This window comes from Nonomuraea sp. NPDC002799, from assembly GCF_053592075.1.
Genome location: NZ_JBSFVA010000019.1, coordinates 37,044 through 152,386, shown reverse-complemented (window position 1 = coordinate 152,386; position 115,343 = coordinate 37,044). Strand labels below are relative to the sequence as shown.

The following is a 115,343-nucleotide window of genomic DNA, read 5'->3' as shown; positions in this document are numbered from 1 at the left end:
AACGGACGGGGCCGAACCCGGCGGCGTCACGAGGGGGACGCCGCCGGACGCCTGCTCAGGTCCCCATGAGATTCACGGTCATCTCGGGAGTGCCGAGCCAGACCTGTTGCCCCTCGGGACCGATGGTGATGCCGAAGTCCTCCCAGTGCGGCTCACCCCAATCGACCCACTGGGCGTACGCCTGGAGGACCTCGTCCCACAGCGGCCGGTCGCCGACCTGCTGGACGCCGTGGTCCACGCGGCCCGGCCGCCACGTGGCCACGGCCCACGAGCTCGGATCGGCCTGGTCGGAGACCCACAACCGGACGTACTCGCCGTCCGCGTCGCATCCGGTCTCGGTGGTCGACCGGACACCGGTCAGCGCGGCGATGGCCAGATCCGCACCCGCGCCGAGTTGGTCGAGCGCCCTCGGGTCGAGCGCCGTCCGGTAGTGCCGCCGCTCCTCCCCGGGGAGCTGTGGCGTGTTGGGACGGGGCCGCTGTGACCTGATCATCATGTAGCCCGCGAAGCCCACCACCTCGCCGACGGCGGTGCCGTCGTCCTGCACCTCCAGGCGCAGGCAGTGGCTGGTGCCGTAGCCGGGATGCCACGGCAGGACGATGACCGCGCCGGGCCGGCACTGCTGCACCCACGCGTACGGGATGTCGCGGATCCCGCAGGTGACGTGCACCCGGTCGACCGGCGCCCCGTCCGGGCAGCCGAGCGCGCCGTCCCCGACCAGGAGGCGGGGCTGGAGCCCGGCGGCGCTCAGGTTCTTGGCCGCCTGTTCGGCGACCGCCGGGTCCACCTCGATAGAGGTCACCTCCCCTCGATCTCCGACGAGGTGAGACAGCAGCGCGGCGGTGTAACCGGTGCCGGTGCCGATCTCCAGGACGCGGTCGTCGGGCTCCGGCTGAAGGCGGTTGAGCAGGTCCGCGACCGTGCTGGGGGCGGACGCCGACGACGTCGAGTCGCCACGCAACGTGCTCAGGTCGGTCTCGCCGTCGTCGAGCTGGGTGACGATGATGCGGCGCGAGTAGACGGCGTCCCACCAGGTGCCGGGGTCGGCGTCGCGGTCGATGAGGTACGGCGGGCCGTCCTCGACGACCAGCCCGACCGGCGGGATGAACAGGTGCCGGGGAACGGCGCGAACCGCGTCCTTGATGGGCTCGCTGATGTCGCCGACAGGATCAAGGGTGGTGATCAGCCGGTCGAGGCGTTCGGGGGTGACGCTCACTGCTTCTTGTCCTTCTTGTCCTTAGCGTGCTCGCCCTGGGGTTCGCGGTACTGGTCGTTGGTGCTGCCGACGCCGCCCTCTTTGCCGGTGACCTCCTGGTCCTTGCCGCTGTTGGGGTCTTCGTGCCTTCCGGCCATTGCTGGTGTTCCTCTCGTGACGTGGCCATGGGGTGAGCCACGGTCTTCGGTGGTCCCTCTGGCGCGGAGGAGGGACCGGCACCCGGCGGCTGGCCGGGTGGTCTTACGCCGGCTCCTGAAGGCGATGGCGGAGCCATGGTCGGGAGCCGGCAGCTGTCACCCTGTTCTTCGCCGGCGCAGTTCCCTGACGACCTGGACCGCGGTCTTGCCGCACATGTGCTGCACGAACCACTTCCGCAGGCCGGCCACCTCCTCCCCGTCCCACAACTCCCGCTCTTCGTCGGAAGCGTTGAGCGGCGGCGGGACCCTCTGGGGGCGGTGCTTGGCGAGCAGGTGTTGCGAGTTGCCGTCGTAGGTCGGATTCCAGTACGTGAAGTGCCCGCCGACGACCGCCTCAGGGTCGAGGAGGATTCTCTTGCCGTGCCCGAGCAGGACGGCTGCGACCACTTCCTGATCGCAGTCCGCGCAGAGTTGACGCCCAGTGCCCAATGTGTCCGTGCCTTGCGTTCGTGGCGCGGCAGCGGCGGAAGGATGGGGGTCGCTGCCGCGCCTGCTCATGTCCCCGGCTTCGCGGGGGCGACGTCCCTGGGTGCGAGTACGCCTGAGGCCCGGGCCCGCCCCGCCTGCGGCACCCGCAACCGGCGGGCCTGGGGGAGTCATTGGGGCCCCCTACGGGACTGCGCGTTATGGACGAGGGCCGTCTGCCAGGCCAGCGTGGTCGCGAGCGCGATCGCATCCTCGCACTGCAGGAACGGCAGCACCCCGGCCGTGGCCTCCTCCAAGGTGATCTGATGGCCAAGCCGGGCCGTCCACCACATCCGGCCTGCCGAGTCTGGCTCGTACGCGACGCTCCATCCGAGGTAGGTGTTGCGCAACACGGAGAGCTGACGGGATCGCATGTCGAGCTGGAGTTCCGCCTGGGCCGAAAGAGCACGGGCGTGCTGGTCGGCGGTTTGTACGAGCGCGCCCACCTCCGGGTCGATCAACGGCACGTCACACACCGCCTGTGGACACGAAGGAGCCGCCCGCCCGGCGTCTGGCGCGGACGACGGGTCGCGCGGTCAGATGTTCAACAGGGTGTGCGTGGTCGAAGCGGACCGGCCGGATGTCCCCCACGGCGCCGGGCGCCAAGTCGAGCAGCGCGGCGAAGAGCTGCACCGTGGCCTGCGGGCCGTCGGAGGTGAGCACGTAGACACCACGGGCCTGACCGTCACGCGCGGTCCAGGAGTAGAAGACGTCATCGGGTCTCACGGCGGGATGCCGGCTCACGGCGCCGCAGTCGATGCACGCCATCCCGTGCAGTCGCGCGATGCTGATCGCGTCGCTCACGAGGACCGGCGTCGAGATCGCTGACTCCGTCATAGGCCGGCCCCTTCTGCGCCTGTCGTTTCGACAGACAGATGGTGGAACGCGAGGACGGCAACAAGTAACCCAGTGAGGGTCACATCAGGTGGCGTGGCACCACTCGGCGAAGTTGCTGAGGCTCTCGGCGTCGGCACGCTTCAGCCGGCGCAACGTCGCGGCGTCCTCGCGCACCCACCGATGATCGCGGGTGTGCTGCGGCGCGATCTTCCTGGCCACCTTCAGTGACTCGAACGCGTCGTCCGGCAGGCCGGCCCACAGTTGAGCGCGCGTCAGCTCGATGTAGAAGCCGGAGCGACGCTCTGCGGGAAGCTCGGGAGGTGGTGCCCACTCGCGGGCGACCTCCAGAGCGCGGTGGACGTACTCGCTGCCGAGGCTCACCGCGACCGATACCTCGTGGATGCGCACCGAGGACGGCCCGAAGGCGGTGCCGCAGTACACACCTTCGGAGATCTGGTCGCCGAGCCGGCGGGCCTCGGCGAGGTGGGTCTCGGCCGCGTCGACGTCGCCCGCGCGGCCTGCCGATGACGGCGGCCCGCATGTGAAGAGCGCCGCGTGCTGCCGTGCCGGCCGGGTCGTCAGGCGGGGCGGCGACGTCTATGGCGCGTTCCAGTGCGCGCAGGCCCGGGCCGTGGGAGTAGGCGGCGAAGAACGTCTCCGTGCGTACGTAGGCGGTGGCGGCATCCAAGAGGGGATCGTCGGCGCGGACGGCCGCCCACCGCATCAGCTCGATGAGTCTCGCGCTCAGGTCGTAGGCGCCGAACTTGTAGGCGACAGCGTCCGCGCTTCGCAGGGCGGACGCGACCAGCGCGGCCACATCGGGGTCCCGTTCGGGCGCGGCGCGAAACAGCTCGCCGAGCAGATCCGGCGCCTCTCGGACGATCTGCACGTATTGGGAGCCAAGCCGCCATCTGGCGGCTTGGGCGACGGCGGCGCGCAGCTCTGGCAAGGGGCGCACGGGTCCGTCGGCGGGCAGGTCGTAGGCCGCTATGGCGGCGGACAGAGCGGGCAGCGCGGCCCTGATGCGGGCACTGGCCTGCTCCCTGTCGGTCAGCAGGAGAGACGGGTCGATGCCGAGCGCCGCAGCGATCGACTCCACGAGGTTCTCGCTGGCGCCCCGGACCCCGCGTTCGATCTTGCGCAGCGTCCCGACGTGGATCAGCGCGGCGTCCGCGAGTTGCGGCTGCGTGAGGCGGGCGACGCTGCGGTGATAGGCGATGCGCTTGCCTATCCCGCCGAAGGGAGCTGAAGGCATTGGGGGCTCCAGTGCGAGGTTCATCTCGGACCGTAGCGGCCTCGTGACAGTCCTGCCCGGTTACGTGACGACGGCCGCCAGTTCGGTCAGGGCCGTGATCCGCCAGTCGGCCGCTGCGGCGATCGGGTCGTCGGCCCACAGGTGACCCCACGGGCCGCGGCGGATGTGCGCGGTGCGCAGGCCCGCCGCCTTGGCTGGGGTGACGTCGTTGGCCGGGTGGTCGCCGACGTACACGACCTGGTCCGGGGCGGTCCCGGCCAACTCGACCAGGCGGTCGAAGAAGCGCGGGTCGGGCTTGGCCAGACCCCACTCGCCCGAGGTGGCGATCGCGTCCACCGGGAGGTCGAGCGCCCGCAGCAGCTCGGCGACGCGTGTCGTCTGGTTCCCGGCGACCAGGACCCGGTGGCCGGCCGCGCGCAAGACGGCCAGCGCGGGTCGGACGTCAAGGTATAGATCGGATTCGTCGATGCGCTCACCTCGGCCGGCGGCTTCGCGGGCGGCGTACTCGGCGTCGATATCGATGCCGGGCCGCAGCAGGCGGAGGGCGTCGGCGTTGTCGCGGCCTTGGGCGACGACGGCGCCAACGAGTGCGGAAAGGGTATGGCGGGGGACGTTGAGCCAGTCGGCCCACGAGCTCCAGTAGCGGTCGTCGCGCACGAGCGTTTCACCGATATCGAAGGCGAAGGTCAGCACGTGCCGAGCTTATGGGCCCTGGCCGACGAGCTGGCCAGGGCCTCGGGCCTCGGGCGTCACGCGTCACGCGTGCCACTGGTTTGCAGCCACTGCCCGCTCGTCTCACGAGCAGCCCTCGAACTGCGGGACCGCGATGGTGCTCAGGTTCAGCCCCGACTTCCGGAACCACTTGCGCAACAACTTCGCCGCGGTCCCGTCCTGGTACATGTCGGTGATCGCCCGGTTCACCGCCTCGCACCCCGGCACATCGTCCTTGCGCAGGCCGATCCCGCTGCGCTGCTCGTTGAACTGCGCGTTGGCCAGCCGCAGCCCGCTCCCGTCCTGCGCGGCCAGACCCGCCAGGATGACGTCGTTCGTGGTGACCGCGTCCACCTGCCCGCTCTTCAGCGCCGCCAGGCACTGCGCGTAGTCGGGGAACGGCACGACCTGCGCCGCCACCCCGCGCTCCTCCACGACCCGCTGGGCCGCGTTCGCGCCCTTCACCTCGCAGATCTTGCGCCCCTTGAGGTCGCGCACGTTCTTGATCGTATCGTCGGGCCGGGTCAGGATGTCCTGGTAGGAGACGTGGTAAGGCCCCGCGAACAACACCCGCGCCTTACGGTCCTGGCTGATCGTGAACGTCGCCACCACCAGATCGGCGGGCCCGCTGACCAGCACCTTCTCCCGGTCGGCCGCCAGCACCGGCATGAGGGTGAAGTCCTTGCCCAGCTTGCCCGCGACATAGCGCGCCACGTCCACGTCGAAGCCGTCGAACTTGCCGTCGGCCGTGCGGAACCCCACCGAGGGCAGGTCGGGACGTACCCCGATGGTCAGGGTGTCCTTGTCCATGATCGACTCCTGGCCGCCGCTCCCGCAGCCCGCGACGACGGTCGCGACCAGGGCCAGCACCACTGCCAGCACCCGCTTCACCGGTACTCCTTGAGTCGTGGCCACACGCCGGCGATCATCAGCAGCCCGATCGCGCCGATGACGAAGGGCAGCAGCCGCCACAGGGTGCTCAGCGCGCCCTCGCCGGCGGTGATCGCCTGCTTGAAGGTCTTCTGGTGCGTCTCCGCCAGCGCCACGACCGACCGGTCGTAGGCGTCGAACGACGCGGCGACCGGCCCGAGCCGTGCGGCGACCGCCTCGTTGGTCTGCCCGCTCACCGCCAGCGCGCGAAAGCGCGCGTCGGCGGACTGGAAGCCCTGGTACGCCAGCACGACGTCGTAGCCCTCCTTGCCGACGATCTCCGGCCCCAGCATGCCGAGGAAGCCCTTCGCGCCCTTGGCCACCTGACGGTGGTAGGTGCTCAGGTTGCCCGCCTCGAAGTAGGCGACCGACAGCGACTTGTCCAGGAACGTGTGTTCGTAGGTGTCGGCCCGCTCCTTGTCCAGCAGGTAACGGCTCTCGTCACCCTGCATGCTGTTGCTGATCGCGCGTGCCTTGGCCAGGGTCAGCACCGAGTCGAACCCGGCCGACTTGGCCGTCCGCAGCGCCTGCTCGTCGTCGCCGAGCACGTTGACGCCGAAGACCAGGGTGACCGCGGTCGTCAGCGTGGCGACCAGCAGCGCCGGCCCGAACACCCGGCGGAAGCGCCGCGCCAGGAAGACCTGCAACCAGAGCAGGCAGCCCAGCGCGAGCAGCCCGGCGACCACCACCGCGGCCCGCAGCAGCGGCACCATGAGCGCCTTCTCGTCGTACGTGCGGCGCACGATCGTGCCGTTCTCCAAGGTCAGGTTGTACGCCTGCGGCAGCAGCACGAGCCGCATCAGGTCGGTGGCCTGGCGGTAGGTCGCCACCACGTCCGCCGGCGGGGGCCCAGGGGCGTGCCCGGCCCGCTCGTCGAGCAGCAGCGCCTGTCCGGCCAGCCGCTCGTACCGGCCGAGCGAGTCGAGCACCGACTGCACGGTCCGCCGCTCGGCCGCGTTGTCACCCGACAACTCGAACGCCTTCAGCAGCGCCTGGTTGGCCTCCGAACGCCGCTGCTCGTAACGGGCGAGCGCGTCGCCGCGCTGCTGGGGATAGCGGTCGCCCATCACCAGCGTGTTGGCGACCTGCGCGTCCATGTCGCTCAGCGCCAGGTAGAGCCCGGCGGTGGCGACGACCTGCGGCCCCGCGTCGCGGCCGATGACCCGCAACCCGTCGCTGGCGCTGGAGCTGCCGACCGCGAGCGCGGCGAACAGCAGGGCCAGCGAGGCGACGGTGATGACGGAGATGACCCGGATCCTGCCGGGCACGCCGCGGCGCACAGGCGGCGGGGCGCCCCGGGTCTGTACCAGGGTCACGGCGTGCCCTCCCTGAGGGTGATGAGGGTCCAGGCGCCCAGGTGGATCCGGTCGCCGGCGCCGACCCGGACCGGCACGTTGACCCTGACGGTCTTGCCGTTCACCTGGGTGCCGTTGGCGGAGCCGGGGTCGACCAGCATCCAGGAGCCGTCCGGCTGGGCCAGCAGCACCGCGTGCAGGTGGGAGACGCCCGGGTCCTCGGGCGGGCCCGTCAGGTCGATCTCGGGGGCCAGGTTCCTGGCCTTGCTGCGCCGCCCGATGCGGACCTGCTCGCCGTACAGGCCGAAGGAGCGTTCCGGGCAGTACGGCGGGAAGGCCACCGCGTCCGCGTCGGGACCGCCTTCGGCGATCACCTTCTCGTAGTAGACGCGGTCGGCGGCGGTGACGGCCTCCCACCGGGCCCCGCTCGCGGGGACCTGGAGGGGAGCGCCGCTGCCGCTGTAGTCGTGGCCGCACACCTCGCAGAACTGTCCGGCGCGCGGCGTCTGGCAGACCGGGCAGGTCTCGGCCGCCGCGTCGGCGGGCGGCGCGGCGGCGGGAGCATGGGGCGCGGGCGCGCCGGTCATCTGCGTCCCGCACACGTCGCAATATTCGTCGTCGCCTGACGCGTGTCCCGCGGGACAGGTCGCCATCAGCTTCCTTCCCTGCGCAGCCGGCTCGTACGGACCGAGCCGGTGTCGAGCTCGATCTCGTCGGCCTTGTCCACGTTGCGGCGCAGCCGGGCCGTGCCGGTGGCCGGATCGACCTCGACCACCTTCTGCAGCAGGCGGGCGGTGTCCTCGCGTCCCGACTCGGTGGCCAGCTTGCTGGCCTTGGCCAGCCGGGCCGTGGCGGTGTCGATGTCGCCCGCCGCCCGGGCGCTGAGCCCGTCCTGGATCAGCTCGTGCAGCTCGGCCTGGCCGGTGTAGTGGGCGACCTTCCCGTTGATCCGGGTGGACTGCGCCAGGTCGTCGGTCCACTGGGCCAGCACGTTGCCGCTGGCCACGACCTCCTGCGTGTCGGGACGGACGAGCTTGACCCAGCCCGCCCTGATCTCCTGGCCCATCTGGCCGGGCGGCACCTCGACGCAGACGTGGAACTCGCGCTCCTCCGCGCCCCACGACCCGGTCGGGTAGTCGCCGGTCAGCGGGTTGACGTCGGTGCGCTTGCCGGTCAGGTCGAGCAGCGTGGGGGAGACCTGCTTGACGAACTTGAGCGTCGCCGTCTGCGGCACCCACATCCGCAACGACAGCTCGGCCACGGTCTTGCTCATCGACGTCTGCGTGAGCCTGCGGAAGAACTCCGGCAGATCCCCCTGGTTCCGTACGAAGTCGAACGAGCCGAGCATCGCCTCGGCCACCTTCCGCAACTCGGCGGGCACCCAGTCGTCGCCCACCCCCAGGCAGTCGACCACGAACTTGCCGCTCCAGCCCGACAACACCGAGCCGAACACCTCGGGGCGCTCGTTGTTCTGGCCGTCCGTCATCAGCAGCGCGTGCCTGATCGCCGACGGGTGCGCGGTCAGCAGGTGCCCGGCCAGCTTCAGCCACTCGCCCATGGCGGTGCCGCCGTGCGCGAGCAACCGGCTGATCGCCCGCCCGGCCTCATTCCTGGTGGCCGGGCTCGCCTTGACCAGATGAGGGTGGCCGCCCGGGTAGACGACCTTGGCCGACTCCGTGCCGGCGATCACCGCGAAGTACACACCGTCGCGCAGGGTCTGCACGGCGGTCGTGGCCGCCTGCCTGGCCTCGCGGATCTTGGTCCCGCTCATCGAGCCCGACGTGTCAATGATGATCACTTCGGCCGCCTCCGCCGTCACGGCCTGCGCGGTGACGGCGCCGCCGGTCGATCCCACGGTAAGGACGGCGTGCACCTCGCGGCCATCGGTGGGGAGGTACTTGTTCTGGTCGATGTTCAGCGTGAAAACGGGCTGGTCACCCATGCGCTTCTCCTAGGGGGATCAAAACGATGGTCACGTTGTCCTGGCCGCCGCAGGCCAGCGCGTGGCGGAGCATCTCGCGGGCCAGCTCCAGCGGGGTGCCCGCGCGGGGGAAGGCGTAGCCGTCCAGATAGCGCCACAGGCCGTCGCTGCAGACGAGCAGCAGGCCCGGCGTGCTCGCGACGAACGTCCGTACGTGCGGCGCGATGTCGCCCGCGTCGGCGCCGAGCCAGGCGGTGATCTCGCCGGTCTCCACCGCGTCGTCCTCGGTCAGCAGCGTGCCGCCGCCCGGTTCGGAGCTTCGCGCGGCGTCGCCGCCCGGCACCCAGTAGGCCCGCGTGTCACCGGCCCAGCCGAGCGTCACCCGGTCGCGGTGCACGACGGCGGAGATGTAGGTGCAGGCGGGGGCGTCGTCCAGGGACGTCGCCAGCTTGCCGACCGCCCGCGCCGCCAGCGCGAACGCCTCTTCCTGCGTGGCCCCCCTGGCCAGCGCGGCGGAGGCGGTCTCGACGGCGACCGCCGACGCCTCGTCGGCCCTGGGCGAGCTGCCCACGCCGTCGCACACCACGGTCACGGTCGTGTCGCCGCAGGCGAGCAGCGCCATCGCGTCCTCGTTGCGGCTGCGGCGCAGCCCCTTGTCGGTCACGCCCGCCGGGCCGCCGTCGAGCACCGTCTCCGCGTGGTCCCTGCCGGTGGGCTGGCGCAGCCCGCACCGCTCGCAGTAACCCTCGGCGTCCACGGCCGGGGCGCCGCAGGAGGCGCACGCGGGCGCGCCCAGCAGGTGACCACAGGACTCGCAGTAGGTGTCGCCCGCCAGCACCGGAGCCTCGCACACCGGGCACGCCACACCCTCAGCCGCCGGCAGCGGAGATGCCACACCCTCTGCCGCAGGCGGCGGACATGCCACCTGCTCCACCGCCGGCTCGGGGACGATCGGGCGGGTGGCCTCGCTGAGCTCTGGGTCCATCACAACCATGTCCTCGGTCGTACGGCGTTGGCCTGGTCGATGAGCGCGTGGCGCTCCTGGCGGGACTCGGCCGCGACGGCCAGCTTGCGGAAGATGGACTCCAGCCGCCGGCGCAGCCCGTTCTCGGTGAACGGGGCGCCGGCCAGCCGCAGGTCCTTGGGCGCCGAGCCGGTGTCCAGCCAGGCCAGCGCCGACCGCAGCAGCTCGGCGGTGAGCAGGTCGCGGCGGCGCGGGTCCATGTCGGCCTGGCCGGCCAGCCGGTCGGCCGCGCCCACCAGGTCAGCGGGGGTGAGGGTGCTCACGTCGGCCCGCCGCACCACCGACGCCGACAGCGCCACCTGCGCCGCCACCCGGTAGCTGGAGGTGGCGGGCACCTCGCCGAGCACGGCCGTCCGCCCCGTCCTGGCCAGGCCGAACGCCGCGCTCACGTAGGCGTGGTCGGTCCGCCAGACGACGTCGTACCAGTGGGCCGCCGGCTTGCCCGCGCACTCCAGCGCGAACGCCAGCGCCAGCTTGGGCGCGAGCTCGCCCGGCAGCGCCGACAGGCACGTGTCGAACATCGACACCGCCTCGTCCGCCTGCCCGGTGGTCAGCGCCAGCACCCCGCGATACCACAGGATCCGCCAGTCGCCCGGCACCTCCCTGGACAGCTCGGCCAGCGCCGCGGGCGCCCCCGCCGCGCCCTCCTCCGCCAGCAGCCTGGCCTTCATCAGCATCGTCTCGGGCGTCCGCGCCATGGCGGCGAGCTGGTCGATCAGCTCCTTGCCCTCGCCGCCGGCGAGCGCGGCCAGCGCGCCCGCCGCCGGGTCGGCCGGATCGGCCAGCGGCACCGGCAGCGCGCCCGCGGCCGCGACCGGGTCGAGCGCTCCGAACACCTTGTCGGCCTCGTCCGACAGCGCTGTCCCCACCGCCGTCCGCTCGGGCCCGAACAACGTCGACACCGCCGGGTACGGCACCCCGTCCTCGACCGCGCTGATCTCCCGCAGCACCCCGACGAGCTGCTCCTCCATCTCCCACGCGCTCTGGAACCGGCCGGCCGGATCGGAGGCGGTCGCCTTGCGCAGCAGCCGGGTGAACGACGGATGCCCGCAGTCCTCCGGCAGAGGGCTCTCCTTGCCGTTCCTGGCCGGGCTGAAGCCGGTGATCGCCAGCACGGCCAGCGTCCTGGCCACCGTGTAGAGGTCGGAGGCGACCGACGACGGCCGGGTCTCCAGCTCGGGGGCGTGATAGCCGACCGTGGCCCACGACGTGCCGGGCGGGGAGCCGACGGGCTGCATCGCGCCCAGGTCGATGAGCTTGAGCCGCTTGCCGACCCTGATCACGTTGGCGGGCTTGAGGTCGCAGTAGACCATGCCGTGCTCGTGCAGGTAGGCGAAGGCGTGCAGGATCTCCCGGCCGTACAGCAGGACCTCGCGCAGCGGCAGCGGGCCCTGGCGGCGCAGCTCGTGCAGGGACTGGCCGCCGACGTACTCCATGACGATGTAGCCGAGGCCGGCCGAGCGCTGGAAGTTGAAGATCTTGACGATGTTGGGGTGGTCGACCGTGGTCAGGAACTTGCGCTCGGCCTCCGCCGCCGCCAGCGCCTCGGCGTCGTTGGTGTTGAGCAGGCCCTTGAGCACCACCCAGCGGCCGTCGAGGTTCTCGTCGGCGGCCAGGTAGATCCAGCCGAGACCGCCGTGCGCCAGGCAGCCCAGCACGCGGTACTGGCCGGCGACCAGGTCGTCCTTGTCCAGCTTCGGGGTGAAGGAGAACTGGCTGCGGCAGTGCGGGCAGAAGCCGTCCGTCAGCCCTGGCCGGCCGCTCTTGGAGCGGCCCACGGGCTTGCCGCACATCGGGTTGGCGCAGAACCGCTTGTCCTCCGGCACCTCGGGATCGCCCATCACCGCGGTGGCCGGATCGCGGTAGGGCACCGACGGCAGGTCGGCGATGGTGCCCAGGACGCCGGCGCGCGACCTGCCGCTGCTCGCCGGGCCGCTCATCGACCTGCTCACCGGCTGGGTGACGACGGGCTGGGACGCCGGTGGCGAGAGCGCCGGCGAGCTCTCCGCCGTGCCGCACAGGTCGCAGTAGCCGTCGTCGATCGTGCCCGTGCAGCCGGGCTGGGCGCAGCGGGTCATCGCTTACCTCCGTGGATCGCGCGCTGGTAGTCCTCGACGGCCGCCGCCGCCTTCGTCAGATCGCAGGGGGCGCTCCACAGCAGCGTCCGTGCCCGCGTGTACAGCTCACTCGTGACCGGATCCTCCGCCAGGCCCTTGCGCACCGCCATCGCCTGGCAGGCCCCGAGCCGCCCGCGCAGCTCGTCCCGCCTGCCGATCAGGCCGTACATCGCCTTGGCCGTGGCCTGTGCCCGCTCGGCGGCCTCGCGGGCGCCGTCCTCCAGCGCGGTCAGCCGCCTGGCGCGCAGCACCCAGGTCTCCGCCGAGGCGTCGAGCGCGTCCAGCTCGCCGGCCAGGGCCTCGGCCCCGCTCCGCGGCCTGGCCTGCGGCGGCAGCGCTATCTTGACGACGACTGCGCCGTGGGCCAGCCGGGCCTCGCTCTCGGCGGCGCGCACCCGGTCCAGCGCCGCCACCAGGTCCTCGCGGCGCCGGGCGTACGCGGCCTTGACGGCGACCGCCTGGTCGAGCTCGGCGCGGGCGGCGCCCAGCAGGCGGATCAGCCGGTCGAGGCCGGGGCCGGCCGGCGGGCCGAGCGGGTCCTCCAGCACGAGGGCGCGCGTCCGCCGCAGCTCGGCCTCCTGCGTGCTCAGGCCGGCGCTCTCACCGAGGTCGCGTTCGAGCTCGTGGATGCGGCGCAACTCGCTGTCGGCGCCGTCGAGGCGGGGCAGGAGGTCGTTCCACACGGCGTCGATGTCGTTGAGCGTGGCGGTGACCTCCTGGAAGGCGGCGTCCATCCGCATGACGGTCTGGTCGAGGGTCAGCCGCTCGTCCGCCTGGGGCAGCAGCGAGCGCTGCTCGACGGGTTTGGCGGCGGCGCGCAGCACGACGGAGTCGCCGGCGAGCAGCTCGGTCAGCTCGGCGAGCTGCTCGGAGCCCAGCCGGGCGCGGGCGGCCCTGATCTGCTCGGCGTCGCGCAGCACGGCGCGATAAGCGTCGTTGAGCAGCCACAGCGTGGCCAGCGCCCGGTGCGCGGCGGCCCATCGGTGCTCGGTCGCCCCGCGTAAGGTCGCTCCCTTGAGTAATCGGTAGGTGGTGTGGGATTCGAGATCGAGCAGGTCGCCGGAGATGCGGTCGCGTTCGCCGGCGCGGGCGCGCAGTGCGTGCTCCGCGCCCTCCCTGCTCATGGGTGGTCCCAGGCTCATCACGCTCCCCGTGAAGCGGGCCCCCGAACGCCCGTGGTCCTACCGGCACAACGGGGGGCTTGTCCGGTTGGTTCCAAGGGTAGGGGTGACCCTGACTTGTCCCTGATTCAACCCTGTATCACCTGCAATCCACTTAAAGGATCTCTTACCGTTTGAGCCATGGGACGCATTCTTCTGATCATCGCGGCCGTCATCGCCGCGCTCGTGCTGCTCGGCCCCCTCGTGGGCTTCGCCCTCACGCTGCTCAAGTGGGGCCTCATCATCGGTGCCGTGGCGTTCGGCGTCATGCTCCTGTCGAAGTGGGCCAAGAGGACATAGCGTCCTGAGGCTTCCGCAGTCATAGTGAGGTGATGGAAGCCCGGCCGGCAGTCGACGACGCCGCACTCGGGCGTGAGGCGCTGGCCGTGCTGGAGGCCAACTGGACGGGCACCGGCACCGTGCCCGCGCCGGGCCTCTACCCGCACCAGTGGAGCTGGGACTCCGCGTTCGTCGTCATCGGGCTGGCCCGGCACCGGCCGGACCGGGCCCGCGACGAACTGCTCAGCCTGCTGCGCGGGCAGTGGGCGACCGGCATGGTGCCGCACATCGTCTTCCACACCCGCGAGGCCTACTTCCCCGGGCCCTCCGTGTGGCGCTCGCAGGAGATCGCGGCCGCGCCGAAGGTGCTCACCTCGGGACTGACCTCGCCGCCGCTGCACGCGCTGGCCCTGTGGTGGCTCTACCGGCACACCGGCGACGTCGGCTTCGTCAGGAGAACCTATCCGGCGCTGGCCGCCCAGCACGCCTACCTCTCCACCGCCCGCGACCTCGGCGGCGCGGGCCTGGCGGCGATCGTGCACCCCTGGGAGTCGGGCATGGACGACAGCCCGGCCTGGGACCAGCCGCTGGCCGCACTGCCCATGATCAGGTACGGCTACCGCAACGTGGAGCTCGACGAACGCCACCCGGACAGCGACCACGACCGCTACGTCTGGCTGGCCATGCGCTACCGGGACGCCGGATACAAGGCCGGCTACCTGCGCGACGAGCATCCGTTCGCGATCGAGGACCCGATGTTCAACGGGATCTGGCTCGCCTCCTGCCAGGCCATGGCCGAGCTGGCGCCGCTGGTGGGCGCCGATCCGGTGCCCCACGCCGAGCAGGCCGAGCACATCAGGCAGGCGATGATCGAGCGCCTGTGGGACGGCTGCTACTACGCCAGGGACCTGCGCACCGACCGGCTGATCAAGGTGTGCACGGTGGGCGCGTTCGGGCCGCTGCTCGACCCCGGGCTGCCCAGCGACCGCCTGCACGCCGCCGTGGAGATGCTGGAGTCGGCCAGGTTCATGGGGGCGACCGGCTATCCCGTGCCGAGCTGCGAGATCCGCGCCGCCCAGTTCGACCGCACGCGGTACTGGCGGGGTCCTTCGTGGGTGAACACCAACTGGTTGTTACGCCGGGCCGCGGCCGTGCACTCGCTCGACCAGCTCGGCCAGCAGCTCACCAACGGCACGCTGCGCCTGGTCCGGCAGGCCGGCTTCCGCGAGTGTTTCGACCCCTTCGACGGCAGCGGGCGCGGCTGCCGGGACTTCTCCTGGAGCGCGGCGCTCACCCTCGATCTGCTCGCCGATACCGTGGGGGAATGAGTTTCCTCCGCCGGCTGCCCGCCGATGTGCGCAAGTCCCTCGCCATGGAGCCGGGGGAGCGGGTGCTGACGTTCGCCCGTGCCGCCGACGGCCACGTCGTGGCCACGAACCTCGCGCTGCACCTGTCCGACGGGACCCGGCTGCCGTTCGAGCAGATCGACCGGGCGGCGTGGGACGACGAGGGCGTGCGCGTCGTCACCATGGACGGCGCGCGTCACTTCGAGCGCGTCACCGAGCCGCGCATGCTGCCCGAGACCGTGCGGGAGCGGGTCAACTCCACGATCGTGGTCAACAAGCACGTCGACCTGCCAGGGAGGGGCGGCGTGCGGCTGGTGGCCAGACGCCGGCCCGGTGGCGAGGTGCTCGGCTGGACCTTCGTCTTCGACGACGGCCTGGACCCCGAGGACCCCGGCCTGCGTGCGCAGGCCGAGCAGGCCCTGGAGGGGATCAGACGCAGCATGGGCGTCTGAGCGCACCTTGCCGTCAGTACGGGATGCCGCTCTCGCGGGGCTTCTTGTCCGTCAGGTCCTCCTCCGGCCAGCCGGTTCCCGTGTCGGGATGATCGTGGGAGTTGAGGAACGGGATCCGCTGCGCCAGCGTGTCACCCATCCTCGCCCTGGCCGTTCCGGCCACCTTGGACGCCTGCGCGCCGACCACCCCCGCGACCTCCTGGACCCTGGGGTTGTCGGCGAGCCGTTGCGCCGTCCGTTTGATCTGCTCGTACCGTTCGCGCCCTGCCCGGCTGCCCAGCACGTAGCCGACGGCCAGACCCATGGCGAATGTCATTCGATAACGCATTTCACACCTCCGCTGTCTCCGGGCCTACCCCAGTTACGATGCGACACGCACTCTCGGAGTGCGCTAATCTATTCATGCGCACGACGGAGGGGCCGAAGAGCCCCGGCGAAGTGGGCAGAGGCCAATCCCGCGTAGCTCAATGGCAGAGCAGCCGGCTGTTAACCGGCAGGTTACAAGTTCGAATCTTGTCGCGGGAGCCAGCATGAGGCCCCCTCCCGAGCTTTCGGGAGGGGGCCTCGTTCGTGTTTCAGGGAGCGAGCGGCGGCGTACCTGAAGATCACTTCGGCGCTCTTAAGGCTCGCTTCAGGTGCGGGAGGCCATTCTCGGGGCTGTCCATCATCTCGGGGAGGAGATCCCATGTTGAAGCGACGTCTCGCCATCGTGGTCACGGCCGCCGCGCTGGGGCTGGCGGGTATGGCCGGATCAGCGCTGGCCGACGAGGGTCCGGCACGGGTGCGTCATGGTGCCGGCCGGTCGATCCCGGCGGGCGGCGAGCTGACCTGCTGGACGAGCGACGGCAAGGTCGTCACGTTCTCCAAGGCCAGGGTCGTCAAGCTCGTCCGTGCACACGTCATCGGTGCACACGTCATCGGCGAGCACGTCATCGGCGAGCACGTCGCCGGTGGGAACGTCGTCGGTGAGCGCGTCCTCGGGTCGGAGCTCGCCGAGTCCGTCACCGAGGACGGCATCACGACCGTTCCCGCCGACCGGCTGTCGATCGGCGTTCCCGCCAAGGAGTTGCCCCGCAAGGCCCGCAAGCACCGGCAGCAGCGCCGCGTCGTCCACCTCACGTGCGTGTGGGACGGGCCGGTGCGCAAGTAGGGCGGGCGCGTGCTCCCGGGGCGCCCCCGGGGGCACGCCTCACGCGTTGTAGCGAGATGGCCACAGGATTGACTGATTAGCGGGACAAAGCGGGGTTCTCCGGGGAGGATGAGACGGCCGGTCCTCCGGGGCCGGAGCCGCGGAAATGTCGTGGGGGAGGCGAGAAAGGCGCCGCCACCAGGACGTGTCGCCGACCCGGAATCGGCGGGGCGATCCGATGACGGAGAAGTGCTGGTTTCTGCGTGACTACCTGGATCAGGTCCCTGCGTCCCTTCGATGCCCTCGCCGCACCGGCCGTGATCGGGCGAACCGTCGATCTTCGTGAGGCGGAGCGTTTCATCAGGCTCTTCCACGACGAGAACCCGTCCGCCGGCGGCTTGTCCGCCCGGCTGCGCGGCGTCGCCAGAGACATCGCCCGCGGCGGCACCTACACGCACACCTTCGAGGAGCTGGAGTTCGGCGCCCGGGTGGCCTGGCGCAACAGCAACCGGTGCATCGGCCGGCTCTACTGGCGCTCGCTCCTGGTCCGCGACCGCAGGGCGGTCCGCACGGCCGAGGGCGTGGCCCTCGAATGCGTCGCCCACCTGCGCGAGGCCACCGCGAACGGCAAGATCAGAGCCACCGTGACCATCCTGTCCCCCGACACTCCGGCCCTGCCCGGCCCCCGGGTGCTGAACGACCAGCTCGTCCGCTACGCCGGCTACCGCACCGGCGACGGCGTCGTCGGCGATCCCAGGAACGTCGAGCTCACCGAGCGGGCCAAGGCGCTGGGGTGGGGTGGCGGGTCCGGCAGGTTCGACGTATTGCCGCTGGTCATCCGCCCGGGCCTCGGGGACCCGTTGCTCTGCCACGTGCCGGGGGACGCGGTGCTGGAGGTGCCGCTCGTCCACCCTGACTACCCGTGGTTCGCGGAGCTCGGGCTGCGCTGGCCCGCCGTACCGGCTGTGTCGGACATGTGCCTGGAGATCGGCGGCATCTGCTACCCGTGCGCCCCCTTCAACGGCTGGTACATGGGCACCGAGATCGGCGCCCGCAACCTGGCGGACACCGACAGGTACGACCAGCTCGGGGTGGTCGCGGAGCGGCTCGGGCTGGACACCTCCACCGAACGCTCCCTGTGGCGCGACCACGCGCTGGTGGAGCTGAACGTGGCGGTGCTGCACTCGTTCGAACGGGCGGGGGTCACGATCACCGACCATCACACGGAGTCGCGCCGCTTCCTCACCCACCTGTCGCGGGAGGAGAAGGCCGGGCGCGTCTGTCCCGCGGACTGGTCGTGGATCGTGCCGCCGCTGTCGGGCGGCGCGACCCCGGTCTTCCACCGCTACTACGACACCCGCGTCCTCACCCCGGCCTTCGTCCACCACCGTTAGCCCCCGGATCGGCCCCGCCTTGCCTTCCAGGGCTAGAACATGGTTCGGTTAGGGTATGGCGGAACTCGTTCTCTCCACGCTCGACCAGGGCGTGCTCACGCTGACCTTCAACCGTCCCGACACGCTGAACGCCTGGACGGACGCCATGGGCCGGCGATACTTCGATCTGCTCGCGGAGGCCGAGAAGGACTCCCAGGTGCGCGCGGTGGTGGTCACCGGCGCGGGCAAGGGGTTCTGCTCGGGCGCCGACTTCAAGACGCTCACCGCCATCCAGACCGGCACCTACGACGGGGCAGCGGATCCCCGGCCCAACACCTTCCCCTCGACCATCGGCAAGCCGATCATCGCCGCGGTCAACGGCGCCTGCGCCGGGCTCGGCATGGTGCACGCGCTCGTCTGCGACCTCGTCTTCACCGCCGAGGAGGCCAAGTGGACGACGGCCTTCGCGCGCCGGGGGCTGATCGCCGAGTACGGGCTCTCGTGGGTGCTGCCGCGGATCATGGGGCAGCAGCGGGCCATGGACGTGCTGCTGTCCGGGCGGGTGTTCACCGGGCGGGAGGCCTTCGAGCTGGGACTGGCCAACCGGGCCGTGCCCCGGGAGTCGCTGGTGGCCGAGGCCCAGACCTACGCCAGGGAGCTGGCGGTGCACAGCTCGCCGGCATCGATGGCGGTGATCAAGCGGCAGGTCTGGAACGACTGGGACGCCAGCCTGGAGGAGTCGGCCAAGACGGCCGTGCGGGAGATGCTGGCCTCCTTCGGCCGTCCCGACTTCACCGAGGGCGTCGCCAGTTTCCTGGAGCGCCGCCCGCCGGACTTCCCCGCCCTCTGATCCTCCGGCCGCTCGGGGCGCCGGTGACCTCGGCAGGCGCCCGCCCGGATCGGGCGAGGCGCCTTGCGTGACGAGACGGGCGTCTTACGCGACGCGGTGGGCGCCCTTGGCCGGGGTGGCCGGGAGGAAGCGCGGGGCCTGGAAGCCGCGCTCGGCGTAGGCCGCGGTGACCGACTCCTGGACGGTGTCCAGGCGCTCCTGCGGCACCAGCGCGATGGCGGAGCCGCCGAAGCCGCCGCCCGTCATCCGCGCGCCCCGCGCGCCGCCCCGCAGCGCCGCCTCCACCGCCAGGTCGAGCTCGGGGGAGGAGACCTCGTACTGGTCCCTGAGCGACAGGTGCGAGGCGTTGAGCAGCAGGCCGATGTCGGGGATCTGGCCCGCGCGCAGCAGGCCGACGAGGGCCTCCACGCGGTGGTTCTCGGTGACGACGTGCATGGTGCGCTTGCGCTCGTCGCCCCGCAGCCGCTCCAGGGCCGCCGCCAGGTCGGTGACGTCGCGCAGGGCGGGGACGCCCAGCTTGCGGGCCGCCGACTCGCACTCGGCGCGGCGCTTGGCGTACTCGCCGCCCGCGTGCTCGTGGTGGACCTGGGTGTCGATGATGAGGATGCTCAGGCCCTGGGCCGCCAGGTCGAGCGGGATGTTCCTGGAGCCGAGCGAGCGGCAGTCGAGGAAGAGCGCCTTCCCCTCCTCGCACAGGGCCGAGGCGGCCTGGTCCATGATGCCGCAGGGCATGCCGACGAAGTCGTTCTCGGCCTTCTGGCTGAGCAGGGCGATCTCCATCGGCGTCATGCCGAGGCCGTGCAGGTCGTTGAGCGCCGAGGCGACGGACACTTCGAGCGCGGCGCTGGAGCTGAGGCCGGCGCCCTGCGGGATGTCTCCGTCGATGGCGATGTCGGCGCCCGCCACGCGGTCGCCGAGCACGTCGAGGACGCCCACGACGTAGCGGGTCCAGCCCTTCGCCTCCTCGTGGGTCGCCAACGTGACGGGCTCGCCGGGGGACTGGAGTGAGAGGAGGCGGATGGTGCGGTCGGCGCGCGGCGTGACCGCGGCCGTGACGCCCCACGGCACCGCGAACGGGAGCACGTAGCCGTCGTTGTAGTCGGTGTGCTCGCCGATCAGGTTGACCCGGCCGGGGGCATGCCAGACGGCCTGCGGCGCGGCGCCGTAGGCAGCACGAAAACTCTCAACAACCCGCATAACCAAACACTCCTCAACAAAGGCCCGACCGTAGACTAGCGCCATGGAGGAGCTCCTGGATCCAGGACTCGGTACGGTCCGGGTGTTCCTGATGCACGATGACAACAAACCGCGCAAGCTCAAGTACAACCTCGGCCACTCACGGCTGCTGACCTTCGGCGGCGCCTACTCCAACCATGTCAGGGCCCTGGCCGAGGCCGGCCGGCGGCACGGCATCGAGACGATCGGGGTCATCCGCGGCGAGGAGCACCTGCCGCTGAACCCCTCGCTCGCCCGCGCCGTGGCCTGCGGCATGACGATCACCTATCTGGACCGGCCCTCCTACCGGCTCAAGCACACCGAGGACGTGCGGGCGCGGCTGCGCGCGCGGTGGGGTGACGACGTGGTGATCCTGCCCGAGGGCGGGAGCAACGCGGCCGCCGTGCGCGGGTGCGCCGAGCTGCCGGGGGAGATCCCGCTCGGCTACGACGTCGTCTGCTGCCCGGTCGGGACCGGGGGGACGCTCGCCGGGATCGCGGCCGGCCTGCCGGAGGGGCGGCGGGCGCTCGGGTTCGCGGTGCTCAAGGGGGCCGGGTTCCTCGCCGATGAGGTGGCCAGGCTGCAGCGGGAGGCGTACGGGCGGACGTGGCAGAACTGGTCGGTCAACCTCGACTACCACTTCGGCGGATACGCCAGGACAACCCCCGCCTTGGAGCGATTTATCGCGAAATATCGTGTCGAAGGCGTCTACGTGGCGAAGATGCTGTACGGGATCATCGACCTCGCCCGCCAGGGCGCCTTCGCCCCCGGCACCCGGATCGTCGCCGTGATCACCGGTCAGCCCGCGCCCTCGTGATCACCGGCCGGCCCGCGCTCCCGTGATCACCGCTCAGCCCTCGACCCCGTGGCCGGCTCAGCCGAGCTGGTCGAGGACCGGCGTCACCAGCGCGTTGAGCTCGCGGGCCAGCACCGTCACCGCGCGGTGGGCGCGCTGCTCGACCTCGTCGTGCGGGCCCTCCGGCTCCGGCGGCAGGTCGTCGAGCGGCAGCGGCGCCTCGACCAGCAGACCGGCCCGCAGGAACGGGATCCGCGCCAGGTCCTGCTGGGTCGGCTCGACGTACTGGCCGAAGGTCTCCTGCCAGCCCAGCCAGCCCCGGTCGCGCCACCACGCCCGCGACCGGGTCAGCTCCTCGGGCAGCGGCGAGACGATCCTGACCCGCGCGTAAAGGCTGCCGTCCCAGGTGTTGCGGTGGCAGGTCGCCTCCAGGATGCGGCGATCCCAGCGGACGTAGCCGGGGGTCAGCGACGGCGGGGTGGCCAGCCGCCACGCCGCGCACGCGAACCTGATGGGCGCGATGTCGCCCCACTCGAACGCGTCGAGACTCTTACGGACGTGTACGGCATAGCGCCCGTCACGATCTCTGTCGAACTCTTGATCCAGCCAGAACGCTCTGCCCATGGACACCACGCTACGGTGCGCCCCCGCCTCTCTGCGCAGGGACCGGAGATCTCCGAATGCCCTGTGACCCGAGTGACACATGTGTAGCTTTTTCACATTGTTCGATAATTTGGGAGTGAGTGATGGCGTCAGAACAGCTCGACGCGGCCATGAGTTGCTGGAAAGCGGGAGATCTCGATCAGGCCGCCGCGCTGTTCAGGCAGATCGCGGCCACGGGTGAGCCGGAGGCCTCCCACCTGCTGGCCGGGGTGCTGCAGGAGCGGGGCGACCTGGAAGGAGCCGAGGCGGCGCACCGCTCGGTGATCCAGTCAGGCGATCCGGTGTTCGGGCAGCGCTCGGCCATCGCCATGGGGATGATGCTGGTCAACGCCAAGGAGTGGCCGGCGGCGCACCGCGTGTTGACGATCGCCTCGGACGGCGCCGACTTCGAGGTGGCCGCGCTCGCCGAAACGGCGCTGGTGCTGGTGTGCACGCAACTGGGCGACGCCCAGGGCGCGCAGACGGCGCTGGAGCGGGCCCGGCGCTGCGACAGCCCCTCCGTGGCCGAGCTGGCCGACCGGCTGCAGTTGCCCGCCTTCCACCAGAGCCCGGTCTCGGCCCGCGACCTCTATGCGGCGGCGGAGGAGGAGGACGACTATCGCACGCTGCTGACCTGCGGTGATCCCGAGGTCGTGGCGTTGTCGGCGTTCCAGCTCTACCAGCTCTACGCCGAGGAGGAGGAGTTCGAGTCGGCCCGCGAGGTGTGCGAGCACGCCATCGCCCTCGGCTCTCCCGACCACCTGGCCATGGCGCACAAGCTGCTCGGCGCGGTGCTGGTGGACCTCGGCGAGTACGCCGAGTCGGCCGCCGCCTACCGGGTGGCCGCCGAGGACCCCCGGCCCGACGTCCGGTTGCCCACGCTCATCGAGCTGGCCAAGGTGACCGCGCAGCTCGGCGACGTGGCGGAGACTCAGGCGATCTTCCGCCGCGTGGTCGCCAGCGGGCAGCGCGAGTACGCCGTGCAGGCGCAGGCGTGCCTGGCCCAGATGCACACCGAGGCGGGCGAGGCGCCCGAGGCGCTGGCCGCGGTGCGCGCCGTGCTGGAGGCGGGCGAGAGCGAGTGGGGCTCGATCTGCGTCACCCTGCTCAGCATGCTCCTGGAACACCACCAGGACGCCTACGACGAGATCATGGAGCTGGCCGGACTCGCCGCCGGGCACGAGGACCCCGACGTCGCGTTCAAGGCCGGGTTGTTGCTCCAGCACGCCGCCATGCGGCAGCCCCTCGCCGACCCCGTGGCCGAGCAGGCGCTCCAGGACACCGACGACGGGCTGGCCCGCATGAAGGCCGGTGACGTGGACGGGGCCAGGTCGCTGATGCGCAGGGCCGCCGACTCCGGGGCCGGCGAGCAGGCGCTGCGCGCCATGGTGGCGCTCGCCGAGCTGGAGCTGGGGGAGGGCGACCGCGAGCAGGCCGACGAGCTGCTGGCTTACGTGGCGGAGTCGGAGCACGTGCTGGAGGGCTTCAACGCCGTGTTCCTGCTGCACCTGCTGCGGGAGTCGGGCGAGGAGCCGCACCCCGTGCTGGCGGCGGTGATCGTGCACCAGCGGCAGGGCAGGGAGGAGGGGCTGGCCCATTACCAGGCGGCCATGGAGCATCCCGATCCGGCCGTCTCCGCCATCGGCACCGCCGTGCTGGCGCAGGTGCTGGTCTCCATCGGCTACGACCTGTCGGACGCGGCCGGGCTGCTGCTGACGGCGGCGGGGGCCGGGGATCCGTTCGCGCTGTCGTACGCGGCGCTGATCTGCAAGGACGTGTTGCCGGACGCGGACGAGGCGGTCGCGCTGCTGCGCCGGGCCGCCAAGGGCGGCCATCCCGCGCTGGCGCCGTGGGTGGCGTACGCGCTGGGCGGGCTGGTCGCGGAGGAGCATCCGCGCGAGGCGCGCGCCGCGTACGGGCTGGCGCTGGAGCAAGGGCGCGGCGGGGTGCGCTTCGCGGCGGCGGCCGACCTGGTGGGGCTCTTGGACCGGCAGGGCGACCTGCTGGCGGTCTGCCGCGTGCACGAGCGGCTGATCGCCGAAGGCGCGCCGGAGCGCGGCGCCCTGCCGCTCGCCTACACCCGGATCAGGCTCGACGACCTCGACGCCGCGCGGGCCGCGTTCGCCGCCGACCCAGCCGAGCTGGGCGAGTTCGGCCGCCGGCTGCTCGACCGGGACTTCGAGGCCGCGGCGCGGGCGCTGCCGCCCGAGGGCACGGGGCTGTTCATGGCGAGCACGCTGGCGATGGAGAGCGCGCACGCCTGGCAGCGCGCCGACCAGGCCGGCCCCGCCGACGCCGCGCTCAGCCTGGTGATCACCTCCGGACATGAGGAGCTGCGCCAGGAGGCGGGCTACTTCCTCGGCGCCCTGCGCAACGACGCCGGGGACAAGCGCGGGGCCGTCGACGCCTGGTTGCGGGCCGTCGGCGAGGACGAGGAGCGCAACGTGGCGGCGCTGCGCGCGGCCGGCATCGTGCTGCAGGAGCTCGGCGAGCACGCCGAGGCCGCGCGGGTGCTCGCCCGCGTGGTGGAGCACGCCGAGGACCGGCTCGCCTGCGGCCTGCGGCTCGGCGAGGCGCTGGTGGCCTCGGGCCGCGCGGGGGAGGCCCGCGAGTGGCTGAACGAGATCGCCGGCCCGAGCGCGACGCTGCACTACGTGCGTTTCCTGCGCGACCACGGCGACCCGGCAGACGCCCTCGCGGTGATGAGGGCCACGCCGCCCGAGGTGACGGCCGCGTCCGAGCGGCTGCTCGGCAGCCTGCTGGCCGAGGCGGGCGAGCTGGAGGAGGCGAAGGCGGCGTTCGAGGGGGCGGCGGCCATCGACCCGGAGTCGGAGCCGGAGACGATGCTGGAGGCGGGCCGCAAGCTCCTGGTGGCCGGTGACCTCGATGCCGCGCACTTCGCCCTCGAACGGGCGGCGGCCCAGGACGGCGACCTGTACGCCGCCGCCGTCGCCCGCCACCTGCTCGGCCGGGCCATCCCGGAGGAGCTGCCCTGGGTGCTGGCGGCCGAAGGGGACCGCGCGGGCGCGCTCGCGGCGCTGAGCGCGCGCACCGGGTCGGAGCCGCTGGCCGCCGTGCTGCTCGCGCTCGACGACGAGGACGTGCCCGCCGTACGCCGCCTGATCACCGAGGCCGGCCCCGAGCTCCGTACGCGGGCCCTGGCCGAGACGCTGGACCATGCCACCGGGCTGGACACCGAGACGGGCCGCCGGTTCCTGCGGCTGGTCGTCGAGCTGGGCGATCCCGGGCCGGCCGCGCGGGCCGGGCTCGACCTGGGCGTGCGGCACGCCAACGAGGGCGAGCACTGCCGGGCCGAGCTGAGCTTCCTGGTCGCCACCGGCGACGCCGGCCTGCGCGAGGCGGCCTGGCGCAACATCGCCATCGTGCGCAGACGGCGCGGCGACCTCGACGGGGCGATCGAGGCGGCCCGCGCCGCCCGGCCCGCGACCACCGTGCTCCTCGCCGAGCTGCTGGCGGAGCAGGGCGACAGCGCCGGGGTACGGGCGGCGCTGGCCGCCGGCGCGGCGGACGGCGACCTCGCCTGCCACCGCCACCTGCTGGCCCACCTGCTCCAGGAGGGCGACTACGACGCCCTCGCGGTGGAGTCGGAGCTCGCCGTGGCCACCGGCGACCCCGAGACCGTGGCGATGGCCTACTGGGGCTGGGGTGACGCGTACAAGGCCAGGGGCGACGCGCGCAACGCGGCGCTCATGTACGAGAAGGGCATCGACACCGGCTTCCCCGAGACCACCTCCAGCATGCGGGTCGACCTGGCCGGGGCCCTGCACGACCTCGGCGACGCGGCCGGCGCGGCCGGTCAGGCGCGACTGGCCCTGGCCTCCGGCGACGCGGACGCGGTGGCCAGGGGCGGCATCACGCTCGGCGTGTGGCTGCACGAGGAGGGCGACCTGCTCGCCGCCGCCGAGGCTTTCGCCGCGGCCGCCGGCCCGGACACCGACCTGGTCGCGACCGCGGTCAAGAACCTCGACGCCCTCGCCTACCAGGCCGGCGAGCGCGGCGACCACGAGCTGGCCGTGCGGGTGCTGGAGCTCATGGGCGAGCACGCCGCCGAGCGCGCGGCCGAGCTGGCCCGTGAGCTGGGCGACCGGTGCGCGGACCCGGCCGCCGTCCGGGCGTACTACGAGGCGGCCGACTCGGGGCCGTTCACCGAGCTGCGCGTGGCCGAGCGGCTGGTGGATCTCGGGGAGACGGCGCAGGCCCGCGCCATCTACGAGCGCCTGAACGTGCACGAGGACCCCGACGTGCGCTTCGTGGCCGGCGGCAGGCTGCTCGGAGTGCTCAAATCCGAAGGCGACACCGACGCCTTCTACGACCTGGCCGAGCGGCAGGCCGGCGACTCGGAGAGCCCCGTTCAGGGCATGTTCGGCAGCCTGCTCGGCATGTTGCAGGGTCGTGAGGGGCACACCGAGCAATCGTTGCGCACCTTGCGGGCGGCGGCGGAGAGCGGCGAGCCGACGGCGCTCAGCATGTACGCGCAGGCGCTGGTCGGCGTGGGCCAGGTGGAGGAGGGGCGGCAAATCTACCTGCAGGCGCTCGACGCCGGCGACGCCGACCTGGCCGCGCGGGCGATGATCGCGCTCGGGCAGACCTACCACGACGAGGACGAGGAGCGGGCGCGCGAGTGGTACCTCAAGGGCCTCGACGCCGGAGAGGGCCACACGAGCGCGCTGGGCGCGATGTACCTGGGCGCGCTGGCCAAGCGGGCCCGGGACTTCCCCGAGGCGCTCACCTGGTACCAGCGGGTCATCGACGCGGGCGACTCGGAGGCCAGCATGGCCGCCGCGCATCTCGGCGAGCTCTGCTACTGGGTGGGGGACCGCGACGGGGCGTTGCGCTACTACGAGCTGACGCTCACGCTGACCGAGCTGCCCGACCTGGTGGCCGAGGCCGCGTGCAGGCTGGGCGAGATCCGGTACGAGCGCGGCGACCTGGCCCTGGCCCGCCGCATGCTGGAGATCGCCGCGGACACCGGCGACCGGGGCTTCGCCCCTCAGGCCAAGCTGCTGCTGGAGAAGCTGCCGCCCCGGTGAACTTGCCAGGAATAAAATGACCAATTAGCCTCATTTAGTCAAACAAATGGGGTGGGGTAGATGGTCAGGGTCGGACGACCGCCGCAGGATCCGGCGCTCCTGCTGGAGCGCGCGCACCGGATCCTCGACGCCGCCGCCATGCTGATCCTGAGCCAGGGCTACGACAAGACCGCGATCGACGAGGTCGCCCGGCGGGCCGGTGTCGCCAAGGGCACCATCTACCTGCACTGGAAGACCCGCGACGACCTCTTCGCCGCGCTGCTGCGCCGTGAGCGGGTCCTCATGCTGGCCGGCGTCCGCGCGAGCGGGCCGGCCACGCCGGGCGAGCTGTTCGGGGAGTTCGCCCGCCTGCTGCTGGGCCGGCCGCTGCTGCGGGCGGTGCTGACCGGCGACTCCGAGGTGCTCGGCAAGCTCACCCGCCGCAAACGGGTCGCCAGGAGCGGGCTGGAGCTGGGCGGCGACTTCGACCGCTATCTCGCGGAGCTGGTCGGGCTCGGCGCGGTGCGCGCGGAGCCCGGAGACCACGTCACGGTGATCACCTCGATCGTCTACGGGTTCCTGTTCCTGCCCGACACGCTGCCCGAGCACGTCAGACTTCCGGACGACCGGATCGCGGCCCTGGTGGCCGACACCATCGAGCACGCCATGAGCCCCGGCGGCCGGCCGCCGGGCGACGACGCGGACGCCGTGGCGCGGGCCACCCTCAAGTTTCTCGACGCCATACAGGAGGCCGCCGAGCGAACGCTGACGGCCTCCCTCGTCTCTAAGGAGCGTGTCAGGTGAGGGTCGTCCTCCCCCTCGACGATGCCGCGGCCGACCTGGCCACCGTGGGTGGCAAAGGGGCCTCGCTGGCCAGGCTGACCAGGGCCGGGCTGCCCGTCCCCGGCGGTTTCCACATCACGACCGGCGCCTACCTGGCGTTCGTGTCCGGCTTCCAGGAGGAGATCCTGCGGACGGCGGCAGCGGGCGGCGACGTCGTCGCCCTGTTCGCCGGGCGCGACCTGCCGGCCGCCCTCGCCGCCGAGATCCGCGCGGCCTACGACGCGCTCGGTGACGACCTGCCGGTGGCCGTGCGCTCGTCCGCGACCGCCGAGGACCTGCCTGACATGTCGTTCGCCGGGCAGCAGGACACCTATCTCAACATCAGGGGCGAGGCGCTGCTCGACGCGGTCAGGCGCTGCTGGGCCTCGCTGTGGAACCCGCGGGCCATCGCCTACCGCGACCACAATGGCGTCCCGCACGACGACGTGGCCCTGGCCGTCGTGGTCCAGGAGCTGGTGGACGCCGACGCGGCCGGCGTCATGTTCACCGCCGACCCGGTCACCGGCGCCCGCGACGAGATCGTCGTCAACGCCTCCTGGGGGCTCGGCGAGGCGGTCGTCGGCGGGCTGGTCACGCCCGACACGGTCGTGGTGTCCGGCGGCGCGGTCGTCCGGGCCGCCACGGGCGACAAGACCGTCATGACCGTGCGCACCCCCGCGGGCACCGAGGAGCGGCCGGTCCCGGAGGAGCTGCGCGGCACGTCCGTGCTCGACGCGGCCCAGGCCGTGGCGCTGGCCGCGATCGGCGAGCGCGTCCAGGCCCTGTACGGCATGCCGATGGACGTGGAGTGGGCCAGGCACGGCGGCACGTTCGCCATCCTCCAGGCCCGCCCGATCACCGGCCTCAAGGCCGAGGTCGAGGAGTGGAACGACAGCCTCAAGGGCGACTATCTGTGGACCGGCGGCAACCTCGGCGAGGCCATCCCCGACGTGATGACGCCGGTGACGTGGTCGTTCGTGCGCCTGTTCATCCACGAGGCCATGTCCGCCTCCGCGCTGCCCGGCTTCGACCTGGTGGGCAACATCGGCGGCCGCTTCTACATGAACCTGAGCATCGTCTACTCCATCGCCGGCGCCCTGGGCATGAAGAGCCGGCTCGGCGCGGTCGAACAGGTCTTCGGCAAGATCCCGGCCGGCCTCGACGTGCCCAAGGTGCGGGTCTCACGCTGGGAGATCATCAAGCGGGTGCTGCCGCTGGCCGTCCGCATCCAGCGCCGCGTGCACGACAACCTCAAGGGGATGCCCGCGTTCCTGGAGACCTCGCGGCAGCGGTGCGAGGACCTGCGCGCCCGGATCGCCGCCACCGGCTCGGGGCCCGAGCTGGCGGACCTGTGGGCCCGCGAGATCGAGCCGCACCTGGTCATCTCCTGCCGCATGCTGGAGGCGGCCGGCCGTCAGGGCGGCGCCACGCTCGTCATGACCCGCGACCGGCTGCGCAAGATGATGGGGGAGACCGACGCCGAGGCGATGCTGACCGGCGTCAACGCCGACGGCGAGCTGGCCAGCCTGGGGCTGGTCATGGGCCTGTCCAGGCTGGCACGCGGAGAGATCACCGAGGACGAGTTCGCCCGCGCCCACGGGCATCGCGGCCCCCACGAGTTCGAGGTGTCGATCCCCCGGCCCGGCGAGGACCCCGGCTGGATCGACGCCCAGCTCGCCGGCCTGCGCGACCTGCGTGCCGACACCGAGGTGCTGCTCGCGCGGCAGGAGACGGCCAGGGAGGAGGCGTGGGGGCGCTTCGCCCAGCGCCATCCGGGCAAGGAGCGGGCGATGCGCGCCCGGGTGCGGCGCTGGAACGCGGTGGTGCGCGACCGGGAGTCCGCGCGCTCGGAGAACATGCGGGCGTTCTGGGTGTTGCGGGCGTTCACCGTGCGCGCCGGGGAGCTGACCGGCCACGGCGACGACGTGTTCCACCTCTACCTGGAGGAGCTGCTGGCCCTGCTGCGCGGGAACCCCGCCGGGCTGGAGCGGGTGCCGGTGCGGCGGGCGACCTACGAGGCGTACGCCGCGCTGCCGCCGTACCCGACGCTGATCGTCGGCCGGTTCGACCCCGTCCGCTGGGCGGCCGATCCCGCCCGGCGCGGCGACCTGTTCGACGCGCGCGGCGGCACGGTGCCGGTGAGCGACGTCATCCGGGGCTTCCCCGGCGCCCCCGGCGTGGTGGAGGGCGTCGCCCGGGTCATCTCGGGCCCTGAGGAGGGCGATCGGCTCAAGCCGGGCGAGATCCTGGTGACGACGCTGACGAACGTCGGCTGGACGCCGATGTTCCCGCGCGCCGCCGCCGTGGTGACCGACATGGGCGCGCCGCTGTCGCACGCCTCGATCGTGGCCCGCGAGCTCGGCATCCCCGCCGTGGTCGGCACCGGCAACGCCACCATGCGCCTGCGCGACGGCGACCGGATCAGGGTGGACGGCGAGCGGGGCACGGTCGAGCCGCTGACGTGAGAAGAGCTCGTCAGGGTCTGACGTGAGGAGAGCTCGCCAGGCCCTCACGTGAGAAGAGCTCGCCACGGCCTGACGGCCTGGCGACGCAGGCGTGGCCCGTGCCGGTCGGAAAGCGGCACGGGCGTGTCGTCCCAGCGGACGGCCCCCGCGCTCACCTTGCGGGATGGCGTTGGCCCACTGCCGAAACCCTTTTCGCTGTGTCGAAAGCCAGGCATGCGTGCAAGAGGTTGCAGTGACTGTTGACAGCACCCGCTCCCGCGTTCTAGGTTCCCGAAAACCTTTTAGGTTTGCTGTCTCAACGTGGGTCCAGTGGTGTTAGCGCTAACAGAACCCCAAGGAGCAACCTCATGAAACGACGATGGGCAGCCGCCCTCGCCGGAGCACTCGTGCTCGTCCTCGGCAACGTCAGGCCCGTGCTCGCGGGCCCGCCGATCACCACCGCCATCTACACGGCCGACCCCGCCGCGCTGGTCGCCGGCGACACGCTCTACCTCTACACCGGCCACGACGAGGCCGCGTCCGGCGGCGGCAACTTCGTCATGCGCGACTGGCACGTCTTCACCTCCTCCGACGCGGCCACCTTCACCGACCAGGGCGCCAAGCTGTCGATCTCCAACTTCTCCTGGGCCGGCGCCGACGCCTGGGCCGGCGAGGTCGAGCGGGGCGCCGACGGCAGGTACTACTGGTACGTCCCCGTCAACGGCAACGGCGCCGGCTGGATGGACATCGGCGTGGCCGTCGGCAACAGCCCGCTGGGCCCCTTCACCGACGCCAAGGGCGGCCCGCTGGTCAGCGACAGCACCCCCGGCTCGTCGCCGCTCAACATCGACCCGACCGTGTTCACCGACGACGACGGACAGGTCTACATGTACTGGGGCTCCTACTACGGCGTGCGCGCCGCCCGCCTCAACAGCAACATGACCACCATCAACGGCTCCGTGGTCACCCCGAGCGGCGTGACGAACTTCTGGGAGGCCCCCTGGATGTTCAAGCGGAACGGCGTCTACTACCTGGCCTACGCGGCCAACGACTCGGCCTGCTCGGCGCCCGGCTACGCGTGCATCCGCTACGCGACCGCGAGCAACCCGCTCGGCCCGTGGACGCACCGCGGGGTCGTGCTCGACCAGGTCACCTCGACCACCAACCATCCGGCGATCATCGAGTACAAGGGTCAGTGGTACATGGTCTACCACAACGCCTCCAGCCCGGGCGGCGGCAACTTCCGCCGCTCGGTGACGATCGACAAGCTCTTCTTCAACGCCGACGGCACCATGCAGAAGGTCGTGCAGACCGGCGGCCCGGTCACGCCGGGGAACCTGGCGACCAGTGCCACCCCCTCCACCTCCTACGTCTCCTCATGGGAGACGCTCGCCGCCGTCAACGACGGCTACACCCCGGCCAACTCGGCCGACCACAGTCACGGCGCCTACGGCAACTGGAACCACCAGGGCACCGAGTGGATCGAGTACCGCTGGCCGGCCGCGCAGACCGTCTCCAGATCCGAGGTGTACTGGTTCGACGACGACCTGGGCATCGATCTGCCGGCGTCGTGCCAGGTGCAGTACTGGAACGGCAGCGCCTACGTCAACGTGCCCGGCTCGTCGGGCTGCGGCGTGGCGACCGGCACCTTCAACGCCACCACGTTCACGCCGGTCAGCACGACCCGGCTGCGGCTGAACATCACCTCAAGAACCGGCTACTCGACCGGCGTGCTCGAATGGAGGGCCTTCTCATGAGGCGTGCCCTGTCCGTCCTGCTGCTCGTCGCCGGCTTACTCGTCGGCGGCGCGCCCGCGCACGCCGACCAGACCATCGGCTTCCCGGCCTTCAACGGCCCCGCCGTGCCCGCGCCGCCCGTCGCGAACACGACCGGCAACATGATGCAGGCCATCTACGACGCCGAGAGCTCCGGCACCGACTTCTGGATGGACCGCCTGCTGGCCCGCCCGGGCAACGACCCGGCCGGCACCTGGCTCATGTCGCGCGGGCGGGGGTTGTTCATGAAGACCCACACGCCGGGCACGCTCGGCTTCGCCGGGCAGGCGGCGTACTGGGAGAGCATCAGCAACAACAACGCCTTCACCGTGGCCGTCACCCCCGGCACGTTCACCGAGCAGGTCGCCTCCCGCTGGCAGGCGCCCAGCCACTGGAAGAGCCGGCACACCAGCGGCTCGATCACGGTGAACCAGAGCAAGTTCATCACCGACAACAACGTCGCCGTGGCCAACCTGGCCATCACCAACGGCGGCAGCGCCTCGACGACGCTGCAGCTCAGAGCCACCTCCCCGTACGCCACCACCGGCAGCGGCAGCGAGCTGACCGGCCAGGTGAACGCCTACAACAACCTCACCACGCTCTATCCCAGGCTCACCGGCGACGGGTTCACCGTCTCCAGCGGCGGCCTCAACCGGTCCGTCACCGTCGCGGCCGGCGCGACCGTGACCGTCAAGGTCGTCATGGGGTTCGTCACCAACGAGCTGCCCGCCTCGCGCACCGAGTACGACGCCTACGCCGGCTACTCGGCCGCCACCGCGTTCGCCACCCACGTGCGCGCCTACAACCGGTGGTGGGCCGAGAACGTGCCCTACATCGACGTCGCCGAGCCCGCCATCAAGAAGAACGTCTACTACCGCTGGTGGCTGATGCGCTTCAACCACCTCGACGCCGACATCCCGGGCCAGACGTTCCAGTTCCCCACCTCCACCGAAGGCGTCCTGGGCTACAACAACGCCATCGCGCTGACCCAGCCCATGCACATCGACGACCTGAAATACCTGCGCAACCCGATCTACTCCTACGGTGACTGGCTGAGCGTCGGGCAGACCTCCAAGAACGGCCGTTTCCTCGACAACCCGGGCGACCCGGAGAACTGGTCGAACAGCTACACCCAGTACATCGCCGAGGCGGCCTGGAAGAGCTACCAGATCCACGGCGGCCAGCCCGGCATCGCCGCGAACCTGGCCCGCTACGCCGAGCAGGACGTCAAGGGCCAGCTCTCCTTCTACGACACCGACAACAACAAGCTCATCGAGTACGACTGGGGCGCCCTGACCGGCAACGACGCCGACGCGGTCTCCTTCCACTGGAAGAGCGGCCGGATGGACCGCGCCGAGTCCGCCTACCAGTACAGCGGCGCGCTGGCCGCGGCCCAGGCGTACGAGGCGATCGGCAACACCGCCAAGGCCACCGAGATGCGCACGCTGGCCACGCAGATCCAGAACGCCATCGTCGGCGTGTTGTGGAACCCGAGCAGGCAGCTCTTCGAGCACCGCCTGAAGTCCACCAACGAATGGGTGCCGTGGAAGGAGATCAACAACTACTACCCGTTCGCCGTGGGCGCGATCCCGAACACGACGGCGTACAAGCAGGCGCTGCGCCTCTACGACGACCCCGCGCAGTATCCGATCTTCCCCTTCTACACCGCCAACCAGGTGGACAAGGCCGCCGCCGCGGCGGCCGGCAACCCCGGCTCCAACAACTTCTCCACCATCAACTCGACCGTGCAGTTCCGCCTCTACTCCAAGGTCCTGCGCGACTATCCGAACGAGTGGATGAACGCGACCGACTACAAGAAGCTGCTCTACTGGAACGCCTGGGCCCAGTACGTGGGCGGCAACACCCAGTGGCCCGACGCCAACGAGTTCTGGGCCGACTGGAACGGCTCCTCGATCGCCTACCGCTCCTGGATCCACCACAACATCCTGGGCAGCGGCAACTGGACCGTCATCGAGGACGTCGCCGGGCTCCGGCCGCGCAACGACGCCAAGGTCGAGCTGTCGCCGATCAACATCGGCTGGACCCACTTCACCGTGAACAACCTGCGCTACCGCAACGCCGACCTGACCATCGTCTGGGACGACCCGGCCGACGGCGTGGTGCGCTACCCCGGCGTGCCCGAGGGCTACTCGATCTACGTCAACGGCAGCAGGGCCGCCACCGTGTCGTCGCTGGTGCCGTTCACCTGGGACCCGGCCACCGGCGCCGTCACCACGACCGGCACCGTCACCCACAACGTGGCCGTGGCCGGGCTGCAGGCGCCCGCCCAGGTGAGCCACACCGGCGCCCGCATGGTCGACATGCTGGCCAAGGCCGGCGTCGACCTGACCGCCAACCTCACCAACCTCGCCGCCGGCGCCACCGCGACCGCCTCCACGACGGCCTCGGGCACCTCCACGGCGGGCGCGGCCGACGGTTATCCGATCAACGAGCCGTTCTGGGGCGGCACCACCGCGGGGCAGGACTGGTACGAGCTGAACTTCGGCTCGGCCCGCACGCTCAACGAGGTGCGGCTCTACTTCAAGGACAGCCGCCCGGCCAGCGCCACCTACCGGGCGCCGGCCTCCTATGACATCCAGTACCACAACGGCACCACCTGGGTCAGCGTGCCGAGCCAGGCCAAGACCCCGGCGACGCCGCGCGGCAACTACAACCTGGTGCAGTTCGGCGCGGTCACCGCGCAGCGCCTGCGGGTGCTGGCCACGGCGGCCTCCGGAGCCAGGACCGGGCTCACCGAGATCAAGGTGCACAACCGGGGCGGGGTCCAGCCGCCCGCCAACCTGGCGTCGTCGGCCACGCCGTCGGCGTCCTTCACCTCGTCCTGGGAGAGCGTGGCCGCCGTCAACGACGGGATCGACCCGCCGTCGTCCAACGACACCGTCAACCCGCGCTGGGGCTGCTGGCCCGAGACCGGGCAGCAGTGGGTGGACCTGACCTGGTCCTCGGCCAGGACCCTGAACCGGGCCGAGGTGTACTTCTTCGACGACGAGCAGGGCATCGACATGCCGGCGTCGTGGAAGCTGCAGTACTGGAACGGCAGCGCGTACGCGGACGTGCCGGGCGCTTCGGCGTACGGGCTGGCCAAGAACCAGTACAACAATGTCACCTTCACCGCCACGAGCACCACCCGCCTGCGGGTGCTGCTGACCGGCACCGGCACCAGCTCCGTCGGCCTGCTGGAGGTCAAGGCCTACGGGACGTGATCCACGCGAAGGGGGGCGCGCCGCGCGCCTCCCTTCACCCCGGGATTCGGTCCGGACACCCGGCGCATAGGGAGTAGTCACTTTCTCACTTTGAGTTACCAAACGCCGGAGAATCAGGCAAGCTGCTGTCATAACTTCATCGATGGGTGGCGATCACGATGACGGGTAAATGGCAGGCAGGCAACCTCCCCCCGGAGCTGACGAGCCTGGTCGGACGCCGAGCCGAGCTGGACCAGGTGCGCCGCGCCTGCCGGCGCTCGCGGCTGGTCACCCTCACCGGCGTGGGCGGCGTCGGCAAGTCCCGCCTGGCGCTGCGCGCGGCGGTCGACCTGCGGCGGGAGTTCGGCGGCGGCGCCTGGCTCGTCGAGCTGTCCCCGCTCGAAGACGGCACGCTGTTACCCCACGCCATCGCCGAGGCCATGCGCCTCACCGACCAGACCACCCGTCCCATGACCGAGGTGCTGGCCGAGCACCTGGCCGGCCGCCAGGTCCTGCTCGTGCTCGACACCTGTGAGCACCTCGTCGCCGCCTGCGCCGCGACGGTCGAGACGCTGCTCGCGGCGGTGCCGGGGCTGCGGGTCCTGACGACCAGCCGCCGCCCGCTGGACACGCCGGGCGAGCTGGTGCTCGTGGTCGACCCGCTGCCGGTCCCGCCGGAGGGCGCCACCGGCCCGGCGAGCGGCGACGCGGTGGCCCTGCTCGCCACCCGGGCCGCCGAGACCGTGCCCGGGTTCGAGCTGGGCGATCAGGACCAGGCGGCCGTGATCCGGCTCTGCCGCCGGCTCGAAGGCATCCCGCTGGCGATCGAGCTGGCCGCGGCGCGGCTGCGCGAGCTGCCGATCGGGCACCTGGCCGACCGGCTCGACGACCGTTTCGCGGCCCTGGACTCCGCCGGGGCGGGCCACCGGGCGGACCCGCCGTGGCACCAGGCCCTGCGCACCGCCGTCGGCTGGAGCCACGAGCTGTGCGAGCCTGCCGAGCGCCTGCTCTGGGCGCGCGTGTCGGTCTTCGCCGGCGACTTCGACGCCGAGGCCGTCCGCCAGGTGTGCACCGACGAGCAACTGCCCGAGGCCGACATCGGGCTGCTGCTCGACGCCCTGGCCGACGAGTCGATCCTGACCTGGCTGCCGACCGGCGCGGGGGAGCGCTACCGGATGCTGGACACGCTGCGTGAGTACGGCGCGGGCTGGCTGCGCGGCCTGGGCGAGGAGGAGCGCTTCAAACAGCGCCACCGCGAGCACTACCTGGCGCTGGCCACCCGTGGCGCGGCCGGCTGGCTCGGCCCCGGGCAGATCTCCTGGTACGACCGCATGATCGGCGAGCACGACAACCTGCGGGCCGCCCTGGAGGTCTCGCTCGGCGGCCCCGACGGCCAGGCGGCGGTGGAGCTCGCCGGGACGCTGGCCTTCTTCTGGTACGGCTGCGGCTACGCCAAGGAGGGCCGCCACTACCTGCGGCAGGCGCTGGCCATGGACGCCAAGCCGGGCCGCGTGCTGGTGCGGGCCCTGTGGGCCGACGGCCTGCTGGCGGCCACCCAGGGCGACGCGGACGGCGCCGAGGCCAGGGCCGCCGAGTGCGAGGCCATCGCCGGGCCCGGTGACGCCTACACGAGGACGTGCGTCAAGGCGCTCAGGGCGTCGGCCGGGGTGATCCGCGGCGACCTGCTCCAGGCCATGGCCGAGTCGGAAGAGGCGTTCGCCGCCCGGTGGAGCGGGACGGACCTCACCATCGCGGGACTGCTGGCGTTGTTGTGCCGCGCCCACGTGCTGACCGTGGAGGGCCGGATCGAGGACGCCATCGCCGTGCTCGACGACCTGCGGACGCTGTGCGACCGGCGCGGCGAGCAGTTGATGCGCTCCCACGGCGACCTGCTGCGCGGGCAGGCGGAGCTGAGCGGCGGCCGGCTCGGCGCGGCCGTCGCCTACGGCCAGGCGGCACTGCGCACGAAGCGGCGGCTGCACGACAGCTTCGGCATCGGCCTGACGGTGGACCTGCTGGCGCTGGCGGCGGGCGCCGCCGGCCGGGCCGAGCGCTCGGCCCGGCTGCTCGGGCTGGCCCGGCGCATCTGGAGCACCCACGGCCAGGCGCAGGCGAACGTGCCCGCCTGGGTGGCCGCGCGGATGGCCTGCGAGCACCAGGCGCGCGACACGCTCGGCGACAACGCCTACCACGTGGCCTTCCGCACCGGCTACGACAGCGACATCGACGCCGGGATCGCCTACGCGCTCGAACCGGAGGGCGAGGGCCTGCCGAACAACGGCTCATCCCTGTGATCCCGGCACCCGCCGGACCACGCGCAGCAGATACTCCTTGCGGTCGAGCGGGTTGTGGTCGGTGCGCGGCCGCTCCGGGATCCTGCCGTGCACCGGCCGGTAGCCGTCGAAGTCGCACTCCAGCACGCCCTCCCCGCGCGTCAGCCCGGGAAGCCGCCGCTCCAGCTCGTGCACCCGGGCGGCGGGCAGCTCTCCTTCGATCAGCGAGGCCGTCCGCGTCCTCGGGACGGCGCCCAGCCGGCCCAGCACGGGCAGCACGGGGCCGAGCGTGTCGGCGGGCAGCTCCAGCCGGAAGCGGTGCATCGGCTCGAACACCGTGGTCCCGGCCGCCTTGAGCGCGCTCATCAGCACCAGCGGGGTCAGGTTGCGGAAGTCGCCCGCGGTGCTGGACATGCTCTTGTCGAAGACGCCGCCCGCATGGCCCTGCTTGGCCCAGTAGCCGGAGTGGGTGAGGGTGACCACGCAGTCGAGGACCTGCCAGCCGTACAGGCCCTCCCGCAGCGTCTCGTGCACGGTCTCCTCGATCGTGCGCATGAACGCGTACGGCAGCGACCCCAGCTCCACCTCCAGCCGGAACTCCACCCCGCTGCCGTCGGCCCCCGGCTCCACACGCAGGCCGACGGTCGCGAGGAACGGGTTCGGGGCCTTGCCGATCAGCTCGTGCGCGCCGCCGGTCCCGGCCGGGCGCTCGACGCGGATCGTGGTGGTCTCGCGGAAGGTGACGTCGAGGCCGAAGTCGCTGCGCAGGGTGGCCTGGATGACCTCCTTCTGGACCTCGCCGTAGAGCGAGACCGACACCTCCTGCCGCAGGTCGTCCTGGCGCAGGCCGATCAGCGGGTCCTGCTCGGCGAGCTGGGCGAGGGCGAGGTGGAGTGCGCCCTTGCCGCCGGGGTGCGAGGGGACCACGACCGTCTCCAGGGTCGGCGGCGCGAAATGACCGGGCTCCGCCGACAGAGCGTCGCCCAGGGTGTCGCCGATCCGGACGTCGGCCAGCCCCCAGAGGCGGGCGATGCGGCCCGCCTCGGCCGACGACCGGCGCACGGTCGTGCCTCCGTCGAAGACGGTGATCGCGGTGATCTTCCCGGCCCGCTTCCCGGTGAAGCACAGGCGGTCGCGGGTGCGCACCGTGCCCGAGAACATCCGGACGTAGGCGATCTTCTCGCCCGCCGGGCCGCGCTCGACCTTGAACACCGTGCCGGAGACCGGCCCGTCCGGGTCGCCTCCGGCGGCGGGCAGCAACGTCTCGATGCCGCCGATCAGCGCGTCCACGCCGGCGCCGGTGATCGCCGAGCCGAAGAAGACCGGATGCACCAGGGCCCGGCCGGTCTGGGCCACGAGCTCGGCGCGCAGCCGGGCGGGCGAGACGGAGCCCTCGTCGGCGACGTACGCCGCCATGAGCGCGTCACCGTGCTCGGCGAGCACGTCCACCCAGCCCGCCGCGTCCACCCAGCCCGCCGCGTCCGCCGCGCCCGCCCAGCCCGCCGCGTCCGCCGCGGCGACCGGTGTGACCGTGGCGCCGCGGGTGCCCGCGTCGCGGACCGCTCCCATGGGGACGACGGGCAGGGACAACCGGGCGGCGAGGTCGCGCAGCACGCGGCCGGGATCGGCGCCGCGGCGGTCGATCTTGTTCACGAAGACGAGCACGGGAATGCCGAGCCGGCGCAGCGTGCGCATCAGCACGTGGGTCTGCGCCTGCACGCCCTCCACGGCGGAGACGACCAGCACGGCGCCGTCGAGCACGTGCAGCACCCGCTCGACCTCGGCGATGAAGTCGGGGTGGCCGGGGGTGTCGATCAGGTTGACCGTGGTGCCGCCGACGGCGAACGAGACGACCGCCGACTTGATGGTGATGCCGCGCTGGCGTTCGAGGGCCAGGGAGTCGGTCTGGGTGTTGCCGTCGTCGACGCTGCCGACCTCGTCGATGACCCCGGCGGCGTGCAGCAGCCGCTCGGTCAGGCTGGTCTTACCGGCGTCTACATGCGCCAGGATCCCCAAATTGAGCATACGCACCGAACGTCATGTCCTCTGTAGAAATGGCTCTTCCTTCCTGGGTGGACATGAACGTTCCTCGCATGTTCGCTCCTCTGGTCGTTCGGCTCGCGCGGCCAGCACACCAGAGAGCCTGTCCGCGCGGCAAACGGTTTTCCCGTCCGCGCGAGCGCTCCCCTAGGGTGAGACCGGTTCCCTAGGAGAGGAAGATCCGGTGAGTGAAACCGGTGGGGTGACCATCCCGCCCGTGGTCGAGCTGCCGGCCCGTGCGGCGGCCGCGGACAACCGCCTGACGCGCTGGCTGCTGGAGCATCGGGTCCAGCCGGTCGGTCCCGAGACGGCCGAGGGGCACGCCAAGCCGCAGCCCTGGTGGAAGGTCATGTGCCTGACCGGGGTCGACTACTTCTCCACGCTGGCCTACCTGCCCGGCATCGCCGCGCTGGCCGCCGGGGCGCTGTCGCCGCTGGCCACGCTGCTCATCGTGGCGCTGACGCTGCTGGGCATGTTGCCGATGTACCGCAGGGTCGCCGGGGAGAGCCCGCACGGGCAGGGCTCCGTCGCGATGCTGGAGCGGCTGCTGCCGTTCTGGCAGGGCAAGCTGTTCGTGCTGGTGCTGCTGGGGTTCGTGGCCACCTCGTGGATCATCACGATCACGCTGTCGGCCGCGGACGCCTCGGTGCACGTCGTGGAGAACCCCTTCTTCCCGAGCTTCCTGCACGGTCACGAGGTCGAGCTGACCGTGCTGCTGCTGCTCGTGCTCGGCGGGGTCTTCCTGCTCGGCTTCACCGAGGCGGTCAGCGTCGCCATCCCGCTGGTCTCGATCTTCCTGCTGCTGAACGCCGTGGTCGTCGCCGTCGGCCTGAGCGCCATCGTGACCACGCCCGGCGACATCTCCCGCTGGACCGAGGCGCTGACGAGCGGCGGCGGCGGCTTCGGCGGGGTCATCGGCCCGGCGATCCTCGCCTTCCCGCTGCTGGTGCTGGGCCTGTCGGGGTTCGAGACGGGCGTGAGCATGATGCCGCTGGTCGAGGCCGCGGGCAAGACGCCCGGGGAGCAGTTGGCCGCGCGCATCCGCAACACCCGCAAACTGCTCACCGTCGCCGCGCTCGTCATGAGCGTCTACCTGATCGCGACCAGCTTCGTGACCACGGTGCTCATCCCGCCGGAGGAGTTCCGGCCCGGCGGCGCGGCCAACGGCCGGGCGCTGGCCTATCTGGCCCACGAGCGGCTGGGCGAGCTGTTCGGCACGGTCTACGACATCAGCACCATCCTCATCCTCTGGTTCGCCGGAGCCTCGGCGATGGCCGGGCTGATCAACATCGTGCCGCGCTACCTTCCCGGCTACGGCATGGCGCCGGACTGGGGCCGCGCGGTCCGGCCCGTGGTGCTCGTCTACACCGGCATCAGCATCGTGCTCACCATCGCGTTCGGCGCCGACGTCGACGCCCAGGCGGGCGCGTACGCGACCGGCATCCTGGCCATGATGGTCTCCGGCGCGGTCGCGGTGACGATCTCCGCCGTCCGCCGCAGGCAGCGGGGCGCCGCCATCGGGTTCACCGTGCTCACCCTGGTGCTGCTCTACGCGCTGGCGGAGAACATCAGGGAGAAGCCGGACGGCATCGCCATCTCCGGGCTGTTCATCCTCGGCGTCATCGTCATCTCGCTGGTCTCCCGGGTGTCGCGGACGACCGAGCTGCGGGCCGGCCGCATCGAGCTCGACGAGCGGGCCCGCCGGTTCATCGCCGACTCGATCGCCCACGACGGCGCGCTCAACATCATCGCCAACCGCCGCCAGGGCGGGGACAAGGCCGAGTACGACGCCAAGGAGCGCGAGCAGCGCGGCATCAACCCGGTCCCCGGGCGGGCGGACGTGCTCTTCCTGGAGGTCGACGTCATCGACCCGTCCGAGTTCAGCAACGTGTTGTGCGTGCGCGGGGTCGAGGTGGACGGGCACCGCGTGCTGCGCGCCGAGAGCCCCGCCGCGCCGAACGCCATCGCGGCCATCCTGATCGCCCTGCGCGAGGTCACGGGGGTCCGGCCGCACTGCTATTTCGAGTGGGCCGAGGGATCGCCGCTGATGCACCTGCTGCGCTACCTCATCCTCGGGCGCGGCGACACGGCCCCGGTCGTCCGCGAGATCATCCGCACCTCGGAGCCCGACCTGGAGAAACGGCCGGGCATCCACGTCGGCTAGCCCGGCCGGGCCGGGCGGGATCGGCCCCGCCCGGCCCGCGCGCGCCGCTCAGCGCAGGCGGCCCGCGCCGGCTCCCGCCGGGACGAGCGCCCGCAACGCCTGCGGCGGATGGATCCGGGTGAACAGCGTCGGCGTCCAGCCGGCGTCGGTGCCGAGCGCCGTGCCGTTGGCCGCGTTGTACGCCGCCACCACGTCCACCGGCACCCGGTCCACCAGGTTGTCCTTGGCCGTGATCGCGGTGCCGTTGAACACCGTGAGCACCTTCGCCGCCGCGATGCCGTCGAAGGCGTTGCTCTGCGCGTAGACCTGTGACCGGAAGCCGACGCCGATGCTGTACCCGTGCCCGGCGCCGCCCGTGTAGTAGTTGTTGTAGACGTGCACCTGGCCGAAGCGCACCCGCGGCGTGCGCTGGCCGAGCCCCTCGAAGTGGTTGTGGTGCAGCGTCACCTTGAGCTTGTCCGCCTCGCCGTACCTGCTCTCGGTGTCGGTGTTGCCGATCAGCGACACCTTGTCGTGGCCGCTGAGGTGGTTCCACGACAACGTCACGTAGTTCGAGGCGCGGACCACGTCGAGCAGGCCGTCGTGCACCTGGAACGGGCGGCCGAAGTGGAGCGGCTGCCCCGAGTCGGGGTTCGCGCCGTCGTTGAGCGTGTTGTGGTCCAGCCACACGTGGGTGGCGGCGGAGACCTCGACGTTGTCGAAGGAGGCGTTCCAGTTGCCGTCGGCGCCGTCGGTCGGGTCCCACTGCGGGAAGCAGTCGGAGGTGTCGGTGATGGTGAGGTTGCGCACGATGACGTTGTCGGCGTTGGAGACGCGCAGGCCGAAGCTCTTCAGCGCGGCGTCGCGGCCCACGCCCATGAGGGTGACGTTGGAGCCGACCGCGATGCTGACGTGCTGGGCCATCTTCGCGTACGACGCCTTGCGGGCCTCCTCCAGCGGACCTGACGGGACGCTGGTCCTGCCCCAGACGGCCGGGTCGTAGGCGGCCAGGTAGGCGGGCAGGCTGTAGCCGCCGGTGGCGTAGTCGGCGCAGGTGAGCGGGGCGCCGGAGTCGTCGGTGTCGGCGTCTATGGCACCCTTCACGTAGATGATCTTGGGGGTGTTGTCGGCCGGGTCGCCGAGGGCGGCGATGAGCTGCGCCCTGGTCGAGACGGTGTGCACGTCCTCGCGGCGGGCGGCCGAGCCGCCCGTCGTGCCGGTGGTGGCCGCGGCCCAGCCGTCGCCGGCGGGCAGCGTCTCGCGCCCCGGCTCGGGCGGGACGGGGCGGGGGCGGCGGACCGGGTTCCAGCCGTCGCCGCCCGCCAGGTAGCGCTGCGGGGTGAAGGCGGCGGCCTGGCCGGCGTCGAGGCGCGGGCGGTCGGCGTTGTCCGTGGCGCCGGGGCCGTGGTTGCGGTATTCGGACAGGCGGGCGTCGCGCCAGCTCAGGCCCGACATGTCGGTCCAGGGCGCGTCCTTGACCTGCTGGCCGAGCCAGGACTCGCGCACCAGGACCTGGCCGCGGGCCGTGACGGAGCCGCCGGCGGGCCAGGGCCGCCCCAGATGGTACGTCCGCGCGGGCGCGTCGCTGGTCAGCCTGCTGCGGTAGATCAGGAAGCCGTACGGGTTGCTCAGCTCGGTGCTGGCCGCGGTGACGTAGCCGTTGTTGTCCGCGCTGCCCCGGTCGAGCGCCTTGATGACGCAGTCGTCGAAGACGGCGGTGGCGCGGCCGAAGATGAAGTCGACGTCGCCCTCCACGTAGCAGCCGTGGAAGTACTGCCGGGCCGTCGTCGTGGCGGAGGCGGTGTTGGCGTAGAGGGTGTCCTGGTTGCCGAGGAACCTGACGTTGTCGTAGACCTGCCGGTCGCCCGTGGTGCGCACGGCCACGGCCTGGCCGGCGCCGCGCGCGGCCTCGTCGTAGGAGTTCTCGAAGGTGAGGTCGCGGGCGGTGAAGTCGGGGGCGCTGATCACGTACGAGGCGCTGCCCGAGGTGCCGTAGACGCCGGAGCCGTCCGGCTTGGGCGTGGCCGCCGAGGCGTCGAACGTGAGCACCACCTCACGCGGGTCACGGGTGGCGCCGGCCAGGGTGATGTGCGGCTTGTCCGCCGGGATGACCACCTGCTGCTTGTAGGTGCCCGCGCGGACCAGGATGGTGACCGGCCGGGTGTTGCCGGAGGGGACGGCGTCGACGGCGGCCTGCACGGTCGCGTGGTCGCCGGTGCCGTCGGCCGCGACCACGATGGTGGCGCGGGTGGCGGCGGCCACGGGCGGCGCCGTCGCCACCGCTGTGAGGGCGACCAAGGAGAGGAGTAACGGAAGTCGCATGCGCAACCTCGCAGAGTGCGGCAATCGGTTGCATGAAACGTTCGCCCAACTCCGCCGACCACGTCAATGGAACGCAGTGAAACTGCACCTTTCCTGCAACAAGCGGTTGCATGTTCGATGACGCGTCGCGCGCGTCTTGACCGCGCTGACCCGCCGGATCTACAGTCCGCCTGATATTTATCGGCGTTTCCCTGAAACTTTCATGTCCGATGCCAGAGGAGCCCCGTGCGCACCCTTCGAGCCCTGGTGGTCGTCGCCCTGTTGTGCCTCGTGCCGGTGCTTCCCGCGCACGCGGCGGACCTCACGTACGACTTCGAGGACGGCACCGCGCAAGGGTGGGGGCCGCGCGGCGACGGCGTCTCCGTCACGGCGAGCCCGGACGCCGCGCGCTCCGGCACGAGCGGCCTGCTCACCACCGGCCGCACCGCCACCTGGCACGGCGCGTCGATCACCGCGCCCTTCGCCAGGGGCGTCGGCTACACCGTCACCGCCTGGGCCCGGCTGGTCGCCGGCCAGCCGTCCAGCACGATCGCGATGACCGTGCAGCGCACGCCGACCGGCGGCGAGACCACCTACGAGCGGGTCGCGGCGGCCACCGTCACCGATGCCGGATGGGTGCGCCTGTCGGGGAGCTACCAGTTCACCGCCGAATCCGCCGACCTGCAGCTCTACGTGGAAAGCTCCGACGCCACCTCCCAGTACGCCCTGGACGACATCGTCATCAGCCCGCTCGGCGACCCCACTCGGGAGCCGATCACCAGCGACTTCGAGGACGGCACCGCGCAGGACTGGGCGCCCAGGGCCGCCGCCACGCTGGAGTCCGCCCCGGCCGCCGCCCACGCGGGCGCCCGCGGCCTCGCCGTCAGCGGCCGGTCGGCCTCCTGGGACGGGCCCACGCTGAACGTGCTCGGCCGGATGGGCAAGGGCGACAAGTACGCCCTGTCGGTGTGGGTGCGGCTCGGCCCCGACACCCCCTCCGGCCGGCTCGGCCTGTCGATCGAGCGCAGGAGCGGCGGCACCCCGAGCTACGAGCGGATCGTCACGCCCAAGGAGCTGGTGGCGGGGGAGTGGGCGCGGTTGTCCGGCACGTACACGCTCGCGTACGACGTCGACTTCCTCGGCCTGTACATCGAGTCCGACACCGGCACCTTCCCCTTCCACCTGGACGACTTCTCCCTGACCTACGTCCAGCCCAAGCCCATCCAGACCGACATCCCCGCCGTCAAGGACGCGGTCCCCTTCACCATGGGCTCGGCGCTCACCAGGCCCGACACGCTCGGCGTGCACGGCGAGCTGCTGGCCAGGCACTTCGACGGCATCACCCCCGGCAACGAGCTCAAGTGGGACGCCACCGAGCCCAGGGAGGGCGAGTTCACCTTCGCCGACGGCGACCACCTGGTGGACTTCGGCACCGAACACGGCATGACGATCCGCGGCCACACGCTCGCCTGGCACAGCCAGACCCCCGACTGGGTCTTCGCCGACGCCGGCAAGGAGCTGCTGCTCCAGCGGCTGGAGACGCACGTGCGCACCCTCGTCACCAGGTACAAGGGCCGGATCGCGGCCTGGGACGTGGTCAACGAGGTCGTGGACGAGAACCAGCCCGACGGGCTGCGCCGCTCGAAGTGGTACGAGATCGCCGGCCTCGACTTCATCCGCACGGCCTTCCGCGTCGCCCACGAGGCGGACCCGGCCGCCAAGCTCTTCATCAACGACTACAACACCGAGTTCCCGCGCAAGCGCGAAGCCCTGTACGCCCTGGTCAAGCGGCTCAAGGACGAGGGCGTGCCGATCGACGGCGTCGGCCACCAGCTCCACCTGAACATCGAGCAGCCGCCCGCCTCCGACGTCGAGGACACCATCGAACGCTTCGCCACACTCGGCGTGGACCAGCAGGTCACCGAGCTCGACGTGAGCGTCTACACCGACTTCGTCTCCTCCTACGACACCATCCCGCCGGAGCTCCTGGCCGAGCAGGGCCACCGCTACAAGGAGCTGTTCGACGTCTTCAGGCGGCAGGCCGCCCACCTCAGCTCGGTGACCGTGTGGGGCGAGTCCGACGACGTGAGCTGGTTGCGCACCTGGCCGATCCCCCGGCTGAACGCGCCCCTGCTCTTCGACGACGACCTGCAGGCCAAGCCCGCCTACTGGGGCGTCGTGGACCCGTCGAAGCTGGCGGCGCGGGTGCGCAGGCTGGAGGCCCCGGCCGGCACGCCCAAGGTGGACGGCAAGCGGGACCTGGAGTGGGACCTGCTGCCCGACGCGCCCATCGCCCGGGTGGGCGAGGTGTCGGCGGGCTTCCAGGCACGCTCCTCCGTCAAGGGGCTGTACGTGCTCGCCGAGGTCACCGACCCGACCGTCAACGCGACGGACCAGGTGACGTTCACCGTGGACGGCACGCCCCACGTCGTCCGGCGCACGAGCCCCGGGGTCAAGCGCACGCCGGCCGGCTACCGGGTCGAGGCCCTGGTCAAGAAGGGCACCGGCGTCGGCGTGACCGTACGCGACCGCGTCACCGAGATCTCCTGGACCGGCGAGGTCACCGCCGTTCCCGCCGTCAAGCTCACCTCGGCCGCCCACCGCGCGCCCGTCCTCGACGGCGTCGTGGACCGGGCGTGGTCGGCGGCGCCGGAGGTGCGCACCGCCACCTGGATCCAGGGCACGTCCGGCGCGACCGCCAAGGTCAGATCGCTCTGGAGCGGGTCCACGCTGTACGTCCTCGCCCAGGTCACCGACCCCGTCCTGAGCGAGGAGTCCCCGAACGCCTGGGACCAGGACTCCGTCGAGATCTTCGTGGACCCCGGCAACGGCAAGACCAAGGGCTACGGGGACGACGACGGGCAGTATCGCGTCAGCTTCTCCGGCCGGCTCACCGTCGGCGGCACCTTCGACGCGGCCGGGGTGAAGGATCACCTGACGGCGGCGGCCAAGGTGGTGCCCGGCGGGTACGTCGTGGAGGCGGCCGTCGAGCTGCCCACGGTCACGTTGGGTGAGGGCGTGCTGCTGGGGTTCGACGTGCAGGTCAACGACGCCACGGGCGCGGCGCGTACCGCTGCGGTGACCTGGAACGACGCCAGTGCCCGCAGTTACCTCGACACCAGCCACTGGGGCGTGCTCCGCCTGGCCGGCTAGGACCTTCGCGACCGTGGTGAAAACCATTGGGCATGGGCGGGGCCGACCTCTACTGTGGCGCGGTGACAACTCAGGTGATTGTTCTCAATGGCGGCTCCAGCTCGGGCAAGTCCGGAATCTCCCGGTGCCTGCAGGCGATCCTGCCGGACCCATGGCTGGCCATGTCGGTCGACACCCTGGTCGACGCGATGCCCGCCGCCATGCGAGCGTCGGATGAGGGGATCACCTTCGCCCCTGACGGCCAGGTGCTCGTCGGGCCGGAATTCATGACCCTGGACGCGGCGTGGACCGAAGGGATCGCCGCCATGGCCCGCGCGGGGGCCGGGGTCATCGTGGATGACGTGTTCCTCGGTGGGGCGGGTTCCCAGGATCGGTGGCAGAAGGCCCTTGCCGGACTGGACGTGCTTTGGGTCGGGGTGACGTGCGACAGCACGGTCGCCGCAGGTCGCGAGATCGCCCGGGGCGACCGTGTCGGGGGGATGGCCGCGTTGCAGGCGGAAGTGGTGCACGAGGGCGTGGCCTACGACCTGGTGGTGGACACCACGCACACCGAGTCCTTGGTGTGCGCGCGGACCATCGCCGCCCGGGTGCGTTGACAACGCTGCATTCGAGACACTTGCCAGGCCGCTACGCCGGGCAGGGAGGTTTGTAGGGGAGGCCGGGGATGTGGCGGCCCCATTCGGTCTTGGTGATGGACATGCCTGAGGCGGTGCAGGCCGTTTCGCGGGCCTGGTCCACGTTCAGGCCCCAGAGCCGGACGGCCGGCCCCGACGCGGCGGCCAGGGTCGTGCCGTCCGGGCTGAACTCCACGTCCTTGACGCCGGGGCCGCCGGACCGGGCCGCCTCGGCGAGGACCGCCCACAACGCGGGCCGGGCCGGCTCGGTGATCGTCCACAGGCGGATCGTGGCGTCCTGTGACGTCGTGGCCAGCGTCTTGCCGTCGGGGCTGAAGGCCAGGGCGGTCACGTCGGCGGTGTGCCCCTGCAGGGTGGCGAGCGGCCGGGGGCGTTCCGGGCGGGTGACGTCCCAGAGGCGGGCCGTACCGTCCGCCGACGCCGTGGCCAGCGTCTTGCCGTCGGGGCTGAAGCGGACCTCGGCCACCGCGCCCGTGTGCGCGGCGAACTCCGCCAGCTTGCGCGGCTTGGCGGGCTTGGCCAGATCCCACAGGCGGACCGAGGCCGCCTCCGAGCCGGTGGCGAGCACCCGGCCGTCCGGCCGGAACGCGGCGGTGCCGATCCGGTCGGCGGCGGCGCCGGGCGCCGCGCGGGCCTTCGGGGCCGCGGGTTCGGCGACGTTCCAGAGCAGCGTCCTGCCGTCACGTCCCGTCGTCACGACCGTCTTCCCGTCCGGGCTGTACGCGGCCGAGCGCACGCCGTCCGTGTGGCCGGTGAGCGTCGCCACCACCTTCGGCGCCGCCGGTGCGGAGACCCGCCACAACCGCGCCGTACGGTCGAGTGACCCCGTGACCAGATAGCGGCCGTCCGGGCTGAACCCGGCCGCCAGGACGGCGGCGGTGTGCCCGCTCGACGTGGACGTGAGCGTGGCCGCCGCGGGATCGGCGACGTTCCAGAGCTTGACGGTCATGTCCTCGGACGTGGTGGCGAGCACGCGGCCGCCCTTGGCGATGGCCAGGCCGTTGACGGCGCCCGTGTGCCCGGCGAGCGTCGCGCGGGCCGCGGCGCGGGCGGGGTTGGCGACGTTCCACAGGCGGGCCGTGCCGTCGGCGGAGGAGGAGGCGAGGGTGGCGCCGTCGGCGCTGAACGCGACACCGGTCGCCGCGCCGGTGAAGCCGGTCAGCGTGCCCGAGAGCTCGGGCCCGACCGGGTCGGAGACGTCCCAGAGGCGGACGGCCGCGTCGGCGGAGGCGGCGGCCAGGAGGTCGCCGTCCGGGCTGAAGGCCACGTCGCCGACCGCGGACTCGCCCGCCGCCGTGCCGACGAGGCGGGCCGCGGTGATGTCCCACAGGTCCACAGAACCGGTGCCGGAGGACGTGGCGAGATAGCGGCCGTCCGGGGCGAACGCCACGCTCCTGACGTCGCCGCCCGGCGCGGTCAGCACCCCCAGACCGGCAGGCTCGCCCGTGGTGCGCACGTCCAGCAGCGCGATCCCGCCGGCCGAGGTGACCGCGAGCAGCCGCCCGTCGGGGCTGTAGGCCACCCGCGTGGGGTCGGCGGCCTGCCGCGACACCGACGACTGACGGGGGCGCCGGAGATCCGCGACGTTCCACAACCGCACCGTTCCGTCGGACGACGCCGTGGCCAGCGAGTCGCCCTTGGGGCTGAACGCCACGGAGACCACCTGGTCCTTGTGGCCCTTCAGCGTGGACAGGGCGCGTGGCTTGGCGGGGTCGGTCACGTCCCACAGCGCGGCGCTCTCGTCGGCGGAGCCGGTCGCCAGGACCCGCCCGTTCGGGCTGAACGCCACCGCCAGCACGGCCTTCGTGTGGCCCTTGACGACGCCCGCGCTCTTGGGGCGCAGCGGGTCGGCGACGTTCCACAACCGGGTGGTGAAGTCGCCCGACGCGGTGGCGACGACGCGGCCGTCGGGCCGGTAGGCGATCCGCTCGACGGGCGCGGTGTGCCCGATCATGCGAGCGCCGATGGGACGGGTGAGCGTGCCGAGCAGCGCCCCCCGGGCTTCCGGAGTGGCCGAGATCGTGTACGCGCTCAGCGCCAGCTGGGCCCCGAGCGAGCTGTCCGCCACCCGGCCCGCCACGGCGGCGACCTGGCGGGACAGGCTCTCGTCCCGCGCACCGGCCGCCTGCCTGGCCTGCCTGCCCGACTCCGCGCTCTGCCGCAGCGCCACCACCACGCCGCCCGCGGCCACCAGGACGAGGAGCGCCAGGACGGCGATCACGCCGCGCGCGATCAGCGAGCGCCGGCCCACCCGCCGCCGCGACGCGGCGAGGAACTTCCGCTCCAGCGGCTCGGCCCGCCCGCCGTCCCCCTCCTGCGCGGCTTGGTCGCCCGCCGCGTGTGCCGCCTGTGCGGCCGCCAGGCGGCCCTCGGTGTACAGGTGCGCCGGATCCTGCCCCTCCCGCTGCCACGCCGCCGCGTCCTCGGCCAGCCGCCGCCGCACCAGCAGCCCGGCGCCATCGGTGCCGACCCAGCTCCCGAGCCGTGGCCAGGCGCTGATGAGCGCGTCGTGGGCCGGCTCCGCCTCGGCCCCGTCCACGACGACCAGCCGCGCCCGGACGAGCTCGGCCAGCACCTGCCCGGCGACGGACGGCCCCTCGGCGGCCAGGCTCGCGACGGGCACCCGCCGCCGGGTGCCGCCGGTCCGCTCGTCCACCCGGATCATCCGGACCAGCAGGTCGCGCGCGATGGGCTCGGACTCCGCCGACAACCGCCGCAGGGCCTCCTCGCCGCTCGTCGCCACGGCCCGCGCGACGCCGCCGGCCGCCCGGTAGCCGGCCATGGTGAGCACGCCGCCCGTACGCCGCTGCCAGGTCGTGAGGAGCGCGTGGGACAGCAGCGGAAGCACGCCGTCCGGCCAGTCCAGCGCCCGCAGGTCCTCCAGGACGAGGTCGGTGAGCCCGGCCTCCAGGGACAGGCCGGACCGCACGGCCGGCTGCTCGATGGCGGCGCGCGACTCGGCCTCGGTCATCGGCGCCACGATCTCCGGCCGCCGCATCGCCTCCAGCAGCCCCGGGTACGACGCGCAGCGCCCGAAGAACTCCGACCGCACGGCGATCACCACCGCCGCCGACCGGGACGCCGCCACCAGCGCCTCCACGAACCGCCGCCGGGCCCTCTCGTCCGAGCAGGCGGTGAACACCTCCTCGAACCGGTCCACCACCAGCAGCGACCGCCGCGGCAGCGCCCGCCCGGCAGCGCCGGGATCCGACTCGATGACCGCCCGCAGCCGGGCCGGATCACCGCCGCCGAGCGCGGCCAGCTCGGCGGCCAGCGTCCCGACCGGCTGCGCGCCCGGCCTCAGCACCAGGCACGGCAGGTCCTCGCCGAACTCGCGCCGCAGCGCCGGGATCAGCCCGGCCCGCAACACCGACGACTTCCCGCACCCCGACGGGCCGGTGACGATCAGCGGGCCGCCCGTCTCGAACGCGTGAGACCCGATGACGACCGGCGGCCCGCCCGCCCGCAGCGCCTGCCGCGCCCGCGCGAGAAGGGACCTGGTCAGCTCGTCGCGGCCGAAGAACATCCCGGCGTGCTCGGGACCGTACCCGGCCAGGCCGCGATACGGGCACTCCAGGTCGCCCGGGGACGCGATCGGCGGCCCTGACCTGCGCGGACCCTCGTGGGCGGAGTTGTGCGCGAGCGGGGGCCGGTCGCCCAGGTTCGCCGCGCGGCGCCGCGGCCGGGGGAAGCCGGCATCGGGCAGCGCGCTGGCCAGGTGCCGGTAGAGGTGGTCCAGCGTGAGCTCCTGCGGCCCCGCCGGGTCGCCCTCGTTCAGCAGGCGCAGCAGCGCGCCGCTGAGCGCCGTGTGCCGCACGCCGGGCAGCGCCCAGGAGTTCTCGTCCCGGCTCGACGACGCCAGCACGTACGCGCTGCGCCACGTCCCCTCGAAGACCTGCTCGACCGCCTTGGCCGGCGTCGGCCGGCCGCCTCCGCCGAAGCAGCAGTCCAGCACCGCGACGATGAGCTCGGCCTCGGAGGAGGCGAGGATGTCGCGCGCCACGCGGTAGGGGAGCGCCTGATAGCCGGGCACGCCCTGGCTGAGGTCCACGGTGGCGCGCGTGGCCAGGTGCAGCTCGTCGTCCTCGCTGAACAGCCCGTGCCCGGCGTAGTAGAACATCAGGACGGACGTGGCCTCCCGGGCCGCGCGTTCCAGCGCCTCGCCCAGATTGGCGGGGGTCGCCGGGTCGAGCAGCACGGTCAGGCCGGCCGGATCCAGGCCGCCCCGCTCGACCAGGCACCGGCCCACGTCGTCGAGGGTCGCCGGAATGGCGGGCACCTGCGGCAGCCGGGACACCGGGCGGTGCGTGCCCGTGCCCGCCACCAGGACGCGGGCGCCCTCTTCGGACAGCAGCAGGGGTGGACCGTTCCATGGGGCGGTCCGTACGAGCCGGGTCGTCGCGAATCGGTCCTCGGTCATCCGGCGCTCCACCGCGAGGAGGGGGCGATCGGGCTGGAGGCGCCCAGACGGCGGCCTCGGCTCGGAGCGCAAGCCGATGGCGCCGCGAACCCCCCGGTAGCCACAAATCCTGGAAAACTCCTGGTTGTCAGCGTACGCAGGTCTTCGCCCGTCGTCGAGCCACATTTGACAGCCCGCCGGGGCAACGGAGCCCGGCCACCCGATGGCCGGGCTCCGTGCGCCGCTACCAGTTGGCCGGCAGTCCCGGCGCCGTCGCGGGCAGCGGGTGGCCGGGCGGATGGATCACGTACGTCACGCCGCCGCTGCTCGACGAGCGCAGCCAGACGTTCTCGAACGCGGCGCGCGGATAGACGTGCCGGACGGCGGCGTTGCCCGGCGACGCCGGATCGTTGGCGATGACGTCGCCGCTCGCGGTGAACCCGACGACCGCCATCAGGTGGCCGTCGGTCCCGTAGCCGGCGCCCGGCAGCTCGCTCTTCTTGAACGACTGCGAGGTGATGACCGGGATGCCGGCCTTGATGAGCTGCTCCAGCTCGGTCAGCGACCGCAGCCGGGTGACGAACCCGTCCATGCCGTACCGCCCCGCGTAGGCCGTGTTGAACGGCCAGTTGCCCGCGCCCCCGTAGGCGTGGTCGTAGACGTAGCGGGCGGCGTGGTCGACCTCGGGGTTCGGGTCGGCGGGGTCGACCCAGGAGGTGTCCTCGGCGCTCGGCCACCTGTCCCAATAGCCGAGGATCATGGTGGTCGAGGTGGGGCTGCACCAGGCCTCGCCGCCGCCGTTCCACTCGGGGTAGTGGCCGACGTGCACGTTCTGGGAGCGGCGCGGCACGTTCAGCTCCGTCCCCCAGGCGCCGCCGCCGGGGCTGACCGGCACCGTCTTGCGCGCGGGCACGTTGGAGGCCATGACCCCGGACGTGCGTACGCGCGGCGTCACCGAGGAGCCCGGCGTGCGGTAGAGCGTGAGGCGGAGCTGGTAGCCGCTCAAGGGCTTGCCCGCGGCCGCGACCAGCGTGTCCACCGCCACCGTGGCGTCCGCGTCACCCTGGCCCGGCACCGAGGTGCGGCGGATGTCGCCCTCGGCGTAGGACCAGCGGCCCAGGGAATACCACTTCGTCAGGCCCGCCGCGTTTCTGGCGCGGGCCTCGACCTGCAGCCAGCTTCCCGGCGGGACGTCCGCGGTCCAGGAGGCGATCAGCTCGGTGGCCGGGAAGCCGATGACCTGCTCGGAGCCGGTCCAGCGGGCATATTCCCACGTCTTGGTGCCGAGCGCGTCGGTGTAGCCGACGGTGCCCGCGGCCGAGCCGAACGACAGGCCGTCGCCGGCCGTGGTGCCCTCGAAGGTGCCCGAGGTGAAGTCGGCCCGCTTGAAGAGGACGTCCGGCACCGCCAGGGGCGCCGGTGTCGCGCCCGCGGGCGAGGAGAGGGTTGTGACCAGGAGGAGGGACGACAGGAACACGGTCAGCGCGCGCATGAACCCACCTTCTCTGAAGGCGCTCGATGGGGCTGAGAGTAGGCAGAGCGGGTATGCGAAGCATCGGGAAATCTACGTATCGCGCGCTGTTCGAAAAGAATCGGCCGCACTTCGACCGCGTCGCCGCCCGTTTCGGCCGGGTCGGCGGCCCGCCTCGTTCGCGTCAGCCGCTCGCCTCGACCGGGTCGGGCTGGGGCGCCGGGGTGTAGGGCGGCAGGTTGAAGCGGGTGCGGATGGTCTGCTGGACCGTGGTCTTGTCGGCGCGGGCGTCGATGGTCATGACGTACTCCTTGCGCCGGAACAGCTCCACCACCGGGTCGATCTTGCTGTGGTAGTCGCGCAACCGCCGGGCCAGGGCGTCAGGGGTGTCGTCCACGCGGGTGACCAGCTCGCCGCCGCACACGTCGCAGCGGCCCTCGACCTCGGGCCGGTGGGCGATGAGGTTGTAGTCCATGCCGCACCGCGAGCACAGCCGCCGGGCCAGGACGCGGCGGCGTACCTCCTCGTCGGGCAGGTCGAGGTGGATCACGCCGTCGAGGTCGTAGCTCTCCAGGAAGAACTCCGCCTGCGGCCGGTTGCGGGGGAAGCCGTCGATGATGAAGCCGTAGTTCCAGTCGTGCAGCGCCAGCCGGTCCTTGACGACGTCCGCCACCAGGTCGTCACCCACCAGCTCGCCCGCCGCGACCAGGCGGCGTACTTGGGCGCCGAGCTTGGTGTGGTGCTTGACGTGCCAGCGGAAGACGTCGCCGACGCTGATGTGCACCAGATCGAGGTCCTGGGCGAGCAAGGTGCTCTGGGTGCCCTTGCCGCTGCCCTGGACGCCAAGGATCACGTATTTCCGCATGTCCCACTCCTGGGGTCTGTGTCATCGCTTGAGCATGGTCACCATCCCATTCCGGTGGCGCCGGCGTGTTCACCGGTCGTTCTTGACGCACCTCAGGACGAGGAAGACGGGGAACCTGGCGACGTCCGCTCGCTTCGCCGCCCAGGACGGGGACGGCTCGGGCTCGGCCATCTCCTCCAGCCAGAGCCCGTGCTCGCGCAGGGTGTTGAGATAGGTCGACAGGGTGCGGTGGTTGGCGCCCACCTGGCGGCGCAGCGCCGACAGCTCGCCGTCCGCCCGCCACCAGCCCTCCGCGTGGTAGCGGGCGTCCCCCGGCCAGGAGCCCGAGACGCCCTGCCCACCGGGGAAGCAGGGGTGCAGGATCGAGCAGGCGAACACGCCGCCGGGGCGCAGGGCGGCGGCGGCGCCGGAGACGGCGCCCTCCAGGTCGTCGATGTCGGACAGGCCGAAGCCGCAGACGACGGCGTCGAACGGCGCCAGCTCACGCAGCCCCGGCCCGGTCTCGCCGGGGTCCGTGGTGAAGAGGCCGGGCTGGGTCACGTCGGCGTGGACGTAGTGGATGCCGAGGGGAGCTTCGCGCTCGGCGGTCCGGGCCTTGTCGATCAGCGCCGCCGAGATGTCGACGCCGGCGACCTCGGCGCCCCGGCGGGCGAGCTCGCGGCTGATGCGGCCGTGTCCGCAGGCGATCTCCAGCACCCGCCGGCCCGCGATCGGCTCCAGGAGACCGAGCAGCCGCAGGGACGCCGGATCGTCGATGATGTCGGTCCACCCGGCCGCGTAGAAGTCGGCGATGTCGTCGTAGCGCGCAACGGCTGCCATGCCCCCCAACCCTACGCCGATCCGGCCGCCGGCAAAGAGTCCGCCACGGCGGCGTCTGGTTCTGGTGGGTGCCCGTCCGCGGACGGGTCCGGCGATAGGAGGATCGCCCCTGGTCACCATGGACGGCAGGTTCACGCGGGGGTACGAGATGGGCATGCCCGGGATGGCGATGGTCATCGCGCTCACCGCGCTGGGCGGCGGGTCCGGCGCGGAGCCGTTCCCGCACGTGCCCGGCCCCAGCCTGCGGATCACCACGACCGCCGCCCCGGACCCGATGATCATCGGTACGGAGGCCGTCTACACCCTCACCGTCACCAACACCGGCGACCAGGACGCCGCCGACGTCTCGACCACCGGCACCCTGGACCCGAACCTCGACCCCGGCCGCCTGCCCGCCGCCTGCGCCCTGCCCGAGCCCAGGACCGTCACCTGCGGCGGCCCCGGCCTGACCGTCCCGCCGGGTGGCAGCGTCACGTACGACATCCCGGTCACGACCGACCCGGCGCTCCCCGACGGCACGAACATCACCAGCCGCGCCCAGGTCTCCTCCCCGGCGACACCCGGCGACACCACGCAACTGATCAGCCGGGCCCGCACCCTGGCCGACGTCGAGGTCGTCAGGACCGGCTCGTCCACCGCGCAGGCCGGCGGCGCCGCCACGTACACGCTGGAGGTGACCAACCACGGCCCTTCGCAGGCGTCGGACGTCAGCGTGCAGGACCCCGCCGGCGGCGGCCAGAACGTGATCACCGACCGCCCGCCGGAATGCCAGGGCGGCGGCCCGGCCCTCACCTGCGCCGTGGGCGCGCTCGCGCCGGGCGGGCACCGGACGTTCACGTTCACCGTCACCCCGGGCGTGGCCGGCACGTTCCGCGACTGCGCCACCGTCGACACCGCCGGCCGCGACCAGAACGCCGCCAACAACCGCTCCTGCACCTCCACCACGATCGAACCCGCCCCCGTCATCCCCACGGCGGACCCGTCGGTGGCGGCGGCGCCCGCCACCACCCCCGGCGGCGAGCGCGGCGAAGAGCCCTCGGCATCTCCCCAGGCGGAAGCCCTCGTCGAGGAGCCCGTCGAGGAGCCCGCTGCGGCACCGGGCGCGGACGAGCCGGAGCCGGTGCCCGCCGGCGACCGCGCGGCGATCCCGCAGCCCGAGAGCCTGCCCACGACCGGCGTCTCGATCTGGCTGCTCGGCCTGGGCGTGGCGGTGCTCCTGTCGATCGGCCTGCTGGGGGGCTACTTCTCCCGGCTCGACCGCCGCGGGCGCCCCGACCGGCGTGACCGCCGCGACCGTACCGAAGGACCGCGCTGACCGCGTCGCGGACGGCGGGCTCAGCGCCGCGACCGTTCCGAGGGGCCGCGTCGAGGACGGCGGGCTCAGCGGGGGCGGGGCGTCAGCGCGTCCCGCGTCCACGTCCCGAGGACGAGCAGCGTCTTCGTGCCGGTCACGTCTCCGGCCCGCCGCAGCCGGTCGATGACCTGCTGCAGGTGCCCGAGATCCCGGACCCGCACGTGGATGAGCGCGTCGGGATCGCCGGCGATGGTGAACACCGCCTGCACCTCGGGCACCTCCCTGGCGGTCCTGATGATCTCCGTGACCGGCGTCGTGCCGGGATAGCGCAGCTCGGTGAACGCCTCGATGCCCCACCCGAGCTTGGCGTAGTCGATCTGCACGGTGAAGCCGGTGATGATCCCGAGCTCGCGCAGCCGGTCCACCCGCCGCTTGACGGCGGCCACCGACAATCCGACCAGCTCGGCCATCTCCGAGAACGTCCGGCGCCCGTCCTCACGCAGCAGCCGCAGCACCTGGTGATCGATGTCATCCACGTCAGGCATACGAGAATCCTTCCTCAGACGCAAACAACGTCGGCCTGACGGCCATGTCGCCGCAAACTCTTTGCGTCTTCGACGCCACCTTTCATCTAATACTTGCGCATATCCTGCCCGCGTTGCTGTGCTGAGATTCACCACGTACGACAGCCAGGAGGTTCCGTGAGCGTGAGCGAGACACCCGCCCCCGTGTCGCTCGACGACAGGTACACGGCGCTGGACGGCCCGGTGCTCATCTCGGGCATCCAGGCCCTGGTCCGGTTGACGCTGGAACAGCGGCGCCTGGACGAGGGACGCGGGCTGGACACCAGGGTGTTCGTCAGCGGCTACCAGGGCTCGCCGCTGGCGGGCGTGGACCTGGAGATGGGGCGGGCCGCGCGGTTCCTGGAGCAGGCGGGCGTGGTCTTCCAGCCAGGGCTGAACGAGGAGCTGGCCGCCACGGCGGTGGCCGGCACGCAGCTCCTGGGCCAGCTCCCGGGTAAGCGCCACGACGGCGTGACGGGCTTCTGGTACGGCAAGAACCCCGGCCTCGACCGGGCCGCCGACGCCATCAGGCACGCCAACGTGTCGGGCACCGCGGCGCTCGGCGGCGCGGTGGCGTGGATCGGCGACGACCCCGGCTGCAAGTCCTCCACGCTGCCGAGCACGTGCGAGCCGATGTGCCAGAGCCTGTCCATGCCGCTGCTCGCGCCCGGCTCGGTCGCGGAGATCATCGAGTTCGGGCTGCACGCGGTCGCCCTGTCCCGCGCCACCGGCCTCTGGGCCGGGCTGAAGATCGTCGCGGACATCGCCGACGCGTCGGCCACCGTGGACCTCGGCCACCTGACCAAGGACATCCCGGCCCCCGTGCCCGACGGCAGCCGCTCCGCCCCCATCCTGCTCGGCCCCGCCGCGCTCGACGCCGAGCACGACATGCTCACCCGCCGGCTCGACCTGGCCCGCGAATACGCCCGCGCGAACGGCCTCAACCGGGTCATGCACGACGCGCCCCGGGCCACCACCGGCATCCTCGCCTCCGGCACCACGTACGCGGTCGTCCTGCGCGCCCTGGCCGACCTCGGCCTGAACGAGGCGGCCATGGACGACCTCGGGCTGCGGCTGATCAGGCTCGCGATGCCGTTCCCCCTCGCGCACGACGACCTGGCCGCCATGACCGCCGGCCTGGAGCGGGTGCTCGTGGTCGAGGACAAGGTGCCGTTCCTGGAGGGGCAGCTCAAGCAGGCGTTGTACGGCGGCGAGCGGACCCCGGCCGTCGTGGGCCGCGAGCTCCTGACCGCCCGGGGCACCCTCGGCGCCGAGGACGTGGCCAAGGCCGTCGCCACCTGCGTGGGCAGGGAGGTACGGCCCCGCGAGACGGTCCGGCTGAGGCGGTCGTTGCCGCTGGTGGCCGCGCGCACCCCGTACTTCTGCTCCGGCTGCCCGCACAACACCTCCACCCGCACCGCCGACGACACGCTGGTCGGGGTGGGCATCGGCTGTCACGCGATGATCGCGCTGGACGGGCACGGGCGGGGCACGCAGGTGGGCATCACGCAGATGGGCGGCGAGGGCGCGCAGTGGTTCGGGTTGTCGCCGTTCACCGACGACCGGCACTTCGTGCAGAACCTCGGCGACGGCACCTTCCACCACTCCGGTTCCCTGGCGATCAGGGCGGCGGTCGCGGCCGGGGTGTCCATGACGTACAAGCTGCTCTACAACGACGCCGTCGCCATGACCGGCGGGCAGCGCGCGGAGGGCCGGCTCGACGTGCCCGCGCTCACCCAGGAGCTGGCCGTCGAGGGCGTGCGCCGGGTGGTGATCACGACGCCGGAGCCGGAGACGTACCGGAGCGTGAAGCTGGCGCGGATCGCGTCCGTGCGGCACCGCGACGACCTGGCCGAGGTCGAGAAGGAGCTGGCCGCCGCCGGCGGCGTGACCGTGCTGATCCACGACGACCGGTGCGCGGCCGAGGAGCGACGGCTGCGCAAGCGCGGCAAACTCCCCACACCTTCGCAGAAGGTCGTGGTGAACGAACGCGTCTGCGAGGGTTGCGGCGACTGCGGCGAGGTCTCGACGTGCCTGTCCGTGCAGCCGGTCGAGACCGAGTACGGCCGCAAGACCCGCATCCACCAGCCGTCCTGCAACTCCGACCTGAGCTGCCTCAAGGGCGACTGCCCGTCGTTCCTGCTGGTCGAGCCGGGCGCCAAGCCCACCCGGCAGACGCCGCCCGAGCCGCCCCAGCCGCCCGAGCCCGCCCGCAGGCCCGTGGAGGCCCTGATCAGAATGCCCGGCATCGGCGGCACCGGCGTCGTCACCGTCTCGCAGATCCTGCAGATGGCCGCCCACCTCGACGGGCTGTACGCGGCCGGGCTGGAGCAGACGGGGCTGGCGCAGAAGGGCGGGCCCGTGGTGAGCGACGTACGGATCTCGCCGCGGCCGATCGAGGGCTCGGTGCGCGCCTCGAACGGCACCGCCGACGTGCTCATCGGGTTCGACCTGCTCGGGACGGCGGGCGAGGCGAACCTGGCCGTGGCCGCCCCCGAACGCACCGTCGCCATCCTGAACACCGCCGTCGTCCCCACCGCCGCCATGGTGACCGGCCGGGTGGCCGTGCCGGGGCACGCCGCCGCCGTCGCCCGCGTGGACTCCGTCGCCAAGAGCGTCACCTGTCTCGACGCGCACGCGCTGGCCGAGGAGCTGTTCGGCGACCACATGCCGGCGAACCTGCTCCTCCTCGGCGCCGCCTACCAGCACGGCTGCCTGCCGGTGTCCGCCGCGTCGGTCGAGCGGGCCATCGTGCTCAACGGGGCGGCCGTGGCCATGAACCTCGCCGCGTTCCGCTGGGGCCGCGCCGCCGTGGCCGACCCCGCCGCCGTCCTGCTCGCCTCCGCCCTGCCCGTGCCCACAGGGTTGGAGGAGCTGGTCGCCGCCCGCGTCGCCGACCTGACCGGCTACCAGAACGCCGCCTACGCCCGTACCTACGAAGACGACGTGCGCCGCGTGACGGACCTCGCGACCAAGCGCGCGGGCGCGGAGGCGGGCGGCCGGATCGCGCTCGCCTACGCCCGGGGCCTGCACAAGCTCATGGCCTACAAGGACGAGTACGAGGTCGCCCGCCTGCACCTCGACCCCGCCGAGAAGGAGCGCAGGGAGCGCGAGCACGGGCCGGGCGCGGTCGTGTCGGTGCTGCTGCACCCGCCGCTGCTGCGGGCGATGGGCATGAAACGCAAGATCAAGGTACGCCGATCGGCCGGGGTGTTGTTCCGGGGCCTGCGGGCCGCCCGGGTGCTGCGCGGGACCGTGTTCGACGTGTTCGGCCACGCCGGGGTCCGCCGCGTCGAACGCGAGCTCGTTCCCGAGTACCGTGACCTGATGAGCGCCGCCCTGACCCGGCTCACCCCCGCCACCGCCGACGCCGTCGCCGAGATCGCGGGGCTGCCCGAGCTGATCCGCGGATACGAGGACATCAAGCTCGCCCGGGTCGCCGAGTTCCGCGACCGCGCCAGAACCGCCCTGACGGAGCTCGCCGACCCCGCCCCTCACCTCGAAGCCGGCGAGATCGGCGCGCACCCCGGAATCGGCGAAGTCGCCGCCCACCCCGCCCTGAGCCAGGAGTGACCGTGCCCGTGACCGTCGACCGCCTGCTGCCCGATCGGGACGCCAAGGACCTCATCGAGCTGACCCGCGACATCGCCGACAAGGAGCTCGCGCGGCGGGTCGACGAGCACGAGCGCGCCGAGACCTACCCGGACGGGCTGTTCGCCACGCTGGGCGCCGCCGGGCTGCTCGGACTGCCGTACCCGGAGGAGATGGGGGGCGGCGGGCAACCGTACGAGGTGTACCTGCAGGTGATCGAGGAGCTGGCGATGCGCTGGGCGGCCGTCGCCGTCGCGACCAGCGTCCACACCCTCGCCTGCTTCCCCGTCGCCACCTACGGCTCACCCGAGCAGCGGGAGCGCTGGCTGCCCGACATGCTGGCCGGAGACCTGATCGGCGGCTACAGCCTCTCGGAGCCCCAGGCCGGCTCGGACGCCGGGGCCCTGACCTGCAAGGCGGAGCGGGTCGAGACCGGCTACCGGATCACCGGCAACAAGGCGTGGATCACCCACGGCGGCATCGCCGACTTCTACGCCCTCTTCGCCCGCACCGGCGAAGGCTCCCGGGGCATCTCCTGCTTCCTCGCTCCCGGAGCCGCCGACGGCCTCACCTTCGGCCGCCCCGAGGAGAAGATGGGGCTGCACGCCGTACCGACGACCAGCGCCCACTGGGACGGCGCGGTCCTGGAGGCCGACCGGCTGATCGGCGAGGAGGGGCAGGGTCTCCAGATCGCGTTCAGCGCCCTCGACTCCGGCCGCCTCGGCATCGCCGCCTGCGCCACCGGCCTCGCCCAGGCCGCCCTGGACGAGGCGGTGGCTTACGCGAAGGAACGGCAGACCTTCGGCAAGAAGATCATCGACCACCAGGGGCTCGGCTTCCTGCTCGCGGACATGGCCGCCGGGGTGGACAGTGCCCGCGCCACCTACCTGGACGCGGCCCGGCGCCGGGACGCGGGGCTCTCCTACAGCCGCCAGGCCAGCGTCGCCAAGCTGGTCGCCACCGACGCGGCGATGAAGGTGACGACGGACGCGGTACAGGTGTTCGGCGGGTACGGGTACACGCGGGAGTTCCGGGTGGAGCGCTACATGCGCGAGGCCAAGATCATGCAGATCTTCGAAGGCACCAACCAGATCCAGCGGCTCGTGATCAGCAGGCACCTGGCCAAGTAGCCTCTGACATGCGAAGGCCCCGCTTCCCTGTGGGCGCATTCTGGGGGTCGTCGCCACACGGTGATCGGTTGCTGTACGCGACTGAACCCGTGTGGGCGGCGTTGCTGATCGTGCTCATGGTAGCGATCACCCTTGGCTGGGCACGCGTGGCACTGTCCTTGGCGTTGGTCGCCGCACTCCAGGTCAGCAGGCCCATGATTCTCGGGTCAGCAGGTAGCGCGATCCCCTGCTTCGGACCGTGCCGTCGCACTCCGCACGGCCGGGCTCGGTACGCGTCGATGATCGTGCTCAGGGCACGAGGAGGACGCGGCCGAGTTGGGAGCGGCTTTCCATGATCCGATGCGCTTCGGCCGCCTGGTCGAGCGGTAGCCGGGCGTGCAGCCTGGCGCGTAGTCTCCCTTCGGCCGCGTGCTGGGTGGCCTGGTCCATGTCCTCGCGTGCTTGCTTCGGTGCGGCGGCGCGCCAGGCGAGCAGTGAGAACCCCGCTACCGATCTCATTGCGAAAAGGCTGGTCAGCGGGATGGCGGTTGCCTCGCCGCCGGCTGCTCCGTAGACGACGGCCCGGCCGAACGGTGCCAGGAGGTCGAGGCTGCGCACCAGGATGCGGCCGCCGACGGAGTCCAGGACGACGTCGATCCCTTCTGGTGCGGCTTCGCGCACCTGGTCGGGCCAGTCCTTCGCTGAGTAGTCGACGGCCGCGTCGGCGCCGAGCGTGCGGGTGAAGTCCAGCTTGGCGGGGGAGCCTGCTGTGGCGATCACGGTGCCGGCGCCGGCGATCTTGGCGAGTTGGACGGCCAGGTGGCCGATGCCTCCCGCGGCGGCGTGAATGAGCACGGTCTCGCCGGGCGACAGCCGGGCGGCGCGCAACGTGCCCAGCGCCACGGGGGCGCCCATCGGCAGCATGCTCGCGGTGGCGTCGTCGATTCCCTCTGGTACGGGCGCGAGCCATTCGGCGTCGGCGAGGACCTGGTCGGCGAAGGCGTCCTCGGCCAGCGCGGCGACCCGCCGGCCGGTGAGGCCGGGGTCGACGCCGGGCCCCACCGCGTCGACGGTGCCGACCACGTCGCCGGTGAGCGCGGCGGGCAGGTCGCGCCGGTAGATCCCGCCGGTCTCCGGCCCCTGGCGGAACTTCACGTCGACGAAGTTGGCGCCGATCGCCTCGGCGCGGATGCGCACCTGGCCGGGGCCTGGGCGGGGGATCTCTGTCTCTTCCATGGTGAGCACCTCGGGGCCGCCGTAGGCGTGGTAACGGATTCGGCGCATGCCGTCCTCCTCATTGAGGATAAAGTGGACCTGCGGTCAAGTTCGATGGGAGCGTACTTGACCGGCGGTCCAGTTGTCCACGGGAAGAGGAGCCGATGATCGAGGAGCGTCGCGAACGCGCTGACGCGGCACGCAACCGTCGCGCCATCCTGCGGGCGACCGAGGACCTTCTGGCCCGGCACCGGCCCGAGCAGATCTCCATGGAACAGGTCGCCGCCGCGGCCGGGGTCGGCAAGGGCACGGTGTTCCATCGTTTCGGCAGCCGGATGGGGCTCATGGTCGCGCTGATGCAGGAGCGGGCCTACGCCCTGGAGGAGGCCGTGGCGAGCGGACCTCCGCCGCTGGGGCCCGGCGCCCCGCCCGAGGAGCGGCTGACGGCCTTTCTGGACGCGATCGTCGACGTCGTCGGCCGCAACAAGGGGCTCCTCGCGGCGCTCGGCCACGCCGCCACGGCGGCGCCCAGGCCGGAGTGGAAGGAGCGCGGCGAGCACCGGGGCGAAGGCGGTGACCACGTTCCGGACTCGCGGGACGACCATCCCGTCTACCGGTTCTGGCACGGCCACACCAGCGCACTGATCGCCGAGCGGCGCCCTGACCTGGACGGAGAACTGCTGGCGCACATCCTGCTGGGCAGCCTGCAAAGCGAACCGGTCCTGCGGCTGCTGGAGCTCGGAGAGGCGCCACGGCTCGCCGCGGCGCTGCACGTCATGGCAGCCGGGATGCTCGCGGCCCCTGCCCCCTCCTGAGGGAACCGGCCGAGAAACCATCCATCTCCCCGATCGCCACAGCGCGGCATACGCCACGTTCAAGCCGCCGGCGGCGAGTGATCCAGCGAGACGCTCGGCGGGGGTATCCCAGCCGAGCGTCTTTCGTGGTCTGGCGTTCAGTTCGGCGGCGACGGCGTCGAGGTGCTCGCGGGTGTGAACGGACAAGTCGGTTTTGGGGAAGTACTGGTGTGGCAGACCGTTCGTGTTCTCGTTGGAGCCGCGCTGCCAGGGGCTGGCCGGGTCGCAAAAGCAGACCGGGATGTCGGTGGCCACGGTGAAGGCGCCCATTACACTGCCCTGATCCCAGGTCAGCGAGCGGGTGAGATGAGCCGGTACCGTCTTGACGGTTGTGATCAGAGCATCACGCATCTGCTCTGCGCTGCGGCCGGCGCGATCCTCGACCTTCAGCCGGACCGCTCAGCTGACCACCGCGGTCACGAAAGATCGAGGCTAGGGGCCCGTGTCAGTGCCGGGATCGGTCGCGGATGGCAGCTTCGATCCGGAGCAGCGCGCCGACCACGGCGATTCCTATGAAGATCAGCACCCATACCTGGGTTCGAGCGTCCAAGCCGTCATTCACCTGAATCACAGCCAAGAGGATGCCGCCGACAACAGCGACGGTTCCCACATGCCGGAGTCCTGTGCGGCCTTTGGACAGGTCAAGCAGGTCGAACCAGCTCAACTTGTCTGCCGGCTCCGGCTTGTCCGGCCGTGGCTCTCTGTTGGCTGCGGTCATGGCGTGAAGCATCCCACGCCATATCAAGATCCGAAAGCGCCTCGTTAAGGGCTTGGGCCAGGTGCCCGCCCTGATCCTCGACGTGGACGACGACGCCGCACTCCGCATCCTCCTGGCGGAAACCCGCACCGCCGAGATCGGCGGGGACGACCAGGCTGGCACCGATGACGATGAGGAGCTGCCCGAGCCGGGAGACGCTGATACCTACACCCGGCCCGTGGAGTGGGGCGCGGTGGTCACCTGCGACAGCGAAGCGCAGCAGGTGCGGCTCCTCGATCAGCTTGCCGGTCAGAGCTGGAGCGTCCGCGCCTCGATGTGACCCCCCGCCGCCGGCTACCCCCTTGGAAGGTCGTGCTGTGCGAGCCGAGATCACCGTGTCGGCACCGGTCCGCAAGACCGCCCGAGTGCTGCAGCTCCAGGGCCGGGCCGCCACCGCGGTCGCAGCGGCGAACGCGCGCATCCGGATGCTGCTCACGCTGGCGTATGTGGTGTGCTGCGACGAGACGCCGCTCCGGGTGGGGCCGAAGAAGGCGAAGAAGTACCTGCTGGTGGCCTGTGACCAGCTGCTGACCTGGTACATGCTCGGTGGACGCGACCTGGAGACCTTCAAGCGGTTCGTGCTGGCTGACCTGAGGTCGAAAGCGGAGAGCCCCGCCGGTGGCGCCGGCGGGGCTCTTCGTACAGGCGGGGGCTGTCAGCACCTGCCGAAGCAGACGAGGCTTCCCCATGACCGCTGCCACCAGTCATCCACCGGTTCGGTGGCCGCGTCGGTGACGTCGGTGATCGTGCTCTCACTGAGCGCGAACAGTTCGTGGGTCTGCACCGCCGTGACGTGCACGTCGGCGCCGACGCCGACGCCGACGCTGCCGGCGAGGGTCCAGACGCCCGTGGGCCGTTCCCAGTCCGAGGTGTAGCTGAAGCAGACCTCGGCGCTGGCGCTGCCGCCGGCTCCCACGCCGCCGCCGAAGCACCAGGCGTTGCCCAGCAGTTCGTCGGAGGAGTCCGCGTTGGTGGTGATGGCGCCGGCGCCGGCTCCCGCGTACGGGGTGCCGGCCCCCACCTCCAGCATGTTGAGCACGGCGTACTTCTCGCCGTCCCACACCAGGCACATGCCGTCGCCGATGGTGACCCCCCACGACGCGTGGCCTTCGCCGCAGGCGCCGGCCACGCCGATGTTGGCGAGCTCGTCGGGGTCGCTCCTGATCGCGTCGGCCTGGGCGGTGAGATCCTCGATCTCCTCCTGCGACAGCGAAGGCCCGGAGGTGATCTCGGCCCCGCCCCCCGCGACGGCGTTCCTGCACGGCACCTGCCTGTAGTGGGATCCGCCCGGCGCGCACGGGTCCTGCGGGGCGGGCGTCGTGACCGTCCAGCCCTTGCCGTTGTGATGGCAGGCGAGCTCGCCGTTGCGGCATTCGAGCGGGATGAGCCCGCTGGGGTCGGAGAACGAGGCCGGGTTGTTGAGACCGTAGGCGTAGGGGTTGACGGTCTGCGGTCTGGCGGTGTCGAACGTGGGGTCGGGGGAGAGGAACCGGCCGATCGCGGGGTCGTAGTAGCGGGCGTTGAGGTAGTTCAGGCCCGTCTGCCGGTCCTCGATCTGGCCGATCCAGCCCCGGTCGGTGCTGGTGGTCTCGCTCGTGCGGGGTTTGCCGTACGGCTGGTAGGAGCGGGTGCGGGCGGGGACGGTGGCGCCCGTGGGGACGGTGAGCTGCACCGAGCCCTGGTTGTCGGTGGCCAGGTACTCCACCCCGGCGCTGGTGCGGACGGCGACGGGGGTGCCGTCGAAGCCGTAGGTGCGCACGGCCGTGGCCCCGGTGATCTCATGGCCGTCGATGTAGAGCGTGGTGCCGGTGGCGGTCTTGCGGATCAGGCGGTTGCCGTCGGCGTCGTAGACGAAGGTGGTGCCGCCGACGGCGGCGAGATGACGTTCGGGGCTCCAGGTGAACTTGTCGGTCCGGCCGTCCACGGTACGGCTGGCCTGGTCGCCGTTGGCGTTCCAGGCATAGGTGGCCGCGCCGACGGCGGTGGGCGCGTGCGGCCGGGGGCTGCCGGGACTGGGATAGGTGTAGTCGACGGCGCTGCCGCTCTCGACGCGCCGGGTCAGGTTGCCGTCCACGCTGTAGCTGTAGGCGTGGTCGTAGGGCTGGGGGCCGGTGCCCGGCGTGCCGCCGGCGCAGGCTCCCGTGGTGGTGAAGGCGCGCGTCAGGCGTTGCAGGTCGTCGTGGTCGAAGCACTCGCGCCACGTCTGGCCGTTCAAGGTGGTGGCGCGGTCCTCGACGTTGCCGAACGTGACGTCGTAGCCGAACTGGAGATGCTGGAGCACGGTGGATCCGCCGCCCGCCTTGAGCGCGGAGACCCGCTGGTCGGCGTCGTACTCCAGGACCCGGCTGAAGGGCGTCCCGCGCGAGCCCGACATGCGCCACACCGGGCGGGCGCGGTCGTCGTAGAGGGCGCTCCAGACGTACTCGGCGGCGCCGGTCATCGTCGCGGGCAGACCGGCGGCGTCGTAGGCGGTGGTCACGGTCTCGGCGGGCAGGCCGCCGACGGCCGGGTAGGTGACCCGGGTCAGGTGGTCGGCCGCGTCGTAGCCGTAGCCGATGGTGTGGTCGGCGCCCGGCACGATCCACCGCTTGCCGGTGGGGCGGGCGCGGTCGTCGTAGCCGGTGACGTCCACGACGTAGGTGCCGGTGGCGTCGAAGCGGGTTGACTTGTCCAGCAGGCCCCGCTCATCCGGAGCGTCGTAGGCCCAGCTCGCCAGCAGGGTGCCCGTGGCCGAGTTCGCGCGCCGTTCGGTCCTGCGGTTGAGCGCGTCGTACAGCGTGTGGACCTGGACGCCGTCGGCGCCGGTGACCCGGGTCTGGTTGCCCGCGGCGTCGTAGGCGTACGTCCACCCGCCCAGGTCCGGGTCGGACAGCGCGACCTTCCTGCCGCCCACGTCGTAGGTGTTGGTGATGGTGTTGCCCGCGGGATCCCTGACGCTGAGGAGCCGGTCGGCCTTGTCGTAGCCGTACGCCGTGGCGGACCACGTGCTCGCCCGGAGCTCCTCCACTCTGATGGTGCGGTCGTAGGCGTCGGTGACGGTGCGGACCACGCCGCCGGGGGCGGGGTCGGGGGTCTGCGTGGTCGTGTCGTGGGTGTAGGCGGTGGCGACCGCGCGCCGGTACACGCCGCCCGACCAGGTGATCTGCCAGAAGGGCCGGCTTAGCTCGTCGTAGGCGGTGCTGGTCTCGTTCGCCCAGCCTCCGGCGGGGGTGGGCAGCAGGCCCTCGCCCGCCGCGCCGGTCAGCGCCTGCGGCAGCGTCGCGGCGGCGGTCTGGCCGCGGGCGTCGTAGCGGGTGTCGGAGACGATGACCTTGCCCGCCGCCGGCGACAGCTTGTGGGTCTGGCGGGCGCGCAGCCAGGTGTCGTGGACCACCCAGGCGTCCACGTACCGGGTGGTGTCCAGGAGCTTGCGGGTCCGGACCACGGGCGGCTCGGTCTTGTCCGGGTCGATGGCGTAGCCGAACTCGTAGGAGGCCGCCGTCGTGGCCCGGTAGACCTTCGTCGTACGGCCGAGCGCGTCGTAGACCAGCTTGGTCTGCTTGCCCCGGGCGTCGGTCACCACGGCCGGCGACTGGCGCGGCCGGAACCAGGTGGTGGTGTTCGTGTGCCCGAGATGGTTGGTGACCTTGGTGCTGCCCGGATAGCGGACGTCGGGGGTGTGCACGGTCGTGGTGACGTGCCCGTTGGCGTCGGTCTTCTTCAGCGGACGGCCCAGCGCGTCATAGGCGGTGGTGGTCGTGGCCCAGGTGGGGGCGGCGGTGAGCTTGACCCGTGAGGTGGTGGCGTCGCCCTTGGTGGGCGCGGCGCCGACCGCGGCGCCGTCGTAGGCGTACTCCTCCCGCGTGACCTCGGGCCCGTCGCAGGCTGCCGTGCCGTAGCGGGTGATGGAGGAGGGCAGGTCGAGCAGCCATCGGTCGGTGTTGACCACGGGGGCCGTCACCGTGCACCGCTCGTCGCCCGCGACGTGGGTCCAGCCGTGCTCGATGAGCCGGTCGGGCGTGCCGAGCAGCGCGTTGTACACGGTCTGGGTACGGCGCCGCACGTAGTCGCCGCCGGCCGGGTTGCGGCGGCGTTCGACCTTGTCGTTCGGCGCGGTGAACCAGGCGTCGTCCAGCGAGTCGGGGCCGGGCGCGTCCACGGTGCGGTGCGTGTGATAGCCGTTGACCACCCCGGTCTCGACGGTTCCGTCGCCGCGCAGCGACTGCTGCTCCAGGACCATCCCGGCCAGCCGGTTCTCGTCGCCGACGTCGACCACGGTGCCGTCCAGGCTGGAGACCCTGACCACGCGCGACCCGGGGCCGGGGAACGGGTCCCCTACCAGCCGGTCGGCGTTCATGCCGCGGAACAACCGGTATCGCGTGCGGCTGGCACCCTGGGTGACCAGGGCGTCGGCGTATCCGCGCCACTCCGACCAGGACTGGTTGGCGTTGTCGGCGAACTCGTCGCGGTCGTGGTGCCAGGCGCCGTTGGGCAGCCCGGCCTGAACCTGGTCGCCGTAGCGGTAGCCGGTGATCATGGGTGGGCTGCCGCCGAGCGTGTCGCGCTGCTCGACCTGGGTCACCACGTACTTGTGGAAGACGGCGAAGCCCGGTGTGCCGCCCTCGGGGGAGTGCCAGTGCGGGAAGCAGTTTCGGGTGTTGAGGTGCCAGTTGGGGGGAGCGGGCAGCGGACTCGCGCAGGGATGCGGCTGGCCGTAGGTGGCGATCACCTGGCCGCCGTACTCGTTGGTCACGACGCCCACCCGGTAGTGCGGCATCGCTGACAGGCCGCCGCCGGTGTCGATCCTGTTGTTGAGCAGCACCGGCCAGAAGGTGACGGCGGGGAGCGTGATCGGGGTGCTCGCGGTCTTGCCCGTGCGCTGGATTCCGGTCAGGTACAGCTTCTGGTCGCCGGTCCTGTTCGCGTCGGGGTCGGGGAACGCGTGCGACAGCGCGATCTTGTCGACCGCCACCAGCTCCTTGTCCTCGACGAACGTCCGCACGGCGGTGTACCGCAGCGAGGTGAAGAACGTGGGCGAGTGCTGCGAGCAGACGGCCGTGAAGCACATCAGGTCCACGGGGGTGTCGGGGAAGGAGCCGGCCGTCTCGGCGGTGGGCTCCGCGCACTCCGTCAGGCTCGCGCAGCGGTGGTCGACGTCGAACTCGACGGTCGCGGCGGGGGCGGTCTCCACGCGGCGCTTGCCGTACTTGATGACCTTGAGGACGCCGCCGCGGACGTACTCGACGTGCTCGAAGCCGGGCCAGCCGTTCAGGGACGCGTAGTGGTTGATCTCCTTGGTGTACTCGTACTGCTGGACGTTGTCGTGGGGGTCGATGACCAGGTCCAGGTTCCAGCGCCAGGCTTGCGGGCAGGCGGGCAGCGGGGTCTGGGCGGCGCAGGGCTCGCCCGGATCGTCGCCGAAGACCGGGACCGTCCAGGCCGAGTGGGTCGGGTGGTCCACGTCGGGGTTGACGCCGCGGCCGAAGAAGAACTGGGTGCCGTCGGTGGTGGTGACCTTCCAGTGCTCGCCGTCGTTGTCGCCGTTGGGCGCGCCGGTCAGCAGCTCGATCTTCCACCGGGGGTCGTCCTTGAGCCGCCACTGCTTGGGGGTGGTGCCCGGGACGGGCACGAGCTCACCGGCGCGGCCGTTCAGCGACAGGGTGGCGTTGTCGGACTTCCAGCACAGGTCGGCGTAGCTCTGCCCGTCGGAGCGGCAGGAGTTGTAGCGGCGTTCGACGAACGCGTCGGCGAAGTCGTTCCAGCCCAGGCCCACCGGCCCGCTCTGGGTGTTACGTCCCGACACCATGCCGTCCACCGAGCCGGAGGAGTAGCTCAGGCTCACCGACGGGGTGGGGCCTGCGGGCGCCTTCGCCAGCGGCACGTCGTAGCTGTAGGAGAAGTCGCCCGAGCCGGTGCTGACCTGCCAGTCGCCTGACAGCTCCAGCGGGGTGGCCTTGAACGACCCCTCCTCGCCCTCCGGGCCGGCCGTCACGGCCAGCAGCTGGTCGGCCGGCACGTCGGCCACCAGCCGGGAGGCGCCGCGCTCGTTGCGGTGCGTCACCGCGGTGCCGCCCGCCGGGCAGTCCCGCGCGGCGGCCGGCCGCGCTGCCGCTGCCGCTGCCGCGCAGGCGGGTAGCGCGACCAGCCGCGCCCTGTCGGCGTACCCGGCGCCGAACCGCTCGGCGAACCCCGAGTAGTCGACCGAGACCCGCACCTTGCCCTGCCCGGTCAGCTTGAAGGCGAAGCCGGACACTCCGGCGCGGCCGGCCACGTCATCGCCCAGGACCTCGACGCGCACGGTCCGCCCGGCCGCGCTCTCGTCGGCGGCGGCGAGCTGGACGGGCCCCGCCTGCCGGGCCAGGCCGCGCGCTCCCAGGGTCACCTCGGTGACCTCCGGTTCGGGCAGGCGGGTGGCGGTGGCGGCGGGGGCGGGATCGCTCCGCTTGACCGGGGCGGACCTGACCGGAGCGACCGGCGGGGACTCCGGCGGGCGCCCGCTCCTTTCCAGCGCGGTCCTCCAGTCGAGGGGATCCCCGGGCACCGCGGCGGCGGGCTGGGCGACGAGCACCGGCCCCGCCATCGCGACGACCACGGCGGCCAGCAGCCGGAGCATGAGACGTGTGCTGTCGAACGGAATCCTTCGGGGGGTGGCACGACGCATGATGCCTCGCAGACGGAGAGGGTGCGAAGGAAGCCTCAGTATCGCGACCGCCGTCATAATTCCGTCATAACTCTGTTTAGCGCCCTATTTTGATATTCGTCAGCACGTATTACTCGCCGTCTTTTGCTTTTCTCCGGCCGTGTCGCGGCGTACACGGTGAGGTTTCCGGCACCGTGGGGAGAAAAGCGCGGGATCTCGATCTGCTGGTGCGCGACGGTCACTCCCAGATCGGTCGCCAGGGCGAGCTCGGCCCCGCACCCCGCACGAGCCCTGCGGGAATTGCTCGGTGGCGTCTCCCTCGGCGACATCGTCCGACCAGGCCAGCGCCTTGCTCTAGGCGCCCGGCTGCTTGCCCGGCCGGCGCCGGCCACCACCGGACGTGCGGTCCTTCGGCTGTCCGCGGCCGGGAAGATCATCAACCGATGGCGGCATCCCAGAGTCACCGCTGTTACGCGAGACCAGCCGCTCCAGCTTGACCACGCGTTCCCGCAGCTGAGCGACCTCCGCCTTCAGCGCGGCGTTCTCGGCCATGAGAGCACGCGTCAGAGCGATCAGCTCCTCGCGAGACATCTCCTCCAGGCCGGACACCCGAAGATCACACCATCTGCGAGTGGATTGATCAAAGTGACGGTCGGTTAAACGTCCAGTCGAACCGCTACACCTTGCGCACGACGTGAATGCTTACGGCTGGTTCTGTGACCGGCACGGATGCCTTGTCGCGGATGAAGATTCGGGCGAGGCGCGCCTATCTCTAACCGAATGCGAAGCTTGTCGCCCAAATTCACGTGCTACTGAAGTGATCTCAATCCCGATAGACTTTGACGGTGAAAGTCCAGGATCCCGATTTCCCGACCTGATCTGGTCGCAGGTTCATGAGGAAGGCAAGCCGGACGTCCGTGCCGCCAGAGTATCGCGTGCAAGCCATCAGTCGATCGTAAGGGAAGGGGTCGCCTATCCAGCCTTCGGGATTGTTGTTGTAACGCAGAATCGCACTGTACTGAGGGGCGCCGGGCACGAACCAGCCACGAGGTGCGGCGGTCCCATTTCCGCCGGGTCCCACCCACTTCTGCAGCCCATCAAAATAGATCGACCCGGAAACCTCGGCTATGCGGATGACATCGCCGTCGCGAATGCCGTTCGGCGCTTGGTCGCCGTAGGGCACAGGCGGGAAGACGGCGTCCCTGTGGCCGCCAGTGAAGGTCGTCGTGTCCTGTACGTCGGCCCTCAGGTCCTGGTTGCAGCGGTCCATGGCCGCCGTTACTTGGTGAGTTGGTGGTGAGACGCGAGTAGCGGGGGATTCCTCGCCCGAGCCAACCTTCTGCGCTACTGCAAGCGCGGCTGACCCTAGGAGAACTACGAATAATCCTAGTGCGACGCCCCTCCTGCTCCATGGCTTGACGTTGTGCTGGATCATGCCGGCCAATAGGTTGGAGAGCAGGGCGACGGTCGCCAAGGCCAGGGCGATCAAGACCACCAGCCATAAATCTTGCATGCCGACACTGTAGTCCTGTAGGCCGGTCGCGACCTCTGCGTCCAGAATCACGAATAGCTTTCGCGTATTGATGAGGTGAACAGGCTCGTTGGGTGGCATTGGTTCGCGTGTGGCCAGGTATGCCCTCTGGGCGGAAATTCCGAAGTCAGATGGCTGAGACGAGGATGATTCGGTCTTGTCGAATCTCTTGAACGTTCATCGGGGCCTTTGGCGGCGGTATTCCCGCCGGAGCCCGTCGTGCGCGCCACGCTGGCCGCCCTCGAAGGGCGCGGTGTCATGTCCACAGATCTTGATGTGGTCTGAGAGTTTCCATGATCGTTGTATGCGAAGGGATCTCAGCGATGAGCAGCTTTCGTGACAACGACATTTTGCTGCAGAACTTACCGTTCGCGCCAAACTGTCTCGAGGATCTCATACCTCCAGAATCTCACAGAGTCGGAGGAGGGTGAGGCACCGATTAAAACACTCTCCGGGGTTTTCCTGCCAACTGCAGGCCATCGCGCACTGATAATATCTGTCGCGGCATGTCTCGTGGCTACCGGCGTCATCGCCCCTAAAGAGCGGGTTTCTCGCAGGGACGGAATCACTTCGCCGAGAGGGTTTCGCGATGGAGAGGGTTTGTGCGGATCCTGCGGCGGCCCTGCTTAGCTGTTGAAAAATGGCCGCAATGGTTTCGTGTGTGAACGTGACTTCTACCACGACTAGTCTTTCGCCACAGCAAACATGGACGTCACCAGTTGGGGCTACGGCCTCGATATCAGCTTTTTTGACGGTGATCGCATAGGCGCAAGCGCTGCGCAGCGTTGTGGGTGTGGCCGGTGGCCCGACGCGTCAAATACGACATGGGAGCTTGTGACACTCGGGTGACGGCATCACGCTGTGAGCATGGCGACCTCCTCAAAGCGGGTGCCCAAGCGGCGCAGACGGCGCGGTGTGGCCGGTGCGGCTGGTCTGGTGTCGCTGACCTTCCTGGCCGCAGGGTTGGTCGGTTTCTTCGCGGATCCGCTTCATGTGCCACTCGCCATGCTGGAGCTGCTCGATCAGCGCGCCAGCGTGATCGGCATGTTCGTCGGCATCGCAGGCCTCGTCATGGCCGGAGTGACCTTGTGGACACAACTGCGGGAGTCGTCCTCGCCCTCGGTGCCTTTCCGTCCCGACGCGGAGGCGATCGTCGGCGTCGCAGCGGATCAGGCGTCCCGGCCGGTGCATCTGGCTCCGCGACCACCGTAACTGGCCGGCGGGGATGAGTTGCTGGCCGATCTGCGGGGGTTGCGTCCACGGAAGTGGTGTACGAGTTTGACCTGGTCAACAGGTCTCTGGACGAAATCGGCAAGACGAGAGCAAGGCATCCTGCGGTCATTCGCCCGAACTCATCGGTAATTCGCGAAGATCTCGTTGTGGTGCTCTTGGCGCTTGTGCGGCGGGTGCGGGTACACGCCGGAGTTCCGGGTGGAGAGCTGCATGCGCGAGGCCGAGATCATGCGGACGATCGAGATCCAGTGCTTGGGTGATCGGCCGTCACCTGGCCCGATGGCCGCGGATTCAGCGGCTGAGATAGTGGCTGGTCAGCGCGGACCAGACGATGAGCACGTCCAGCGCCGCACGAGGATCGGCAGCCCGCTGGCGTACCGTGCGGGCGCCGATCCGTTCGGTGCCCGGGACCAGGGCGGCCAGCTCGGCGGCGCCGTTGGGGCGCAGGTCGGCATCGATGATCAGCTCGTCGGGGACTGTCACCGGCAGGATCGTGCCGGCGGCGGCATTCTCCACGGCACGCGCCGCGCCTTCGGCGATGGCCTCCCGGGCGGCCGCCGGGTGCTTGCTCCGCGCGGCGGTGCGGCCGAGCGCGGTCTTCACCGGAACGGTGATCACGCCCGGGAACGCCTTCTCCGCAGCCGCGCACACCACGTCGTCCCCGGTGACCAGCCCTACGGGGACGCCCATGGTCGCGGCCACCAGGCCGTTGAGCTCGGCCTCGCCGATGGAGCGGCCATTGAGCCGTACGTCGGCGAACGCGCCGCCGCTGTAGGTGTGCCCCAGCACGCCCGCCGGATCGGCCGCCCCGGCGTGGTAGCCGACGAACAGCACCACCCCGGTCCGCGGTGTCACTTCCTGCACCATGTCGAACGGCTTGGGGTCTCCGATGACGTAGGCGGCGCGGCGGTCCAGTTGCTCGGCGAGCAGGTTGTCCGCCGGTCCGTGGCTGTCGTTGACCACCACGGAGGTGGCGCCACCGTAGAAGGCGCCGGCCACCGCGGCGTTCGCCTCCCCGGTCATCAGCACCCGTGCGGTGGGGTAGTCGCGGCCCCCCGCGTGGATCTGCTGCTTCGTGGCGATGCCCGCGACACCCTCTAGATCTACGGAGATGAGCACGTCCACCGGAAACCTCGCCCTCGTCACCTCACCCTGTCACCGTCGGGCGTCGATGGCCACAGTGACCACAGAGAAAAGCCCCGATGACGGCCGCCCGCCTGCGGCCGCCATCGGGAGGGGTCAGGTCAGGAGCTCGGGCAAGTGTTGCGGTACTCCGAGATCGCGCTGCCGCTGGGCGGCGGGCAGAGGAACTGCTCGTAGCGGGTGTCGTCGTCGACGAATCGCTTGAGCCAGGACACCATCGACTTGGCCATCGTGGTGTTGGTGGTCTGCGGGAAGAAGTGGCTGGCGTTGTTGAGCTCCAGGTACGCCTTCTCCGACGAGGACGGGATGCTGTTGTAGAACGGCTCCGAGTGGGTGGACACCGAGGCGATGCTGTCGCTCTCACCGCCGATGATCATGGTGGGTACCCGGATGCCCGACCAGCTCTTGGTCAGGTTCCATGGGGCGAGGGGCACGGCCGCCTGCAGGGAGGGGCGGTCGTCGGCGGCCTCCAGGGTGCCGCCGCCGCCCATCGAGTGGCCGGCGACCGCGAGCCTGGAGCCGTCGATGCGGCTGCGGATCGTGGTGGCGCTGTCCTCGACCAGGTAGTCGAGCGCGGCCAGGAGCTGGCGGCCACGGCTGGCGGGCTGGTCGTAGATGGTGTTGGTCTCGATGCCGATCACGACGAAGCCGTGCGAGGCGATCCTCGGGCCGAGCCAGGAGAGGCTGGACCAGGAGGCGGTGTACCCGGGTGAGATGGCGATCGCGCCGAACGTGCCCTGGCTGGTGTCGGTCGGATAGTAGATCACGCCGCCGCCGAAGCCGCTGACGCTGAGCGAGGAGACGCTCTGCTGCGCGGTGGCGAACGGGCCGCGGCTGGCTTCGAGCACGGAGTTGGTGGGGGCCGGGCCGCGCTCGTACGGGCCGGCCGCCTGGGCGGGGGAGGCGGTCGCGAGGCCGCCGGCGATCAGTGCGGTGGTGAGGGCGAGCTTGGTCAACGTTCGCGCGCCGCGGTGGGGGGTGGAGAGCTGCACGTCGTCATACTCCCTGCTCGTTCGGGGTGACTGCTGTCTGTCGCCATTGTTCGGATGCGAAGTCAGCCGTGCATCGGTGAAATCACCGGTCCTTCCATCAGGACATGAGCCTTACCAGTTCGACGCGGGAGCGGATGCCGAGCCGGCTGAAGATGTTCCGCAGGTGATGCTCGACGGTGCGCCTGCTCAGGAAGAGCTGCTCGGCCACCTCCTTGTTGGTCGCCCCCTCGGCGACCATGCGGGCGATCTGCAGTTGTTGCGCGGTGAGCGGCTGGGTCGTCGCCTGCTGGGCGTGGCGGACCGGCTCGCCGGAGGCGCGCAGCTCGGTCCGCGCCTGCTCGACCCACATCCGGGCGCCATACCGTTCGAACGTCTCCAGCGCCGCGTGCAGGTGACTCCTGGCCGCGCTCGGGCGGCGGTCGCGGCGCAGCGCGCTGCCGTACAGGAGTTGCGTGCGCGCCGCCTCGAACTCGTACAGTCCCTGCCCGTGCAGGTCGATCGCCTCCCGGAACTGCTCCTCGGCCTCGCCCGGCGCGGCCAGCAGCGCGCGGCAGCGGGCGACCAGCGCGCGCAGGTCGGGGCTGCGGGTGCTGCCCACCCAGCGTTCGAGCACCCGCAGCGCGGATCTGGCCTGGTCGTGCTCGCCCGTGCGGGCGGACGCCTCGATGAAGTGCGGGGTGGCCATGACCCGGATGACGACGTGGTCGTGGCGCCGCCCGGTGCGCAGGCGGTGGGCGGCGTCGGCGGGGCGGCCCGCGGCGAGGTCGAGGTAGGCCAGCGCCCAGTTGCCGATCGCGCCCGCGATGCCGAGCTCGTGGGCGTCGGCCAGCTCGATGGCGGCGTCGGCGCGGGTCCGGCAGGTCTCCTGCTCTCCCTCGACGGCGGCCGTGATGGCCAGCCAGGCCAGGTGCTGGGCCGCCGTGTTGAGCTGGCCGGTCTCCTGCGCCAGCCGCAGCCCCTCGGCCGCCGTCGTGGCGACGGAGGTGTAGCGGCCCATCCAGATCCCGGGATAGATCATGTACTCCAGGAGTTGCGGTACGGCCGAGGCCGCGCCGCGTACCCGGGCCGCCTCGACGGCGCGGGTGGACAGCCGGTGCGCGATGGTGTCCTCGCCGAGCAGCATGCTGGCCACGCACGCCCACACGAGCACGGCCGGATCGTGCACGGATTCCGCCAGCTCCACCACCCGCCGCAGCGGGCCGGCCGCCTCCTGGTGCAGGCCGCTGAAGGTGAAGGCCATGCCCGCGAGATACTCGAACATGAGCTGCGTCGGCGCCGCCTCGTCGGGGCGGCGCAGGGCGGCGGCCTGGCGGGCGATGGCGATGAAGGCCCGGTTGTCGCCCGCGCGGTAGCTGGCGTCGGCGGCTCTGACGAGGGCGCGCACGCCCAGCATGCGGTGGCTGTCCAGCAGCCAGCCGGCCGCCGACAGCAGCTCCTCGCGGGCGCTGCCCGTCTCGCCGCCCAGGAGCTCCACGCTCCCGTGCAGCAGTTGTACGTGGCCGCGCAGCTCGTCCGGGGCGGCCAGGGAGCGGAGTCTGGCGAGGAGGGAGCGGGCGACCTGGGGGTGGCCGGAGATCCACGCGTGCCGGGCGGCGGCGGCCAGGCGTTCGGCCTTGGCGGGGTTGTGGCGGGTGAGCTCGGCGGCGCGTTCCAGGGCGAGGTAGGGCTCGGGATGGGCGCAGGGGAGCGCGGAGAGCGGGCGCGCTTCGAGGGCGGCCGCGGTGAGCTCGTCGGCCAGGTCCTCCCGGGAGCCGTCCAGCGCCCAGGCCCGATGCCAGGCCCGCCGCAACCGGTGCGGGTCGGCCCCAAGGACATCGGCCAGCGGGTCGGCCCCGAGGCCGTCGGCAGGCGGGTCGTCCCCCAGGCCGTCGGCAAGCGGGTCCGCCCCGAGGCCGTGGGCCGGTGGCGGATCGGGGGTCAGGAGGAGGGCGAGGCGGCGGTGGGCGCGCTGGCGTTCGGAGAGGGAGGCGTCGAAGTACGCCACCGCCCGCAGGGCCGGGTCGCGGAACGCGTAATGGTCCCCGGCCGAGTGCAGGATGCCCGCACGCTCGGCCGGCTCCAGGTGTGTCAGCGCGCACGCGGGCCGAGCCGCCCTGATCAGCGTCGGCACGTCGAGGCCGGGGTCGGCGGCGACGAGCAGCAGCAGCCGCCGCGTCGTCTCGGGCAGCGGAGCCAGGCGGCCCGCGTGCACGCGCCACAACCGTCCGCCCTGGGGCAGCGTGGCGGGCGGCGTGGCCAGTCCGGCGAGCTGGCCGGGGGTGAGCGAGCCGATCAGCTCGCCCAGGGCCAGCGGGTTGCCCCGCGCGATCTGGTCCAGCGCCGCGAGCAGGTCCTCGGCGAGCGGCCCCGGCGCCAGGTCACCGGCCAGCTCGCGGACGGCCGAGTCGTCCAGCCGGTCCAGCACGCGTACGGGTGCGCAGTCCCGCTCCCCGTCCCTGGCCGTGAACAGCAGCACCACCGCCTCGCCCGCCACCCGCCGGGCCGCGAACGACAGCACCTCGCGGCTGGCCGGATCCAGCCGGTCCACGTCGTCCACGCAGGCCAGGATCGGCTGCCGGGCGGCCACCGCCGACAGCAGGCCGAGGACGGCGGCGGGCAGGGCGAGGCCGTCGGCGCCCGTACCGGACTCCATGGCGGCGACGAGGGCCCGCGCCTGCGCGTCCGGCAGCGCCGCCGCCGCCGCGGCGATCGGCCTGAGCAGGCCGTGCAGTCCCGCGTACGGCAGCCGTGACTCCGCCTCGACCCCGGAGACCCGCAACACCCGGAAGTCCGGGCCGGCGCGTGCGGCGGCCCAGTCGAGCAGCGCGGTCTTGCCCATGCCGGGCGCGCCCACCAGGGACAACGCGCCGCCGGAGCCGGCGCGGGCGGCGTCGAGCAACCGCAGCAGGGCGCGCTCCTCATCGCCGCGGCCGCGCAGGACGGGGGCGTACATGACAAGGGACACGTCGTCCAGTGTTACGCGCATATGTCAGGACTGAAAGGGGACGTTCTGCAGGGACCGGTGATTTCCCCGTTACCAGGCTGCCTGCCCTGGCCGCCGCCTGGGGCGGGGAATCCTAGGGATATCCCCGAGTCGTCTCCTGGGGCGGTTGCGGTACGCCGAAATTACAGTCGGCGGTGTCTGACCGGCGCGACGCCTGGGGGATGCCGCTGGACGACCGACCGACCGACCGACAGACAGACGGGGCGGCAGGAGCCATGCGCATCACGCTGATCGTGGACGAGGAACACGCGGTCCGGCTGCGGGAGCAGACCGGCGCGGAGCTCCTCGGCTGCCTGCGTCGCATCGGCGGGCATCTGCGGCCGGTTCACCCCGGCACGTCGGATCCCGTGCTGTCCACCTTCTTCGACATCGAAATCCCCGGCACGGTGGCCCCGCAACGGGCGATTTCGGAGCTGCTCAACTGCCAAGGGGTCACTGCGGCCTACGCCAAACCGGCCGACGAGTCGCCGTGAGAATCTCCGGCATCATCCGACAAGGACTGCCATGCCACCGAACAAACGTCGAAACGATCGCCACACCACTCCGTCCCCGTTCCCGACCGAGCGCGAGCTGGTCGTCATCGCCAAGCCCGCCGCCCGCCTGACGACCGCGGCCTCGGGCGCCGTGGCCTCCGCCGGCGGGATGGACATCACCCCGCTCCAGGACGTCGTCGCCGCCGCCAACGTCACGATGGTGCCGATGTTCGGGTCGGAGGAGCACCTGCGGGCCACGATGGCCCAGGAGACCGCGCCGAACCTGCCCGACCTGTCCATCTTCTACCGGGTCCTGGCTCCCGACGACCAGCTCGACGCTCTCGCGGAGCGGGTCATGACGGCCGAGGTCGTCGAGACCGCGTACGTCAAGCCGGGCGCGTCCCCGCCCGTCCGCACCGACGAGATGGTGCCGGAGGCCAAGGAGGGACCGCCCGCGCACACCCCCGACTTCGTCACACGGCAGGGCTATCTCGACCCCGCCCCCGGAGGGGTCGACGCCCGTCACGCCTGGACCGTCCCCGGCGGCCGGGGCGCGAACGTCAACATCATCGACATCGAGGGCGCCTGGCAGTTCGGGCACGAGGACCTGCTGGTCAACCAGGGCGGTGTCGTGGGCGGCTCGCCGATGACGGACCTGGGGTGGCGCAACCACGGCACGGCGGTCGTGGGGGAGTTCGGCGGGGACGCCAACGCCTTCGGCATCACCGGCATCTGCCCCGACGCCAACGTCAGAGCCGTGTCGATCTTCGGCATCGGCAGCGCCGCCGCGCTCAAGACGGCCGCCGATCGCCTGCGCCCCGGTGACCTGATCATCATCGAGCTGCACCGGCCGGGGCCGAGACACAACTTCGCGGCCCGCGCCGACCAGCGCGGCTACATCCCGATCGAATGGTGGGAGGACGACTACCAGGCCATCAGGTACGCCGTCGCCAAGGGCATCGTCGTCGTCTCGGCCGCGGGCAACGGCGCCGAGAACCTCGACGACCCGCTCTACTCGACCCGTCCGCCGACGTTCCCGGTGAGCTGGCGTAACCCGTTCGACCGGGCGGCCCGCGACTCCGGCACCATCCTCGTCGGCGCGGGCGCGCCGCCGCAGGGCACCCATGGCCGCGACCACGGCCCCGACCGCTCCAGGCTCGACTTCTCCAACTGGGGCACGGCCGTAGACACCCAGGGCTGGGGCCGGGAGGTCACCACCACGGGCGGCCTCGGCGACGGTTCCGGCGACCTGCAGGGCGGCCCGGCCGAGATCGAGTGGTACACCGACCGCTTCTCCGGCACCTCCAGCGCCACCCCGATCGTCACCGGCGTGCTCGGCTCGGTCCAGGGGGCGCTGCGCGCCGCGAACCGGATCCCGCTCACCCCCGCCAGGGCCCGCGCCGAGCTGCGCGCCGGCGGCTCGCCGCAGACCGACGGGCCCGGCATGCCCCGCACGCAGCGCATCGGCCACCGGCCGGACCTGCGCGCGATGTTGCCGCGCGTGCTGCAGGCGGCTCCCGTCTGGACCGGCACCCAGTTCACCGGAACGCTCGGCCCCGGGCAGACGGCCTGCTGGTTCACCTTCAACTGGCCCGCGCACTGGCACGTCCTGTGGACGGTCGTGCCCACCACCCCGCAACCGGGCGCCCCGCAGATCCGCTGGCGCACCCGCGTCGAGCGGGCCTCCGACACCTACGCCACCTACTGGATCTGCGTCTCGAACCTCACTCAGAACCAGGTCGGGATCGAAGGCCGTTACGCCGTCCTCGGATGGTGAGCAGAAAGGTTTCCCATGTTCGTTGGAACGCAGTTCACCGGAACCGTGCCGGCCAACCAGGCGCGTCGCTGGTTCACCTTCAACTGGCCGGCGGCCTGGCAGGTCGACTGGAACGTCATGTCCACCTCGCCTCAGCCGGGCGCCGCGCAGATCGAGTGGGACGTCGCCGTCGAGCGGGCGACCGCCGACCGCATCACGTACTGGATCACCATCCGCAACGTCACCGGGCAGGACGTCAACATCGAGGCCCGGTACGCGGTGCTCAACTAGGGGGCAGTCATGCGCGTGCATTTCGAGTTCGACGGCGCGGACGCGCCGCAGGCCCCTCAGGCAGGCCAGGCGCCCGCCTATGAGGGGCAGGCGCTGAACGCCGGCGCGGCCCTGCCGTCCGGCGCGCCGGGCCAGACGGGGCCGGACGCCGGTCCGTACGACGCGGGAGCGGCCCCGGCCGACCTGGTCGCCCGCCTGGGGGCCCACCCCGGTGCGGGCAACGGCCCGATGCGGGGCATCGCCGGTGAGACGGGCGATGTCACGGTCGACGGCGGCGCAGCCCCGCAGGGTTAGCGGCTCTCCACGGGCGGCCCGTCCCGCTCGCGTGACAGCCGCCCCGCCACGGCGGGCAGCAGCCCGCGCGGCAGGAAGAGCACGACGACGATCAGCACGATCGCGTACACGGCATAGGACAGCACACTGGGCGCGTAGGCCGGCATCCCCGGCCACGCGCCCAGCGTGTTCAGCCCCTGCACCAGCAGCGTGATCGCGGCGGCCCCGACGACGGCGCCCCAGATGGTGCCGAGCCCGCCGACCACCGCCATGACGATGTACTGGATGGAGATGAGCACGGGGAACGACCCCGGCGCCACGTAACCGGTGTAGAAGCAGTAGATGCCGCCGGCCAGCCCCGCGAAGGCGGCCGACAGCGCGAACACGACCAGCTTGTACCGCCCGACCGGGATCCCGGAGGAGGCGGCGGCGGTCTCGCTCGTGGCCAGCGCCCGCAGCGCGCGCCCGGGCCGCGAGGCGATGACGTTCCGCGTCAGCAGCATCACCAGCGCCACCCCGCCCCACGTCAGGTACGCGTACGCCGCGGGGCCCGCCGCCTCGAAGGCGCCCAGTGAGAACTGCGGGATCGCCTGCAGCCCGATGTCCCCGCCGGTGATCTCCAGTTGCCCGGCCAGCGAGAGCAGGATGAGCTGCATGGCCAGCGTCGCGAACGCCAGATGGTGCCCCCGCAGCCGCAGCAGCGGCGTGCCGATCACCAGCGCCGAGACGGCCGCCGCCACGGGGGCCGCGACCAGCCCGGCCACCGGCGGGACGCCGTTCAGCGTGAGCAGCGCGGCGGTGTACGCGCCGATGGCGTAGAAGGCGCCCTGCCCCAGCGAGACCTGCCCGGCGTACCCCATGAGCAGCGACACCCCGACCGTGACCATCGCGGCCAGCCCCAGCAGGATGTAGACGGCCAGCGCGCTGTCGTCGAGCACGGCCGGCAGCGCGAGCGTGACGGCGGCGACGGCGAGCGCGGCGACCAGCTTGATCATGTGGATTCCTGGGAGAGGGTGGAGCGGCGGCCGGCCTGCACGATCATCACGATGATCATCAGACCGAGCGCCACTTCGAGCTGGTGGGAGCCGTAGCCGTAGCCGGCGGCCATGGTCTCGGCCACGCCGAGCAGCAGCGCGCCGACGAGCGTGACCACCGGCCGGGTCAGCGCGCCGAACACGGCGGCGGCGAAGCCGTTCACGATGAGCGTGACGTCGGTGTCGAACGAGATCGGCCGCAGCGGCGTGACGAGCACCCCGGCGACGCCGCCGAGCAGCCCGCCGAGCGCGAACGCGAGCAGCCCCATCAGCCGGGTGTCGATCCCGACGACGCGGGCGGCGTACGGGTTGGACGCGCACGCGGTCAGCGCCTTGCCCAGGTAGGTGCGGCCGAAGAAGAGCGCCAGCAACACGAACGCGGCCACCGTCACCGCGATGACCAGCAGGTGCTGCGTCTGGATCCGCGCGCCGGCGATCGTCACCGAGCCCGCCAGCCCGGGAGCCGAGCGCGGCTGGTCGCCCCAGAGCACGATCTCGACGGCGTAGGCGAGCACGCCCACGCCCAGCGTGACGATCAGCGCCGACAGCGGCGTGGTGCCCCGCTTGCCGATGGCGGCCAGCCCGGTCAGCAGGCCCGCGACGGCCGCCGCCAGCACGGCCGCCAGCTCGCTGAGCCCGTGCGGGAGACCGAGCCCGAGCAGCGAGGACGTGCACAACCCCGCGACGACGGCGAACGTCCCCTGGGCGAAGTTGACCACGCCGGTCACGCGATGGATGACGACCAGGCCGCTGGCGATGAGCGCGATGGCGCACCCGACCGCGAGCCCGTTGAGGAGGTATGTCAGGAAGGCGCTCACGTGATGGCCCCGCCCAGGTACGCGCTGGCCACCCGCGGATCGCCGGCCAGCGCCGCCGACTCGCCCTCGGTCACCAGCCGCCCCGACTCCAGCACGTACGCCCGCCGGCACAACTCGAACGCCAGCCGCGCGTTCTGCTCGATGAGCAGCACGGTCAGCCCCTGTTCCCGGTTGAGCTCGGCCAGGTGGGCGGCCAGGTCGGCGGTCACGTTCGGGGCCAGCCCGAGGGACAGCTCGTCCACCACGAGCGCGTCGGGCCGCGACATCATGGCCCGCCCGAACGCCACCATCTGCTGCTCGCCCCCGGACAGCACCCCGGCCCGCCGCCCGGCCAGCTCCGCCAGCCGGGGCAGCAGCTCGTAGACGAAGGAGGGGTCGCGCTCGCCGGACCGCCAGCCGCCCAGCGCCAGGTTGTCCGCGACCGACAGGTCGGGGAACAGCTGGCGGCCCTCCGGGATCAGCGCCAGCCGGCCGCCGATCGTCACCGTGCCCGACGTGGGCCGCAGCAGGCCGGCGAGCGTGTTGGCCAGCGTGGACTTGCCCGCGCCGTTGGGGCCGAGCAGGGCGACCATCTCGCCCCGCGCCACCGTGAGGCTGAGGTGTTCGAGCGCGGTCGCGGTGCCGTAGGAGACGACCAGGTCGCGGACGTCGATCATGAGACCTGTCCGAGGTAGGCGGCCAGCACCAGCGGATCCGCGCGCACCTCGGCCGGCGAGCCGTCGGCGATGACCTGCCCCAGGTCGAGCACCACGACGCGGTCGGCGAGCCGGGTCACGAAGGCCACGTCGTGCTCGATGAGCAGGATCGTCAGCCCGTCCGCCCGCAGCTCCTCCACCAGCGCCGCGAGCCGCTCGCGCTCCTGGCCGCGCAGCCCGGAGGCGGGCTCGTCGAGCAGCAGCAGCCGGGGCCGCGCGCACAGGGCGCGGGCCAGTTGCAGCGCCCGCTGCTGCCCGATGGGCAGCGTGTCCGCGGGCCGGTCGGCCCACTCGGCCAGCCCCACCCGCTCCAGCGCGGCCCCGGCCGCGGCCGCGATCTCGTGTTCGTCGCGCCGGTGCCGCGGCAGCCGCAGCGCCGCCGAGACGAACCCCGCGCGGGTCCGCCCGTGCAGTCCCACCATGACGTTCTCCCTGACCGTCATGCCGCGGAAGACCCTGGCCGCCTGGAAGACGATCGACATGCCGAGCCGGGCCCGCCGGTGCGGCGCGAGCCGGTCCACGCGCTGCCCGAGGAAGGAGATCTGGCCGTGGTCGGCCGCCAGATGCCCGGTGATCAGGTTGAACAGCGTGGACTTGCCGGCTCCGTTGGGCCCGATGATGCCGCAGACCTCGCCGTCCGCGACGGTCAGCGACACGTCCCGGACGGCGTAGACGCCTCCGAAGGAGCGGGCGACCCCGGTGACCGTCAGCACGCCCTACCCCGCGGCGGCGACGGTCTTGGCGAGCTGTTCCTGGGCCCACGTGGTCGGCACGAACTTCCCGCCCTTCACCGTGTTCACCGAGATGAACTCCGGCGACAGCCCGGAGTGGTCGGTGGCGGAGTAGCGGAAGCGGCCGTTCGGCGTGATGAGGTCCATGCTCTCCAGCGCCTGCTGCACCTTGGCCTTGTCCGTGCTGCCGGCCTTCCTGATGGCCTCGAACAGCAGCAGGCTCGCGCTGTATCCGTCCTGCGCGAACTGCGGCGGCGGATAACCGTGCTTGCTCTGGTACGGCGTGGCCATCTGCTCGATGATCTGCTTCTGCTTGCCCGCGGGCAGGTGCTCGCCGACGACGCCGATCGCGCTCTGCACGGTCATGCCCTCGGCGGCGGCGCCCATCGGCTCCAGCCAGAGCTTGCTGGCCTGCGACGCGGTCAGGAACAGCGGCGTCTTGAGACCTGAGGCGACATATTGCTTGGCGGCCGTCACGCCGGGTGCCCCTGAACCCCAGAACACCAGAGCTTCGGCGTCGGAGTCGCGCACGTGGGTGAAGAGCGGGCTGAAGTCGGAGGTGGTGGTCTCGTACGCCTCGTCCACGGCGATCTTCACGTTGTACTTCGGCGCCAGCGCGACCATCGACTTGTGCCCGGAGACCGAGTACGCGCTCTTGGAGTCCCAGGCCACCGCGACGGTCTTGATGCCCTCGGCCTGGATGTACTGCAGGTAGCGCTCGGCGTACATGCTGGACAGGGCGGGCGTGACGAAGACGTACGACTTGATCGGCTCGACCTGCTCCTGGGCCGGGGCCAGCGACAGGTACGGCATCTTGTCCCGCTGCGCGATCGGCTCGATCGCGAGCGCGCAGTTGGAGAAGACCGGCCCGATCAGCGCGTCGATCTCGCCCTTGATCTGGTTGTAGGCCACGATGCCCTGGTCGGGAGCGGTCTTGTCGTCGCGGCTGACCAGCTCCACCTTGCGGCCGAGCAGCCCGCCCTGGTCGTTGACCTGCTTGACGGCCAGCTCCACGGCCTTCTTGTCCTCGCTGCCCAGCGGGGTGTAGTTGCCGGTCAGGGAGACGATGAGGCCGACCTTGATCGGATCCTGGGCGCCGCCTGACCCGCCTGACCCGCCTGCGCCGCCTCCGCCACAGGCCGCGACGGCTAGGACGAGACAGGCCAGAGACGGGATGAGCCTGCGCATCGGGACCTCCTGGACCGGCGATGTGGCCCCGAATGTAGGCATGTACATTACGGCTGTCAAGAGATTGCCGAGTATCCGGGAAGGGCGACATGCGGCCTCAGTCGGTGATTCTCACCTTTCTCGGGGACCACGTATACGGGCGGGGCATCTGCGTGGCCTCCAGGAGCTTCATCGAGGCGTTCGCCCGGGTCGGCATCTCGGAGGAGGCCACCCGCTCGACGCTGACCCGGATGGTCCGCCGCGGCCTGCTGCGCCGCCAGCGCGCGGGCCGGCGGATGTACTTCGGGCTCACGCCGACCAGCACCGAGGTGCTCAAGGACGGCGAGCGGCGCATCTGGCGCAGCGGCGTCGTCAACGACGAGGGCGGGGATCGCTGGACGCTGATCGGCTTCTCGCTGCCGGAGTCCTGGCAGCGCCAGCGCCACGAGCTGCGGTCGAGGCTGGCCTGGGCCGGGTTCGGGCCGCTGCAGAACGGCCTGTGGATCGCTCCGGGCGAGGTCGACACCGCCCGGGTGATCGACGACCTCGGGGCGAACGTCAAGGTCTTCGCCGCCGAGCCGAGGCACCCGACCGACATGCAGGCGCTGGTCGGCGACGCGTACGACCTGGCGGGCCTGGGCGATCGGTACCGCGCGTTCCTGCGCCGCTGGGACCAGGCCGGCCCGGTGCCCGGCGCGCCCGACGACCTGGCCCGCTCGCTCATGCTGCTCACGGCCTGGCTGCAGATCATCAGAACCGATCCGCGGCTGCCGCTGCGCTACCTGCCGCACGACTGGCCGGCGGAGAAGGCGCAGCGGGTCTGCCACGCGCTGCACGAGCGCTTCCGGCCGGAGGCGGCCCAGGTGGCGGCGCGGCTCCTGGATGCGATACCTGACGAAACTTGGGCAGAACGGTGACAGCCATTGCGTAGTGACCTAACTTGATGGCCTGAAGCCTCAAGGAGCGCGGATGCGGAATCAGGGGATTGGCTCGTGGCCGGCCCGCCGGGCCCGCATGACACCTGAACGGGTGGCGCTGAGCTGTCGCGGACGCGATCAGACCTACCGTGAGCTGCGCGAACGGACGTACCGGCTGGCCTCAGCGCTCGGCGTGGGCCGGGGCGCGCGGGTGGCCTACCTCGGCGTCAACCAGCCGTCGATGGTGGAGACGTTCTTCGCGGCGGGGCTGCTCGGGGCGATCTTCGTGCCGCTCAACGCCCGGCTGGCCACGCCCGAGCTGCGCTTCATCCTCCAGGACGCGCAGGCGGAGGTCCTGCTGCTGGGGGAGGGGCAGGACGGCGCGGGGCTGCCGGGCCGCCACGTCCCGGCCGCCGATTACGAGGCGCTGCTGGCCGCCGGCTCGCCCGAGCCGATCGACGAGCCCGTCAGCCAGAACGACGTGTGCCTGATCATGTACACCTCCGGCACCACCGGGCGTCCCAAGGGCGCCATGCTCACCCACGCCAACCTGACCTGGAACACCGTCAACCTGCTGGTGGACGTGCCGCTCGCGCACGACGAGGTGACGCTGATCAGCGCGCCGCTGTTCCACATCGCGGCCCTGGCCCAGACGCTGATCCCGACCGTGCTCAAGGGCGGCAGGGCCGTCCTGGAGCCCTCCTTCGACGTGGACCGCACCTTCGACCTGATCGAGACGGAGCGGGTCACGGTGATGTTCGGGGTGCCGGCCATGTTCGGCTCGCTGAGCCGGTCGCCGCGCTGGGACCGGGCGGACCTGTCCAGCCTGCGCCACCTGCTGTGCGGCGGCGCGCCGGTGCCCGAGCCGCTGATCAGGACCTACCAGGAGCGGGGGCTGACGTTCCTGCAGGGGTACGGCATGACCGAGACCTCTCCCGGCGCCCTCTTCCTCGGGGCCGAGCACGCCATCGCCAAGACGGGCGCGGCCGGCGTGCCCTGCTTCTTCTCCGACGTCCGCCTGGTCACGCCCGACGGCTCGGCGGCGGCCCCCGGCGAGCCGGGCGAGGTCTACGTCCAGGGCCCGAACGTCATGCCCGGCTACTGGCGGCGGCCCGAGGACAGCGCCAAGGCCCTGTCGGCCGACGGCTGGTTCCGCTCGGGAGACGTCGGCGTCGCCGACGCGGACGGCTACGTGCGCATCTCCGACCGGCTCACCGACGTGATCATCTCCGGCGGCGAGAACGTCTATCCGGCCGAGGTCGAGAGCGTGCTGTACGGCCATCCGGCGGTCGCCGAGTGCGCCGTGATCGGGGTCCCGGACGACAGGTGGGGGGAGGTGGGCAAGGCCCTGGTCGTGTTGCGGGCCGGTACGAAGGCCGAGGCGGAGGAGGTGCTGGCCCACCTGGACGGCCGCCTGGCCCGCTTCAAAATCCCGAAATATGTGGAATTCGTAGCCGAGTTACCCAAGAACGCGGCGGGCAAGCTGCTCAAAGCCCCGCTCCGCAAGCTCTACGGAGACTGAACGCCACGAGAGATCCGGCAAGCACGCCACCGCACGCCTGCTCAACCTGTACGAGCAAGAGGAGATGACGCGTCATGCGTACCTCACCGCCTTTCCGCGCCGACCACGTGGGCAGCCTGCTGCGACCACCCGGGTTGTTGCGCGCCCGGGAGAGCCTCACGGGCGACGCGCTGCGCGAAGCCGAGGACGCGGCCATCAGGGAGGTCGTCCGCAGGCAGGGGGAGACCGGGCTGCGGAGCGCGACGGACGGCGAGTTCCGGCGGGCCTCCTGGCACATGGACTTCATCTACCGGCTCGGCGGCATCGGCCAGGCCACCGACGAGAACATCACCGTGCGCTTCCACAACGAGCAGGGTGACATCGAGTTCACCCCGGCGGCGCTGCGCGTGCACGACCGGATCAGGCTGACCGAGCCCGTCTTCGCCGACGACTTCGCCTTCCTGCGCGACACGGTCGCCGACGGCGTCGTGCCCAAGCTGACCATCCCCTCGCCCAGCATGGTGCACTACCGCGGCGGACCGGCCGCGATCGACCCCAAGGTCTATCCCGACGTCGAGGAGTTCTGGCGCGACCTCAGCGCTGCCTACGCCGAGCAGGTGCGCAGGATCGGCGCGCTCGGCTGCACCTACCTGCAGTTCGACGACACCAGCCTGGCCTACCTCAACGATCCGGCGCAGCGGGCCGAGCTGACCTCGCGCGGCGACGACGCCGAGCACATGCACCTGCGCTACATCAAGCAGATCAACGCGGCGCTGGCCGCCAAGCCGGCCGGGATGACGATCACGACGCACATGTGCCGGGGCAACTTCCGCTCCTCATGGGCGGCCTCCGGCGGCTACGACTTCGTCGCCGAGGCGCTGTTCGGCGAGCTGAAGGTGGACGGGTTCTTCCTGGAGTTCGACGACGAGCGCTCGGGCGGGTTCGAGCCGCTGCGTTACGTGCCGCCGGGCAAGATGGTGGTGCTCGGGCTGGTCACGACCAAGCACGGCGAGCTGGAGTCGAAGGACACGCTGAAGCGGCGCATCGACGAGGCCGCCAAGTTCGTCGACCTCGACCAGCTCTGCCTGTCGCCGCAGTGCGGGTTCTCCTCCACGGTCGAGGGCAACCGGCTCACGGCCGACCAGCAGTTCGCCAAGCTGCGGCTGATCGTGGAGACCGCTCAGGAGGTGTGGGGCTGAGGAGGTCACCGGGCCGCCCGGCGCGGGGCGGCACCGGGCCGCCGCCCCGAGCGGCCCGGTGCCGCCGATGACGAGCCGCCGCGGCGTTCGATCCGTGGCGGCTCGCGCGCTCAGTGCTCCTTGGACCACTCGTCGGCGTTGTTGATCAGGAACCGCTGGTTGGCGACGTTCCCGCAGGAGAACTGGATGATCGGCGTGTCGTCGCTCAGGCTCCCGCGGTAGACGTCGAGGCACTTGCCGGCGAAGGTCCTGATCTCCACCCGGCCACGGCTGGCGCTTTCGAGGAAGAAGTGCTGGTTCGGGCCGCCGTGGCAGCGGTGCTGGATGAGCGCCGCGCCGTCGAGGGGGCTCCCGTGCTGGATGTCGAGGCACTTGCCGGTGAAGCTCTGGAACGCCACCCGGTTACCGCCCAGGCGCCGCATCCGGAAGTGCTGATGCGACTCTCCGTCGCAGCCGTACTGGATGATCGGCGCCCCGTCCTCCGTACTGATGTTCGCCACGTCGAAGCACCGGTCGGCGAACGTCTCGATCTCCACGAGCGGGTCGTGCGGCCGGGGCGCCGTCGCGTGGGCGGGCGTCCCGGGGAGCGCCGCCAGGGTGAGCGTCGCCAGGGCGCCGCTCGCGAGCAGCCGCCTCATCTGGCCGGCGCCGCCGCTATGGGTGAAAAACCTCATATCAGGTCCCTTTTGTCGTGAGTGGCTGGCCTGCGCCCGGCAAGACGAATGGACGTACGGCCAAGAACGCGAACATCACTCATTGTCGCGGGACACATGCTAACGGTGACCATCACCATTTTCGTTTGCACACGCCCTTGAACCGCATTCGAGTTCAGGGGGTCAGAGCGTGACGACCGAGCCGGTGAGGCGGGCCCGCTCGGCCGCCCACACCACGCGATGGGTCATCAGGCTCTCGGCCGCGTCCGACCGCAGCAGTGACGGGTCGTTCGAGGCGACGGCGGCGAGGAAGGCGTCGGTGAGCCCCTCGTCGCCGCCCCCATGCCCGTCGGCCGCCGACGCCCCCGCCCCCGGCGCCCCGGCCGTCTCGCCGGTGTCGATCTGCTGCTCCTCGCCCGTCCTGAAGTCCACCAGCCGCAGCGTGCGCCCGTCCCCGTCGATGTAGCCGTGGGTGCCGAACAACCGGGTGCGCCGGTGCTCCATGGGCGTGAACGCGCTCATCGTGAACGAGCACGTCGCCCCGTCGTCGAACTCCATCACCACCTCCTGGTGATCCACCACGTCGTTGTCGCAGGCGTACACGCAGCGCCCGTACGGCCCCGTCCGCAGCGCCTCCAGGACGTCCTCCTCGGTACGCCCGGACGTGACCGCCGACAGCGGCCAGAACTCGCTGTCGGCATCCCCCAGGCAGCCCAGGTAGAGGCGCTTGGCCGAGTACGGGCACGACGGCTCCAGCGGGCAGTCCAGGCACCGGCCGGCGGCCTCGGCGGGCCGGTCGGCGGCGCGGAAGTGCGACAGCGAGCCGAACGACGAGATCCGGGCGGGCGGCCGCTCGAAGAGGTGGACCAGCCAGTCGATGTCGTGGCACGCCTTGGCCAGCAACATCGGCGCCGAGGTGTCCTGGCGCCGCCAGTGCCCGCGCACGAACGAGTGGGCCTGGTGCCACCACCCGACGGGTTCGAGGTGCTGGACGCTGACCAGCCGCCCGATCCGCCCGCTGCCGAGCAGGTCCTTCACCACCCGCGTGTACGGCGTGTACCGCAACACGTGGCAGACGGCCAGCAGGATGCCGTTGCGCCGGGCCGCCTCGGCGATCCTGGCCGCCTCCCGCTCGGTGGTGGCCATCGGCTTCTCCAGGAGAATGTGGTAACCGAGGTCCGCCAGCGTCACCGCGGGATCGGCGTGCAGCCGGTCGTGCGTGGCGATGACGACCGCGTCCGTGACCCGGCCAGCCGCCGCCAGCTCCTTCCACCCCACGTACGCCGCCTCGGCCGCGATGCCGAACTCCGCGGCGAAGGCGGCGCGGCGCTCCGGGTCGGGCTCCGCCACCGCCACCACCCGCCCCGCGCCCGTGGCCTGCGCGCGGCGCGCGTAGGTCAGCCCTCGCAGGCCACCGCCCACGACGGCTAGAGTCACCTCAGTCATGGAACCTTCCCCGACGAAATATCATGGAAAGCATCATTATTCGGTCTTGGACAGCGGACAGCAAGGGGGGCCGATGGCCGGGGAACTGAGCGGCGGGGACCTGTCACGACTCAGACAGCTCAACGCGCTCGCCGTGATCAAGGCGCTGCAGGGTCAGCCGTCGCTCACGCTCACGGAGGTCGCCAAGCGCACGGGGTTGTCCCGCGCGTCCACCGAGGACGTGGTCCGCGAGCTGCTGGGCAAGGGCTGGGTGGCCGAGGCCGGCGCGACCGCGGGCGGGGTGGGCCGGCCGGCCAGGCGCTACCGGTTCAAGGCCGACGCGGGGCGGGTGCTCGGCGTCGACATCGGCGGGCACAAGATCCGCGCCGTCGTCGCCGACCTCGACGGCGACGTCGGCGCCGGCACCCACGTGCGGGTCACGCCCGAGATGGGCCGGGCCGAGCGGCTGGCGGCGGTGGACGAGGCGATCACGACCTGCCTGGAGGAGGCCGGGCTGACCGGCGGCGAGGTGTGGGCCTCCGGCGTCGGCACGACCGGCCTGGTGGACGGCGCGGGACGGGTGATGTTGTCGGAGGCGCTGCCCGAGTGGACGGGCGTCGACCTGGCCGCGCACGTGCGGCGCCTGGTGCCCGCGCCCGCGCTGGTCGAGAACGACAGCAAGCTCGCCGCCCTGGCCGAGCGCTGGCGCGGCGTGGCCCGTTACGCCAAGGACATGGTGTTCCTGCTGGCCGGGCTGCGCACGGGTGCGGGCCTGGTGATCGACGGCAAGCTGCACCGGGGCTTCGGCAACGCCTCCGGCGAGATCGGCGCGCTGCCCGCGCTCGGCTGGATCCGCGCCCAGGAGCACCTCAAGGCGGCCAACGGCGAGGCGGGCGACGTGTTCGCCGCGGCGCGGGCCGGCGACAAGGCCGCGGTCGCCGCCGTACGGCGCTATGTCAAAGACCTGGCGCTCGGCGCGTCCGCGCTGGTATTGGCGCTGGATCCGCAGATGGTCGTGGTCGGCGGCGGCTTCTCGCGCTCGGCCGACGTGCTCATCGAGCCGCTCAGGCGCGAGCTCGACCGCTGGTGCATCCGCACCCCCGAAGTCCGCATGTCGGCGCTGGGCGACGAGGGCGTGGTGCTAGGCGCCGTCCGGCTGGCCCTCGACGACGTCGAGGAGCGGGTGCTCGACGGCCGCACCTCGCTCGTGAGCCATCTGTAACACACCCAGCTCTTGAAGAAAATTTCACTGGACTCCATCATTACTCCCACGTTCTACGAGAGGACCGGGAGATGTGGAAGTCGGCACGGCACGGTGCGGCGCTCCTCTGCGCGGCACTGCTCGCCTCCGCGTGCGCGGGCACTGAGCAGGCCGGCACCGGAGCTCAGTCGCAGGAGAAGGTGACGCTGTCCTACGGCGTCTGGGACGCCACCCAGCAGGCCGTCATGCAGGAGCTGGCCACGGAGTTCACCAAGACGCACCCGAACATCGCGGTCAACGTCCAGCTCACACCGTGGGCGGACTACTGGACGAAGATGAAGGCCGCGGTGACCGGCGGCGCGGCCCCGGACGTGTTCTGGATGAACGGCCCGAACTTCCAGCTCTACGCCTCCAACGGCGTGATCGCCCCGATCACGGAGCGGATCGACACGTCGGTCTACCCCCAACCCCTGGTGGACCTCTACACCTACGACGGCAAGCTGTACGGCCTGCCGAAGGACATGGACACGGTCGGCGTCTGGTACAACAAGACGCTCTTCGACGCCGCGAAGGTGAAATATCCGGCCGACGACTGGACCTGGGCCGACTTCAAGGCGGCCGGCGCCAAGCTCACCGACGCCGGCAAGGGCGTCTACGCGGTCGGCGCGCAGCTCACGAGCTTCCAGGAATACCAGTACAACACCATCTACCAGGCCGGCGGCCACGTGATCTCGCCGGACGGCAAGAAGTCCGGCTACGACGACCCGAAGACCATCGAGGGCCTGCGGTTCTGGACCGACCTGATCGCCGCCAAGCAGTCGCCCGACCTCAAGACCATGACCGACACCGCCCCGCTCCAGCTCTTCGAGGCCGGCAAGCTGGCGATGTACTGGGGCGGGTCGTGGGACGTGGCCGAGTTCACCAAGAACGACTACACCAAGGACAAGGTCGACGTGGCCCCGCTGCCGAAGGGGGAGAAGCAGGCCACGATCATCCACGGTGTCGCCAACGTGGTGTCGGCCAAGTCCGGGCACCCGGCCGAGGCGCTGGAGTTCGTCAAGTTCCTCGGCTCCAAGCCGGCCGCCGACCTGCTCGGCCGGAAGGGGCCGATCCCGGCCTACAACGGCACCCAGGCCGCGTGGGTGAGCGCCCATCCCGAGCTGAAGCTCCAGGTCTTCCTCGACGCCGTGGCGTACGCGGTGCCGTACCCGGTCTCCAAGAACACCGCCGCCTGGCAGGAGGCGGAGCTGACGCACCTCACCAAGGCGTGGACCGGCGAGGTGCCGATCGACCAGGCGGCCGCGAACCTGGCGGCCGGGATGAACGACCTGCTGGCCAAGGAGTGACGTGACCACCACCGCGCGGCCCGCCCGGGACGCACCCGCGGCGAAGGCGCGCCGAGCGTGGACCGAGGCCCTGTGGGGGTATGCGTTCATCGCCCCCACAGGGCTCGGCCTGGCGATCTTCTACCTGTGGCCGGTGCTCCAGACCGCCTACTTCTCCTTCACCGAGTGGGGCGTCTTCGGCGGGCACACCTGGGTGGGCCTGGAGAACTACGCCCGGCTCGCCACCGACCCCGAGGTGGGCCAGGCCGTGCTGAACACGCTCGCCTACACCGCGCTCGGCCTGGCCGGGATCCCGCTGGCGATCGTGTTCGCCGCCCTGCTCAACCGGCCGGGCCTGCGGGCCGCCGGCGTGTACCGGACGGCGTTCTTCCTGCCCGTCGTCACCATGCCGGTCGCGGTCGCGATGCTCTGGCGCTGGCTCTACAACGGTGACTACGGCCTGGTCAACCAGGTGCTCGCGGTCTTCGGCGTGGACGGGCCCAACTGGATCGCCGACCCGGCCACGGCGATGTACGCGCTGGTCGTGGTGGGCGTCTGGAGCAGCATCGGCTACAACCTGATCATCTTCCTGGCCGGGATGCAGGCCATCCCGAAGGAGCTGTACGAGGCCGCGTCCCTCGACGGCGCGGGCCGGGTGGCCCAGTTCTTCAGGATCACGCTGCCGATGTTGTCGCCGACGGCGTTCTTCATCTCGATCGTGTCGGTGATCGGCTCGCTGCAGCTCTTCGACCTGGTCTTCGTGATGACCGGCTCGGGGCAGTCGGCGCGGGCCAACCCGGCGTACACGCGGTTGCAGACCGTGGTGCAGCTCTTCTACGAGCGGGCCTTCGTCACCAACGACCGCGGTTACGCGGCCGCCATCGTGATCGCGCTGCTCGTGCTCATCGCGGCGCTGACGATCGTGCAGTTCCGGCTCCAGCGCAGGTGGGTGCACTATGTCTGAGCGTCGCGGGTTCGGCGTGCACGCGATCCTGATCGCGTCGTCGCTGGCGATGGTGGCCCCGTTCGTCTGGCAGGTCATCACCTCGCTGAAGACGCTGAGCAGCGCCACGGCGGTGCCGCCGACGTTCCTGCCCGAGGGGCGCTGGGACAACTACGCGAAGGTCTTCGACCTCCTGCCGTTCGGCGACCAGTTCCTCAACACCGTGCTGATGGCGGGGGGCCGGGTGGCCGGGCAGGTGCTGTTCTGCTCGATGGCGGCCTACGCCTTCGCCCGGCTGCGCTTCCCCGGCCGGAACCTGCTGTTCGGCGTCTTCCTGTCGGTGCTGATGGTGCCGCCGCAACTCTTCGTCATCCCGCAGTACCAGATCATGTCCTCGCTCGGCTGGCTCAACAGTCTTCAGGCGATCATCGTGCCGGGGTTGTTCAGCGCGTTCGGCGTGTTCCTGCTGCGGCAGTTCTTCCTGGGGTTGCCGCGCGAGCTGGAGGAGGCGGCCAGGCTCGACGGGGCGGGGCCCGTGCGCGTCTACTGGTCGATCATGTTGCCGCTGGCCCGGCCCGGGCTGGTCGCGCTGGGCATCCTCACCCTGCTCTGGGCGTGGAACGACCTGTTCTGGCCGCTGGTGGTCAACACCGACCCGGCGAAGATGACGTTGTCGGCCGGACTGGCCGCGCTGCAGGGGCAGTACCAGACCGACTATCCGGTCCTGATGGCCGGCTCGCTGCTCGCCTCGCTTCCCGTGATCGCCGTCTTCGTGTTCCTGCAGCGCCAGTTCATCCAGGGCATCGCCCACACCGGCACGAAGGGCTGAGCCACGCCCTTTCAGCGGATGACGATGGTGGTGAGGGCCCGCGGCTGGAGCGTCACCGCGCGGCCCGTCACCGCGGACGGGGTCAGCGAGTTCGCCGTGTCCGTCAGGTAGGCGGTGGCCCGGCCCCGCACGCCGTGCCACGTGACGGGCGCGGCGCCGGTGTTGAGCACCTCGACGACGCGGCTCCCGTCGGGGTTGCGGAACGCCGAGACCTTCAGCGCCGGGTCGGCCGCCGACGCCTCCAGCCGGACCGCGCCCGGCCTGATGAACCTGCTGTACGCCGCCAGCGCCCACAACCGCTTGGACACGTGATACGTCTTGGCCGTGTCGTCGATCTGGAGCAGCGCCCTGGTCGCGCCGCGCGAGCCGCCCAGCCAGTAGACGTAGGCGCTGACGTCGCCGAGCGTCAGCGCGTCGTGGACGGCCGAGGCGATCGTGAACCCGTCGTAGCCGCTGCCGTCGTCCCAGCTCTCGTTCCAGGTGGTCCCGTTGGGGTTCCACTCCGACATCCAGGTCCTGCGGCCGGTCGGCAACGGCGCGTCCACGGGGCTGGCGTAGGTGTGCCCCGTGTGCGTCTTCACCCAGCGGCGGGCCTCGGGGTCGGCCTCGATCGCGGCCGTGTACGCCTTGGCCTCGTTCCACCCGAAGGAGTCGCAGCAGACGAGCCGCACGCCCTTGGCCACCGGGCCGAGCACCTTGACGAACTGGGCGGCCTGCTCAGGGGTGAAACGCATGGAGGCGTACGTGGCCGTCCAGTCGGGCTCGTTCGTGAAGCCCAGATCAGTGATCTTGATGCCTTCCCCGGCGTAGAACTTCGTGTACGCCACCAGGTAGTTCGCGTAGGCCCGCTGCCACTCGGGCTTCAGCGTGCCGCCGTTCTTGTCGTCGCCGTTGTCCTTCATGTAGCCGGGCGCGCTCCAGGCGTCGGCGAAGAACCGCCGCACCCCGTACGCCTGGGCCTCCTTGGCCACCCAGACCTGGCTGTTGTCGTCGCCGTCCCAGGCGTAGCGCGGCGGCGCGTCCGGGCCGCCGGGGTCCTCGGGCTGCATCGAGACCATGTGGTCGTACGGGCTGCCGGCGGGGGAGGAGCCGATGCCGAGCCGCAGGATGCTGAGCCCGGCGCCCTTGGTCCGGTCGAACCACAGGTCGAGGACCTCGCGCTGCTGGGCAGGGGTGAGCGTTTTGAGCAGTTCGTTGCGCCGGAAGGCCTGGGAGACGCCGAAGCCGTCGATCTCCTGATGCCGGACGCGCTCGTTCACGGTGATGGCCGGGGGCGGGGGCGAGCTCACGGCCGGGAGACCGAGCAAGGAGATAGCGACGACTGCTCGTAACATGACGCCTCCGAAAATTTCGGGCACATAGCGATATGTTTCGCTGATCGCCGGAAACGTAAGCGCCGGGACGGGGGTTCGTCAACACCCGCGCGGAGGCTGGGGGCCGCGGCACGGGTGCGCGGCCGCGGCCGGTTGAGCCGTCAGTGGGTGGACTCGGCGCGCTCCTTGATGGTGAGCAGGCGCCGGCGCATCGCCAGGAAGTCGCCCACGTCCATCGCGGCGATGAGCGTGGTGCCGCGCACGGTGGGCTGGGCGCGGCAGCGGACGCGGAAGACCAGCCGGGTGCCGCCCTCGATCTCGCGTAGAGAGATCGAGGAGCTGGTGGTCGCGTCGGCCCCGCGCTGGGCCAGCACCAGGGTGTGCGGCGGGTCCGACCGCTCCACGATGAACCCCGCGCTCTCGGGCGAGCCGGGCAGGACGTCGCCGACCTTGAACTCCTGCCGCTCGGCGCCTGCCTCCGGGGTCTCCGGCCGCTGGGCGCCCGGCCGGTAGGCGCCGAGCTGGATCAGCCAGGCCCAGACCGACGCGGCGGGGGCGTCGACGGTGAGCGCGCGGGTCGCCTGGTACTGCGGTGACGTGACGATGTCGTCCCCCGCCATCTCCCCGTGCGTCTCGCGGTCGTCGGCACCCCAGCGCAGGTGCCAGGGCCGGACCGCGAACAGGTAACCTGCCGCCGCGCCGGCCGCCAACCTGAACAGAGAGCGCGTCATGAACATCAAGGGCTCCTTCATCTTGTTGGCCGAACGCCCAGTGTCCGATGAAATGCGAAAATCGGCCAGCATTCCCCTTCATATTTATGAAATATCAGATTTGGCTCGCTTTCCAGGCGGTGAGATCGTACGCGTCCGCGAGCGACCGCCACTCCCGCGCGAATCGTGTCTTCGCCCGCTGCGCCGCCTCGGACCTGGCCAGTCCGCGCCGGTGGTCGCGGTCGTCCTGGATGGAGGCCGTGCAACCACCCCGGACATGGCGGCGGGCCCAGGCCAGGAAGGCGGCGTCGGCCTCGTACGAGGAGTGCAGCGCGTCGACCAGGGCGTCCTTGAGCTCGGCGCCGCCGGGCAGCGCCGTCACGGCGAGGGTCCTGGCGGCGGCGAGCTGGGCGCGGCGGCTCGCCGTGACGTCCCGGATGGTGTCCACCCCGTCGCGGTCGCACCGGCCCGCGCCGGTGATGGCGTGGGAGAGGTTCGCCCGGGTCGCACTGCTCCGGGTGAGCAGGTCGTTCATCTTCGCCGCCTGCCCGGCGGCGTCCGCGGGCGACGGGGTCGTCTCGCCGGCCGCCTGCGTGGCCGTGGGCGTGGGAGTGCCCGTCGGGACGGCGACGGCGGGGGCGTTCTGGTCCGTACGGCTCGCCCGGCTCGGGGTGGACGGGCCGGGGGCCATGATCCACCAGGTCAGGGCCGCGACGAGAACGGCCGCCGGCAGGCCGACGAGCACCGCCGGCCGCCAGGCGCGCGTGAGCCGCCGCGGCGGCTCGGCCACCTGGTGAGCCGGACCGTGCTCCCGGTACGCGGGGCCGGGCTCCCGCTGGGCCGGGCCGAACTCCTGGTAGGCCGGGACGGGCGGCCCGCCGGTCATGCTTTCGGCCGGGCCGGGCGGCCCGCCGGTCGCCGGGGAGAGAGGGCGCCGGCACCGGGGGCACCGGGGCTGATCGCCGACGCGCGCTCCGCAGCGTGCACATTGACGGCTGGCAGCGGTTTCGTGGGTCAATGCGCCCTCCTGCATATTCCAATGAAGCCGGACAAATGCCGGTAATTAATTGTTTATCCGGCGCGAGCCGGTGATTTTCCTTGGCGTGAGAATAATTTATTTCCCTCCCTTAAGCTCGCCTTGAACGCGAATAAGAGGAGGACCATGGTCGTCGACAGCTCGTCCGCCGGTCAGCGCCATCCGGCCGACTACGACGCGGGCGCGCCGTTTCTCGGCAACGCGACGCGATATCTCTGCGCCGCCGCCTATCTCGACCACGCTTTCCGCGACAAAGTGCTCGGCGAGCTGCTGTCCGACCCCTATCGCGCGGTCCCGCCCTCCTATGGCGGCTTCGACCTCATGCCGGTGCTCCATCACTGCCGTCGTTCCCGCGCGATCCTCGCCGTCCGCGACGGCCTGATCACCGTGCTCTTCGCCGTCGGCCTCGTGTTCACCCCGCTGACCACGCTGATGTGGCTGCTCGCCCTGCTCCCCTTCGTGCTCCTCACCGTCGAGGCCGTCCGGCGCGGGCCGCTGCGCCTGCGGGCGGCGATCTGGCTCTGGGCGGCCTGCGGCGTGCTGGCGCCGTTCGTGGTGGCGGCCTGGCCGCAGCTCGCATCCTCGATGGAGCAGGTGCTCGGCGCCGGGTCGTCGTACGAGAGCTCCTCCGGGCCGGAGCCCGCCGCGTCCGGCGACGGCTTGGCGGGAGACCTGTTCTTCATCCCGGCGGCCACGCTCGCGGTCGTCCTCGTCTACCGGGTGGCGATCTACCTGACCCTGGCCGGGACGCTGCGGCCGGGCACCCCCGAGCCGAGCACCAGGGCCGTCAGCACCAAGACGGCCCGCCGGCTCGACTACATCCGCCGGGCCCAGTGGGGCAACGTGACGATGTACGGCAACGAGAACGCGTTCATGGGCGCCGGGCGCGTCGAACGGTCCTGGTCGATCGCCGTAGAGCTCGACCGCGTACGCGACGGCCGGGGCGGCGCGCGGCGGGACGAGCCCGTCGACGTCGATCCGGTGGAGCTGCACGCCTTCGTCCGCGAACGGCTCAGGGAGATGCGCGACAGCGTTCTGCGGCCCAACGAGGGCATCCAGCGGCTCGACCTCGGCGACCATGTGGTGACGAGAGGCATCTTCACGGTCACCGACTGGCACCGCGGCCGGACCCCCGTGGCGCACCCGATGATCGGCAGGGGCGGCCTGCCCAAGTTCGAGGCCACGGCCGGCGAGATCGAGGCCGTCATCCGCCATCCCCAGGGCGGTGTGCGCTACTACCAGCGTGTCACCATCAACAACGACGGCCAGGAGATCCGCGACTCCGCCGGTCACCTCGTCGCCCCCGCCGAGGACCAGGAGGCGATGACGTCGGCCTTCATCCACCTGGCCGTCGAGGGGCGGATGCTCTACACGCAGTTCGTGGTCACCGTGCTGCCGCCGGTGCTCGGGCCGTACCACGTGGTCGATATGCTGCCCACGATGACGGGCGTGCGGATCGCGTGGGAGGCCCTCAGAGTGCTGAAGCTGCGGTTGTTGCGCGACGTCCTGGCCGCCCCCGTCCGGGTGGCGCGCACGGCGATCCAGGCCGTCCAGCAGTCCATGACGGTCCCCGACCCCCGCAAGCACATCGTCTACCCGTACGGCGCCCGCTTCAGCGTGCGGGAGCTGGCGGCGAGCGCGGACCTGCAGACCCACATCCAGACGCTCGACGTCGCCAAGTACACCCGGATGATCGAGCAGCGGCTCACCGAGGCCGTGCTCGACTTCCTGGACAAGCGCGGGATCGAGACGGGCGCCTACCGGTTGCAGGCGGCCGGCGTGACCATGAACACGGTCAACGTGGGCGCGGGCGGAACGGTGAGCGGGCCCATCGCCTTCGGCCCGCAGGCGTCGGCGACCGTCAACAACCAGAGATGAGGAAGGCTGCCATGGGGACCGAATACGGCATGCACGTCAGCGGTGGTCACGTCAGCGGGCCCATCGCGATGGGCCCGGACGCCCGCGCCACCGTCAACAACCTCGCCCCGGCGGACGACCCGGCCGGCCGGCTCCTGGAGCGGCTCGAGCGGCTGCTCCAGGAGCACGAGGCCGACCTGGCCGAGCCCGCGCGGGCGCGCAGGGACGCGGCCGACATCCGGCGCGAGCTGGCGGAGGCCGACCCGGACCGGTCGCGGGTCCTCGACGCGCTCCAGCGGCTGTCGGTCAGGGCGGCCGAGGTGTCGGCGATCGTGGGAGTCGTCGCACAACTGCGCGAGCTGTTCCCCTGACCTGACCCGCTCAGCCCGGCATCAGGGCTTCGTGGGTGCGCTGTGCGAGCTGGCCGTGGACGAGGTCTATGGAGGGTGCCCCTGGCCGGCGCCGAGGACGGCGGCGACTGGCGGGCGGCCGTGACCCGGATGGGCCGCAGCCTGCGCGCGACGATCCTGCGCCATCCCTGGATCGCCGCCAAGCTCGGCGAGATCGGCCTGGCCTACCTCGGGCCCAACATGTTGCGGCACACCGAGCACATGCTCGCCGTCTTCGAGACCGCCGGATTCCCCCTCGACGAGGCCGACCGGGCGATGAACACGGTGACCGCCTACGTGCTCGGGGTGTCCACCAGCGAGGCCGCGTGGGTGTCGATGGTGGCGCGCAGCGGGCAGAGCGAGCAGGAGTGGGCCGAGCGGTTGTGGCCGGCGGCCGAGCGGGCCGTGCGCGCCTACCCGCGGTTGCGGGCCCGGTATGAGGCGCAGCGAGGTGGCGACGTGGCCACGTCCAACGACGACGCCTTCGACTACGGGCTGCAGCGGGTGCTCGACGGCCTGGCGGCCCGGCTCGGCTGATCGAGGCTCTGGTAAGGCACATCGGCTCGGCTGATCGGGGTTCCGGGCCGGCGCATCGGCTCACTTGTGGCGCATCACCGCCATCCGTCTTGCGACGTGGGGTCCCGCTGCGGAAGGATCACCGAATCGCCCCCCGGCCAGCATGACGACTTGGAGAGACCTGTCGTGCGCACACAAGAGAACATCGAGCGGTTCGGTTACCGGCAGGAGTTACGTCGCGGGGTCGGTCTGACCGACCTCGTGTTCTACGGCCTGGTGTTCATGGTGCCGATCGCCCCGTTCGCGATATTCGGTCTCGTCTATGCGCGATCCGGCGGCATGCCGGTCCTGGCGTACATCGTCGGGCTGGTCGCGCTGCTGTTCACCGCCGCCTCCTACGCGCAGATGGTGAAGGCGTTCCCGCTGTCGGGGTCGGTCTACAACTACGCGGGCCGCGGCATCGCCCCGCCGGTCGGGTTCCTGACCGGCTGGATGATCCTGCTCGACTACATCCTCGTGCCGTGCCTGCTCTACCTGGTGGCGGCCATCGCCATGAACTCCACCGTGCCGCAGGTGCCGGTGTGGGGCTGGCTGGTCATCTTCGTGGCCGTCAACACGGCGATCAACCTGCGCGGCATCCGGATGACGATCAAGCTCACCCGGGTCCTGATCATCGGTGAGCTGGTCGTCCTCGCGCTGTTCCTCCTGGCCGGCGTGTGGGCGCTGCTCCAGGGCGAGGGCCGCGGGTTCAGTCTCTCCCCGCTGTTCAACCTGGACACCTTCTCCTGGCCGGTGCTGTTCGCCGCGGTCTCGGTGGCGGTGTTGTCCTTCCTCGGCTTCGACGGGATCAGCATGCTGGTCGAGGAGTCCACCGGCGGCTTCGAACAGGTCGGCAGGGCCATGCGGCTGGCGCTGGTGCTGGCGGGCGTGCTCTTCATCGCCCAGGTCTGGGTGGCCGCCCTGCTGGTGCCCGACCCCGGGGGACTGCTGGTCAAGGAGAGCGGCACCGCGTTCTACGACGCGGCCGCCGTCGCCGGCGGCGAGTGGCTCAGGCACCTCACCTCGACGGCCACCGCCGTCTCCTGGGGCATCGCCAACACCCTGGTCGCCCAGGTGGCGGTGTCACGCCTGCTGTACGCGATGGCGCGCGACCGCCAGCTTCCCTCGTTCCTCGCCAAGGTGTCGGTGCGGCACTCGGTGCCCGCCAACGCCATCCTGCTCATCTCGCTGCTCTCCGTGGGCGTCGGGCTCTGGATGTCCGGCCGCCCCGACGGCGTCGACCTGCTCACGAGCCTGGTCAACATGGGGGCCATGGTCGCCTTCGTGGTCCTGCACGTGTCGGTGATCGTGCACTACGCGGTGCGCGGGGGCTCCAGGGACGTGTGGTCGCATCTGGTCGCGCCGCTGATCGGGATGGGCATCCTGATCTTCGTCGTGATCAACGCCAACATCCTGGCGCAGGTGGCCGGCCTGATCTGGCTCGCCGTCGGCGTCGTGGTGCTGATCTCGTTGTACGCGCTGGGCCGCAGACCCACCGTGCACGCCGGATCAGGACACCCGTAGCGAGCGAAGGACCCCCCGCCACCATGAACCGCCTGCCGCTCCACCAGGACCTGTACCTCCTCGCCCACGGCCAGTCCGGCAAGCCCCTCATCCATCCGTCGTCGCTGGCGCTCGGACTGGCCGGGGCGGTGCTGCTGGAGCTGGGGCTGAGCGGTTTCGTCACCGTGGGCGGGAGCAAGGTCGCCGCCGCCGCCCGCAGCGCGCCCACCGGTGACGCGATCGCGGACGACCTCGTCGCGCTCATCCGGCGAGGACCGGCGGCCATGGACACCAGGGCCCTGATCAAGAGGGTGGCGGACGGCCTCAACGACCGCACCCGTGAGCTCCTGCTCGCCACGGGCGTGCTCGTCCGGGTGAGCGGGCGCCGCCTGGGCCTGGTGCCGTACACGCGTTACGAGCCGGCCGAGATCTCCTCGATCGTGCGGGCCTCGTCCGGGGTGCGGTCGGCGGTCGAGGGCTGGAAACATCCGGACGCCCGAAGTGCGGCGCTGGGCGGACTGGTGGCCGTGTTGCGGCTGGAGGAGGAGCTCTACCTCGACCTGCCCGCGAGCCGGCTCATCGGCCGCCTGCGGGAGATCGCCGCGACGGCCGGGCCCGTGGTCGGCGAGCTGGTCGCGACCGTCGACACGCTGGTGGCGGAGGCCGCCGTCGCCGTGTACCGCTGAGCCGTCTCCACTGCGTGGGCGGCGCGCGGCCGACTGTGCGGGGTGGCGCGGCCGGCTGTGCGGGACGGCGCGGGGCGGCGCGCGGCCGGTTCTGTGGACGGCGCGCGGGTGGAGAGTTACGCTCCGCTGGCCAGGCTGAGGGGGCATTCCATGACTTACACACTTTTACGGGGAAGCTTCGTGATCCGGTATCCGGACCTTCCCCGCCAGGGGCCCGAGCCCGACGGCGACACCGTCAAGTTCAAGCCCGACTCACCCGCACTGGTCGAGGCCCTGCCGCGCCGCTCCGGCCGGCCGCCGAACATCGGCGCCCGCGGCATCTCCGTACGCCTGGAGGCCATCGACGCGCTGGAGACCCACTTCGAGGGGACCCACCAGGAGCCGGCCGGCGCCGACGCCGCCCGCGACGAACTGCTGCGCCTGCTCGGCTTCACCAACGTGCGTTTCTGGGACGACCTGCCCAACAGGGTGCGGTCCTGCGACCAGGACTCGCTGCGCGGGCACGTGCTCACCAACGGCATCGACGCGAACGGCCGGCTGATCGCGTTCGTCTACGCGGGCGACCACACGGGGGTGGACGGGGCCGGCGTGTTCGTGGACCCGGCGCTCGCCGACGCCTCCGTGAACGGCACGTTGCTGGCCGCCGGCCAGGTCTATCCGGCGTTCTACGCGACATTGCCGGCCGGCCTGCGCGCGCACCTGGCGGAGGTGTCGCAGGCGGCCAGGCGCAAGGCGGTCGCGACCGGCATCTGGCCGCGCTCCACCGCCGACCCGAACGCCCCGGCCGCCGTCGGCACCCTCGCGGACGCGGAGGGGCTGGTCATGTGGCCCAAGTTGTTCCGGCGGATCGTGCCCTACCTCGCGGCCGGCTTCACGAGCTTCGACGGCTTCGACACCTGGTTGCGGGCCGACCCCGTGCACCGCGACGACGAGCTCTACCTGATCGAGCGGGCCGAGCGGGGCAACCTGCACGACGTGGTCAGGGCCGCCGGGCAGCAGCTCCAGCTCACGATGTGGCCCGAGGAGTTCATCATCAGCCCGGACCCGGCCGCCCCGGGCTCGCCCGTCAAGCCGCCGCTCATCGCCGCCGGCGACCTGGTGATCATGGCGGCGCTGCCGGATCCGGCGGGCCCCGACAGCGGCAGTGAGACGGTCACGCTCCTCAACCTCACCGCGAGCACGATCGACCTCACGGGCTGGGCCCTGTCGGACGCGGCCGGCGAGCGCAAGACGCTCACCGGCACGATCGACGCCGGCAGCGCGGTGCGGGTGGCGCTGGACGGGGCGCTGCGACTCGAGAACCAGGGGGACACCCTCATCCTGGTGGACCCCCGGGGCACCTCGATCGACCGGGTGACGTACAAGGCGGAGCAGGTGAAGGCCGGCCGCACGATCGCCTTCGGCCGCTGATAGGGAGGCCGTCCCGCCACGGCGCGTTGCCCCGGAGAGGGCGGTCGTCCCGCCACGGCGTGCGCGCGGCCGTCTCGCCACGGCGTGCTCAGTGCATGGCGCCGTGGGACATCTGACGTGGCGGGCGGCCGTAGCCGAACGTGCCCATCATGCCCTGCTCCTGGTGGTACAGGTTGTGGCAGTGGAACATCCACTCGCCCGGATTGTTGGCCAGCACGTCGATCTGCAGGCGTTCGCGCGGCTTGATGTTCACCGTGTCCTTGCGCGGCCCGCGATGGTCGCGTACATGGAGCTGGAAGGTGTGGCCGTGCAGGTGCATCGGATGCCACATGGGCGACTGGTTGTCCAGCACGATCCTGATCGTCTCGCCCCGGCGCACGCGCAGCCGCATCGGGTCGGTGGCCAGCTTGCCGTTGAGCGTCCACTCGTTGCCGGACGGCCGCATGCCCAGCGTCACGGTGACGGTCCTGGACGGGCGGGGCAGGTGGTCGCCTTCGCGGGCAGCCAGGTCCTGGTACTGCAGCATGCGCCCGTTGAGTTGCGGCACCTCGGCGCCCGGAGACGGCGCCGTGCTCCTGGGCGTGGTGCGGACCACCGCGAACGCCTGCCCGCCCTTGCCCTCCGCCGTCGCCACCAGCGGGAACGCCCCCGCGCCGAGCGTCACGACGAAGTCGTAGCGCTCGCCCATGCCGATGATGAGCGTGTCCACGGTCACGGGAGCGCACGGGAAGCCGTCCGTGTGCGTGACGGTCATGCGGTGGCCGCCGAGCGCGACGCGGAACGCGGTGTCGGCGGCCGCGTTGATCAGCCGGACCCTGACCCGCCGGCCGGGCCGGGAGTCGAACGTCACGGGGGCGTCGGGCGCGCGGCCGTTGATCAGGTAGAGCGGGTGGCGCAACTCGCCCGCCACCCCGCCGAGCGCGGGACTGCGCAGGGTGTCGTCGTGGCCGGGCGAGGAGGTCAGCCGGCGCAGGGCGTCGTCCGGGGTGCCGGCGATGCCGTCCAGCCAGTCGTCGAGCACGACGGTGAACTCCTCGTCGTACCTGAGCGGCTCGCGCGGGTCGGCGACGATCAGCGGCCCGTACAGGCCGCGGTCGGCCTGCATGCCGACGTGCGAGTGGTAGAAGTAGGTCCCCGGCTCGGGGACGGTGAAGACGTAGTCGAACGTCTCGCCCTTGCGGGTGGCCGCCTGGCTGTAGCCGGGCGCGCCGTCCATCCGGAGGGGCAGCCTGATGCCGTGCCAGTGCACGGTGGTCCCCTCGGGCAGGTCGTTGACCAGCCGCGCGGCCAGCCTGTCCCCGGCCGCCACGACGATGGACGGCCCCGGCACCATGTCGTTGTAGGCCCAGGTGGAGACGATGCGGCTGCCCAGGGAAATGGTCGCGGGCCGGGCCCGCAGCAGGGTCTCCCAGGAGACGGCCGCGGGCCGGATCGGCGGAACCGTCCCCGGGCGCCGCGCCGCCGCGCCCGCCGGCGCGGCCCCCGAGGCGGCGCCGAGCGCGGTGGCGAACGTGCCGGTGACGAGCAGCCTGCGAGAAATGCTTCCGAGTGCCAGACCTTCCATAGATATCCCCCCGTCTCTCTGGCACGGTAACCGAGAGTGATCAAGAAAGGCTCGCGCCACGCGGCTGACCAGACCGAGCCCTTACGGTCGCGACCGCATCAGCCGAGCGGCCACCTCCTGGCGTGATCGTCAGTGCGGCCAGGGCTCGCTCTCGTCGCGGGCCGCCAGGGTGGTGCCGTGGAAGTCGGCACGGAACCAGCCCCCGTTCTTCGCCCCGGTGGTGGCACGGAAGCCGCCCTTGGGGCTGTTGCGGGTGACGGTGGACCTGCCGAGCGCGTGGAACGCCCCCGACGGCGCGCCCGGCGCCCGGTAGTAGAAGTGGATCGTCTGGCCCACCAGCCACGTCCACGACCCGCCCGGCCGGCCGCGCAGCTTGCCCGTGTGCACGGTGCCGCCGCCCTGCTTACTGGCGCGATACCCCCGGACCTCGGTCTGGAATTTGTTCTCGGCCGTGGCCTCGACGAACACCGACGCGCTGCGCGCCCCGATGATCTCGCGCGAGCTGCGCACCTCGGCCCGCCACTCACCGCTCTCCACGACGGGCGCCTCGGTCTCGAACCGGCCGGCGTCGTCGGTGCGCGTCTCGGCGAAGTCCCGCCAGCCGCAGGTGTCGCTCTCCTGGAACACGATCACCACGGTCAGGCCGGCCGCCGGGCCCGAACCGCCGTCCTTGACCACCTCCAGGCTGCCCGTGAGCCGGACGTCGCCGCCCCTGGGCACCCGGTCAGGCCGGGCGTCGAACGCCGTGAACCGCGCCTCCGCCCTGACCCCGCGCCGGTCCACCGCGAAGCCGTGCACGGCCGTCGTCCGGCCGGCCCGCGTCTCGACCAGCCAGTCCCCCTCCTGGGCGTCGGGCGGCAGGCGGTGCCCGGCCCGCCAGTCACAGGGCGGGGGCTGGGCGGCGAAGTCGAGCGGCACCCGGGTCCCGTCCGGAGCCCGGAGGTGTCCCCGCAGCCCGGTGGCGTTCGCGGTGGACACCTCGACGACGAGGTCCACCGGGGCCCCGTCCAGGATGATCGGCTGCGGTGTCACCTGGATGGCGATGATGTCGGGTGGCGTCTGCACGGTTGACCTCCTCGGTCAGCAGATTCTGCGGTAAGGCGCGCCGGGGATGTGGCGGGCCCATTCGGCGGGGGTGAGGGAGCGCCCGGCCCTGGCGCACAGGGTGGCGGCCACGCTCGCGGCGGCGGCGGGGTGGTCGCCGAGGGTGCCGTCCGTACGCAGGCTGCGCAGCTCGCGCCCGTCGGCGTCGAAGGCGAGCGCGACCACCTCGCCCGCCGGGTAGACCGACGGCGGCCCGAGCGGCACACGTTCGGCGACGTCCCAGAGCTGGACCCGGTTCGAGCCGCCGACGGCCAGCGTCCGCCCGTCGGGCGCGAACGCCAGCAGGTCCACCGCGCCGAAGCCCGTGAGTTTCAGATCGCCCAGCGGCCGGTGGTCGGCGGCGCTCCAGAGCCGCACCCCGGCGGCCAGCGCGCCGGTGGCCATCATCCTGCTGTCCGGGCTGAACGCGATGGCGTGCACCCCGTCGGCGCTCTCCCCGAAGGGCCGGATCACCACCTCCGGCGTGGCCAGCTCGGTCAGGGTGCCGTCCACGCCGTTCACCGCCAGCTCCCGCCCGTCGGGCCGGAAGGCCATGCCGTAGCCGCCCGCCGCGCGCAGCGTGCGGATCCTGGTCCCGTCGCCGGCGTTCCAGAGCTGGACGTCGCGCCAGTTCCGCGCGGGCGGGGTGACGGTCCGTACGAACGGCGCGACCGCCAGCGTCGTGCCGTCGGGCCCGAACGCGAGCCCGCCCACCTCGTCCGCCCCCTTGATCGCGAACGCCCTGACCCGCCGGTCCTTCACCAGGTCCCAGAGCGTCACCCGCGCCGGGTCCGCCGTGCCGACGGCCAGGAGCGAGCCGCCGGGGCTCAGCGCCAGCGCGGTCGGCGACGCCAGCGAGGCCGGCAGCGTCGCCAGCCGCTCCGGGTCGGCCATGTGCCACAACTCGACCGCCGGCCGCCGCACGATCACGGTCCGCCGGGCCGGGTCGATCAGCCCGGCGTCCACCCCGGCGGCCAGCGTGCGGGGGCGGGTGACGTCGGAGACGTCCAGCGTCACCACCCGGCCGTCGGGCAGGCTGTAGCCGAGCGTGCCCGCGCCGACGCCCAGCCGCAGGCCGCCGACCAGCTCGCCGACCGGATGGGTGAGCAGCCGGGCGCCGGTCCTGGACCACAGGCGCAGGCCGGTCCCGTCGTAGGTGGCCAGGAACCGGCCGTCCTGGCTGTAGCGGGCCAGGCGGGTTCCCGGCGCCTTCAGCTCCGCGCCGCGCCACCGTTCCGCGTCCAGGTCCCAGAAGCGCACCGTGTCGCCCGTGCGGACCGCGAGCTCCCGCCCGGCCGGGTGGAAGGCCAGCACCTGACCGGGCAGCCGGGCACGCGCGCCCTGCCAGTCGCGCAGCTCGTACCCGCCGCCTGGCAGGTTCGCGGCCAGCAGGGCGTCGTCGGCGGAGACCGCGACGTCGGCGGCCTCGGGCAGGTCGAGCGGGCGCCGGCCGGTCAGGTCCCACACCTGGGCACGGCCCTGGAGCGTGGTGGAGACCAGCAGCAACCGCCGGGGGCCGAACGCCACCGTCCGCGCCCCCTGCGGCAGCTCGGCCACCCGGACCCCGCGCTCGGCGTCCCACACCGTGATCGACCGATCGCCCGCCACGGCCAGGCGGCGGCCGTCGGCGCTGAGCGCTATCGCGTTCACCGGGCCGCCGACGCCGCCGAAGGCGCGGACGGGCCGTCCGGTGTCCACGTCATGGAGCGCGAACCGGCCGCCGTCCACCACGGCCAGCCGGGCGCCGTCGTCGCTGAGGTCGAAGCGGGCGCCGCCCGAGACGGGCGCCGGGCGGAAGGCGGCGCGTTCGCGCTGCGCCAGCGAGGCGTGCATGGCCGCCCGCGCCTCGGACACCGGCGCGATCCGCCACGCCGCCACGGCCAGCAGCAGCGCGGCCAGCGGGTCCTGGGCGCGCAGCCGGCCCGCGCGGGCGGCCGTCTGCCTGGCGGCGGCGACGGCCTGCTGGCGGGTGCCGAGCAGGTTCTGCGCGACCACCACCCCGACCGCCGCCAGCAGGACCGCGACGAGCGCGGCGATCGTGCCCCTGACGCGCCGGCGCCGCCGGGCCAGGCTTTTCGTCCGCTCGGCTGACGCGTCCAGGAACGCCTGCTCCACCCGGTTGGGCCGCAGCCGCCCGTGCCCCTTCGCGGCCCAGCGCACCGTCTCCGCAAGGGCCGTGCCCCGGTAGAGGTCGCCGGGGTCGCGCCCGTGCGACCGCCACCGGGTGGCGGCCCGGTTGAGTGCGTCGTGCAGCGGCAGCGCCGCGCGGTCGGCCTCGATCCACTCCTGCAGGCGCGGCCAGGCCCGCACCAGGGCGGCGCCCGCCAGCGTGATCGACTCGCCGTCGCGGACGAGCAGCCCCGCGTCCGTGAACGCCCCCACCACCCGCTCCGCGCCCGCCGGGTCGCGCGCGGCGTCGACGAGGTCCCGGGTGGCGGCCGGCCGGAGCGCGGTCTCGGCGCTCTCGTCCGAGATGACCATGCGCAGCAGCGTCGGGGGCACGAGCGCCTGGTCCTCGGGGCTGAGCCCGCCGTAGACGTCCTCGGCGAGGGCGGCCAGCGACGGCGTGGCCGGGGACGGCCGGACGTCCCGCGCGGCGCTGCTTCCGATCTTGAGCAGGACGGTGAGCTCGTCCCGCCCGCCGACCAGGCCGAGCAGCAGCGCGTGCGGAGACGGGCGGGCCGCCGGATCCAGCGCCATCGCCGCCGCGACGAGGTGCCGCAGCGGCTCGCCGAGCACGGTGAAGTCGGGCCGGTGGGTCGTCACCTGGTACCGCATGAGGGCGTGGTCGCCGGAGAACGGCGGCCGGCCGGTGGCGGCGTAAAGGATCACCGCGCCCCACGCCCACACGTCCACGGCCGGGCCGCCGCGCTGCCCGATCAGGCGCTCGGGAGCCATGTACGGCGGCGTCCCCGCCGCGAAGGCCCCCTCGGTCGTGTGCGTCATCTCGCCGGTCCTGGCCAGCCCGAAGTCGATCACCCGGGGCCCGTCGGGGCCGAGCAGCACGTTGGCCGGCTTCAGGTCCCGGTGCACGACGCCGGCGTCGTGGATGGCGGCCAGCGCCGTCGCCACCCCGGCGGCCAGCCGGTGCAGCCGGTCGGGATCGAAGGGCCCGTCGTCCCGCACGGCCCGGTGCAGGCTCGCGCCCTCGATGTGCTCGCTCACGATGTACGGCCGGGGCCCGTCCAGCCGGGCGTCGATGATGCGGGCCGTGCAGAACGGCGCCACCTGCCGCGCGGCGGTCACTTCCTTGACGAAGTCGGCCCGCGCGCCGGCGTGCTCCAGGAACTCCGGGCGGATGACCTTGACCGCCACCCGCCGGCCGGCCTCGTCGTAGGCGTCGTAGACGACACCCTGCCCGCCCGCGCCGATCCGGCCCGCCAGCCAGTATTCGCCGAGCTGCGCCGGGTCGCCCGCTAAAAGAGGCGTCACGGAAACCCAACCTAGTCTTCGATCGACCTCCGCCGCCTCCGGGAGCGGCCTAGGGAAAACCCGGGCGGGCGGAGAGCTCGGCCGTCTGCTCCGGCGTCAGGACGACGGTGGCGGCGGCCAGGTTCTCCTCCAGGTGGGCGACCGTGGACGTGCCGGGGATGGGCAGCATCACGGGGGAGTGGGCGAGCAGCCAGGCCAGGCTGACCTGCGCCGGCGTGGCCCCGAGGGTCTTGGCGACGTGGTCCACGGGGCTGCCGGGCGCGGCCAGCGCGCCCTTGGCGATGGGGCTGTAGGGGATGAACCCGATCCCCTGCTCGGCGCAGTGCGCCAGCACGTCCTCGGAGTCGCGCAGGGTGAGGTTGTAGCGGTTCTGGACGGTGACGATGCCGACGACGCGCCGTGACCGCTCGATCTCCTCGACGCTCACCTCCGACAGCCCGACGCTGCCGATCTTGCCCTCGTCCTGGAGCGCCCGCAGCTCGCCGAGCTGGTCCTCCAGCGGCACGTCAGGGTCGATGCGGTGCAGGTGGAGCAGGTCGATCCGCTCCAGGCCGAGCCTGCGCAGGCTCATCTCGACCTCCTGCCGCAGGTACGCGGGCCGGCCCACGACGTGCCACTGGCCCGGTCCCGTACGCACGAAGCCGGCCTTGGTGGCGATCAGCAGCCCGTCCGGATACGGGTGCAGGGCCTCGCGGATGAGCTCCTCGCTGATGTAGGGCCCGTAGGAGTCGGCGGTGTCGATGAGGTCGACGCCCAGCTCGACGGCCCGGCGCAACACCCGGATCGCCTCGTCGTGATCGCGCGGCGGCCCCCACACACCGGGACCGGTGATGCTCATGGCGCCGAAACCGAGGCGGCGCACGGTCTTGTCCCCGATGACGAAAGTGGACATGCGGTCTCCCCGTTTCAAGTGCGACGTTCCAAGTCCGTGATGCAACGGATACGCGGTCAATCTTCCCTATCACTCGGATCCATGAATACCTTGCGGGACACGCGAGCTTTTGACCTGGTTCACCCTTTACGTCCAAAGGAGCAGCCATGCGGTCCCGCTTACGTAAGAGCGTGCTCGGCGCCATCACCGCCGCGGCCGTCACCCTGTCCCCTCTGGCCTTCACCGGCACGGCGAGCGCCCATGGAGGGCACGACTCCGTCCGCAAGCTGGTGAAGGCCGTCTCCGGCAAGAACGTCAAGAAGCACCTGTCGGCCCTCCAGGCGATCGCCAAGGCCAACGGCGGCACCCGCGTGTCCGGCACGCCCGGCTTCGACGCCTCCCGCGACTACGTGGCGCGCAAGCTGCGCGGCGCCGGCTACGACGTGACGATCCAGCCGTTCGAGTTCACCTTCGACGGGTACGTCACACCGCCCGTGCTCCGCCAGAACACCCCGGTGGCCAAGACCTACACCTACGGGTTCTTCAGCGACTACGTGGCCATGCAGGACTCGCCGTCCGGCGCCGTCAGCGGCACGATCCAGGCCGTGGACCTGGTGCTGCCGCCCGGCGCGACGGCCAACAGCTCGTCCTCGGGCTGCGAGGCGAGCGACTTCGCCGGGTTCGTCGCCGGCAACGTCGCGCTCATGCAGCGTGGCACCTGCAGCTTCCGCATCAAGGCGGACAACGCCGTCGCGGCGGGGGCGTCCGCGGTCATCGTGTTCAACGAGGGGCAGACGGGCCGTACCGAGGTCGACTTCAACCCGGTGCTCGGCGGGCCCGGCGTGACCGTCCCGTCGTTCTTCACCCGCTTCTCGGTGGGCGAGGAGCTGGCCGCCGCCGCGGGCACCACGGTCACCCTGAACTGGGACCCGATCGTCGAGACCAGGACGACGTACAACGTGATCGCCCAGAGCAGGAAGGGCGATCCGGACAACGTCGTCATGATCGGCGCGCACCTGGACAGCGTCCAGGAGGGGCCCGGCATCAACGACAACGGCTCGGGCAGCGCGGGCATCCTGGAGGTGGCGCTGCAGTTCGCCAAGACCAAGCCGAAGAACCAGGTGCGCTTCGCCTTCTGGGGCGCCGAGGAGTTCGGCCTGCTCGGCTCCGAGCACTACGTGACCACGCTCAGCGAGGAGGAGCGGGCGAAGATCACCCTCTACCTCAACTTCGACATGATCGCCTCGCCCAACTACACCTTCGGCATCTACGACGGTGACGGCGACGCGTTCGGCACCGCCGGGCCCGCCGGGTCGGACGTGATCGAGGAGGACTTCGAGAAGTTCTTCGCCGGGCGCGGGCTGCCGTACACGGCGACCGCCTTCACCGGACGCTCGGACTACGGGGCGTTCATCGCGGCCGGGATCCCCGCCGGCGGTCTGTTCACCGGCGCCGAGGTCCTCAAGACCGCGGAGGAGGCGGCGATCTTCGGCGGCACGGCGGGCGTCCCGCTCGACCCCTGCTACCACAGTGTCTGCGACACGATCAAGAACATCAACGACAAGGCGCTGGACGTGAACTCCGACGCCATCGCCACCCTGGCGGCCACGTACGCCTTCGACACCGGCACGATCGGCGTCCCGCCCGCCCCGGCGCCCGCCGCCCGCTCCGGTGCGGCCCACTCGCACAAGCCCGCGGACTCCGCGAGCTGACGCACGAAGGCGCCCGCACCTGTACGGGTGCGGGCGCCCTCATTCAGCTCAGCCCAGGCCGTTCTTCATGGCCGTGAGCAGCTCGGCGTTGGTGGTGTCGCCGCTGAGCTCCCAGAAGAACGCGCCGCCGAGGCCCTGGTTCTTCGAGTAGCTCATCTTGCCGCCGATCGTGGCCGGCGTGTCGTAGCTCCACCACTGGTTGCCGCAGAAGGCGTAGGCCGTGCCCGCGACGGTGCCGGTGGCCGGGCAGCGCGTCTTGAGCACCTTGTAGTCCTCGTTGCCCGCCTCGTACGTCCCCGGCGCCGCCCCGGTGGCCGTGCCGCCCGGCGCGGCCTGCGTGACCCCGGTCCAGCCTCGGCCGTAGAAGCCGATGCCGAGCAGCAGCTTGCTCGACGGCACGCCCTTGCTCTTGAGCTTCTGGATGGCGTTGTCGGAGTTGAAGCCCGCGATCGGGATCCCGCTGTAGTCGGTGAGCGGCGAGTGCGGAGCCGTCGGCCCCTGCGCCGCCCAGGTGCCGAAGAAGTCGTAGGTCATGACGTTGTACCAGTCGACGTACTGCGCCGCGCCGCCGTAGTCGGCCGCGTCGATCTTGCCGCCGCTGTTGCCGTCGGCGGTGATGGCCGCGGTGACCAGGTTGCCCGCGCCGAACCGGGAGCGCATGGCCGACATGACGTTCCTGAACGCCGCCGCGCCGCTGGTGTCGCAGGTCAGGCCGCAGGCGTTCGGGTACTCCCAGTCGAGGTCGATGCCGTCGAAGACGTCCGCCCAGCGCGGGTCCTCGACCAGCCGGTAGCAGGAGTCGGCGAACGCGGCCGGGTTCTGGGCGGCCTGACCGAAGCCGCCGGACCAGGTCCAGCCGCCGAAGGAGAAGAGCACCTTCAGGTTCGGGTACTTCTGCTTGAGCTTGCGGAGCTGGTTGAAGCTGCCGCGCAGCGCGCCGGCGTCCCAGGTGTCGGCGACGCCGTCCACGCTCTCGCCCGCCTGGTAGAAGCGGTCGTAGTCGGCGTAGCTGTCGCCGATCGTGCACTGGCCGTTCTGCACGTTGCCGAACGCGTAGTTGATGTGCGTCAGCTTGGCCGCCGAGCCGCTGGTGTCGATGTTCTTGACGTGGTATCCGCGCTGGTAGACACCCCACTGGACGAAGTAGCCGAGCACCTTGTTCCCGCCGCCTCCGCCGCCGCCGGTCGTGGTGGCGGTGGCGGTGTTGCTGGTGGCGGAGCGGTTGCCGGCGGCGTCGCGGGCGCGGACGGTGTAGGTGTAGGCGGTGTTGGCGGTCAGGCCGGTGTCGGTGTGGGTGGTGCCGGTGACCGTGGTGAGGAGGGTGGTGCCTCGGTAGATCTCGTAGCCGGTGACGGCGACGTTGTCGGTTGAGGCGTTCCAGGCGAGGGAGACGGTGGTGTTAGTGACGCCGGTCGAGCGGAGGTTGCCCGGCACGGACGGCGCGGTGGTGTCGCCTCCGCCGCCGCCTGTCGTGGTGGCCGTGGCGGTGTTGCTGGTGGCGGAGCGGTTGCCGGCGGCGTCGCG

General features: G+C 71.8%; 87 protein-coding genes, 1 tRNA gene and 2 pseudogenes. 41 read left to right on the top strand and 49 right to left on the bottom strand.

Features of this window, described 5'->3' with window-relative positions:
• Positions 1 to 55: 55 nt before the first annotated feature.
• From ACWD0F_RS30695 to ACWD0F_RS30625, 15 genes and pseudogenes are all read right to left on the bottom strand, one after another.
• On the bottom strand, positions 56 to 1,216 hold the full coding sequence (locus tag ACWD0F_RS30695) for a methyltransferase domain-containing protein (RefSeq protein ID WP_449881392.1): 1,161 nt from the start codon (positions 1,214 to 1,216) through the stop codon (positions 56 to 58).
• Positions 1,213 to 1,353, bottom strand: coding sequence for a hypothetical protein (locus ACWD0F_RS30690; RefSeq protein WP_449881390.1), 141 nt, complete (start codon positions 1,351 to 1,353; stop codon positions 1,213 to 1,215). Before ACWD0F_RS30690 ends, ACWD0F_RS30695 begins: the two co-directional genes overlap by 4 nt.
• A 156-nt stretch (positions 1,354 to 1,509) precedes the next feature.
• On the bottom strand, positions 1,510 to 1,800 hold the full coding sequence (locus ACWD0F_RS30685; RefSeq protein ID WP_449881388.1) for a hypothetical protein: 291 nt from the start codon (positions 1,798 to 1,800) through the stop codon (positions 1,510 to 1,512).
• A gap of 209 nt (positions 1,801 to 2,009) precedes the next feature.
• Positions 2,010 to 2,345, bottom strand: coding sequence for a hypothetical protein (locus ACWD0F_RS30680; RefSeq protein ID WP_449881386.1), 336 nt, complete (start codon positions 2,343 to 2,345; stop codon positions 2,010 to 2,012).
• Between the two features lies 1 nt (position 2,346).
• Positions 2,347 to 2,715, bottom strand: a complete 369-nt coding sequence (locus ACWD0F_RS30675; RefSeq protein WP_449881384.1) for a hypothetical protein — start codon at positions 2,713 to 2,715, stop codon at positions 2,347 to 2,349.
• A gap of 84 nt (positions 2,716 to 2,799) precedes the next feature.
• The gene (locus ACWD0F_RS30670) at positions 2,800 to 3,096 is read right to left on the bottom strand and encodes a hypothetical protein (protein WP_449881486.1); all 297 of its coding nucleotides are present in this window, start codon (positions 3,094 to 3,096) and stop codon (positions 2,800 to 2,802) included.
• A 736-nt stretch (positions 3,097 to 3,832) separates the two neighbouring features.
• A pseudogene (locus ACWD0F_RS30665) lies at positions 3,833 to 3,970 on the bottom strand (helix-turn-helix domain-containing protein); the annotation flags it as partial.
• 60 nt (positions 3,971 to 4,030) lie between these two features.
• Positions 4,031 to 4,663 carry an HAD family hydrolase gene (locus ACWD0F_RS30660; RefSeq protein WP_449881382.1) on the bottom strand — a complete coding sequence of 211 codons (633 nt, stop codon included), beginning with the start codon at positions 4,661 to 4,663 and terminating at the stop codon, positions 4,031 to 4,033.
• Positions 4,664 to 4,765: 102 nt separating this feature from the next.
• On the bottom strand, positions 4,766 to 5,572 hold the full coding sequence (locus ACWD0F_RS30655; RefSeq protein ID WP_449881380.1) for a transporter substrate-binding domain-containing protein: 807 nt from the start codon (positions 5,570 to 5,572) through the stop codon (positions 4,766 to 4,768).
• Positions 5,569 to 6,927 (bottom strand): hypothetical protein, encoded by a 1,359-nt coding sequence (locus ACWD0F_RS30650; protein WP_449881378.1) that lies wholly within the window; start codon positions 6,925 to 6,927, stop codon positions 5,569 to 5,571. The genes ACWD0F_RS30655 and ACWD0F_RS30650 overlap by 4 nt, the downstream gene beginning before the upstream one ends.
• A complete protein-coding gene (locus ACWD0F_RS30645; RefSeq protein ID WP_449881376.1) occupies positions 6,924 to 7,559 on the bottom strand; it encodes an FHA domain-containing protein in 636 nt (211 codons plus the stop codon). The genes ACWD0F_RS30650 and ACWD0F_RS30645 overlap by 4 nt, the downstream gene beginning before the upstream one ends.
• Entirely contained in the window at positions 7,559 to 8,848 is a 1,290-nt protein-coding gene (locus tag ACWD0F_RS30640) for a vWA domain-containing protein (protein WP_449881374.1), read from the bottom strand. The genes ACWD0F_RS30645 and ACWD0F_RS30640 overlap by 1 nt, the downstream gene beginning before the upstream one ends.
• Positions 8,841 to 9,812: a PP2C family serine/threonine-protein phosphatase gene (locus ACWD0F_RS30635; RefSeq protein ID WP_449881475.1), complete on the bottom strand. Its 972-nt coding sequence runs from the start codon at positions 9,810 to 9,812 to the stop codon at positions 8,841 to 8,843. The genes ACWD0F_RS30640 and ACWD0F_RS30635 overlap by 8 nt, the downstream gene beginning before the upstream one ends.
• Positions 9,812 to 11,929: a tetratricopeptide repeat protein gene (locus tag ACWD0F_RS30630; RefSeq protein WP_449881372.1), complete on the bottom strand. Its 2,118-nt coding sequence runs from the start codon at positions 11,927 to 11,929 to the stop codon at positions 9,812 to 9,814. The genes ACWD0F_RS30635 and ACWD0F_RS30630 overlap by 1 nt, the downstream gene beginning before the upstream one ends.
• A complete protein-coding gene (locus ACWD0F_RS30625) occupies positions 11,926 to 13,110 on the bottom strand; it encodes a hypothetical protein (RefSeq protein WP_449881370.1) in 1,185 nt (394 codons plus the stop codon). Before ACWD0F_RS30625 ends, ACWD0F_RS30630 begins: the two co-directional genes overlap by 4 nt.
• Before the next feature lie 159 nt (positions 13,111 to 13,269).
• Here ACWD0F_RS30625 and ACWD0F_RS30620 point away from each other — a divergent pair, with 159 nt between their 5' ends.
• The 3 genes from ACWD0F_RS30620 to ACWD0F_RS30610 are packed head-to-tail and all read left to right on the top strand — an operon-like array spanning position 13,270 to position 15,205.
• Complete coding sequence (locus ACWD0F_RS30620) at positions 13,270 to 13,428, top strand: hypothetical protein (protein WP_449881368.1); 159 nt, start codon at positions 13,270 to 13,272, stop codon at positions 13,426 to 13,428.
• Positions 13,429 to 13,460: 32 nt separating this feature from the next.
• Positions 13,461 to 14,735 (top strand): amylo-alpha-1,6-glucosidase, encoded by a 1,275-nt coding sequence (locus ACWD0F_RS30615; RefSeq protein ID WP_449881366.1) that lies wholly within the window; start codon positions 13,461 to 13,463, stop codon positions 14,733 to 14,735.
• Positions 14,732 to 15,205 (top strand): hypothetical protein, encoded by a 474-nt coding sequence (locus ACWD0F_RS30610; RefSeq protein ID WP_449881365.1) that lies wholly within the window; start codon positions 14,732 to 14,734, stop codon positions 15,203 to 15,205. Before ACWD0F_RS30615 ends, ACWD0F_RS30610 begins: the two co-directional genes overlap by 4 nt.
• A 13-nt stretch (positions 15,206 to 15,218) precedes the next feature.
• Here ACWD0F_RS30610 and ACWD0F_RS30605 read toward each other — a convergent pair whose 3' ends face one another.
• A complete protein-coding gene (locus ACWD0F_RS30605) occupies positions 15,219 to 15,533 on the bottom strand; it encodes a YtxH domain-containing protein (RefSeq protein ID WP_449881363.1) in 315 nt (104 codons plus the stop codon).
• Positions 15,534 to 15,658: 125 nt separating this feature from the next.
• On the opposite strand from ACWD0F_RS30605, the gene ACWD0F_RS30600 reads away from it, so the two are divergent.
• The 4 genes from ACWD0F_RS30600 to ACWD0F_RS30585 all read left to right on the top strand — a co-directional run bounded on the left by ACWD0F_RS30600 (position 15,659) and on the right by ACWD0F_RS30585 (position 18,557).
• Positions 15,659 to 15,733, top strand: a tRNA-Asn gene (locus tag ACWD0F_RS30600).
• 157 nt (positions 15,734 to 15,890) lie between these two features.
• Positions 15,891 to 16,355, top strand: coding sequence for a hypothetical protein (locus tag ACWD0F_RS30595; RefSeq protein WP_449881361.1), 465 nt, complete (start codon positions 15,891 to 15,893; stop codon positions 16,353 to 16,355).
• A gap of 242 nt (positions 16,356 to 16,597) precedes the next feature.
• Positions 16,598 to 17,728: a nitric oxide synthase oxygenase gene (locus ACWD0F_RS30590; RefSeq protein ID WP_449881359.1), complete on the top strand. Its 1,131-nt coding sequence runs from the start codon at positions 16,598 to 16,600 to the stop codon at positions 17,726 to 17,728.
• Positions 17,729 to 17,783: 55 nt separating this feature from the next.
• On the top strand, positions 17,784 to 18,557 hold the full coding sequence (locus ACWD0F_RS30585) for an enoyl-CoA hydratase-related protein (protein WP_449881357.1): 774 nt from the start codon (positions 17,784 to 17,786) through the stop codon (positions 18,555 to 18,557).
• 84 nt (positions 18,558 to 18,641) lie between these two features.
• On the opposite strand, the gene galK is transcribed toward ACWD0F_RS30585, so the two are convergent.
• The gene (gene galK / locus ACWD0F_RS30580; RefSeq protein ID WP_449881356.1) at positions 18,642 to 19,754 is read right to left on the bottom strand and encodes a galactokinase; all 1,113 of its coding nucleotides are present in this window, start codon (positions 19,752 to 19,754) and stop codon (positions 18,642 to 18,644) included.
• A gap of 43 nt (positions 19,755 to 19,797) precedes the next feature.
• Between galK and ACWD0F_RS30575 the strand changes: the two genes are divergently transcribed.
• Positions 19,798 to 20,589 carry a 1-aminocyclopropane-1-carboxylate deaminase/D-cysteine desulfhydrase gene (locus tag ACWD0F_RS30575; RefSeq protein WP_449881354.1) on the top strand — a complete coding sequence of 264 codons (792 nt, stop codon included), beginning with the start codon at positions 19,798 to 19,800 and terminating at the stop codon, positions 20,587 to 20,589.
• Between the two features lie 57 nt (positions 20,590 to 20,646).
• Here the strand turns inward: ACWD0F_RS30575 and ACWD0F_RS30570 are convergent, their stop codons facing one another.
• Positions 20,647 to 21,192 carry a hypothetical protein gene (locus ACWD0F_RS30570; protein ID WP_449881352.1) on the bottom strand — a complete coding sequence of 182 codons (546 nt, stop codon included), beginning with the start codon at positions 21,190 to 21,192 and terminating at the stop codon, positions 20,647 to 20,649.
• A 122-nt stretch (positions 21,193 to 21,314) separates the two neighbouring features.
• On the opposite strand from ACWD0F_RS30570, the gene ACWD0F_RS30565 reads away from it, so the two are divergent.
• The 6 genes from ACWD0F_RS30565 to ACWD0F_RS30540 all read left to right on the top strand — a co-directional run bounded on the left by ACWD0F_RS30565 (position 21,315) and on the right by ACWD0F_RS30540 (position 36,778).
• Positions 21,315 to 26,261, top strand: a complete 4,947-nt coding sequence (locus ACWD0F_RS30565; protein WP_449881350.1) for a hypothetical protein — start codon at positions 21,315 to 21,317, stop codon at positions 26,259 to 26,261.
• A 60-nt stretch (positions 26,262 to 26,321) separates the two neighbouring features.
• On the top strand, positions 26,322 to 27,044 hold the full coding sequence (locus ACWD0F_RS30560) for a helix-turn-helix domain-containing protein (protein WP_449881348.1): 723 nt from the start codon (positions 26,322 to 26,324) through the stop codon (positions 27,042 to 27,044).
• A complete protein-coding gene (locus ACWD0F_RS30555; RefSeq protein ID WP_449881346.1) occupies positions 27,041 to 29,527 on the top strand; it encodes a PEP/pyruvate-binding domain-containing protein in 2,487 nt (828 codons plus the stop codon). Before ACWD0F_RS30560 ends, ACWD0F_RS30555 begins: the two co-directional genes overlap by 4 nt.
• A 347-nt stretch (positions 29,528 to 29,874) precedes the next feature.
• A complete protein-coding gene (locus tag ACWD0F_RS30550; RefSeq protein ID WP_449881344.1) occupies positions 29,875 to 31,263 on the top strand; it encodes a glycoside hydrolase family 43 protein in 1,389 nt (462 codons plus the stop codon).
• On the top strand, positions 31,260 to 34,505 hold the full coding sequence (locus tag ACWD0F_RS30545) for a galactose-binding domain-containing protein (RefSeq protein ID WP_449881342.1): 3,246 nt from the start codon (positions 31,260 to 31,262) through the stop codon (positions 34,503 to 34,505). Before ACWD0F_RS30550 ends, ACWD0F_RS30545 begins: the two co-directional genes overlap by 4 nt.
• Before the next feature lie 158 nt (positions 34,506 to 34,663).
• Positions 34,664 to 36,778, top strand: a complete 2,115-nt coding sequence (locus ACWD0F_RS30540; protein ID WP_449881340.1) for an ATP-binding protein — start codon at positions 34,664 to 34,666, stop codon at positions 36,776 to 36,778.
• On the opposite strand, the gene ACWD0F_RS30535 is transcribed toward ACWD0F_RS30540, so the two are convergent.
• Complete coding sequence (locus ACWD0F_RS30535; RefSeq protein WP_449881338.1) at positions 36,767 to 38,782, bottom strand: GTP-binding protein; 2,016 nt, start codon at positions 38,780 to 38,782, stop codon at positions 36,767 to 36,769. The genes ACWD0F_RS30540 and ACWD0F_RS30535 overlap by 12 nt on opposite strands.
• A 199-nt stretch (positions 38,783 to 38,981) precedes the next feature.
• Here ACWD0F_RS30535 and ACWD0F_RS30530 point away from each other — a divergent pair, with 199 nt between their 5' ends.
• Positions 38,982 to 40,961 (top strand): amino acid transporter, encoded by a 1,980-nt coding sequence (locus ACWD0F_RS30530; RefSeq protein ID WP_449881336.1) that lies wholly within the window; start codon positions 38,982 to 38,984, stop codon positions 40,959 to 40,961.
• 48 nt (positions 40,962 to 41,009) lie between these two features.
• Here ACWD0F_RS30530 and ACWD0F_RS30525 read toward each other — a convergent pair whose 3' ends face one another.
• A complete protein-coding gene (locus tag ACWD0F_RS30525) occupies positions 41,010 to 43,262 on the bottom strand; it encodes a pectinesterase family protein (protein WP_449881334.1) in 2,253 nt (750 codons plus the stop codon).
• Positions 43,263 to 43,487: 225 nt separating this feature from the next.
• Here ACWD0F_RS30525 and ACWD0F_RS30520 point away from each other — a divergent pair, with 225 nt between their 5' ends.
• Both ACWD0F_RS30520 and cpt read left to right on the top strand, forming a co-directional pair.
• The gene (locus ACWD0F_RS30520) at positions 43,488 to 46,394 is read left to right on the top strand and encodes an endo-1,4-beta-xylanase (protein ID WP_449881332.1); all 2,907 of its coding nucleotides are present in this window, start codon (positions 43,488 to 43,490) and stop codon (positions 46,392 to 46,394) included.
• 62 nt (positions 46,395 to 46,456) lie between these two features.
• Positions 46,457 to 46,990 carry a chloramphenicol phosphotransferase CPT gene (cpt, locus tag ACWD0F_RS30515; protein ID WP_449881330.1) on the top strand — a complete coding sequence of 178 codons (534 nt, stop codon included), beginning with the start codon at positions 46,457 to 46,459 and terminating at the stop codon, positions 46,988 to 46,990.
• Positions 46,991 to 47,021: 31 nt separating this feature from the next.
• Here cpt and ACWD0F_RS30510 read toward each other — a convergent pair whose 3' ends face one another.
• From ACWD0F_RS30510 to ACWD0F_RS30495, 4 genes are all read right to left on the bottom strand, one after another.
• Complete coding sequence (locus ACWD0F_RS30510) at positions 47,022 to 51,449, bottom strand: caspase, EACC1-associated type (RefSeq protein ID WP_449881328.1); 4,428 nt, start codon at positions 51,447 to 51,449, stop codon at positions 47,022 to 47,024.
• A gap of 223 nt (positions 51,450 to 51,672) precedes the next feature.
• Positions 51,673 to 52,920, bottom strand: coding sequence for a C39 family peptidase (locus tag ACWD0F_RS30505; protein WP_449881326.1), 1,248 nt, complete (start codon positions 52,918 to 52,920; stop codon positions 51,673 to 51,675).
• 163 nt (positions 52,921 to 53,083) lie between these two features.
• The gene (locus ACWD0F_RS30500) at positions 53,084 to 53,764 is read right to left on the bottom strand and encodes an adenylate kinase family protein (protein WP_449881324.1); all 681 of its coding nucleotides are present in this window, start codon (positions 53,762 to 53,764) and stop codon (positions 53,084 to 53,086) included.
• Positions 53,765 to 53,833: 69 nt separating this feature from the next.
• Positions 53,834 to 54,583, bottom strand: a complete 750-nt coding sequence (locus ACWD0F_RS30495; RefSeq protein WP_449881322.1) for a class I SAM-dependent methyltransferase — start codon at positions 54,581 to 54,583, stop codon at positions 53,834 to 53,836.
• A 118-nt stretch (positions 54,584 to 54,701) separates the two neighbouring features.
• Between ACWD0F_RS30495 and ACWD0F_RS30490 the strand changes: the two genes are divergently transcribed.
• Positions 54,702 to 55,898: a hypothetical protein gene (locus tag ACWD0F_RS30490; protein WP_449881320.1), complete on the top strand. Its 1,197-nt coding sequence runs from the start codon at positions 54,702 to 54,704 to the stop codon at positions 55,896 to 55,898.
• 65 nt (positions 55,899 to 55,963) lie between these two features.
• Here the strand turns inward: ACWD0F_RS30490 and ACWD0F_RS30485 are convergent, their stop codons facing one another.
• The gene (locus tag ACWD0F_RS30485) at positions 55,964 to 56,422 is read right to left on the bottom strand and encodes an Lrp/AsnC family transcriptional regulator (protein WP_449881319.1); all 459 of its coding nucleotides are present in this window, start codon (positions 56,420 to 56,422) and stop codon (positions 55,964 to 55,966) included.
• 156 nt (positions 56,423 to 56,578) lie between these two features.
• On the opposite strand from ACWD0F_RS30485, the gene ACWD0F_RS30480 reads away from it, so the two are divergent.
• Positions 56,579 to 60,013, top strand: coding sequence for an indolepyruvate ferredoxin oxidoreductase family protein (locus tag ACWD0F_RS30480; protein WP_449881317.1), 3,435 nt, complete (start codon positions 56,579 to 56,581; stop codon positions 60,011 to 60,013).
• An 8-nt stretch (positions 60,014 to 60,021) separates the two neighbouring features.
• The gene (locus ACWD0F_RS30475; protein WP_449881473.1) at positions 60,022 to 61,161 is read left to right on the top strand and encodes an acyl-CoA dehydrogenase family protein; all 1,140 of its coding nucleotides are present in this window, start codon (positions 60,022 to 60,024) and stop codon (positions 61,159 to 61,161) included.
• Positions 61,162 to 61,449: 288 nt separating this feature from the next.
• Here the strand turns inward: ACWD0F_RS30475 and ACWD0F_RS30470 are convergent, their stop codons facing one another.
• Complete coding sequence (locus ACWD0F_RS30470) at positions 61,450 to 62,424, bottom strand: quinone oxidoreductase family protein (RefSeq protein WP_449881315.1); 975 nt, start codon at positions 62,422 to 62,424, stop codon at positions 61,450 to 61,452.
• Positions 62,425 to 62,519: 95 nt separating this feature from the next.
• Between ACWD0F_RS30470 and ACWD0F_RS30465 the strand changes: the two genes are divergently transcribed.
• The gene (locus tag ACWD0F_RS30465) at positions 62,520 to 63,170 is read left to right on the top strand and encodes a TetR/AcrR family transcriptional regulator (RefSeq protein ID WP_449881313.1); all 651 of its coding nucleotides are present in this window, start codon (positions 62,520 to 62,522) and stop codon (positions 63,168 to 63,170) included.
• A 72-nt stretch (positions 63,171 to 63,242) separates the two neighbouring features.
• On the opposite strand, the pseudogene ACWD0F_RS30460 reads toward ACWD0F_RS30465, so the two are convergent.
• Positions 63,243 to 63,575, bottom strand: a pseudogene (locus ACWD0F_RS30460) (IS30 family transposase); the annotation flags it as partial.
• Positions 63,576 to 63,654: 79 nt separating this feature from the next.
• On the bottom strand, positions 63,655 to 63,927 hold the full coding sequence (locus ACWD0F_RS30455; protein ID WP_449881312.1) for a hypothetical protein: 273 nt from the start codon (positions 63,925 to 63,927) through the stop codon (positions 63,655 to 63,657).
• Between the two features lie 52 nt (positions 63,928 to 63,979).
• Here ACWD0F_RS30455 and ACWD0F_RS30450 point away from each other — a divergent pair, with 52 nt between their 5' ends.
• On the top strand, positions 63,980 to 64,246 hold the full coding sequence (locus tag ACWD0F_RS30450) for a hypothetical protein (protein WP_449881310.1): 267 nt from the start codon (positions 63,980 to 63,982) through the stop codon (positions 64,244 to 64,246).
• 375 nt (positions 64,247 to 64,621) lie between these two features.
• Here the strand turns inward: ACWD0F_RS30450 and ACWD0F_RS30445 are convergent, their stop codons facing one another.
• The 3 genes from ACWD0F_RS30445 to ACWD0F_RS30435 all read right to left on the bottom strand — a co-directional run bounded on the left by ACWD0F_RS30445 (position 64,622) and on the right by ACWD0F_RS30435 (position 72,197).
• Positions 64,622 to 70,558, bottom strand: a complete 5,937-nt coding sequence (locus tag ACWD0F_RS30445) for an RHS repeat-associated core domain-containing protein (RefSeq protein WP_449881308.1) — start codon at positions 70,556 to 70,558, stop codon at positions 64,622 to 64,624.
• A gap of 381 nt (positions 70,559 to 70,939) precedes the next feature.
• Positions 70,940 to 71,194, bottom strand: a complete 255-nt coding sequence (locus ACWD0F_RS30440) for a DUF6444 domain-containing protein (protein WP_449881306.1) — start codon at positions 71,192 to 71,194, stop codon at positions 70,940 to 70,942.
• A gap of 214 nt (positions 71,195 to 71,408) precedes the next feature.
• Complete coding sequence (locus ACWD0F_RS30435; protein WP_449881484.1) at positions 71,409 to 72,197, bottom strand: hypothetical protein; 789 nt, start codon at positions 72,195 to 72,197, stop codon at positions 71,409 to 71,411.
• A 786-nt stretch (positions 72,198 to 72,983) separates the two neighbouring features.
• Here ACWD0F_RS30435 and ACWD0F_RS30430 point away from each other — a divergent pair.
• A complete protein-coding gene (locus ACWD0F_RS30430; RefSeq protein ID WP_449881304.1) occupies positions 72,984 to 73,328 on the top strand; it encodes a hypothetical protein in 345 nt (114 codons plus the stop codon).
• 312 nt (positions 73,329 to 73,640) lie between these two features.
• Here ACWD0F_RS30430 and ACWD0F_RS30425 read toward each other — a convergent pair whose 3' ends face one another.
• The 3 genes from ACWD0F_RS30425 to ACWD0F_RS30415 form a co-directional block, all read right to left on the bottom strand.
• Positions 73,641 to 74,474: a M55 family metallopeptidase gene (locus ACWD0F_RS30425; protein ID WP_449881302.1), complete on the bottom strand. Its 834-nt coding sequence runs from the start codon at positions 74,472 to 74,474 to the stop codon at positions 73,641 to 73,643.
• Between the two features lie 119 nt (positions 74,475 to 74,593).
• Positions 74,594 to 75,484, bottom strand: coding sequence for an alpha/beta hydrolase family protein (locus ACWD0F_RS30420; RefSeq protein WP_449881300.1), 891 nt, complete (start codon positions 75,482 to 75,484; stop codon positions 74,594 to 74,596).
• Between the two features lie 97 nt (positions 75,485 to 75,581).
• The gene (locus tag ACWD0F_RS30415) at positions 75,582 to 78,428 is read right to left on the bottom strand and encodes a LuxR C-terminal-related transcriptional regulator (RefSeq protein WP_449881298.1); all 2,847 of its coding nucleotides are present in this window, start codon (positions 78,426 to 78,428) and stop codon (positions 75,582 to 75,584) included.
• A 254-nt stretch (positions 78,429 to 78,682) separates the two neighbouring features.
• Here ACWD0F_RS30415 and ACWD0F_RS30410 point away from each other — a divergent pair, with 254 nt between their 5' ends.
• Genes ACWD0F_RS30410 through ACWD0F_RS30395 form a run of 4 tightly spaced genes read left to right on the top strand, consistent with a single transcriptional unit; the run spans position 78,683 to position 81,281 of the window.
• Positions 78,683 to 78,940 carry a hypothetical protein gene (locus ACWD0F_RS30410; RefSeq protein ID WP_449881296.1) on the top strand — a complete coding sequence of 86 codons (258 nt, stop codon included), beginning with the start codon at positions 78,683 to 78,685 and terminating at the stop codon, positions 78,938 to 78,940.
• A 31-nt stretch (positions 78,941 to 78,971) separates the two neighbouring features.
• Positions 78,972 to 80,717: a S8 family serine peptidase gene (locus tag ACWD0F_RS30405; protein ID WP_449881294.1), complete on the top strand. Its 1,746-nt coding sequence runs from the start codon at positions 78,972 to 78,974 to the stop codon at positions 80,715 to 80,717.
• Between the two features lie 15 nt (positions 80,718 to 80,732).
• The gene (locus ACWD0F_RS30400; RefSeq protein ID WP_449881292.1) at positions 80,733 to 80,987 is read left to right on the top strand and encodes a hypothetical protein; all 255 of its coding nucleotides are present in this window, start codon (positions 80,733 to 80,735) and stop codon (positions 80,985 to 80,987) included.
• Positions 80,988 to 80,996: 9 nt separating this feature from the next.
• Positions 80,997 to 81,281: a hypothetical protein gene (locus tag ACWD0F_RS30395; protein WP_449881290.1), complete on the top strand. Its 285-nt coding sequence runs from the start codon at positions 80,997 to 80,999 to the stop codon at positions 81,279 to 81,281.
• Here the strand turns inward: ACWD0F_RS30395 and ACWD0F_RS30390 are convergent.
• From ACWD0F_RS30390 to ACWD0F_RS30370, 5 genes are read right to left on the bottom strand one after another with little or no spacing between them, the layout of a single operon-like run.
• Positions 81,278 to 82,255: a branched-chain amino acid ABC transporter permease gene (locus ACWD0F_RS30390; protein WP_449881288.1), complete on the bottom strand. Its 978-nt coding sequence runs from the start codon at positions 82,253 to 82,255 to the stop codon at positions 81,278 to 81,280. The two genes, ACWD0F_RS30395 and ACWD0F_RS30390, sit on opposite strands and share 4 nt — an antisense overlap.
• Entirely contained in the window at positions 82,252 to 83,112 is an 861-nt protein-coding gene (locus tag ACWD0F_RS30385) for a branched-chain amino acid ABC transporter permease (protein ID WP_449881286.1), read from the bottom strand. The genes ACWD0F_RS30390 and ACWD0F_RS30385 overlap by 4 nt, the downstream gene beginning before the upstream one ends.
• The gene (locus ACWD0F_RS30380; RefSeq protein ID WP_449881284.1) at positions 83,109 to 83,768 is read right to left on the bottom strand and encodes an ABC transporter ATP-binding protein; all 660 of its coding nucleotides are present in this window, start codon (positions 83,766 to 83,768) and stop codon (positions 83,109 to 83,111) included. The genes ACWD0F_RS30385 and ACWD0F_RS30380 overlap by 4 nt, the downstream gene beginning before the upstream one ends.
• Positions 83,765 to 84,520, bottom strand: coding sequence for an ABC transporter ATP-binding protein (locus ACWD0F_RS30375; RefSeq protein WP_449881282.1), 756 nt, complete (start codon positions 84,518 to 84,520; stop codon positions 83,765 to 83,767). The genes ACWD0F_RS30380 and ACWD0F_RS30375 overlap by 4 nt, the downstream gene beginning before the upstream one ends.
• A gap of 3 nt (positions 84,521 to 84,523) precedes the next feature.
• Positions 84,524 to 85,726, bottom strand: coding sequence for an ABC transporter substrate-binding protein (locus ACWD0F_RS30370; protein WP_449881281.1), 1,203 nt, complete (start codon positions 85,724 to 85,726; stop codon positions 84,524 to 84,526).
• A 104-nt stretch (positions 85,727 to 85,830) separates the two neighbouring features.
• Between ACWD0F_RS30370 and ACWD0F_RS30365 the strand changes: the two genes are divergently transcribed.
• The 3 genes from ACWD0F_RS30365 (at position 85,831) to ACWD0F_RS30355 (ending at position 89,322) form a co-directional block, all read left to right on the top strand.
• Positions 85,831 to 86,622, top strand: coding sequence for a PaaX family transcriptional regulator (locus ACWD0F_RS30365; RefSeq protein ID WP_449881279.1), 792 nt, complete (start codon positions 85,831 to 85,833; stop codon positions 86,620 to 86,622).
• A 52-nt stretch (positions 86,623 to 86,674) separates the two neighbouring features.
• Entirely contained in the window at positions 86,675 to 88,144 is a 1,470-nt protein-coding gene (locus tag ACWD0F_RS30360) for an acyl-CoA synthetase (protein ID WP_449881277.1), read from the top strand.
• Positions 88,145 to 88,218: 74 nt separating this feature from the next.
• A complete protein-coding gene (locus tag ACWD0F_RS30355; protein WP_449881275.1) occupies positions 88,219 to 89,322 on the top strand; it encodes a 5-methyltetrahydropteroyltriglutamate--homocysteine S-methyltransferase in 1,104 nt (367 codons plus the stop codon).
• 110 nt (positions 89,323 to 89,432) lie between these two features.
• Here ACWD0F_RS30355 and ACWD0F_RS30350 read toward each other — a convergent pair whose 3' ends face one another.
• Together ACWD0F_RS30350 and ACWD0F_RS30345 are read right to left on the bottom strand one after the other, a co-directional pair.
• Complete coding sequence (locus ACWD0F_RS30350) at positions 89,433 to 89,996, bottom strand: RICIN domain-containing protein (RefSeq protein ID WP_449881273.1); 564 nt, start codon at positions 89,994 to 89,996, stop codon at positions 89,433 to 89,435.
• Positions 89,997 to 90,158: 162 nt separating this feature from the next.
• Positions 90,159 to 91,421: a Gfo/Idh/MocA family protein gene (locus ACWD0F_RS30345; protein WP_449881271.1), complete on the bottom strand. Its 1,263-nt coding sequence runs from the start codon at positions 91,419 to 91,421 to the stop codon at positions 90,159 to 90,161.
• A gap of 73 nt (positions 91,422 to 91,494) precedes the next feature.
• Here ACWD0F_RS30345 and ACWD0F_RS30340 point away from each other — a divergent pair, with 73 nt between their 5' ends.
• The 4 genes from ACWD0F_RS30340 (at position 91,495) to ACWD0F_RS30325 (ending at position 95,698) form a co-directional block, all read left to right on the top strand.
• Complete coding sequence (locus ACWD0F_RS30340; protein ID WP_449881269.1) at positions 91,495 to 92,622, top strand: ROK family transcriptional regulator; 1,128 nt, start codon at positions 91,495 to 91,497, stop codon at positions 92,620 to 92,622.
• A 71-nt stretch (positions 92,623 to 92,693) separates the two neighbouring features.
• Positions 92,694 to 93,947 (top strand): ABC transporter substrate-binding protein, encoded by a 1,254-nt coding sequence (locus tag ACWD0F_RS30335; protein WP_449881267.1) that lies wholly within the window; start codon positions 92,694 to 92,696, stop codon positions 93,945 to 93,947.
• Between the two features lies 1 nt (position 93,948).
• Positions 93,949 to 94,890, top strand: coding sequence for a carbohydrate ABC transporter permease (locus ACWD0F_RS30330; RefSeq protein WP_449881265.1), 942 nt, complete (start codon positions 93,949 to 93,951; stop codon positions 94,888 to 94,890).
• Positions 94,883 to 95,698, top strand: coding sequence for a carbohydrate ABC transporter permease (locus tag ACWD0F_RS30325; protein ID WP_449881263.1), 816 nt, complete (start codon positions 94,883 to 94,885; stop codon positions 95,696 to 95,698). Before ACWD0F_RS30330 ends, ACWD0F_RS30325 begins: the two co-directional genes overlap by 8 nt.
• Before the next feature lie 11 nt (positions 95,699 to 95,709).
• Here ACWD0F_RS30325 and ACWD0F_RS30320 read toward each other — a convergent pair whose 3' ends face one another.
• The 3 genes from ACWD0F_RS30320 to ACWD0F_RS30310 all read right to left on the bottom strand — a co-directional run bounded on the left by ACWD0F_RS30320 (position 95,710) and on the right by ACWD0F_RS30310 (position 98,607).
• Positions 95,710 to 96,987, bottom strand: a complete 1,278-nt coding sequence (locus ACWD0F_RS30320) for a glycoside hydrolase family 30 protein (RefSeq protein WP_449881261.1) — start codon at positions 96,985 to 96,987, stop codon at positions 95,710 to 95,712.
• Between the two features lie 185 nt (positions 96,988 to 97,172).
• Complete coding sequence (locus ACWD0F_RS30315) at positions 97,173 to 97,742, bottom strand: hypothetical protein (RefSeq protein WP_449881259.1); 570 nt, start codon at positions 97,740 to 97,742, stop codon at positions 97,173 to 97,175.
• Between the two features lie 94 nt (positions 97,743 to 97,836).
• Positions 97,837 to 98,607 carry a hypothetical protein gene (locus ACWD0F_RS30310; protein WP_449881257.1) on the bottom strand — a complete coding sequence of 257 codons (771 nt, stop codon included), beginning with the start codon at positions 98,605 to 98,607 and terminating at the stop codon, positions 97,837 to 97,839.
• 276 nt (positions 98,608 to 98,883) lie between these two features.
• On the opposite strand from ACWD0F_RS30310, the gene ACWD0F_RS30305 reads away from it, so the two are divergent.
• The 6 genes from ACWD0F_RS30305 (at position 98,884) to ACWD0F_RS30280 (ending at position 105,157) form a co-directional block, all read left to right on the top strand.
• A complete protein-coding gene (locus tag ACWD0F_RS30305; protein WP_449881255.1) occupies positions 98,884 to 100,635 on the top strand; it encodes a hypothetical protein in 1,752 nt (583 codons plus the stop codon).
• Positions 100,636 to 100,646: 11 nt separating this feature from the next.
• The gene (locus ACWD0F_RS30300) at positions 100,647 to 100,985 is read left to right on the top strand and encodes a hypothetical protein (protein WP_449881253.1); all 339 of its coding nucleotides are present in this window, start codon (positions 100,647 to 100,649) and stop codon (positions 100,983 to 100,985) included.
• Between the two features lie 75 nt (positions 100,986 to 101,060).
• On the top strand, positions 101,061 to 101,540 hold the full coding sequence (locus ACWD0F_RS30295; protein WP_449881251.1) for a TetR/AcrR family transcriptional regulator C-terminal domain-containing protein: 480 nt from the start codon (positions 101,061 to 101,063) through the stop codon (positions 101,538 to 101,540).
• 165 nt (positions 101,541 to 101,705) lie between these two features.
• Positions 101,706 to 103,082 carry an APC family permease gene (locus tag ACWD0F_RS30290; protein ID WP_449881249.1) on the top strand — a complete coding sequence of 459 codons (1,377 nt, stop codon included), beginning with the start codon at positions 101,706 to 101,708 and terminating at the stop codon, positions 103,080 to 103,082.
• Positions 103,083 to 103,105: 23 nt separating this feature from the next.
• A complete protein-coding gene (locus ACWD0F_RS30285; RefSeq protein WP_449881247.1) occupies positions 103,106 to 103,747 on the top strand; it encodes a GOLPH3/VPS74 family protein in 642 nt (213 codons plus the stop codon).
• Between the two features lie 180 nt (positions 103,748 to 103,927).
• The gene (locus ACWD0F_RS30280) at positions 103,928 to 105,157 is read left to right on the top strand and encodes a lamin tail domain-containing protein (protein WP_449881245.1); all 1,230 of its coding nucleotides are present in this window, start codon (positions 103,928 to 103,930) and stop codon (positions 105,155 to 105,157) included.
• Between the two features lie 88 nt (positions 105,158 to 105,245).
• On the opposite strand, the gene ACWD0F_RS30275 is transcribed toward ACWD0F_RS30280, so the two are convergent.
• The 4 genes from ACWD0F_RS30275 to ACWD0F_RS30260 all read right to left on the bottom strand — a co-directional run bounded on the left by ACWD0F_RS30275 (position 105,246) and on the right by ACWD0F_RS30260 (position 112,128).
• A complete protein-coding gene (locus ACWD0F_RS30275) occupies positions 105,246 to 106,721 on the bottom strand; it encodes a multicopper oxidase family protein (protein WP_449881243.1) in 1,476 nt (491 codons plus the stop codon).
• A 129-nt stretch (positions 106,722 to 106,850) separates the two neighbouring features.
• Positions 106,851 to 107,786 carry a hypothetical protein gene (locus tag ACWD0F_RS30270; RefSeq protein ID WP_449881241.1) on the bottom strand — a complete coding sequence of 312 codons (936 nt, stop codon included), beginning with the start codon at positions 107,784 to 107,786 and terminating at the stop codon, positions 106,851 to 106,853.
• A 15-nt stretch (positions 107,787 to 107,801) separates the two neighbouring features.
• Positions 107,802 to 111,236: a protein kinase domain-containing protein gene (locus tag ACWD0F_RS30265; protein WP_449881240.1), complete on the bottom strand. Its 3,435-nt coding sequence runs from the start codon at positions 111,234 to 111,236 to the stop codon at positions 107,802 to 107,804.
• A gap of 49 nt (positions 111,237 to 111,285) precedes the next feature.
• Positions 111,286 to 112,128, bottom strand: coding sequence for an aldo/keto reductase (locus ACWD0F_RS30260; protein ID WP_449881238.1), 843 nt, complete (start codon positions 112,126 to 112,128; stop codon positions 111,286 to 111,288).
• A gap of 146 nt (positions 112,129 to 112,274) precedes the next feature.
• Between ACWD0F_RS30260 and ACWD0F_RS30255 the strand changes: the two genes are divergently transcribed.
• Positions 112,275 to 113,819 (top strand): M28 family metallopeptidase, encoded by a 1,545-nt coding sequence (locus ACWD0F_RS30255; RefSeq protein ID WP_449881237.1) that lies wholly within the window; start codon positions 112,275 to 112,277, stop codon positions 113,817 to 113,819.
• A 48-nt stretch (positions 113,820 to 113,867) separates the two neighbouring features.
• On the opposite strand, the gene ACWD0F_RS30250 is transcribed toward ACWD0F_RS30255, so the two are convergent.
• The coding region (locus ACWD0F_RS30250) for a glycosyl hydrolase family 18 protein (protein WP_449881235.1) at positions 113,868 to 115,343 on the bottom strand (1,476 nt) is incomplete at its 5' end.

Bases quoted from the DNA above. Each gene is read 5' to 3' on its own strand.
- ACWD0F_RS30535 (WP_449881338.1), bottom strand. From the start codon at position 38,782: ATGCTCAATTTGGGGATCCTGGCGCATGTAGACGCCGGTAAGACCAGC.
- ACWD0F_RS30285 (WP_449881247.1), top strand. From the start codon at position 103,106: ATGAACCGCCTGCCGCTCCACCAGGACCTGTACCTCCTCGCCCACGGC.
- ACWD0F_RS30510 (WP_449881328.1), bottom strand. From the start codon at position 51,449: ATGACCGAGGACCGATTCGCGACGACCCGGCTCGTACGGACCGCCCCA.
- ACWD0F_RS30445 (WP_449881308.1), bottom strand. From the start codon at position 70,558: ATGCTCCGGCTGCTGGCCGCCGTGGTCGTCGCGATGGCGGGGCCGGTG.
- ACWD0F_RS30430 (WP_449881304.1), top strand. From the start codon at position 72,984: ATGGCGACCTCCTCAAAGCGGGTGCCCAAGCGGCGCAGACGGCGCGGT.
- ACWD0F_RS30565 (WP_449881350.1), top strand. From the start codon at position 21,315: ATGGCGTCAGAACAGCTCGACGCGGCCATGAGTTGCTGGAAAGCGGGA.
- ACWD0F_RS30435 (WP_449881484.1), bottom strand. From the start codon at position 72,197: ATGCCACCCAACGAGCCTGTTCACCTCATCAATACGCGAAAGCTATTC.
- ACWD0F_RS30490 (WP_449881320.1), top strand. From the start codon at position 54,702: ATGGACGGCAGGTTCACGCGGGGGTACGAGATGGGCATGCCCGGGATG.
- ACWD0F_RS30690 (WP_449881390.1), bottom strand. From the start codon at position 1,353: ATGGCCGGAAGGCACGAAGACCCCAACAGCGGCAAGGACCAGGAGGTC.
- ACWD0F_RS30305 (WP_449881255.1), top strand. From the start codon at position 98,884: ATGGTCGTCGACAGCTCGTCCGCCGGTCAGCGCCATCCGGCCGACTAC.
- ACWD0F_RS30635 (WP_449881475.1), bottom strand. From the start codon at position 9,812: ATGGACCCAGAGCTCAGCGAGGCCACCCGCCCGATCGTCCCCGAGCCG.
- ACWD0F_RS30605 (WP_449881363.1), bottom strand. From the start codon at position 15,533: ATGCGTTATCGAATGACATTCGCCATGGGTCTGGCCGTCGGCTACGTG.
- ACWD0F_RS30550 (WP_449881344.1), top strand. From the start codon at position 29,875: ATGAAACGACGATGGGCAGCCGCCCTCGCCGGAGCACTCGTGCTCGTC.
- ACWD0F_RS30400 (WP_449881292.1), top strand. From the start codon at position 80,733: ATGTTCGTTGGAACGCAGTTCACCGGAACCGTGCCGGCCAACCAGGCG.
- ACWD0F_RS30275 (WP_449881243.1), bottom strand. From the start codon at position 106,721: ATGGAAGGTCTGGCACTCGGAAGCATTTCTCGCAGGCTGCTCGTCACC.
- ACWD0F_RS30310 (WP_449881257.1), bottom strand. From the start codon at position 98,607: ATGACCGGCGGGCCGCCCGTCCCGGCCTACCAGGAGTTCGGCCCGGCC.
- ACWD0F_RS30560 (WP_449881348.1), top strand. From the start codon at position 26,322: ATGGTCAGGGTCGGACGACCGCCGCAGGATCCGGCGCTCCTGCTGGAG.
- ACWD0F_RS30500 (WP_449881324.1), bottom strand. From the start codon at position 53,764: ATGCGGAAATACGTGATCCTTGGCGTCCAGGGCAGCGGCAAGGGCACC.
- ACWD0F_RS30335 (WP_449881267.1), top strand. From the start codon at position 92,694: ATGTGGAAGTCGGCACGGCACGGTGCGGCGCTCCTCTGCGCGGCACTG.
- ACWD0F_RS30370 (WP_449881281.1), bottom strand. From the start codon at position 85,726: ATGCGCAGGCTCATCCCGTCTCTGGCCTGTCTCGTCCTAGCCGTCGCG.
- ACWD0F_RS30315 (WP_449881259.1), bottom strand. From the start codon at position 97,742: ATGACGCGCTCTCTGTTCAGGTTGGCGGCCGGCGCGGCGGCAGGTTAC.
- ACWD0F_RS30495 (WP_449881322.1), bottom strand. From the start codon at position 54,583: ATGGCAGCCGTTGCGCGCTACGACGACATCGCCGACTTCTACGCGGCC.
- ACWD0F_RS30325 (WP_449881263.1), top strand. From the start codon at position 94,883: ATGTCTGAGCGTCGCGGGTTCGGCGTGCACGCGATCCTGATCGCGTCG.
- ACWD0F_RS30300 (WP_449881253.1), top strand. From the start codon at position 100,647: ATGGGGACCGAATACGGCATGCACGTCAGCGGTGGTCACGTCAGCGGG.
- ACWD0F_RS30620 (WP_449881368.1), top strand. From the start codon at position 13,270: ATGGGACGCATTCTTCTGATCATCGCGGCCGTCATCGCCGCGCTCGTG.
- ACWD0F_RS30345 (WP_449881271.1), bottom strand. From the start codon at position 91,421: ATGACTGAGGTGACTCTAGCCGTCGTGGGCGGTGGCCTGCGAGGGCTG.
- ACWD0F_RS30355 (WP_449881275.1), top strand. From the start codon at position 88,219: ATGCGTACCTCACCGCCTTTCCGCGCCGACCACGTGGGCAGCCTGCTG.
- ACWD0F_RS30465 (WP_449881313.1), top strand. From the start codon at position 62,520: ATGATCGAGGAGCGTCGCGAACGCGCTGACGCGGCACGCAACCGTCGC.
- galK (WP_449881356.1), bottom strand. From the start codon at position 19,754: ATGCGGGTTGTTGAGAGTTTTCGTGCTGCCTACGGCGCCGCGCCGCAG.
- ACWD0F_RS30360 (WP_449881277.1), top strand. From the start codon at position 86,675: ATGCGGAATCAGGGGATTGGCTCGTGGCCGGCCCGCCGGGCCCGCATG.
- ACWD0F_RS30255 (WP_449881237.1), top strand. From the start codon at position 112,275: ATGCGGTCCCGCTTACGTAAGAGCGTGCTCGGCGCCATCACCGCCGCG.
- ACWD0F_RS30640 (WP_449881374.1), bottom strand. From the start codon at position 8,848: ATGGGTGACCAGCCCGTTTTCACGCTGAACATCGACCAGAACAAGTAC.
- ACWD0F_RS30340 (WP_449881269.1), top strand. From the start codon at position 91,495: ATGGCCGGGGAACTGAGCGGCGGGGACCTGTCACGACTCAGACAGCTC.
- ACWD0F_RS30545 (WP_449881342.1), top strand. From the start codon at position 31,260: ATGAGGCGTGCCCTGTCCGTCCTGCTGCTCGTCGCCGGCTTACTCGTC.
- ACWD0F_RS30260 (WP_449881238.1), bottom strand. From the start codon at position 112,128: ATGTCCACTTTCGTCATCGGGGACAAGACCGTGCGCCGCCTCGGTTTC.
- ACWD0F_RS30455 (WP_449881312.1), bottom strand. From the start codon at position 63,927: ATGACCGCAGCCAACAGAGAGCCACGGCCGGACAAGCCGGAGCCGGCA.
- ACWD0F_RS30390 (WP_449881288.1), bottom strand. From the start codon at position 82,255: ATGATCAAGCTGGTCGCCGCGCTCGCCGTCGCCGCCGTCACGCTCGCG.
- ACWD0F_RS30630 (WP_449881372.1), bottom strand. From the start codon at position 11,929: ATGACCCGCTGCGCCCAGCCCGGCTGCACGGGCACGATCGACGACGGC.
- ACWD0F_RS30380 (WP_449881284.1), bottom strand. From the start codon at position 83,768: ATGATCGACGTCCGCGACCTGGTCGTCTCCTACGGCACCGCGACCGCG.
- ACWD0F_RS30505 (WP_449881326.1), bottom strand. From the start codon at position 52,920: ATGCGCGCGCTGACCGTGTTCCTGTCGTCCCTCCTCCTGGTCACAACC.
- ACWD0F_RS30405 (WP_449881294.1), top strand. From the start codon at position 78,972: ATGCCACCGAACAAACGTCGAAACGATCGCCACACCACTCCGTCCCCG.
- ACWD0F_RS30525 (WP_449881334.1), bottom strand. From the start codon at position 43,262: ATGCGACTTCCGTTACTCCTCTCCTTGGTCGCCCTCACAGCGGTGGCG.
- ACWD0F_RS30485 (WP_449881319.1), bottom strand. From the start codon at position 56,422: ATGCCTGACGTGGATGACATCGATCACCAGGTGCTGCGGCTGCTGCGT.
- ACWD0F_RS30470 (WP_449881315.1), bottom strand. From the start codon at position 62,424: ATGCGCCGAATCCGTTACCACGCCTACGGCGGCCCCGAGGTGCTCACC.
- ACWD0F_RS30610 (WP_449881365.1), top strand. From the start codon at position 14,732: ATGAGTTTCCTCCGCCGGCTGCCCGCCGATGTGCGCAAGTCCCTCGCC.
- ACWD0F_RS30585 (WP_449881357.1), top strand. From the start codon at position 17,784: ATGGCGGAACTCGTTCTCTCCACGCTCGACCAGGGCGTGCTCACGCTG.
- ACWD0F_RS30395 (WP_449881290.1), top strand. From the start codon at position 80,997: ATGCGCGTGCATTTCGAGTTCGACGGCGCGGACGCGCCGCAGGCCCCT.
- ACWD0F_RS30540 (WP_449881340.1), top strand. From the start codon at position 34,664: ATGACGGGTAAATGGCAGGCAGGCAACCTCCCCCCGGAGCTGACGAGC.
- ACWD0F_RS30675 (WP_449881384.1), bottom strand. From the start codon at position 2,715: ATGACGGAGTCAGCGATCTCGACGCCGGTCCTCGTGAGCGACGCGATC.
- ACWD0F_RS30625 (WP_449881370.1), bottom strand. From the start codon at position 13,110: ATGAGCCTGGGACCACCCATGAGCAGGGAGGGCGCGGAGCACGCACTG.
- ACWD0F_RS30645 (WP_449881376.1), bottom strand. From the start codon at position 7,559: ATGGCGACCTGTCCCGCGGGACACGCGTCAGGCGACGACGAATATTGC.
- ACWD0F_RS30595 (WP_449881361.1), top strand. From the start codon at position 15,891: ATGTTGAAGCGACGTCTCGCCATCGTGGTCACGGCCGCCGCGCTGGGG.
- ACWD0F_RS30615 (WP_449881366.1), top strand. From the start codon at position 13,461: ATGGAAGCCCGGCCGGCAGTCGACGACGCCGCACTCGGGCGTGAGGCG.
- ACWD0F_RS30570 (WP_449881352.1), bottom strand. From the start codon at position 21,192: ATGGGCAGAGCGTTCTGGCTGGATCAAGAGTTCGACAGAGATCGTGAC.
- ACWD0F_RS30575 (WP_449881354.1), top strand. From the start codon at position 19,798: ATGGAGGAGCTCCTGGATCCAGGACTCGGTACGGTCCGGGTGTTCCTG.
- ACWD0F_RS30350 (WP_449881273.1), bottom strand. From the start codon at position 89,996: ATGAGGTTTTTCACCCATAGCGGCGGCGCCGGCCAGATGAGGCGGCTG.
- ACWD0F_RS30410 (WP_449881296.1), top strand. From the start codon at position 78,683: ATGCGCATCACGCTGATCGTGGACGAGGAACACGCGGTCCGGCTGCGG.